Genomic DNA, 81,098 nt, shown 5'->3' with positions numbered 1-81,098 from the left:
GATGTCGGCTCATCACATCCTGGGGCTGAAGTCGGTCCCAAGGGTATGGCTGTTCGCCATTTAAAGTGGTACGCGAGCTGGGTTTAGAACGTCGTGAGACAGTTCGGTCCCTATCTGCCGTGGGCGTTTGAGAATTGAGAGGGGTTGCTCCTAGTACGAGAGGACCGGAGTGAACGAACCGCTGGTGTTCGGGTTGTCATGCCAATGGCATTGCCCGGTAGCTACGTTCGGAACTGATAAGCGCTGAAAGCATCTAAGCGCGAAGCAGGCCTCGAGATGAGTTCTCACTAGACTTTTAAAGTCTCTGAAGGGCCGTTGAAGACTACAACGTTGATAGGCAGGATGTGGAAGTGGTGTGAGCCATTAAGCTAACCTGTACTAATTACCCGTGAGGCTTAACCATACAACGCCAAACGCGTTTTATGACAGCGTAACAGACAGAAGTTAGTATACTAAAGTAGATTTTACGATTATCAGATTTCCAGATTTTAGTTAATTGCGAATGCGATTAACAACCAAATTTGCTTGGTGACAATAGCGTTTTGGACCCACCTGACTCCATGCCGAACTCAGTAGTGAAACGAAACAGCGCCGATGATAGTGTGGCATTTGCCATGTGAAAGTAGGACATCGCCAGGCTCCTAATTCAGTCGAAAGACTTTAAATTTAAAAATTAATAATAAGAAAATTGAAAAGAATTTTCTTGGTGACAATAGCGTTTTGGACCCACCTGACCCCATGCCGAACTCAGTAGTGAAACGAAACAGCGCCGATGATAGTGTGGCATTTGCCATGTGAAAGTAGGACATCGCCAGGATCCTAATTAAAGAAAGCCCGATTCGAAAGAATCGGGCTTTTTTGTGTTTAATGCTTTCTACTATATCGGATGTCAGAAAATAGATGTCTGATCACACAGATTGAAAGGTTCTCTTAAATTGCTTATTTCACCTCACGCTGAGATAATTAGGACGTAAAAGGCACTTTAGTGCTGAAAAGTCTCTGAATTGCCACTGTGGTGTATCTTTCAGATTAAGACATTGTTGAGTTTTTAGCGCTTGCTACTCTACTTTAAACTCCTTGCTTCCCTATCTTTGTTATGCGATAAAGCGCTTTATATTTGTAATACAATTAAGGTGTTTTGTGTCTCGTAAGAAAACAACAAAATCGAAAGGCTCATCAGGTTTAAACCGTAAGAATAGTGAAGCATTTATCAGCAAATTTTCAGCTCATCCAGATACACAAGTGTGCCCATCGGGTTTGATGTATAAAGTTGTAGAGGATGCGGCAGGTGACAAGCTTACAGAGTTTGATACTGTTGTTATTAATCAACGAATTATGCTCGCTGACGGTCATGTTATTGCCGATAGCTATAAAGCGGGTATGCCGGAGGTGTTTGCTTTATCGGAAGCGATTGAAGGCCTAAGAGAGGGGCTTTTGTTGATGAATATAGGATCTCGCTATGAATTTGTGATCCCTCCTGCGCTTGCGTGGGGTAAAAAGGGGAATGGTGGTAAAATTGGTGCAAATGCAGTGCTGCATTTTGATGTTCGCTTAATTCGTTTAGCCTAACTCGACACTGAGCTAGAAACGCGTTACCGTCTTGTATGGCTGATTAAGGATATTTATGGACGCATTTACTTCACGGGTTTACTTACTACGTCATGGCGAAATTGCAACTCCGGGCATTCTTTGTGGGCACGTTGATGTTGCTTTGTCAGATGTAGGCTATGAACAGATGCGTCTAGCAAGCGCAAAATTATCTCGCTTCGATGCTATTTATAGCTCTCCGCTAAAACGTTGTTCAACGCATGCAGAATTCTTAGCTCGTCAGCATACAATCAATGTGCAATATAACAATGCATTGAAAGAGTTTAATTTTGGTGACTGGGATGGCCAAGATTACCAACAACTTTGGCAACAAAATGGTAAACCTCATGTCGGTGATTTTTGGCAACATCCGTGGCAGGTTAAAGTGCCAAATGGTGAATTAATGGCTGACTTTTACGCGCGAGTCGAAGCATGGTGGCAGGCATTTTTAGTTTCGCTTACAGAGTCCAAACATACGCAATCATTAGTGATTAGCCACGCCGGTGTAATTAAACAAATCCTCGCTATTATTTGTCATATGCCTAAACAAACGAATACTCACCTTAATGTTTTTCATTTACCTTATGCAGGGTTAATAACGTTAGATGTATATATAGATGAACAAGGGCAAGCGTGGCCTAAAATAGTTTTTTAGCCATCTAGAGTGATATTCATTGAATTATTTACTTAGCCCGCCATAATATACCGAACTACCTCAAAATTTAGATTTCGGCGTTTTACAGGGGCTTTATATCAAGGCGTTACTTTGCAGCACGTTTATAAGTAACAACTTAGAAAGTAAGTTTTTGAACAACGCTCTGCGGGTTGGTATAAAGCGATTAATTCCGCGTTATTGATTTTAGGAAGGGAATAACCATTCTGTGTAATCAATTTCTTGCCTATATTGCTTTAATTCCAACAGAAACTCGCATCATGAGGTCGTTTAGGTATATCTATATGCTATGGAATGGGGTGAGATTCTCCAGCTGTTCCCGCAACTGTAATCCATGATGAACATGGTCAGCCAGATACTTAGCAACAACAATTAGTCTTATTATGCTAATACAGTAGAGTGTTTATCGATTTGAGCGATTTAATATTCAAACTAATTAGTATCATTGAGCGGGTCAACTCACGTTATCTACTGATATAGGTCAGTGCTTTCTGGTGCGTTGATAAAACTCGCCAAGAGAGTGTAATTTGCAATTAAAAAGCCAAGGCACAACCCCTTTAATTTCAGTATCTGATTTAAGCTGGGGAATTGCTGATAAAACAATTCTTAAATCAATCAATTTGCAGTTAAATGCAGGTCAATTCATTGGTTTGCTGGGGCCTAATGGTGCCGGTAAATCAAGTTTATTGCGTTGCTTATATCGCTATTTAAAACCACAACAAGGTGCAGTCTTTTTAGCTGGCGATAATATTTGGCAAATCAGTGCTGATGAATTCGCTAAAAATGTTGCAGTGGTTTTACAAGAGTCTCCTTCGCAATTTAATTTATCTGTTTTCGATGTAGTTAGTTTAGGTCTCACCCCACATAAAACCCTGTTTAGTGCGACTAATGCCGATGATAAAAAGCGTATTTATCAAGCAATCGAGCAGGTTGGTTTAAGTCATCACACACAGCAAAGCTTTGATTCACTTTCGGGTGGAGAAAAACAGCGTGCACTTATAGCCCGCTCAATTGTTCAGCAACCAAAGTTATTGATTATGGATGAGCCAACCAGCCATCTTGACGTTAAGTATCAAATTCAAATTATGGAGCTTGCTAAGTCACTTGATGTCACTGTGCTCGCTTCATTTCATGATTTAAATCTAGCTGCTAGCGTATGTGATGAGTTACTTGTTATCGATGAAGGTCAATTAATTACGCAAGGCACACCAAAAGAGGTGCTTACAGAGCAGCTGTTAAGTGATGTTTTTGGTGTTTGTGCAAGAGTGTCTGCTCATCCTCAGTCAACCTCGTTTGATGAGTACGTGCCACATATTACCTACTATTACGGCTATAACAGACAGGAGCATCAAGATGACTGATAGGGTGCGTTTTAGTCTCTGTGTATGCGTTGCACTTGTCAGTTGCTTTTTAGCACTCAGTTTTGGTGCCGCGAGTACATCAATGAGTGATGTGCTGCATAGTTTAATCAGCCAGGGCAGTGATGAATTTATCCAGCGTATTATTTTGCAACTGCGCATGCCACGTATGATATTGGCGTTTTTAGCTGGAGCTGGGCTCGCGCTTGCTGGGCTTATATTACAAACCGTAACGCGAAACCCGTTGGCAGACCCTTACTTATTTGGTATTTCTTCAGGTGCCTCATTTGGTGTGGTTTGCTTTATATCGCTTACCGGTGTGAGTTTTGGCTTTAGTATGTCGATTGCTGCATTTTTGGGCAGCTTACTCTCTATGTTTTTGTTGATTGGCATTGCTGGGCGTCGCCATGTAGGGCAAGTTGAAGCGATGTTATTGGCGGGGGTCGCACTGTCATTTCTGTTTAGTGCTTTAACCAGTTTATTACTTTATTTTAGCGATCCTCAAGCGATTACAGCTATCTTATTTTGGACTATGGGAAGTTTTTCACGTGCTGAGTGGGGAACGCTCTGGATCCCGCTCACCGTAATCATTGCGTGTATGACGTTAATGATCGCTTTTCGTCGTCAGTTAAACGCTATGTTACTTGGTGATGAAAGCGCGGCAACACTGGGGATTCATGCTCAACGTTTTCGTATTTTAATGTTACTGCTTAGTTCGTTAATTACTGCTGTTTTGGTCGCTATGTGTGGGGGGGTTGGCTTTGTTGGGCTTATGATCCCGCATATTGTCCGCTACTTTACGTCGCAAGGCTCAAGCCACAACCTTTTAATGACGAGCCTTGTTGGTGGTACATTTATGGTATGGGTCGATGTGCTTTGTCGTACTTTACTGACTAATCAAGAATTGCCTGTGGGTGTGATCACTGCGGCTATAGGCAGTGTGTTCTTTTTATCTTTACTTTATTTTCGTAAACAGCGCAGGTAGCCCATGTTTAATATCGCACCTCTTAACTCGCAGTATGCATCTGTAATTCAACAAAAAATAGATCTTAAAACCAAACCCTTAGGAGCGCTTGGTCAATTAGAAGAGTGCGCAAAAAAGTTGACACTCATTTTAAGTCAATCTCTTAACTCAGAGCACGCTGTAGATGAATTTAAACCTGTTATTAACGCGCCGACACTCGTCGTTTTTGCAGGTGACCATGGTGTTGCTAGCCAAGGGGTTTCGATTGCGCCAAGCAGTGTTACTTCACAAATGATTGCTAATTTTGCGCATGGTGGAGCGGCAATTAATGTATTTTGTCGTCAACTTGGATGGCAGCTAGAGATCGTTGATGCAGGCACTTTGTCAGAACAGCATCATATTAGTGTTCATAATCAACGTTTAGGGCATATTACTGAGTCAATAAATACCTCAATGGCGATGTCGCCAGCGCAAGTTGAACAAGGCTTTAAGTTTGCTAAGCAGCGTATGAATGCAATAAAAAATACAGGGTGTAATACCGTAGCATTCGGTGAAATGGGGATCGGTAACACAACCAGTGCGGCAGCATTAATGGCTGCTCTATTATCATTACCTGCCGCTCAATGTGTGGGTAAGGGCACGGGCGTAGCGGATGAGGTGGTAGCTAAAAAAATTGCGGTTGTTGAACAAGCTGTTAATTTGCATCAGGCACATCTAAACGATCCATTAATGACATTAGCGGCGCTGGGTGGCTTTGAAATAGTTCAAATAACAGGTGCTATTTTAGCCGCGGCAGAATTAGGCATGGTGGTGGTTATTGATGGCTTTATTTGCAGTGCCGCAGCATTGGTTGCGACACGTATAAACGCGCATGCACGTGATTATATGATTTTTGCTCACGCCTCAGATGAGCAAGGACATAAAGCCATGCTGGCAGCGTTAGACGCATCGCCATTATTAAACCTTAACTTGCGCTTAGGAGAGGGCAGTGGTGCCGCCTTGGCGTTACCATTATTACAATCATCGCTTGCATTTTATAACGAAATGGCAAGTTTTGCAGATGCACATGTTGAGCAGGTTGTTTAAGCAATGAATACACACAACCCACCGCCTTCTCAAAAGCAGCTATTATTGCTAGCTGTTAGTTTTTTAACACGTATACCTGTGACGCTTAATTTTGAGGTATCAACGAAGGCATTGAACCAAGCCAGTCGCTATTTTGCTTTGGTAGGGGTTCTTCTTGCGGGGATTTTAAGTTTAAGTTATCTCGTGTTTAGTTACTTTTTTCCTGCTTCAATTTCCGTGGCACTTGTTATGGCCTTAGGGTTAATTTTGACGGGGGCATTTCATGAAGATGGGTTAGCAGATGTGTGGGATGGCTTTGGTGGTGGCTGGAAAGTTGAAGATAAGCTGACCATTATGAAAGACAGCCGTTTAGGAACTTACGGAGCGGCTGCACTTATTATTGTGCTGCTTATTAAGTTTCAAAGTTTAGTTGTGTTGTCTGAGTCACTAAATTTGCTACTTATTGCGTTGCTATTAGGGCAGAGTTTAAGCCGAATTGTCGCAACGAGTTTAATTGCTGACATGGATTATGTTAGTCACGATGCAACCAGCAAAGTAAAACCCGTTGCGATGTACTTAAGCACCGAAAGTTACCAAATACTGCTTGCGACTGGCGGGGCAGTGATACTTTTCGCATGGTTATTTTCAGTGCTCAGTATTTGGCACATCTTCACTGTAATCCTTGTACTTACTATAACGCGTTTTATATTAATTCACTGGTTCAAAAAACAGTTATCAGGTTATACCGGAGACTGCCTAGGTGCCGCACAACAAATTGCTGAGCTGGCTGTATATTTAACCTTAGTGAGCATGTTATGAAGCAACCACATACCTTGATTTTAGGTGGCGCACGCAGTGGTAAAAGCCGCTTTGCAGAGCAACTAGCTAGCAATTCAGGCAAATCGATTATTTATCTTGCGACAGCCAATGCGGGCGATAATGAAATGGCTGAACGCATTGCTCGTCATCAATTAGAGCGCGATAGTCGTTGGCAAGTTATCGAAGAGCCACTGCAATTGGCTAAAGTGCTCAAAGAGCATGGCAAAGCAGACCGCTGTATTTTGGTTGATTGCTTAACACTTTGGCTGAGTAATTGTTTATGTCAGCACGGTGAAGCATATTGGCTAGAGCAAAAAGCAGCACTACTTGATGTGCTTAAAGAGTTTCCCTGCGAGGTTATTTTTGTTAGCAATGAAGTAGGCCATGGTATTGTGCCATTGGGTGAATTGAGCCGCCAGTTTGTTGATCATTCGGGTTGGTTACACCAATCGCTTGCCAAGCAGGTTGCTCGGGTTGAGTTTATTATTGCTGGCCTTGCACAAACATTAAAGAGGGAGCAATGATGAAAACCCTTATGGTGCAAGGCACGACATCTGATGCAGGTAAAAGCACTTTAGTGGCGGCATTGTGTCGCATTTTTGCTAAACGCGGCATTAAGGTTGCGCCTTTTAAGCCGCAAAACATGGCACTTAATAGTGCTGTAACCGCCGATGGAGGCGAGATAGGGCGTGCACAAGCACTGCAAGCAGTGGCAGCCAATGTGCCCGCTGAGGTTGATTTTAACCCTATTTTACTAAAACCAAATAGCGATACGGGTGCACAAGTTATTGTGCATGGGAAAGCGCTTTCGAATATGGAAGCCGGCAGTTACCACGATTATAAAAAGGTCGCTATGGACGCTGTACTCACCTCTCAAAAGCGCTTAAGCGAACGGTTTGAGCTATTAGTTGTTGAAGGCGCAGGCAGTCCAGCAGAAATTAATCTCAGAGAAAATGATATTGCTAACATGGGTTATGCTGAGGCTGTCGATTGCCCAGTGATCATTATTGCCGATATTGATAAAGGCGGGGTTTTTGCTCACCTGGTTGGGACGTTAGCGTTGTTATCTGAATCAGAGCAAGCGCGCGTAAAAGGGTTTGTAATAAATCGTTTTCGTGGTGATATAGCACTGTTACAAAGTGGTTTAGATTGGCTTGAGCAATACACGAATAAACCTGTATTGGGGGTTTTGCCATACTTACATGATTTAGCCTTAGATGCCGAAGATGCCGTGGCTATTGCTAATAAAGTTGCTGAGCCACAGTTACACATTGCTGTTCTTCTTTTACCTCATATTAGTAATCACACTGATTTCGATGTCCTCAGACTGCAACCAGAAATAGACCTTCACTATGTCCGTCATACACAATCGATTCCTGATGTTGATCTAATTATTATTCCAGGTAGTAAGAATGTGTTAAGCGATTTAGCCTTTCTAAAAAATGAAGGGTGGGACAAACAAATACACCGCCATCTTCGTTATTCAGGCAAAGTGCTGGGGATTTGTGGTGGCCTACAAATGTTAGGGATGCGAATTGCCGATCCTCATTCTGTCGAGTCTACATTAGGGGAAGCAAAAGGGTTGGGAATCGCTAATTTTGAAACTCAGTTAGGCCAACAAAAAGTGCTGACACAAGTAACTGGAATATTGCATTTAAACAGCAGCGAACAGCAAGTTTGTGGCTATGAAATACATGCCGGAATAAGTGAGGGCCCAGCGCTTGAACAGCCTTTTATAACGTTTGAACAGCATCCGAATGACTTTACCCATGACGGCTTTATTAGCGATGATAACCAAGTAGCAGGTACTTACTTACATGGGCTTTTTGATACACCTGATGCAGTAAATCAGTTGGTCAGATGGCTAGAGCCTGAGACGAAATTGACACCTATCGATCTTAATCAACACCGCGAACAGCAGTTAAATAGACTCGCAGACGTAGTGGAAAAACATATGGATATTGAGCAAATTATCAATATTTATGACACCTTTAGTAAGGAAAAATAATGAGCGAAAACAACCAAGATAAGCACCAACAGCGCCAACAAAAAGTAAAACAAAAAGTAGACGAGCGCATCGCCGCGGCTCAAAAAGAGCAAGGTATTTTTCAGGTCATTACAGGTAACGGGAAAGGAAAATCAACCTCAGGCTTTGGTACTGTAGCGCGTGCTGTGGGTCATGGCATGAAAGCAGCTGTTTGTCAGTTTATTAAAGGCACTTGGGAGTGCGGTGAACGTAATTTACTCGAAAAAGCAGGCGTCGAATTTGTCATTATGAATACGGGTTTCACTTGGGAGACTCAAAATAAAGACTCTGACACAGCGGCAGCGCAAGTGACATGGCAAGAAGCAAAACGAATGCTAAAAGATGAGTCTATTAATTTAGTGATGCTCGATGAAATCACTTATATGATTACCTATGGCTACATTGATTTAGATGAAGTCATTGCTGCAATTAGTTCGCGACCTGCAATGCAATCAGTGATTATTACAGGGCGAGGCGCGCACCGAAAACTCACAGAACTTGCAGACACCGTGAGTGAAGTACGTAACGTGAAGCATGCATTTGATGCTGGCATAAAGGCACAAAAAGGGTTTGATTACTAATATGAAAGCACTGACCTTTAGTTGCTTATGGGCATTGATGTGGTTGGCTCAGTTTTCTTACGCACATGAAATTAAAGAGCCTCAGCGTATCGTTGCTTTGGCTCCGCATATAGTCGAAAACCTGTTTGCAATTGGTGCTGGAGATCGGATCGTTGGAACCGTAGATTATGCCGATTACCCTGCACAAGCCAATGAAATTGAACGAGTGGGAGGTTACTATGGCATCAATATGGAAAGGCTCTTATCGCTGAAACCTGATCTTGTTCTTGCATGGAAGACCGGTAATAAAGCTGAAGATCTTGCTTACATTGAGAAATTAGGTATTCCGGTTGCTTACAGTAACCCAGACCAAGTGGATAATGTGGCTGATGAGTTACGTAAATTAGGTGAGTTAACCCATTTAAAAACGCGAGCCGATAGAGTCGCCACTGAGTTTGAGGTAAAGCTTGCTGCCATCCGTGCTTCACAGCAGGATAAACCCCCAGTGAGTGTGTTTTATCAGTTATGGCCAGAGCCGATGATGACGGTGGGTGGTAACACATGGATTAATCAGTTACTAACGATTTGCCATGCTGACAATGTATTTGCAAACAGTGAAACCGATTATCCGCGTATCAGCATTGAAAATGTGCTGGTAAGTAAACCCGAGGTGATTATTATCCCCGATGAAAAATCGAAAAAGCCGCAACCTCAAATAGATTGGCGACAATGGCCTGAATTACCGGCCGTTCAGCATAACCAATTTATAAGTGTTAACGCTGATTTATTACATCGCTTTACAACCCGCATGCTTGATGGCTTGAGCGAGATGTGTGGTAAAATAGACATTTCAAGAAAGCAAATACAGGCTTCAAAATGACCAACTGGCAAGATTTTTTAAAGGCTGAATTAGCCAAGCCCTATATGCAAGACACGCTAACCTACGTTGCTGATAAACGCGCTGCGGGTGTTGTAGTATTCCCACCTGAAGAACAGGTTTTCTCAGCCTTTAACGCCACTCCTTTAAACGATGTGAAAGTGGTTATTTTAGGGCAAGACCCTTATCACGGTGAAGGGCAGGCACATGGATTATGCTTTTCAGTGCAACCTGAGGTTAAAAAACTGCCACCTTCACTTAAAAACATCTATAAAGAACTGGCCACAGATATCGACGGATTCGAAATACCTGAGCATGGTTACTTACAAAGCTGGGCAGAGCAGGGCGTGTTTTTATTGAATACAGTACTGACCGTTGAGCAGGGAAACGCGCATTCACATAAGCACTTGGGATGGGAGCAGTTTACAGACCAAGTTATCGCACTGATCAATCAGCAATGTGAGGGAGTTGTGTTTGTTTTGTGGGGGGCACATGCACAAAAAAAAGGTAAACACATCGATACATCGCGCCATCATGTGATCCAAGGCCCACATCCTTCACCTTTGTCTGCACATCGAGGTTTTTTTGGGTGTAAGCACTTTTCAACGATTAATCAGCGACTGAGCGAACAGCATAAAACACCGATTAATTGGCACCTTCCTAAAATTTAATGCAAACAAAAGGCCCTTGCGGGCCTTGGTTTAAAAGTCTAGCTCATCAATCGCTATACTGTCTGTAAAGTAGTCTAACTCCTGTAGTTCTTTACGTAATCTGTGCTTGTCTTTCAAAGCTTCGATTTCGCGCCATTTTCTCTTTTTATTTTTTGTAGAGGTCTTTTTTGTTGTACTAGGACCTTCTAATATTTCTAAAATATCGTCTAGGCTATCCATGAACTTCTCCTATTGATTATTTTGAACCTCGGAAATACCTATACCACAGGCTAGACAAAAATAGAATAAAAAAGTGACGATATTGTTACGGAAATGTGATTGCTAGATGAATAGAACAAAATTTTGTATGGTATATAAACAAAAACGCCACCGAGAGCGGTGGCGTTCATTTACAATGATTTTTACAGATTACATTGCTTTAAAGCGTGCTTCTAATTCAAGCTGCGCTTCGGCAAAAGAGCGAATGCCCTCAGCTAGTTTTTCTGTCGCCATGGCATCTTGATTATGTAACCAACGGAACTCACTTTCAGTCAGTGGTGCTGGTTTTGGTTCAACGGTAAAGTCGCTTTCAAGTAAGTACTCTTGTGCGTCTGTAAGCTCACCAAGCTCTTCAAGTAATGCAGGACTGATTGTTAATTTATCACAACCAGTAAGCGCGATGATTTCACCCGTGTTACGGAAGCTTGCACCCATCACGACTGTTTTATAGTCATGGCGTTTGTAGAATTCATAAATACTACGAACAGACTGTACACCAGGATCTTGCATTGGATCAGTCGGTTTTTCCATACCATTCGCTACATGCCAGTCAAGAATACGGCCAACAAACGGTGAAATTAGAAATACATTGGCGTCGGCACAGGCACGTGCTTGCGCTTCTGAGAATAACAGCGTTAAGTTACACTTAGTGCCTTCTTTTTCTAATTGCTCGGCAGCTTTGATGCCTTCCCACGTTGATGCAACTTTAATAAGAATTTTATCTTTGCTTACCCCTTCTTTTTCGTAAAGGCTAAGTAAAGTATGTGCTTTATCAATCGTCGCTTGTGTATCGAAAGATAAACGCGCATCGACTTCTGTCGAGATATAACCCGGTACAATTTCGCTAATTTCTTTACCAATTAATACGGCAAAATAATCGCAAGCAAGTTCAAGTTGCTTGGCTGCATCTTGCTCTGTTTCTTTTGCGTATTGCCATGCCTTGTCTAGATAAGGTTTATACGCTTCAATTTCACTGGCTTTTAAAAGTAAAGATGGGTTAGTTGTTGCATCTTCTGGTTGGTGCTTTTTGATAGCTTCAATATCACCTGTATCTGCAACAATAGATGAATGCTGTTTAAGCCTTTGTAGTGCTGAAGTCATTTGCTTTCCTCATTCCAAGCAAGTTAAAAGAAAATCCATTATAGCCACCTTAATGCTGCAACACTATGACAGTGTTTAATAGGTCAAATGTCCTTAACTAAGAAAACTAAGGCATTAGATGTGAAAATGCAGCGAATTAAGGCGGGGTGAAACAAAACGTGCATTTTGATTCATTTAATGTTGAAATTGACATCAAACAAATTACAAGTCAATAGCTATCTATGATCACAGTTATTTCACCTGCAAAAAATTTAGATTATGAAACACCAGCCACGACTGACAAATTCACTCAGCCTGAATTACTCGAGCACAGCGAAGAGTTAATGTCAGTTTGCCGTGATTTAACCCCTGCTCAAATTGGCAGTTTAATGAAAATCAGCGATAAACTAGCCGGTTTAAATGCAGCGCGATTCGCACAGTGGTCACAGCCGTTTACAACAGAAAACGCAAAACAAGCCGTCCTTGCATTTAATGGAGATGTGTATGGTGGTTTAGATGCACAGTCGTTAACACACTCTGACTTAGATTATGCACAGTCTCACTTACGAATTTTATCTGGCCTTTACGGTGTGCTTAAGCCGCTCGATTTAATGCAAGCTTACCGCCTAGAAATGGGCACTAAGCTTGAAAATCCACGCGGTAAAAACTTGTATGAGTTTTGGGGGAGTGTGATAGCCGAAAAACTCAATACAGTCTTAGCAGAGCAAGACAGTAAGTACTTAGTAAACCTTGCTTCAAATGAGTATTTTAAAGCAGTTGATAAAAAAGCCTTAAATGCACAAATTATTACACCTCATTTTAAAGATTGTAAAAACGGCCAGTATAAAGTGATCAGCTTTTACGCGAAAAAAGCCCGCGGCATGATGGCGCGTTACATTATAGAGAATAAAATTACTCAATTGAGTGATTTAAAAGATTTCACAGTAGCGGGTTATTACTTCAGTAGCGATGCAACCGCGAAAGAGCTCGAACCTGTTTTTCTGCGAGAAGAACAGCACTAGAAAAAGAGCCTACTTTAGTGTGTTAAAAGCCGTGCGATGCACGGCTTTTTTTATGGTTTTTATTTGTCTGATTAAACATGGCGTTCATTTTGCAAATTACCGAGTTAGTTAATATAAGATAACAAGGTATAAACATGCTAAAAATTCCATCCGTTAGTGAAGCTGAAAAGCTCATTGAAGAGAAGCTTGGTGGTTGGATTGATATTGTTATAAGTCATATTCCTAACTTCATCGTCGCAATCATAATAACCATTTTATTTTCGCTTTTAGCGCGAGTGTGTGGCTCAATGCTGCGTAAAATCTTACGTCGCTCTTTGGAATCAACGCAAATTGCTGATTTGATGTCGTCTATTGCAAAAGTGGTTATTCTTTGTGTAGGGCTGTTTGTTGCGCTCGATTTTTTAGGCCTCAGAGGCACCGTGACTTCATTACTCGCAGGTGCTGGTATTGTTGGTCTTGCTATCGGTTTTGCTTTTCAGGATATGACCGAAAACTTAATCGCAGGTATTGCCATGGGTATCCGTAAACCCTTTAAAGCAGGTGATGTCATTCGAACGGAAAGTGTATTTGGTACAGTGCGCGCGATTAACCTCAGAAACACCCTTATCGAGAATTTTTATGGACAACTAATTCTCGTACCTAATAAAATTTTATTTAGAAACATACTTAGTAATTACAGTACGTTAGGCATTCGACGTATTGAGGTGCCTGTGGGTATTTCGTATGCCGATGACCCAGAGCAAGCTGCAGAGGTTATCGTTAAAAAAATCAATGAATTTGATTTTGTGATCAAGCAAGAAGAGACCGCCGTGTACGCCGAAAGCTTTGGCGATAGCAGCGTTAATTTACTGGTGTGGTTTTGGATTAAATACCCCGGTGAAGCTGATTTTATGACTGTACGCCACAAGGCTGTTGTGGCTGTTAGAAACGCCTTAAGCGAAGCTGATATGACCATTCCATTCCCAATCCGCACGTTAGATTTTGGTATTAAAGGCGGCGAGAAATTAAACACCATGATCAGCGAAAAACAGCCCGATAAGGCCGCGGATGCAAAGCCAGCCGATATGTAAAATTTACTGACTCACCGGCGTGATTTACACAGGGAAGTGTACGTGAGCGGGTGGTTGTTTCCGTTTTATTCTCAGTCTAACCAAGCCAAACCGATTCTGCCCCAAAGTGAGTTAACGTAATTACTCTATAGGTTGGCTTTGAGCTATTAGATACAGTCTTATTCATCTAATGATATTGGCGCTACCCCATAATCTGATATTCCACTAATTTTTTGAGCGACAAGTGTATTTTCTTTTTCTGAATACCTTTAGTGTCAATAAAAATATTATAGTTGGCAATGCATTACGTTATTTGTTAAAAATAGATTCATTAATACATGCGCGTAACATCGGCACAAAGATGCGCGACGAGCGCACTATAAAATGTTATATACCTAGGGATAGACTGAGTTAAATGGATGCATTGAGCAAGCTTCAAGAAAAAAATAAAATCCACTCTAAGCATCAGCGTAGTACTAGCTGGAACACGGTTTGGATGTTTTGTCTATTGAGCCCTTTGCTATTTAGCTATGGCTACGAATTTTATTTTTCAGTTATACAAAATACTGAATTCGAGTCAATTCACCCAGCTATAGTTTCAGTCGGCTCGCTAGGCTTTGGTTTGCCGTTAGCAGCTATGGGCGATCTAATGCTTTTTAAGCGCGTCATAAAGTTGCTTTTGCTAATTGCTGCAGAATCATGGTTCATTTGGTTTTGGGTTGTTTCTGAATTATCTTGGTTAGCGTTTTTGCCACTCATTCCTGCTTTTGTTATGTTGCAAATTCAGTTACCCAAAATAAAGGCTGGTGAGTAAACGGTACATACAAGCTGTTTAAAATGGACGCTTTACTGCTTGGCTGGCGCTCATTCTTCGCTAATTATAGCCAAGCGTAAACCGACAATTAACAGGGCGTTTTGCTCTATAGAAATATTTATGTGAAATTCATCTAATAGCCGACGACCTAAAACGTTTCTGTCCAAATATGCGTTATACTCAACGTCTGCTCACACTCAATGATGGCCTTAAGACCGCTAATGGGACGTATGCGAAATTCGGCTGTGAGCGATAAGCGGAAGCTACCTTAATGATTTCCTATCGTGTTTCACAGAATAACAGTATCAAGGATTGTTACACACTCAATGAAAACGTTTTTTAAATATCTAGCAATATTACTTGTGCTTTTTATTGGCTTTAATTATGTCAAAGAATCATTTAGGGAATATGGAATCGTCAATGTATCGAACTCCAAGCTTTGCATTCCAAAATCCTACGAACTCATAGTCAATGTACCTTATCTTTGGTTTATTGATGATGAAGATCTAGATGAAAATGCCGCTGGTGGTCTTTATAAAATATCAGCACAAGAAGTAGCTGACTCAATTACTGGTTATACTTATAGTCATATAAATCAATACAACGTTGATTTAAAACATGAAATAACAGGGATCATTTGGGGGCTAAATCAAATAGGAAAACCAAATGGTGTCGCAGAAGCTGCATGGAATGTCCAAACAGAAAAAACTGAGCCAGCAGTAGATTTTAATGAAAGCTTAAATTTATATGAAATAGGCGACAGAAGATTTATTGATACGTGGTGGAGTTTAGCTAAAACCCCGCCTAATCCGCGTCTAGATGCAATGCCTGATGATTGGTTTATTGGAAGCTGTATTGGCAAGAAGCCTATGAACTTTAGATGCAAAAGAAGCTTCATATATAAAGAGTTTTACTTTACTTATGACGTTCAGGCGCACGACCTGCATTTAATACCTCAGATTGAAAGCTTCCTTCAAGTTAAGTTCGAAGAATGGGAATCATACTGTAAAGCATGAGTCAGTGAGCGACAGCTAATGGCACAGACTGTGTGAAAACTAATTTTTAATAAATTGTCTTGGGTATGTTCTTAGTTTGAAACCATTTAAGATGGTTGCGATCGATTTTTTCTCAGTATCGCAATTTTCTCCGCGCGAGCGAAACTGCTATGGCAACGCTACTCTAATTGCTTTACTTAGGCCGTTAACTCCCATAATTGTTATCATTCTTCTGAAGTTGTAAGCTAGGACATGAAGACTTATTTCTGTCCCCACGCTTTTTAAACCTCGTGTTAGTAAGTGGGTAGCTCCCATCCAGAGTTTAATTGTGCCAAAGGGGTGCTCAACAGTTTGCTTGCGATGAAGCATCAATTCAGGTTCATTCTTTAGCTTTTGAAGCATTTCTTCTGTCAGAATCTCATGCACCCACCGCCTTATTCGCCTAGGGTCTTTTTTAGAGTTAGTGCACTGACTTCTTATTTTACAATCTCGACAAGCAATGTGATTGAAGTAAACATCAAGGTATTTACCTTGCTCAAATACCTGCATTCGATTTTGAAGTTCATTACCAGCGGGGCATAAGTAAATATCTTTATTTGCATCGTATTTGAAGAGTGAGCGGTTAAATATCCCTTTCTTTTCAGAGGACGATGTATCCGTCTTGGGCATGATTGGCTCTGCACCCAAATCGATAGTATCTTTTATATCGGGCTGACTGAAGTAACCTTTATCTGCTAATACCCTTATATCTTCCTTGCGCAATGCTTTTTGTGCGAGTTTTGTCATTGACGCAAGCTGGCCTCTATCTGGCACGTTGGTCACCTCATGCGCCACTATAAGGTGGTGCTTGGTATCAACCGCACTTTGCACGTTATAACTCACAACTCTTGTAAAACCTTGAGTTTTCATTAAACGTGAATCAGGATCAGTAGTGGATATTTGCTTGTCAGGATGAGCTTCAACTTGTTCTTTAATCTCGTGTAGTTTTTTTAACTGGCTGCGAAAGTCAGCTAGCCTATCTTTTGTGGCTTTAATTTTTGTGACGTTAGCTTGCTCTTTATCGGCTTCATCAAGTAATTCAAGGTAACGTTCAATGTTCTTTTCGACTCGGTCGATGTGGAATTTAACTTTGCTTGGCGTAAAATTATTGCCTTTGTTGTTGCTAGCTTTAAACTTACTACCATCGATGGCAACAACTGGTTTCTCAAACATATTCAGACGACGGCAGACTTCAACAAACGTTTTGCACACATTTTTTATACCATCTCCGTTGTCTTTTCTAAAATCAGCAATCGTTTTAAAGTCGGGTGCCAACTTACCAAGTAGCCACATCAGTTCAATATTGCGTTGGCATTCGGTTTCTAATCGGCGGGATGATTGAATACGGTTGAGGTAACCATAAAGATACAGTTTTAATAATGTGGCTGGATGATACTTAGGGCGGCCTGTGGACTTTAAAGTTAATCCTTTAAACCCCAATTCAGCTAGATTTAGTTCCTCAATGAAAACATCAATCACTCTGACCGTATTATCTTCACTGACGTAATCTTCCAACGATTCTGGAAATAACGTTGATTGGTCACGACTTTCACCGCTTATAAACTTTGACATACTGCCTCAACCCTCAACTGAATCAATAGTCTAATTATATAAATATCAGTATATTAAGTGAACTAAATGTATAGATTAATAGATCATAAGCAGAACATACTTAGACCAAAAGGTGATCAGAGTTTTCACACAGTCTGGGCACAGAGCCGTCCTTCTGTTATGAAATGCTTTTGTCCAAAATTGGCTTGAACTACCATCTGCTGTTTACTCAAAAATGGTTGGTATTGGTTACTTATAAGTAACCGCGCCTCGCGCGAAATAAATTTACGCCTACGCTGAGCTATTCTTGACTTGGCGCTTAAAACTTAAGGCTTACAGCGAGGCTTACTTTGCTGGGTTTCGCTGCGCTCTTATCTTCACACAAAATCAACTGAGAGAGGGTGGCTTAAGCTCAACATCAAAAAAGCGCAATCAGTCAAACTGGTTGCGCTTTTTGCTTATTCGCTGTGTGAGCGATTAGTGTAAGATACGAGCTCTGATTGTACCTTCAACTGCACTTAGTTCTTTAAGTGCGACTTCTGAATGGTCTGTGTCTACATCAATTACTACGTAACCAATCGCTTCGTCAGTTTGTAAGTACTGTGCTGCGATATTGATACCGTGCTGTGCAAACGCTTGGTTAATTTGCGTTAACACGCCGGGTCTATTTTGGTGTACGTGCAATAAGCGACTGCGGTTAGCGAGTTCAGGCAGCGATACTTCAGGGAAGTTCACGGCTGTAATTGTTGACCCATTATCTGAGTACTTAGCAAGTTTACCCGCAACTTCAATACCTATGTTCTCTTGTGCTTCTTGCGTTGAGCCACCAATGTGTGGGGTCAAAATAACGTTATCAAAACCACGCAGAGGTGAAACAAATTCTTCGTCATTCGATTTTGGTTCAACAGGGAATACGTCGATGGCAGCACCGCTTAGCTTTTTCTCGCTCAGTGCTTCTGCAAGCGCATCAATATCAACCACTGTACCGCGTGAGGCATTGATTAAAATCGCGCCTTGCTTCATGACTTCAAGCTCAGCCATGCCAATTAGATTTTTAGTTTGCGGCGTTTCTGGTACGTGTAAGCTAATTACATCGGCACGTTGCAATAACTGGGTAAGGTTATGTACTTGTGTCGCATTACCAAGCGATAGTTTGTCTTCGATATCAAAGAACTCTACGTTCATACCGATGTTTTCAGCCATGATACCGAGTTGTGTACCAATGTGGCCGTAACCAACAATACCTAACGTTTTACCGCGGGCTTCAAATGAACCGTTGGCTGATTTTAACCAACCACCGCGATGAGCGAGGGCGTTACGCTGTGGAATACCACGAAGAAGTAATAAGATTTCACCAAGCACTAACTCTGCAACAGAGCGCGTGTTTGAGAATGGTGCGTTGAATACAGCAATACCACGCTCACGTGCAGCTTGCAGATCAACTTGATTTGTACCGATACAGAAGCAGCCTACTGCAACAAGCTTTTCAGCTGCTTCTAATACCGCTTGATTAATATGAGTACGAGAACGAAGGCCAACAAAGTGCACATCTTTAATGCGCTCAATGAGCTCGTCTTCAGGTAAGGACGTTTTCACGTAGTCAATGTTACTGTAACCATTACGCTTTAGCGTTTCTACAGCACTTTGGTGCACGCCTTCCAGCAAGAGAATTTTAATTTTGTCTTTTGCTAACGATACCTTACTCATATCCTCATTCCTATTTACTTGATTTTCGGCCCATTTTTGGTGCCGATAATAACTTTGTCTGCACCGCGATGGGCAAACAAGCCGTTTGTGACTACCCCAACAATCTGATTGATTGTTAGCTCTAATTCTTTGGCATTGCTGATATCAAGGTTATGCACATCTAAAATGATGTTGCCGTTGTCTGTCACTACACCTTGGCGGTACACTGGATCACCCCCAAGTTTTACGAGTTCACGAGCAACGTAGCTGCGAGCCATTGGGATTACTTCAACTGGCAGTGGGAATGCCCCTAATGTCTCAACTTCTTTTGATTCATCAACAATACATACAAATTGTTTTGCTACCGCAGAGACTATTTTCTCGCGTGTTAGCGCTGCGCCACCGCCTTTAATCATTTCGTTGTGTGGGTTGATTTCATCAGCGCCATCAACATAAACATCAAGGCTTTGCACATCATTAAGCTCAAATACTTCAATACCAAGTGCTTTTAACTTTTCAGTTGAAGCTTCTGAACTTGAAACAGCACCCACAAGGGTGTCTTTTACCGTGTCTAGTGCATCAATAAAATGATTTACTGTTGAACCTGTGCCAACACCAACAATGGTGTTTTCTTTTACAAATTCGAGTGCTGCCCAGGCAGCGGCTTTTTTTAATTCATCTTGCGTCATAATTATGTGCTCAGTTGGCTGTCAGAGAGATACTTATTTAAGTGTTCATAGTATACAGAGAGAAGTGCTACCATTGGTAGATTTTCTCTGGGGTGATGATGTGTTTTAGCGGAACATCCCAAGATTCTATTGGTAAAGAAGGCACATGCTGACATTGATGCGCCAGACCGATTAATATCGGCTTTTGCCAGTTCTCTTGGTAGTATCGTGCTAATGTTTTGTCATAAAACCCACCGCCCATACCTAAACGGTTACCTTGATCATCAAATGCCACGAGTGGCATTAATAAAATATCAAGCTTGTCTAAAGGACATATTTGACTGCAATTCAACTTGGGCTCCAAGATACCATAGCGATTTGCAGTCATGGGTGAATTTTCTTCATACCTTTGAAAGTACAAAGTAGTGCCATTAAACGGGTGGATTATAGGCAAGTAAAGGGGCGATTTTTTGTGCCATAATTCTTTAATTAACAATGAGGTATCTAGTTCTCCATCATTGCTAAAATAAATGCCTATACGGGGGTTTTGGGATGTATTTAATGATTTTAGGTGTTGAGTAAAATTCATTTTCAGCGCAATTGCTGCATTTTTTTGTTGCTCTTTGCTAAGAGAATTACGCTTTTTGCGAATAGATTGTCTTATTTCTGCTCGTATGTTGCTCATGTCAATATGTATATTAACTTTCTAAAAATGAGAATAGATCAGGAAACAGTTCCACAATACCCAGCGCAATTAACAACACAACCACCATGGCAATCAATGAATAGAGCAGGGTGTTTGAACGCTTTTTAACAGGTTCGCAAAATGCTTCTTCATCAAGCAAATCTTCTTCTTGCCAGTTATCAGTGCTGCTTAGTTCACTGCTGTTTTCAAGTTCAGGGAGCCGTTGCTCAAGGTCGTCTAGCTTTTCTTCTAAGCGAATGAGACTACTGGTTATGTAGTCAAGCGCATCAAAAATACGCTCATCACGTTGCTTTGCGTCAAGGCCAATACTCGCAGGCTGCTGACTAACTGGTTGTAATTTAGCTTTTATGCCAACACTGGCCAGTAGTTTAGCTTGCTTAAGTGCTTTTTCTTGATCGCTCGGAGCAAACAAAGGTTTGTGCTCAAAAAGCCCTGCAACTTTGTCTGTGCTGGTTTTTAATTTTGCGGCAAGTTGCTCAGTCGCTTGTGTTTGATCTATGCCTGATTCAAGCCCGGCAAACATCACACGAAATTTTTCTGCCATGCTGTGATTTCCAAATCTCTAGAGTGTATGGCTGAAAGTATAAACCTAAATAGATCAATGGATAAACAAAAGCCCGTAAAAACGGGCTTTTTTCTTTTTGGAATTTACTTTGCGTGATTAGTATTTGGCGGCTTTGCCTTCTGCTGGCAGCGATTTCAAAATAAATTCACGTAAGTCATTGTTTGATGATTTAAGGTCGGCATGACGTAAATACATCATGTGACCACTGCGGTAGCCTTTAAAGCTTAAGCGATCTTTCATTTTACCACTTGGATCTAACTGCCACATTGTGTATTTAGCGTCAAAGTAGTTTGTTGCACCATCATAGTAACCAGATTGGATCATGACATTCAGGTACGGGTTTTGTGCCATTGCTAAACGCAGGTTTTCGCCAGTGTTATTACCTGAGCGGTCCCAAGGGTGAACATTACCAAATAAGTTGTATTTGATATCAGTTTTGTAATTTAACTCTTCACGTAGGTAGTAGTTAATTGCGGGTGTGAATGAGTGTAACCATGACGTGAGCTCTGCCCAGTAGTCTGGTGATTCACCCGCATCGCGTTTATCGATACCTAAGTAGCGTGAATCTAAACGACCCACCGTTTGACCGCGGTCACGTAGCAGCTCTTTCCAGAAAAAATCAGTTGGAATATCAAGGTTGTTTTGCTCAACAAATTTCTCTGATAAGCCAGCGTATTTAGCTGCTTGCTTGATAATAGCGCGTTTTTCATCAGCCGCTAAAAAGCCCCCTTTAGCAATCGCTGGAAGGAACTTATTTACCGTGAAGTCTTCAACTTCTGGTAGTAGCTCATCTAAGTCTTTAGCTTGTAAATCAGCACTTAAAGCTTTGTGATACCACGCGGTTGCTGCAAAGTAAGGTAAGCGGTTAGCGGCTTCTACAGGGCCTTCGCGCTTAATGCCAATTTCAGTTGGTGAGACTAAAATAACGCCGTTGATATACATCCATTGACGGTTTTGTAATTCGTGAGCTAGGCCTGAAACACGGGTTGTACCATAGCTTTCACCAATTAAGAATTTGGGTGAGCGCCAGCGTTCATTGCGCGATACAAAGGTGTTTAACCACTCCGCTAAGTATTTTATGTCGGCATTAACACCAAAGAACATTTTTTGTTGATCAGATTTACTTGGCAGTTCGCCTTTTTCGTTCTCTAATACGCGAGAGTACCCTGTATTCACGGGATTGATGTAAACAATATCTGCAACATCTAAAATTGAATATGGGTTATCTTTAACGCCATAAGGTTGCACAGGGTAACCTTCGTCATCAATTTTTAATACGCGTGGTCCAGTATAAGCAAGGTGCATCCACACTGACGCAGAGCCCGGTCCACCATTAAACGAAAACACCAGCGGGCGCTTTGTACGATCGTCTACTTTATCGCGCTGATAATAGGTGTATTGTAACGTGGCGACGGCATTTCCTTGTTCATCCCAAACAGGCTGGGTCCCAGTGGTTGCAGTGTAAGAGAAGCGCTCACCGTTTATACGTGCTTTGTGTTCAGTCACGACATTGCTGTCTACGTCGATACGACGTTCGTTCTCAGCAAAACTAGGCGTACTAAAGGTCAATGTTAGGGCGGTCACAGACAAACCAATAAAACTAACGAGTTTCATGTTGATTCCTTATTATTCGAATTGCAGTCATTAGAAAGAAAAGCGCGCGCGATGACAAACTATTGAGACTAGTCACCAATATTAGTCGTTAAACAGAGAAATAATGAGAATGGCTGAGAAAATACCAAAAAGCGCGTTTTTTTATTAAAGATAGTTTGGTTAAATATTTAGCTAAATTGAAAAATAACGTATATTTAGCAAGTTTTATGATTTGTAATACATGCTTATAAAAGAGAAGTTGCGATGCAAAGAGTGTTAGTGGTTGAAGACAGTAAAGTAGTACAGCAGGTGTTACGTCACTTGGCTGCCCACTATTTAGATGTGGATGTCGACTTTGCGTGGTCTCTAAAAGAAGGCATTTCCTTAATTGCTAAGCATGAATATACCTTGGCGCTGGTCGATTTAACCTTGCCCGACGCGATGAATGGTGAGGTGGCTAAATACACACTATCAAAAAATATCCCAACAGTGGTTTTAACCTCAAAGATTGACGAATACATTCGCCAACAAATGTTAGAGCTGGGTGTGGTTGATTACGTTGTGAAAGATAATAGAGACTCTTATCACTACGCTATTAAACTCGTTGCGCAGTTACTGCGTAATCATGGTTGTAAGGCGTTGGTTGCTGATGACTCTGTACTTAGCCGCACGTTAATGAAACAAATGCTCGAAAAACAGTTGTTTGAAGTGAGTGATGCCCACGACGGTGAACAAGCATTGCAAATGCTCAAAGACGATCCTGAAATTAAATTGTTGCTCACAGATTATGCCATGCCAACAATGGACGGTTTTGAGCTTGTTAAAGCGGTACGTAACTTTAGAGGCCGTGATGATTTAGCCATTATTGGGTTATCGGGGGCGGGCAAACACGGCTTATCTGCACGCTTTATCAAATATGGTGCAAATGACTTCTTAACAAAACCTTTTATGAACGAAGAGTTCCATTGCCGTGTTATGCAAACTATGGAGCAGCTCGCTTTAATTGCCGACATAAAAGAAAGCGCATACCGAGATCACTTAACGGGTTTGTATAATCGTCGTTATTTTTATCAATATGCAGAAAAAGTACTGAAACATGTTGAGCAAGACAATGTGCTTGCCTTATTAGACATCGACTTTTTCAAAAATATTAATGATCAGTTTGGTCATGAGGCGGGCGACCAAGCATTAAAACAGGTCACTTCATTCTTAAAAACAAAATTTGATGACTTTACGATTGCACGTATTGGCGGCGAAGAATTTGCGGTTGTGCTGGACAATATGGGGCTTGAAAAAGCAGAGCTGAGGTTGAATACCTTTAGAGAGCAACTGGCCGAGCACGCGTTTTCTATCAATGGCGAGCCTTATTCATTAACCATGAGTATAGGGATTACGCCATTTTCTAAAGTATCACTGACTGGTGCTATGCGCTTAGCAGATAAAGCGTTATATCAGGCAAAACAGCAACGACGTAATTGTGTGGTTAGCTTACAGTCCAATTAAGTGCACCAGTGCTGGTAAATTGTTAAAAAAATGCACCATGAGGGTGCATTTTTTTTGTTTGAACGTCGTGGTTGTCTCTTAACTTATTGAAATTAATTAATAAAAAATAGTGGCACAAAGGTTGGATTACATAAACCAACAGGATAACAATAAGCGTCCGAAGGGGGCCACTATGAAAATGATTAGTGCAATAATAAAGCCATTCAAACTTGATGATGTACGTGAAGCGTTGGCTGATTTAGGCATTGAGGGGATGACAGTTGTCGACGTTAAAGGCTTTGGCCGTCAACGTGGTCATACTGAACTATATCGTGGAGCTGAATACCAAGTCGATTTTATTCCAAAGATCAAACTTGAAATTGCAACGCGTAGCGAAAATTGTCAACGCGTCGTTGATACCATCACAAAAATTGCTTCAACAGGCAAAATCGGTGACGGCAAAATTTTCGTTTACGACCTAGACCAAATTGTTCGTATCCGAACGGGCGAACTAGACGAAGAAGCAATTTAAGGGGGATTTATGGAAAACACGATAGTAGAGTTGAAGTTCTCGCTCGACACATTTTACTTTTTAATGTCGGGTGTATTAGTCATGTGGATGGCAGCTGGTTTTGCCATGTTAGAAGCAGGTTTAGTTCGTGCAAAAAATACAACAGAAATACTAACTAAAAACGTTGCACTGTTCTCTATTGCTTGCACTATGTTCTTACTGGTGGGTTACAACATTATGTATGTTGATAACGCAGAAGGAGGGTTTGTTCCTTCGTTTGGTGCTTTAATTGGCACGCAAGCGTCAGATGCTAATCACTCTTTAGAGTCTGATTTTTTCTTCCAAGTGGTATTTGTTGCAACGGCGATGTCTATTGTATCGGGTGCCGTAGCTGAGCGTATGAAGCTATGGGCATTCTTAATCTTCGCAGTTATTTTAACTGGTTTTATCTACCCAATTGAAGGTTATTGGACATGGGGTGCCGGGTTCTTATCAGAAATGGGCTTTGTTGATTTCGCAGGTTCGGCCATTGTACATGGTGCAGGCGCTGCAGCAGCATTAGCAGGGGTTCTTTTCTTAGGCGCTCGTAAAGGTAAATACGGTAAAAACGGTGAAATTTACCCAATTCCAGGTTCAAACCTACCACTGGCAACACTGGGTACATTAATTCTGTGGATGGGTTGGTTTGGTTTTAACGGTGGTTCACAACTGCTGATCTCTGATGCTGAAAACGCCACCGCTGTAGGTAAAATTTTCCTTAATACAAATGCTGCCGCTGCCTGTGGTGCAATTGCCGCATTGGTTGTCTGTAAAGTGTTATGGGGTAAAGCCGATTTAACAATGGTGCTAAATGGTGCATTAGCAGGTCTTGTAACGATTACAGCTGAGCCAGCGTCACCTTCTCCATTGCTAGCATGTTTACTTGGTTTATTAGGTGGCTCACTTGTGGTGTTTAGCATTGTTGCACTTGATAAAGCGAAAATTGATGACCCAGTTGGCGCTATCTCGGTTCATGGTGTGTGTGGTGCATTAGGTATCATGTTAGTGCCTTTATCAAACTCAGATGCAACCTTTGTTAATCAGTTAATTGGTTTAGTGTGTATCTTAGGTTTTGTGTTCATTACGTCATCAATCGTATGGGCAATTCTGAAAAATACCATGGGTATCCGTGTTACCGAAGAAGAAGAATTAAGCGGTATGGATCAACATGACTGTGGTATTGATGCTTACCCTGAGTTTGTATCAGTTCGCAGTAACTAATTTTAATGCGTGTGCCCAGCGCACACGCTAAATAATATCATTGTGTGTTCAAATCAAAGCTCTACTATTGGTAGAGCTTTTTTGCGTTAAAAATAAGTGTTTTCTTATAGGCGAGAGGTGGTTTTATTGACTATGCTGATAACACTTAACTAAAAAGGGAAAAACATGGATAACAAACTGTTACTAATCATTTTATCGTTATTTTTACCGCCTGTTGCGGTATTTTTGAAAGCGGGCGTAGGTAAAGATTTAATCATCAATATTATTTTGTGTTTTATCTTTTTCATCCCCGCTGTCATTCACTCACTTTGGTTGTGTACACGCTAACCGAGTTTAAGTGACTGTTAATTTTGCAGGTGTTAGTATTGCGCTGTTATGCAAAATATAACCCTGTAAAATTAACTGACCAATAGCGAACTCAATGGCTGATAAAAAAACTCCTGCAAAAAAGTCGTCAGGTAAAAAAACGACGGCAACGAAACGTTCAACTGCAAAGCGTTCAAACGCATCTCAACCGACAACTAAAGTACGTGTGCTTCGAAAAATGTGGTCAATTTTTTGGAAGCTTTCGTTGGCTGTGGTCATTACCATGGTACTTTATCTTATTTATTTAGATGCCAAAATTACCCGTCAGTTTGAAGGCAACAAATGGCAACTTCCCGCCCAAGTCTATGCGCGCGCAATGAGCTTTTACCCAGGACAGTTCTTGTCTCAACAAGAGGTTATTTGGGAGTTAAATCGTTTAAATTATTCGTCAGTAAATAAACTAAGTCGTACAGGTCAGTATGTAAAATCTGCTAACACCATTAAAGTATATCGCCGTGAATTTGAGTTTTACGATGGCCTTGAAGAGGCTCATGTTATTGAGCTGCGTTTTTCTGGGCAAAAGTTAGCAACCATTAAAGATAAATTCGGTCGTCGTTTAAACACCGCACGCCTAGAGCCGGTGCAAATTGCGCGCATTGGTAACGACTCAAAACAAGACCGTGAATTTGTCCCGCTAGATAAGTTTCCAGCGATGTTAAAAGACACGCTGCTGGTGGTCGAAGATCGTAATTTTTATCAACATCACGGTGTGTCTGTTTGGTCAATAATGCGCGCTTTATACAGTAATATTAAAGCGGGTAGAACCGTGCAGGGTGGCAGTACGCTGACTCAGCAATTAGCAAAAAATATATATTTAACGCGTGAGCGTTCATTAGTGCGTAAATTTAATGAAGCATTAATAGCACTGATTTTAGATTACCGTTACAGCAAAGATGAAATTCTCGAAGCGTATTTAAACGAAGTCTACTTAGGTCAGTCTTATAACCAAGGTGTACACGGTATGGGGCTTGCCGCTGATTTTTATTTTTCAAAGCCTGTCGATGAACTTGAGTACGACCAAATAGCGCTACTTGTTGCCATGGTAAAAGGCCCATCGTATTACAACCCTCGTCGTTACAGTGAACGCGCCATGGAAAGACGAGATTTAGTATTGCGCCTAATGGTAGAGAACAAACTCATTGATACACGTGAATATCGCGCCGCTTTAAAGCGTCCAATCGACATTGCACCTATGAAAGACAGCCTGCAAAAGTCGTATCCAGGTTATTTAGAACTGGTTAATCGTGAACTAAAACGATTACTGCCCGATCAACAAGTATTAGATGCGGGTGTGCGAGTTTTTACCTATTTTGACCTTCAAAAACAAACGGCGATGGAAGAGTCGATAGAAGCAAGTCTACCTTACTTAGAAAAACGCCCTAAAACAGAAGAACTTGAAGCAGCCATGATCTCTGTAAATGTTGAGAAAGGGGGAGTATCGGCACTCGTAGCAGGCCGAGATGTGCGTTACTTTGGCTTTAACCGTGTACTTGATACAAAACGTAATATTGGCTCGTTAGTGAAACCCGCCGTTTATTTAACGGCCTTTGAAAGCGGAAAATTTAATGTAGCAACTTTAGTGGATGATTCACCACTACAAGTAACAAATGAACAAGGAAAAGTGTGGCAGCCTGAAAACTTCGATAAGCAATTCCGAGGCCCAATGCCACTCTATAAAGCGTTTAGTAACAGTGTAAATATCCCAGCGGTCAATACGGGGTTAGATGTAGGTGTTGATAAAGTGGCTGATACACTGAAGCGCTTAGGCGTTGATGAACGTATCGAACAATACCCGTCACTGTTATTAGGGGCGTTAGAGCTTTCAAGTTTTGAAGTGGCTCAGCTTTACACAACGCTTGCGGCAGATGGGCAATATCGTGAGCTTACGTCTATTTCAGCGTTAACAGATTCGGTTGGTAAAGTACTTTATAAACATGATGTTGAATCGCAGAAGCGTTTTGATGATGCCTCTGTATACATGACAAAATATGCCATGAAGCGGGTAACAAAAGATGGCACTGCTAAACGTTTGAATGCCCACTTTCCATCTATTCAACTGGCTGGTAAAACGGGTACAAGTAACGATTTACGAGATAGCTGGTTTGCAGGCTTCGATCAAAATACAGTGACGGTGGCATGGATTGGTCGCGATGATAACAAGAGCACGGGGTTAACGGGCAGTGTTGGCGCACTTGAAGCGTATATTCGTTATCTTAAACCGCTCAATCCTGAAGCGATAGCTGACACGCGTCCAGCATCAGTTCGCTGGGCATTCATTAATGAAGAAACCGGACTACAAGCACCGCCAGGCTGCGGCAAAGTAGTGCAGTTACCAATTCGCGCCAGTGAATTTGAACCACGGCCGAACTGCCAGCGTTAAAAGTTTTTCATTGGTGGCAAAATGGATGCAGAGCAACTGCCAAGAGTAACTAATTACTGGAACTTGGCTTAAAATAGCTCTTTTAATTAAGCAAATTGGTATACAGCATTTTAAAGAGTACTTGCAGAGTTTTAAGAGTTTCGTATGAATGCTGTTTTACCTAAATTAGTTTTTAAAGACGAGTAATTTGAAGTAGAGAAAAGTTTAATAGAGTTAAATAGTTAAACTTAGATACGCTTATCACCAGCCTCTTTGTAAAAGTACTAGCTTAAAACTATATAGAGTAGTTAATTCATACTCATAATAGACAGGGAAAATCATATTTTTATTGAATACAGAGTCACTTAAAACATTAAAAATGAAATAAAAGCCTCATTGAGAGGCTTTTAGGTTATCTACTTATCTTGTTCAATTAACTGAGGTTAAAAGTCGTAAGAAGCAGATATTTGGACTCGACGAGGAGATTGATAACTTTGCGGTAGACCGAATGTTGCACTGTCATCACCAGCCGCTATTTCAGCGACTTCGTCGTAACGAGTTGCTGTAGCTGCATCAAATACATTGAAAATATCTAATGCGAAGCGCACTTTTTGGTCATTGAAATGCAAGTTGTACGTAAAGTTAAGATCTAATCGAGCTGTCCAGGGAGTTGTTCCCATGCTACCGCGAGGGTAGCGTTTATCACCTACATAATAGGTATCGCCATAATCATATAAGTCTGGGTTTGGTGTATAGCCCGCACCTAATGCTGTCCAAGGGCGACCGGAAGTAACATTTAAGTTTGCGCCTACTAAGAAGTCTTCAGTAACTGCGAATGCACCGTAAACTTTAATATTGTGACGACGGTCTGCAGGTAAGTTACCGTTAGCACCATCCATAAGGTAAGGGTAATCCCAATCTTGTGTTAAACCAGCATCATCTTGACCATTATCAGATTTAACAAAACCTTCAGTGTTACCGTAGTTATGTGACCAAGTGTATAGTGCTTTTAAAGACCAAACACTGTCCCAGCTTTTCTCAATAGATAGGTCAACGGCAGCGTATCGACGTTTAGCTTCAGGATAACCTAGCTCTTCGGCGGTGAAACTGTATTCTTCAGTTACTCCATCACCATCTAGGTCAAAGTTAAATGTTGCACCATTTCCTGGGTTAAATAAGAACCAATTTTCACCAAGTTTTTCACCATCTTCATCAGTGAAGATATATGAGCCATCATCAATTTGATTGCCAAGTGTGCGGTATGTCCCTTTGATGCTCCAAGACCAGTCATCATTTATAGCCGCTTGATAACCTACAATAATTTCATCATTGTACATTGGCTCAAGATCTTTATCTGCTAAGGTATTTGATGGTTTTGCAGTACCGTCACCCCCGTTTGAAATCGCAGGTTCACCTAACTGGTTACTTAGACCAACTGGAGTACCGTCAGCATTTAAACCTTCATATTCATACCAAGTTTGAATATAGGTTTCTGCGCCAGCTAAACGAATGTTCGTGTTTGCTGCAACAGGTAAATAATAACGTCCAGCAGTAATAAATAACTTACTGTCACCATCACCGTTGATATCCCAAGATGCACCTAATCTTGGTGCAATTTGGTTATCAATAGAAACAAACTCGTCACCATCAGCATTATAGTTTGTGAAGCTGTCATTACGAAGCCCTAAGGTAAGCGTTAAGTTTTCAGTAACGGCCCATTGATCTTCAAGATAAATAGCCCAGTTTTCAACTTCAAATTCACCGCCATTACTATAATTACGTACGCGGGTTGTCTTCATATCCTCAGTAAGAACATAACCATTTGGGAGACGAGCACCTTCTTCGTATGTTCTGTAGTAGTAGTAAATACCGCCTGAGTTGATTGTCGTTGCATTCGATGAATTGGTTTCTGAGTCATAACCAAATCTTAGCGTATGCTCATCATTTAAGTACCAATCAAAGTCGACGCGCAATTGCTCGCGCTTATCTTCGTTAGCACCAACAGTGAAGTTTACATAACAAGTAGTATCAACACCTAAGTCTGCATCATAGCCAGTAGGGCAGTCGTCAAAATCTGAATAATCAGTTTCTGAAAATTTAACTTCACCGTACATTGCAGACATGCTTAAGTCATCAGTCAAGTTACCTGTATAGCGTACTGCAAAACTTTCACCACCGCGCTTGTGATAAGCTGTACCGCCGTCTAAAGTGTAGTTACCAGTGCCATTAGGATCTTCGATTGTGCTTTCTGAGTATGTGCGTTCATCACTAAATCCCCAGAGCATTAATTGATGATCCTCATTAATGTTCCAGTCAATACGCGCTAGATAATAAGGGTCATCATCTTTCTCTTTTGTTAGAGAGGTTTGAGAAGCGTTACCGTACTCTGTTTCATTATCACGGAATGTATAAATACCATAGAAGAAAAGTGTATCTTCAATCAAGGCACCTGATGCATAAATATTTGTTTCAAATGAGTTTGCATAGTCGTCTTGGTTGTTAACAAATAAGTCACCGATACAGTGGCCATCAGCATCCTCACAACGCTCATTTTGTAAGTAAACCGAATTTGGTGCTTGTTCTCTTAATGAATCAGGCGAATAAATTGATTCAACACCAAAGTGAAAGTCATTAGTACCTGATTTTGTAACTGCAGAGATTAAGCCACCCGTTGTTCGACCAAATTCAGAAGAATAGCCGCCAGTTTTTATCTGAAAACTATCGTACGCTGAGAATGGGATGGTTGCACCGCCTAAGCCATTACGAAAGTTAGTCATGTTCAAGCCATTTACGTAATAAGCATTTTCGGCGACAGATGAGCCACCAAATGATGCTTGATCACCAAAGCGACTATCACCTTCAGTTGCACCTGGCGCTAGTAAAGCAACCGATGTTAATGAGCGAGCAACTGGTAATAATTCAAGTTCTTCTGAGCTAATGTTTAATGATGATTCAGTAACAGAAACATCAACGGCACGAACTGCACCACCTACAACGGCGATACGCTCAATATTACCTTCGACTAATGGAATTTCGAGAAGGGCTGTTTTACCTACACCGATGATTACATCATTTATCTGTGCTTTTTCAAACCCAGCTTGTGACACCACTACATCATATTTACCAACAGGTACTTGGTTAAGGTTAAACTGGCCATTTGCATCTGCAGTAAGTGTTTTTTCATAACCTTTGCTTTTATCACTAATAGTAATTGTTGCGCCAGCTAAAGAAACACCTGATTGAGTTGTAATATTACCTTTTATTGCCCCATTAACATTATCAGCCATAGCAGGCATAGCTGCACTTAAGGTCATCGCAACGGCTGCAGCCGTGAACGAACGCTTAAATGTTTTTGAAAAGTTGTTTTTCATTGAGATTTCCCTGTGAAAATTTAATTGTAAATTGTTGTTATTTGTTAATAACTTTCACGCCTTGTATTTGTTTATTTGTGTTTTTCACTTTAAATAAAAGGGTGAAACAAATTGGTAACATGGCGGGAACATACAGATCAATCTTTTATATTATAAATACGATAAATCAACAAAAAAACGCCTTGGAACGATCTAATTTTTATTTATGATGTTTATTTATACATAAAATAAACATGTGTAACTATATGTAATTGCTTTAATTTTTTCTTAATTATACTTTAAGTTATTTTAAAGTAAGGTTTTAGGTTCAAGTTTGCGAGTAGATTCTTTTATAAAGGTAACAATCGGGAAGAAGAAGGTTTTTATGTATAAAATATGTTTTATTTGTAATTTATAATGTGTTTTTATCTGATTTTTTTGTATTACTTATCTGATTATTAAGCGGATCATGATGTGACAAAAGAGATGAAGTTACTATTAGGATTAAGACCACCTTAAATAAGGTGGTCTGTTCAGATATTATAATTTAGCGAAAGCTCGCTCTGCTGCTGCAATGGTGTCTGCAATTTCTTTTTCAGAATGCTCTGCACATACAAAGCCTGCCTCAAATGCAGAAGGTGCTAGGTATACGCCTTCATCAAGCATTAAGTGGAAGAACTTTTTAAAGCGCTCTAAATCACACTCTGTTGCTTGTTGGTAGCTGGTTACTTTCTCTTTATCAGTAAAGAAGAAACCATACATGCCGCCAGCATAATTGGTTGTTAGGGGAATGCCTGCTTTTTTCGCTGCTGCTTCAAAGCCGTCACATAACGCTTTGCTCTTAGCTTCAAGTTCATCATGTAAACCATCAACACTTAATAGCTCAAGCGATTTTAAGCCGGCAGCCATGGCTATTGGGTTACCTGATAAAGTACCTGCTTGGTAAACCGGACCAACGGGCGCGATATAATCCATGATTTCTTTTTTACCGCCAAAAGCACCCACTGGCATACCGCCACCAATAACTTTACCAAGACAAGTAAGGTCTGGTTTGATGTTGTAATATGCTTGTGCGCCCCCTAAAGCAACACGGAAACCTGTCATCACTTCATCAAAAATAAGCACTGACTTGTACTCATCACACACCTCACGTAGACCTTCTAAAAAGCCTGGTACTGGTGGGATACAGTTCATGTTGCCAGCAACTGGTTCAACGATGATACAGGCAATCTCGTCGGCGTATTTGGCAAAAATGGCTTTTACTTCGTCTAAGTTATTAAACGACACCGTTAATGTGTGTTTAGCAAAATCTTCTGGAATGCCCGGTGAGTTAGGCACGCCCATAGTCAGTGCACCTGAACCTGCTTTAACAAGCAGTGAATCAGCGTGACCGTGGTAACAGCCTTCAAACTTTAATATTTTGTCACGGCCAGTGAAGCCACGAGCAAGGCGAATCGCACTCATTGTTGCTTCAGTGCCTGAGCTCACCATACGTACTTTTTCGATTGATGGAACAAGCTCTTTTACTTTTTCGGCCATTAAAATTTCGGCTTCAGTGGGGGCACCATAGCTTAAGCCATTTTCAACTGCGTCGAGTACTGCCTGTTTAATCGCTGGGTGATTATGCCCCATGATCATTGGGCCCCAAGAACCGACATAGTCAATGTAGCGGTTACCATCGGCGTCGAACGTAAACGGACCTTCGGCTTTGGTGATAAAAAGAGGGGTGCCGCCTACGCCATTAAATGCACGAACGGGTGAGTTAACACCGCCTGGGATTGATTCTTGCGCGCGATTAAAAAGATCTTGGCTAATTGTCATGAATAGTCCTATTTGGTTGTCACGTTAAATGAGAGGTTTGCAAGGGCTCAAGCGAGCCCTAAACGTAGATTATTAGCTGTTACGTTTACGGCTAAACCACGGTACGTTGACTTCATATTGCTCAACTTTGTCAGCAACATCTAAGGTCAGAGCAAACAAGGCCATGCGAATTAATACGCCGTTTTGAACTTGGCGGAAAATTGCAAGGTTATCGTTGCTGTTTAAATCGTTATCAAGCTCGTTTGCTTCTAAACGGCTGTCACGTGGAAGTGGGTGCATCAGTACTGAATTTGGCTTACAGTGTGTGTTGTAAATTGCTTGGCTGATACGGAAACCACCACGGTATTTGTTTGCTTCTTCTTGCGAAGGAAAGCGTTCTTCTTGGATGCGGGTTTGATAAACAATATCTGCCGCAAGGTTGCCTTCCATTTTGTCAACCAGTTGAATTTTATGACCCGCATTATCAACAGCATCTAAAACATAGTCTGGCATTTGTAAGCCGTCAGGCGCGACCATTGAAAATTTAATGTCTTTATAGTGGCACAGTAATTTAGATAACGAGTGAACAGTACGGCCATATTTTAAATCACCAACAAGGGCAATGTGCATACCGTCTATTGGTTGATTAAAACGCCCCAGTTCACGTTCGATAGTTAATAAATCGAGTAGTGCTTGAGTGGGGTGTTCATTAGGACCGTCACCGCCGTTAATGACAGGTACATCACAGCCTGTTGCAAACTCGGCTACCGAGCCTGCATCTGGGTGACGCATTGCAACGGCATCAGCATAAGCTGAAATAACACGTGCTGTGTCGTACAGTGATTCACCTTTGGCTAACGCTGAGCTTTGCATGCCCGTAGTTTCACGCACTAAACCACCGAGTAGATTAAAGGCGGTGCCAAAGCTGACACGTGTTCGCGTGCTTGGCTCGAAGAATAAATTAGCTAATATAGCGCCTTCTAACACATTGGTGCGCTTTTGCTTTTTAGCATAGGGCTCCATTTTCTTAGCAACTGCAAAAATACGTTCAATACAATCGCGATCAAGTTGATTGACCGACAGGATATTTTCACCTTGGAAACTTAACATGGGGCTTGTTCCTAATCACATTTATAAAGGCGCTGACACTCTGTATGGGAGGTCGCATAAATTTGCGCCGTACTATAGCAAATTTTTAGCGTACACAGCAGCAAATTATAAGCTAGGTTTAATAATTGCTAATGCGACAATCGCCAATAGAATCAGCACCGGAATTTCATTAAAAATGCGATAAAAACGATCGCTACGTGTGTTGCGATCATGCTTAAAATCAGCCAATAACTTAAAACAGTAGGCATGGTAGATATATAAGATAATAACGAGCACTAACTTATAGTGCAGCCACATGCTGTATTTGAACCATTCACGGCCATATTCAACAATTGTCAGTACCCCAAAAACCAGTGTTAATACCGCAAAAGGGGTAACGAATAACAGTAAGCGTCGCTCCATTACTTTTAACATTGAGTTACAGGCTTTTTCTTCGCTCATGGCGTGGTAAACAAATAATCGTGGTAAGTAGAAAATACCAGCGAACCAAGCAATCATAAAAAATACATGAAACGTTTTGTAAATTAATAGCGCACTCATTTATTGATCCATTTTAATTGTTATAACAGGCTATTGCGTATGGTCAGAATATGTCTAATTTGGTCCCAACGCAAAAGCCCCATAATTTGCTGATTATCAAGTAAGTTATATATATACACCGCACCGCTTCGTTTATCTTTAAGCAAGTCAAAGGCATCCGCGAGTGTGGCTTGGCTACTTAAACCTGCGAGACTGACATATTTAATATTACTGTTTTGATCTGACATCAAGCTCAAGTCATATTCTGCTAGGCGATAGCCATTTTCGTCATCGTGAACAATTAATGGTGTTTGACTGTCAATGGCATCGAGAGATGCTTTTATTTGTTCTTTATCATCGCTGTATAGCAGTTTGAAATGCTCATCCATTTCTTCCATCACACCCACTTTTTGCAACGCCTCGGTTGCTGGCGAAATTTGATATTCAAGTCCTTGGAAATCCAGTTGTTGCATAAAGATAGAGCGGTTACCAAAGAATTGCAGCGCGGTAACATACGCTGTTGAGATAACGAGCATGGCAGGCACAATAATCTCAGGACTTGAAGTTAGCTCCATCACGGTTGTAAGTGCGGCAAGCGGCGCATGTAAGGTGGCCGCAAGTAAGCCTGCCATTCCAAGCATGCTGTAAGTACCTGCAATATCAACCCCTGGGCTAATAAACTGCGCAAAAAATGCCATTAACGTGCCCATAAGTACGCCTAATCCAATCACGGGGCCAATAATACCGCCGGGTATCCCCAAGCCAATAGCAAATAAAGTTGCTAATAGCTTGGCAATTAAAATGGTCGTCAAAAACTGCACATCATCGGGTGATTCAATGGCAATGGTAATTGCACTCATACCAGAGCCCATCGCATGCGGCACCATGTAGGCAATTAAACCTGCAATTAACCCTGCAAGTAATAAACGTGGAAACATGCTTAATGGTTTAAAAGTGCGAATGATCAACATTAAGTTTTGATTAAACGCATACGCAACTGCTCCCAGCGCCATACCAAATAAGATTAAAAATGGGTAATGCCAGCCACTGAGTGGGTTCATGGTAATAAGCGCCAGTTCAGATGCATCACCAAACACAAATTGGGTGGCGAGTGCGCCTGTCACCGCGGCAAGCATAATTGGTACAAATATGTGTACTTTGTATTCCCTAAGTACGACTTCCATTACAAAGATTACTGCAGCAAGTGGGGTATTGAATGAGGCTGCGATACCTGCTGCAACACCGCAGCCAGTCAGGGTTCTCATGGCATTGTGGGGTAAATGCAATTTATCGGCAAGCAAACTTGCACCCGTTGCTCCCATGTGGACAGAAGGACCTTCACGACCCACCGAAAAACCACTAATTAACGCCAACGCTCCACCAACAAATTGGTTAACGGTGTTGTACAGTGGCATTTGGCCATAATGCTTTTTGATTCGGTGAATTACAAAGGGGATCCCTAAACGGTAGTGTTTAAAACCCGTTAATGCGGCAAATAAAGCAATTAATAAGGCGGCGCCGACAGGGAGTAATACACGTTCAAGTGTGGGAAGAGTCGTAAAGTCGTCAGGTTTTTCTAAAAATAAGCTTTGGAAAAACATGATCGTGAGGCGAAATAATATGATCAACACTGCCGCAATTAGTCCCGCACTTACACCAAGTAAGCACAATTGCACAGATGTTTTAGGCTTTGCTAATCGACGCCTTAGCCTTTCAAGCCACATGCATTCTTCCTCACAGCACTTTTGAGCCTGAAGTTTAGCAAATCAAACTCGCTAAGTCGTTGGGATTTTATAAATTTATCTAGTTTTTGGGTAAATTTGGCTGTTCTATGTTGTCTTTGTCTAGTTGCCTTTTTAATTCGGGTAGCCGTGCTTTAATTGCTTTTGAGAGTTCAGGTATCAGCGCTGCGTGTTTTTTATTTATCACGGTATTGACTGCTAACTGACGTAATACGATTACGTGAAATTCTTTTTTTAAAGAGGCAAGTTCATTTTCAAGTGCGGGATACAGAATATAATTTATTCGTTTTTTTCTTAATAAATCAAGGCTGTGATTGAGCGCTTCGTTGTGCGTAATACGCGCTTGAATATCAAACTCACTTAAAAGCTCAGTATTGCCAGTGGTGCTGATAATATTCTTGCTAGGATCGTACAATATTTCTCGACTGCAAGGTAACGCTTGTCGGCATAATAATACAATGTTTATCACGCTGAGACTTGGCTCTACTACAACGACATTTTCAAACTCTTTAATAATACTTTTAGCTCTGACAACGTCTGCATCAATGATCCCCGCGTTTAGCAACAAAAGCCCTCTTCGTGCTGGGGTTGCTTGTATTTGGGTTTTAATGCCAATGTCATCATATATTTGACTAATGAACTCATTAAACGGTGAGATACTCGGTATGTCTATATAGGTTAATAGCAGCTTTTTTGGTTTTGTGTAGACCATCGTTTCGAGGTTATTGATGTTAAATAACGATTGTAAACGCGTGGCTTTTTCGCGGTTTTCAGGCGCATTACGAATGCCTATCACTAAAGGGGAATCGACAAACTGGCTAACAATATGGGGTTTAGACACATTTTGCTGCGTGGCAAAGTAGTTGAATACTTCAGGGGCTGCAATGGCAAAGTTTATTTGGTTTGTCTGAAGTAAGTGAAAAAGCTCTTCATCATTTGCGGCGCGAATAATACTGCTTTCGTAAGCTTGGATGACTTTTTCAACTTCATCAGGGTAAATATAAGCACCAACGATACCCACTTTACTTTTACTAAATAGTTGCTCAATGCTTTCAAAGTGTTGCACGCTACTTTGGCTGGTCATCACAGCAAGTTGTGAAGTTAAAATGGGGGATGAAGCAATAAACCCTGCTTGTATCTCAGAAAGCCACGCGGGATAGTAACCTAGATACCCCGGTTGCTCTGCTTTTTTTAGTGCATCTTGCCACGGTAAATATTCCACGCTTAGCGCTATCCCTTCTGCGGCAAGTGAGTCTCTTAATAAGGCGATTGCATCTCCGCCATTGGCCATTTTACTGCTCGCATAAGGTGGCCATTCTAACGAGATTATTTTCCATGTTTGTTGCTCATTAGCGCTCGTGAAAGCAGCATGAAATATGCAAAGCAGAAATAGAGTGACGGATAAATAGGGTGCGCGCATGGAAAATATTTTTTATTAATCGTTTAATAAGTATACGCAAAAAAACATGTTGCAGACATTTTATCTTTTTAATTATTCATTTGTACTGGGGTATGCTTTCATGGCTACTGCGTTTTTGTTTATACATGCGCTCATCGGCTTTATGAAGTAGTTCATCAAGTGATTTAGCATCATCAGGATAGATGGCATAGCCAACGCTCGTGGCAATATTTAAATAGCCAACTTCAGAGGCGATAGGAGCCGAAATAGCATTGATAAACCGCGTAAGTGCCCGTTTCACTTGGCTAAGGTTTTCGATATCGGTTATGACAACAACAAACTCATCGCCACCAATACGCGCGACACAATCTGTTTTACGAGCCGTATCTTGTAATCGTTTGGCTACTTCAACAAGAACAAAGTCACCCATTAAATGGCCGTGGGTATCATTAATAGGTTTAAACTTATCTAAGTCAAAGTATAAACATCCCACCTTTGCCCCGGTGCGTTCACTGCGATCAAATTCGTGTTTTATGAACTTACTGAGAGCATTTCGATTAGCAAGGCCTGTTAAATGATCTGTTTGTGCTAACTGCCTTATTTTCTTCTCTGCCATGACCCGTTTAGTAATGTCAAAGTTAACCCCAATCATACGGTTGCCATAAATACGTCCATCGGCATTTAGGTAACGAGTTTGCCCAGAGGGTAATACTATTTGAAATTCAGCATGAAACTCTTCGTTGTTTAATAGAGCAAGCTTGAGTTTATTGGTAACTCGCTCATATTCATCAGGGTGCAGAGTATTAGCCCATGTTGCGTAATCGCCTTTAAACTGTGACTTGGGTATTTCGAACAGGGTATGCATCCAGTCATCCCAAATTAATTCGTTGGTTTCAAAGTTCCACTCCCAAATACCAATGTGCGCTGCATCGGCAGCCATCGACATGCGTTGATGCAAGTTTTCAAGTTCTGTTTTGGCTTGTTTTAGCTCTGTAACGTCTTCTGATACATCGAGTAAATATCGTGCTTTTCCATTACTGTCTTTAATAGCCAGTTTACGAGTACGTAAGTAATGTGTTTTACCGTCAACCGTTACTGGCTTTTCATCTAATGTGATTATTCCGTCTTTATTAAGCACGTCTCGGTCTGTTTGGGCAAAGTTTGCAGCTTCGTCATTACTAAAAATATCAAAATCATTCAGACCTATTAATTGCTCTTTACGTCTGCCAAGCAGTTCTTCGCCAGCTTTATTTACATGGCTAAAACTTAAATGCTCAGCTTCTTTTACAAACAGCATGATGGGCAAGTTATCAAAAATGGTTTGTGTGAATGCTTCCTGATTTTGGATGTCACTTAAATCTTTAATCGTGGCGACATAAGGGCCTTTTTCTTGTTTGCCTATCGAGCTGATTGTGAGTGTGATGGGAAACAACTGTTTATTTGCTCTTTGTCCTTTTAACAGTCGACTTTTACTTTTTTTTGCGTTTGGTATGTTAAGTTGAGAGCCGTTAAATATATCGCTGAGTTCAGCTGATTTTTCAGGGATAAGAAGGTGAATATGTTTACCAATTAAATCATCGGACCGGTAGCCAAATACAGGTAACACGGCTGGATTCGCAAATTCTATAATTCCCGTGCTATTAAAGCTTATAACGACATCTTGAACAGTGTTAAGCACGGCTTTGAGTTTGGCGGATAATAAACTTCGGGCTCTTAATTCAACAATCCCCAGCACAAGAAGGCTCAGCGCCAATAAAACAGTCATCACAAGTTGTGCAAGGGTGGAGTTGTCGTGTGTGTTTATATATACGGTGTGCTCTGTTTCAAATACAGACATCGAAATCATACCAATATAATGCATGCCCGATATAGCACTGCCCATTATAATTGCGCCAAGCAGATTAATGCGGGTGTGATGAATGCCTCGAGATTGTCTCAAATCGTTAATTTTTAACGCAATACCCGAAAGAACAATGGCAACCAAAATAGACAAAGAGAATAACCAAGGCTCATAAGCCATATGAGCTGGCATCATCATGGCCATCATGCCAACAAAATGCATACAGCCGATCCCAGCCCCCATTAAAATACTTCTGAATATGAGTCTTCGACCGTGGCTAAGTGCCGGTGACAATACAATGTAGCTTGCAAATACACTGGGTAGTACCGAGAGTAAAGTAATGGTGGTGTTGTATTCAATGGCAATGGGGAGGGTATAAGCCAGCATACCAACAAAGTGCATGCCCCAAATGCCAATCCCTAAAAAGCAGGAAGCCAGTATTGTCCATATTAAGCTTTCGTTTTTTAAGTGTGAGCTTTTAATGCGACTAGATAGTAAAAAAGACACATACGATGCGAACACCGCAGTAAGTATCGAGGCAAAAACCAATAAACCATCATAGCTTGCGGGGATAACCGGTGCGCTATCTATATTGGCATTAATAAAATGGAGCCTTAAATGATCTATCACTATGATGATCCCTCATCGTTAAATTTTGCTTAATTCAAAAGTAGTACAAATAAACATTAGCTCAATGCTAATGGGTTGGCCAATTCGGTCTCGTAAAATATGATGACTTTGTGGCGATACTTGATTAAAACACTCGGGTATTAGATAATCGTCATATCATAGGTTTTGAGGGTTTTGGTATGTCGGATGAGTTGCCAATAAAGTTCAGCGATGCAGCAGCTGTTCGTGTTAAACAGTTAATCGAAGAAGAAGAGAATCCAGATCTAAAATTACGTGTTTATGTAACAGGTGGTGGTTGTTCAGGTTTCCAATATGGTTTTACTTTTGATGAAAAAGCCAACCCTGGCGATTTAGAAATTGTAAAAAACGGGGTGACCTTAGTTGTTGATCCAATGAGTATTCAATACCTTGTCGATGGCACAGTGGATTACACTGAAGGCCTTGAAGGAGCACGCTTTTTTGTCAACAACCCCAACGCAACAACAACCTGCGGTTGCGGCGCTAGCTTCAGCGTTTAAAAAATAATTTGAAAAAAGCCACTTGATGTGGCTTTTTTATTGCTTACACTTCCTAATTATCCCAGCCTAACTATACTTACGCATCATTAGAAGGAATTTTGCGTTGCTAAATCTAAGAACAGCACTCGAAAAGAAACCTTATATTTTAGCTATTTTTATTGTACTTGTGATTGTACTTTGGATGCTTTCTGGCATGACTGAGTCACCGGAAGTCGATGATGAAAATAATCACCAAGTTACAAATTCAGACCGAATTGCCAAAGTACAGGTGGTGCGGTTAACCGCACAAAATATAAATAAAAACCTTACTTTTTATGGTAAATCAGAGCCAGATAAAACCGCCAATATTAGTGCCAGACAAGCAGGCCAAGTAACTGAAATTTTGGTTGAAGAGGGGCAGTTTGTAAAACAAAATGAGATTATCTTACGGCTTGATAAATCAGATTTAAAAGCTCAAATAACCTCGGCCAAAGCGCTGGTTGCTCAATATGAAACTGAATATGAAGGCGCATTAAAACTGAATCAGCAAGGGCTGCAAAATAAAGTACAAACGATGCGTGCTCAAGCATTATTGCAACAAGCTAAAGCGGCGCTTGCGAGTTTAGAGCTGATGTATCAGCGCACAGATATTCGAGCGGCATTTGATGGTGTGATCAACAAACGCTTAGTACAAATCGGTGATTATGTTGGCATTGGTGACCCAATTCTGCAATTGGTTGACCTAGACCCTCTGATAGTGAGAGCCGATGCGACACAAAAAGAAATTCAAGGTTTACAGGTTGGTCAAGCCACGTTTGCCCATGTTCTTAATGATAAAACCTACCCAGGAAAAATTCGTTACATCGCCTCCGTCGCAGATGAAAGCACAAATACATTCAGAGTGGAGGCTGCATTTGCGAACCCAGGTATGCACTACAAAGCCGGGTTTTCGACACAATTAAATATCGAGTTACCCGCAGAACCTGCCATGCTTTTAAGCCCTGCTTTTATGGCATTGGATGAGCAAGGCAATATCGGGGTAAAAATAGTCAATGATGATAATAGGGTAGAATTTAAATCGGTAAATTTAGCAAAAACTACCGAAGAAGGTGTGTGGTTGTGGGGCCTAGGTGAGCAAGCAAATGTGATAACTTTAGGGCAGGGCTTTGTCAGAGCAGGAGATAAAGTTGAGCCTGTATTTGCTGAGGTAGCGAGCAAGTAAGTATGAAAAACTTAATTGAGGCGTCGTTAACTCATACCCGCACGGTATTATCTATTTTTATTCTATTGTTGATATCGGGATGGGTGACTTATCAAACCATTCCTAAAGAAGCCAATCCAGATGTCACCATTCCTTTTATATATGTTTCGATTATTCATGATGGCATTTCGCCAGAAGATGCCGAGCGCCTGCTTGTAAGGCCTATGGAGATAGAGCTTCGCTCAATCGAAGGGGTTAAAGAGATGACAGCCGTGGCAAGCGAAGGCCATGCTTCGGTCACACTTGAGTTTCTTGCCGGTATGGACCCTAAAGAAGCGTTGGCAGATGTACGCGATAAAGTGAGTTTGGCAAAAGCGAAGTTACCCTCTGAATCAGAAGAGCCAGAAGTACATGAAATACTGATGGAAGATCAGCAACCAACCATTACTTTAACGTTGTCAGGTAATTCGCCAGAGCGAGGGTTACTCACATTAGCGCGAAACCTTAAAGATGAGCTTGAAAGTATTTCTAGTGTCCTTGAGGTCGATGTCGGTGGTGACCGAGAAGACATGGTTGAAATTGAAGTTGACCCATTAGCCATGATTTCATATGGGCTAGAACCAAGCGATATCATTCAACTGCTGTCGAATAATAACCGTTTGGTCGCAGCAGGAACCCTCGATACAGGCAAAGGTCGTTTTGCGGTAAAAATACCGTCGGTTTTCGAAACGATTCAAGATGTAATGGAGCAACCTGTCAAAGTCGTGGGTGACCGCGTTGTGCGCTTTATGGATGTCGCAAAAATTCGCAGAGCCTATAAAGATCCAACCTCAATAGCGCGGATTAATGGTCAACAGGCTGTTTCGTTAGAAGTTAAAAAGCGTGCAGGTGAAAATATTATTGATACCGTTGAGCAGGTTAAACATGTGGTTAATGAAGCTCAAAAGCGTTGGCCTGAGCATGTTCGTGTGGACTACACCGGTGATATGTCGAAAGACGTTAAAATGATGCTGTCAGATTTGCAAAACAACGTGCTTTCGGCCGTTTTGCTGGTGGTGATTGTTATTGTGGCTGTACTAGGTGCTCGTACCGCTTTTTTAGTTGGCATTGCTATCCCCGGTTCATTCCTCACCGGGATTTTGGTTATCTCCATGTTTGGCTTAACGGTAAATATTGTGGTGCTATTTGCACTTATTATGGCCGTGGGGATGCTGGTTGATGGTGCGATTGTGGTTAGTGAGTTTGCTGATCGGGAAATGAGTGAAGGAAAACCTCGCAAAATAGCCTACCGTCATGCAGCCGAGCGAATGGCTTGGCCTATTATCGCGTCAACAGCCACAACCTTAGCTGCATTTGCGCCATTGATTTTCTGGCCGGGAATGATGGGCGAGTTTATGAAATACTTACCAATTACATTAATTGCTACGTTATCGGCATCACTGTTAATGGCCCTTGTATTTGTTCCTACTATTGGCGGCTTAATTGGTAAAACGAGGCCATTATCTGCACAGCAAAAACTTGACTTGGCACTGGCTGAATCGGGCGATTTAACGCAAATAAAAGGGTTGCTTGGGCGTTATATCCGAATGCTTGACTTTGCTACGCAGCGACCGTGGTGGAGCTTAACTGCTGCGATTATATTCTCTGTTTTGGTGTTTTTTACTTTTGCCGTATCAAAATTAGGGGTTGAGTTTTTCCCCGATGTTGAACCTAATGGCGTCAATATTAAGGTGCGTTCGTACAGCGATTTATCTATTTATGAAAAAGATGTGATCATGAAAGAGATAGAATCAAGGATCTTAGAAGTCCCAGGTATAAAAACCTTGTATGCAAGGACTGGGGGCAAAGATCAGGTGGGGACGTTCAGAATGAATCTTAAAGAGTGGGATGAACGACCGCCAGCCGAGAATATTATTAGCCAAGTAACGGAAATAACAGCCGGTTTCGCAGGTGTTGAAATTGAACTACGCAAGGATGAAAACGGGCCCGGTGGCGGCAAAGCACTGAGTATTGAGCTAAGTTCAAAGTTTGTAGACGTATTAAATAGCGAGGCAAAAAGAGTACGGCAAGCGATTGAAGATGACGGGGCGTTTCGTAATGTAGACGATACAGCGTCTAAGCCGGGGATTGAGTGGCAGCTTAAGCTCAATCGCTCAGATGCAGCGCGTTTTGGTGCCGATGCAAGTATGTTAGGTGCGAATGTGCAGCTTATTACAAATGGTTTGAAGCTCGGCGAGTACCGACCAGATGATGTCGATGATGAAATTGATATTCGAGTTCGTTTTCCTCACGATAAACGAGATTTAGGCCGCTTAGAAACGTTACGTGTTAAAACCATACACGGACAAGTGCCGATTAGTCATTTTGTTGAGCGCCAAGCCGCTCCTAAAGTTGATACAATTCGCCGTGTTGATTCACAGCGTGTAGTTACCGTTAATGCCGACATGAAGCCAGGTGAGCAGCTTGCCAAAGCGCTGCCACGCTTACAGGCGCAATTAGAAGAGCAAGGTCTCGACCCGCGAGTAAAAATTAAAGTGCGGGGTGAAACTGAAGATCAAGATGAGTCAGAGCTTTTTCTTGAGCAAGCATTTGTAGTTGCTTTGTTCGTGATGGGGATTATTTTAGTTACTCAGTTCAATAGTTTCTATCAGGCATTTTTAATTTTAAGTGCCGTGTTATTCTCAACTGTTGGTGTATTTCTAGGTTTAATTGTACTTCAACAGCCCTTTGGTATTGTTATGTCGGGTATTGGCGTAATTTCACTGGCAGGGATTGTCGTTAATAATAATATTGTGCTGATTGACACTTATAACGTGTTGCGTCAGCAGGGCTTGGCTGCAAAAGATGCAATCCTCAGAACAGGGGCACAGCGTTTACGGCCCGTACTGCTTACTACCGTTACGACAATTCTTGGCTTAATGCCGATGGTGCTACAGGTCAACATTGACTTATTTAATCGCCAAATCGACTTTGGGGCACCTTCTACGCAGTGGTGGGTGCAATTAGCAACGGCCGTAGCGGGCGGGTTAACATTTGCAACAGTTTTAACGCTGGTGTTAACACCCTGCTTGCTTATGCTACGAGATCGCGCGCGCTAGTTAATAGAAAGTGACCCTAGTGTTGGGTCACTTTAATCATTAGTAAGAAAAAGCCTAAAACCACTCCAGATATGATCAAAATATAGACGAACCCTTTTTTGCCTTGCTTAATTGGTACACGATTTTGTTTTAAAAAAAGGTACCACGCTACACAGAGTACAATTGGCAACAAAAATAATATACGAAACATTTCCTAGCCTTTTTCAGTATTTACATACACTTTAAGCATAAGTATGCAATTTTTAAAGTTATATTTTCAATTTTACAAGGTTCCAATTGAACGATTTTTTGGTACAGTTAGGCAACTAATAATAGAGCTTGTGCTTTAATTTTAGCTTAAACTTAGGCTTGTTAACAAAAACGGTCTATACCTAAAAAGTGGACATTTGTATAATTAACCGTTCACAGAAAAAGTTATTAGTATATAATGTATCCAAGAGTGAGACGGGCAAAATTTCGCTCTAAATTTATTAACTTGAATCATCTAGTAGGAGATGTATTTTATGATGGGTAAAACAGTTTCTTCTGAAGAAAACTCAAAATTAACAAAGTGGTTAAAAACTAAACGCCATGAGAAAGGCCATACAATGCGCAGCCTAGCACAGGTTTTAGGTACGCCGCATTCGTTCATTGGTAAAATTGAAAACCAAGAACGTCGTTTAGATGTAATCGAATTTATGCGCTATTGTGATGCGCTAGAAGTGGACCCATACGAAGGTCTTAACTTACTTAAAGAAGCTTAATTATTCATTACACGCAGGCAGCCCTTAGCGTGCGTGGTAATGAAAATAGTGCATGGATGCACTATTTAAGACCCCTCTAAATACAGGTTACATTTAATCACATACGTTCTTATTTTGTTAATTGCTCTTATGATAGTTGCTTTCTAATGCATAAAGTTTGTGGCGTATTAAGAATAAAAATACCAGCGACGGAATAACCATAACGGCAGTAAGCACAAAAAACAGTGCCCAATTCCCTGATAACCAGTCATCAATCACCACACCACTGTAGCTTGAGAGTAGAGTTCGGCCTAAATTTCCTAATGAGGCAAGCAAGGCGTAGTGCGTTGCACTGAAGGCTCGGTCACAGAGCATTGATATAAACGCCACCATGGCAACGAGTGACCAAGCTTGTGTAAAGCCATCAACAATAATAGCAAACGCGTATAGGCTTAATTTAGGGCCTGCCACGGCAATCCACGCAAAGGCTAGGTTAGAAGCAGCCATTGCAATACCACTGATAAATAAGCCTTTTACAATGCCGTAGCGCTGATTGAATAGACTACCCACGAAAGTAAAAGCGATGGTAAGAAAAGCGGTACCCACTTTTGAGAAGGTAGCGATGTCGCTATTGCTAAAACCAATCTCTTTGTAAAACACGATAGACATGCGCCCTAAAAATGCTTCCCCTATTTTAAATAAGAAGATAAACGCTAGTAGCGCGAGCGCGGTTTTTACCCCGTTGCGTGCAAAGAAGGTTCTAAATGGATCAAAAACGGTTACCGCTAACCATGCAAGTACTTTGGCAAATCGCGTTTGCTGTCCCCCAGCGAGTTTTTGCTGGTAGGTGTGCTCAAGTTCAGCTTGGACAACTTCACGGTTTGATTCAGGCTCTTTTGCCCAAAACACACTGCTCATTAATAGCAGCATGACAACGGATAAGAAAAAATAAACTTGGGGCCAGTCAATGGATGGAATATCTGCCATATAAAAGGGCAGGGCACCTAACAGTGCGTAGCCACTCCACCAACCTGATGTCGCCATAGCGGCGGCTGCGGTCGCTTTATGGCTTTCATTTTCGCTTAACGTATCAATACGAAACGCATCAATGGCTATATCTTGAGTGGCAGAGGCAATGGCGATAACTAAACACAGTGCAGCAGCAAACCAAAGGTTCGCTTTGATATCTAGTCCTGCCAGTGAAAAGGTGCCTATAAAAATCACTGACTGACAAAGCAAAATCCAGCTGCGACGCTGGCCAAGCCATTTAAATAATACTGGCAACTTTACGCGGTCGACCAACGGAGACCATAAAAAGTTAATACTGTATGCACCAAACACAATGCCAAATAAGCCAATCATGCTGCGGCTTAACCCTTCATCTTTCAGCCATGCTGACATCACCGAGCCAATCAGTACCCAAGGAAAGCCACTGCTAATGCCGAAGATAAAAATATTGATCAGACGTTTGTCTTTGAAGTACGAAAAGTACTCTGAGATTGAAAGGGTTTTTGTCATAGTGTTGCCGTGTTTGTGGGGGCGCCAAGCCCCCTAATTATTATTGATTAGCTTCGAGTACTTTTACATTTAAAATAACGACAGGGGTTTTAGGCACAAAGCTGTAACCTATTTTTTCATTGAATGCAGTTTCAACACGCATGATTTTGTCTAAGGTCTCATAACCATCCATAACCATACCAAACACAGCAAATCCCCAATCACGGCCCGGATTCAAGTGATCGTTGTCATCCATGTTAAAGAAGAATTGACGTGTACCTGAGTGCGGTTTACGGTCTTGATAGGCCATGGCGATACTGTACATGTCATTTTTTAGACCGTTACCGCTCTCGTTGAAGATAGGGTCGTTCTCGTGCAGACCGTCGTAGTCTTTATCGTAACCCCCCCCTTGAATTACAAAGTCGCGTTCATTATCTTCATCACGTTCAACGCGATGAAACACGCTTCCTTGATAGCTGCCGTCGGCCACATAAGTTAAGAAGTTATTGACCGTTATAGGGGCGCGAGAGCGATCCATTTCAACAACAATACTTCCCAACGTGGTCACTATTTCGACCCGTGGAAACATGTTGTCTTTTTGAATAAATTTACCTTCAGTTGCCGCGAATGAACTGTGAGCAAATAATAAAATAAAACTAAGTAATAAAATGCGCTTCATAGTTAACCTTCTAAATAGGCGATTAATTCTGGGTCAGATACAATGCGGGTAATTAATTGTTCAGTCAACTTATTCAGCTGACTCTCAATTTTGGCTCGGTCATGGCTTAGAGGGCCTTCAAGGTTCGCATTGCCATGGTAGACTTTACTGAAGCTACTGTCGTTTCTGATAACTCGCACACCAAACTCGATGCTTGCGGCGCTGGTGTGAGTCATCATTTTTTCAGTGACCACTGCTTGTAATTTATGGATATCAATTTCGAAACGCGTGGTGGCAAGATTAGAAATACTGACACCATTGCGGCTCAACGCGCTATCAAGTGCACTTTTAACAGAATCGGTAATCCCCGGACTTGCAAGCGTTTTGGTTTTATCTGATTCGATAATTTTTAACGTCACATTGTCACCACGTAAATCAATGACACTGGTGCTCACATTACTATTAATTTGAGTGATTTTACCGCTTTGATATACGGGGTTTAAAATTAACTGATTTGGTTGATTGCTGCACGCAGCCAGCAAAAGCACCGCACATAAAGGAAGTATTTTTCTCATTTATATTGCTCCATTAATTATTTTTAATCGCACTAAGCACGACAAACTTTTTATTAGAACCTAATAACTTACAGTTGCCGAACATACGCTTTAATTTTTCATGATAGTCTAAATGACGATTACCAATTATTCTTAACTCGCCGCCAGGTTTAAGCGTCTGTTTAGCTTGTTTAAACATCTGCCAAGCAATGTGGTCTGTGACAGCTTGCGCCTGATGAAAAGGTGGGTTGCATAACACCAGGTCAACACTATTCGCTGCAAAATCGGTTAAGCAGTCGTTTTGCACAAACTCACAGTGTGCTAATTGTTCGGGTAAATTAGTTTCAACATTGAGTCGTGCTGACTCAACCGCCATATACGATTCATCAACAAACGTAAGCTGTGCTTTAGGGCAACGTTTTAAAGCCATTAAACCCACCACACCATTGCCACAACCTAAATCGATGATACTGCGCGCTTTACTGGTTTGTGGTAAATAGTTAAAGAAAAAGCGGGCGCCGATATCTAATGAATCGCGCGAGAAAACATTTGCGTGATTTTGAATTTCAAATTCGCTGCCCTCCAGTGGCCAGCTAACCGGAAATGCAGCGTGTTTATCTAATCCACTTGTTTTACTTATGACTAAGCGTGATTTTTTTACGGCTAAGCTGGTTGTTGTTTCACCGATAAACTGGCTAAACGCTTTTATTGTCGAGTTATGAATCTCTTTAGTTTTTCCCGCGGCTATTACATCAATACCAGCAGGTAATGCTGCACTAATCGCTGCTAATTGATGTTGCAAATAGCCTAAATTTCGTGGCACTTTTAAGATCACTAAATCAACGTGGTTTGGTAAACTCTCAAGTGAGTTTAAGCGCGTTAACGAATCCGCTTTTAACTCATTGGCGTTTAAATTATAAAGGGTGGCCTGATGGGCAATATACGAATCATTAACTGAATAAACGGTTAACTGGTTAAATGCACATGCCAATGCCCCAAAGCTGTCATTGAGAATAAGGACAGAATTTGCGTGTGAATGGTGTTCATGTACATAATCAATTAGGTACTCATCAGCAGAGTCCCAGGCCTGGAGGCTACGATTTTTTTGATCTAAAGGAAAACGTTCAAGGGTATAGGTGCTATCACCGAGCTGTGCTTGGGTGGTCATCATGTTTTTACGATAAGTATTTAAGTATAGGTAAATTCTAACATGCAACAGCCAAACGCCAACCCTAATCATCTACCAAATGGCTTTTCTTATCAGGCCCAAGCTCTTAGTGCCCAAAAAAGTCTCGACTTATTTTATTACTTAGAGCAAAACCTACATTGGCAACAGCCCGAAATTACGGTGTATGGCAAACGTCATGTTATCCCACGCTTGCAGTGTTTTATTGCTGATGAAAACGTTAATTACGCTTACTCAGGATCAAAATTGATTGTTGAACCTTGGCCTGATGTGCTGGATGCCATGCGAAAACGTTTAACGGCGCAGTTACAGATACCTTTTAATGCTTTATTGGTTAATTTGTATCGAGATGGCCACGACTGTATGGGGTGGCACAGTGATGATGAACCCGAACTTGGCAAGCAACCGACGATTGCGTCTATTTCGCTGGGGGCTGAGCGTGTGTTCAAAATAAAACATAAACACACCAATGAGCAACAGAGTATCGTGCTACAAAGTGGCAGTTGCTTAGTAATGAATGGCACAAGCCAACGGGATTATCTGCATAGTTTACCTAAGCAGCAAAAGCTTAAGCACCCTCGAATTAACCTGACCTTTAGATCAATAATGTAAAATCATTGGAAAAATGAACCATCCCCTTGATATAGTAACGCTCAATTATTTTGCTAAAAGGTTTATGACAGATGTCAATGCAACAACAAATTGAGCAAAAGCTCGCCGCGGGTATTCAGTGCAAGCACCTGAATGTTGTTAATGAAAGTCATATGCATAGTCGCGGCACTGATTCACATTTTAAAGTGATTGTAGTGAGTGAAGAGTTCGCAGGTAAGCGCTTACTAGCCCGTCATCGTCAAATAAATGAGTTACTAAAAGATGAGCTTGCTAATCATATTCATGCTTTAGCGATACACACGTTTACGCCTGATGAATTTGCACAACATCAAGGGCAAGCGCCTGAATCACCTGCGTGTATGGGCGGTTCTAAGTTTGATTAATTGGATGGTGTGATCAGTTATATATTTTATATGACTGATCAGACCTGTATTTTTACTATTAGCCTTTAAACTAGCGCTAATTTTTATTGTGATAGATATAGGATGATCAATGGTCATTAAGCCTAAAATTCGTGGATTTATCTGCACTAACGCGCATCCAGTAGGGTGTGCTGAGCACGTACAAGAACAAATTAATTATGTGAAAGCGCAAGGACCACTAAGCAATGCACCTAAAAATGTATTAGTCATTGGTGCGTCAACAGGTTACGGCCTAGCATCACGTATTACGGCTGCATTTGGTGGCGGCGCAAACACCTTAGGTATCTTCTTTGAAAAAGAAGGGGCAGAACGTAAAACAGGGTCTGCTGGCTGGTACAACACCGCTGCATTTCAAGCCGCTGCGGAAGAAGCTGGTCTGTGGTCTAAAAACATCAATGGCGATGCGTTTTCAAATGAAATCAAGCAAAAAGCAATTGAGACTATCAAAGCAGACTTAGGTAAAGTTGATTTAGTTATCTACAGCTTAGCGTCACCACGTCGTACAGACCCAAATACGGGTGAGACATATTCGTCTACATTAAAGCCAATCGGTTCAGATATCACGACTAAAAACTTAAATACGTCTAAGCGTGTGATTGATGAAGTAACGGTTGAAGCGGCAAGCCAAGAAGACATCGACAATACAATTAAAGTAATGGGCGGTGAAGATTGGGAAATGTGGATTGATGCATTAAAAGAAGCCGATGTACTTGCTGATAACTTCAAAACAACAGCGTATACCTATATTGGTAAAGAGTTAACGTGGCCAATTTACGGTCATGCGACAATTGGTAAAGCAAAAGAAGACCTTGACCGTGCAACGCAAGCGATTAAAGAGTCAACAAAAGACTTAAATGGCGAAGCGTATGTGTCTTCTTTAAATGCTGTGGTAACGCAGGCAAGCTCGGCAATTCCAATTATGCCACTTTATATCTCTGCATTATTTAAAGTAATGAAAGCAGACGGTACGTACGAAGGCACCATTGAGCAAATTCATGCGCTATTTACTGAAAACCTTTACGGCGACACGCCTCGTTTTGATGAAGGTGGTCATTTATTCCAAAACTACAAAGAGTTGGAAGACGATGTGCAAGCACGTATACAACATGTTTGGGATACCGTTGATACAGAAACGATTGACGAATTAACCGATTACGTGGGTTACCATAATGAGTTTTTACGTTTATTCGGTTTTGGTATCGACAGCGTTGATTACGAGCAAGATGTGAATCCTGTTGTTGAAATTTCTCAGTTGATCGATTAATCGATAAAAAACGTTAAATTTATAAAAGTCGCTTTTTTAAGCGACTTTTTTGTTTTTTCTCTAAAATAAAACGGCATCAATAGCACTTTGGTCTATATTGAATTTTATTCAAATGGATTTTGTAGTCTAAATAATCACATCAGTCGTATAAATTTAATATTTGCTCTCGCATAGTCACCCTGATTGATGTTAAAATTCGGGCAATATATGTGAGGAGTTTACTGCGTTGCTTGTTTGGGGTGTTAAACAAGCTGTTCTTAGATACTAAGATACTAAGAATTTGACTTGAGCATATCAAAGAGCGACGTAGTTGGTACGATTTTTCAGTTTCTTTCCGTTAATGTAATGCAAGTGCGTATGATCAACATAAAAAAAGGTCTGGATTTACCGATAGAGGGCGCACCTCAGCAAGTTATTCATGATGGCTCTGCCGTCAAACGTGTAGCTGTGCTAGGTGAAGAATATATTGGTATGCGTCCAACCATGCATGTCCGCGTGGATGACCAAGTCAAAAAAGGCCAGGTACTTTTTGAAGACAAAAAGAACCCAGGCGTATTATTTACTGCACCAGCTTCTGGGGTAGTTAAAGAAATTAATCGTGGTGCTAAACGTGTGCTGCAATCTGTTGTTATTGAAGTTAATGGCAGTGAGCAAATCACCTTTGACTCTTTCAAGGCCGACGAGCTTTCGAGCTTAGACCGTGAAAAAGTGAAAGAAGTACTTGTTCAGTCAGGCCAATGGACAGCACTTCGTGCTCGCCCATTCAGCAGAATAGCTGCGTTGGATGCAAATCCTAGCTCTATTTTTGTAACGGCTATCGACACTAACCCGTTAGCTGCAGATCCTGCAGTTATTATTGCTGAGAATTCTGCAGCATTTGAAGCGGGTTTAGCGGTGGTATCTCGTTTAACTGACGGCAAAGTATTTGTTTGTAAACACGCTGGTAGCCAAGTGCCTAGTTCATCAATCCCTCAAGTAGAAGTACATGAGTTTGGTGGCAAACACCCGGCAGGCCTAGTGGGTACACACATTCATCACTTAGACCCAGTTTCTGCTAGCAAGCAGGTTTGGCACTTAGGTTACCAAGACGTTATTGCCTTTGGTAATTTATTCCTAACAGGTGAAATATTCACAGATCGTGTTGTTTCGCTTGCAGGTCCTCGTGTTAAAAACCCACGCTTAGTGAAAACTCAGTTAGGTGCTTCTTTAGATGATTTAGTCGCTGGTGAATTAGAAGACGGTGATAACCGTGTTATTTCTGGTTCTGTTTTATCAGGTTCTATTTCACAAGGTCCACATGCGTTCTTAGGTCGTTACCATGTTCAAGTATCTGTATTACTTGAAGGTCGCGAAAAAGAATTGTTTGGTTGGATTGCGCCAGGTTCTGACAAGTTCTCAGTAACACGTACCTTCTTATCTCACCTAACGCCAAGCCGTCTATTCAACATGACGACTTCGACAGGTGGTTCTAAGCGTGCCATGGTTCCAATTGGTAGCTATGAGCGTGTTATGCCTTTAGACATCTTACCTACATTATTGCTACGTGACTTAATCGCACGTGACCTTGATAGTGCTATAACGTTAGGTGCTCTAGAGCTTGATGAAGAAGATTTAGCGTTATGTACCTTCGTTTGTCCAGGTAAATACGAGTACGGTTCAATCCTACGCGATTGCTTGACTACGATCGAGAAGGAAGGCTAGAGAGATGGGTTTAAAGAAATTTCTAGAAGATATTGAGCCGCATTTTGAACCGGGTGGTAAACACGAAAAATGGTATGCGCTTTACGAAGCTGCAGCGACTATTTTTTACACGCCTGGTTACGTAAATAAAGGCAAAACACACGTTCGCGATAACATCGACCTAAAACGTATGATGATTTTAGTGTGGATGGCGACGTTCCCTGCTATGTTCTTTGGTATGTTCAACATCGGTCATCAGGCCGCAGGTGCGCTTGCACAAGGTTTTGAACTAGCAAACTCGTGGCAAGTTGGTCTGTTCCAATTGTTTGGCGGTGAATTATCTGCTGAATCAGGTTGGGGCGCGAAAATGTTTTACGGTGCCTGCTTCTTCCTACCAATCTACGCGACAACATTTATTGTCGGTGGTTTCTGGGAAGTATTATTTGCTTCAGTGCGTAAGCACGAAGTAAATGAAGGTTTCTTCGTAACGTCTGTATTATTTGCACTAATCCTGCCTGCAACGATTCCTTTATGGCAAGTTGCGCTAGGTATTACGTTTGGTGTTGTAATCGCTAAAGAGATCTTTGGTGGTACAGGTCGTAACTTCCTAAACCCTGCGCTTGCTGGTCGTGCGTTCTTATTCTTCGCATACCCTGCACAAATTTCAGGTGACACAGTATGGACAGCAGTAGATTCATTCTCTGGTGCAACTATGCTAGGTCAGGCAGTTGTTGGCTCACTTGATTACAGCAACATGGAACTATGGTGGAATGCATTCTACGGTTTCATTCAAGGTTCTGTTGGTGAAACATCAACACTTGCACTATTAATCGGTGGTTTATTCCTGATTTATGTGCGTATCGCGTCATGGCGTATCGTGTTAGGTGTTTTCCTAGGTATGGTTGCAACGTCATTCTTACTAAACACGGTTGGTTCTGAAACGAACGCTGTATTTGCTATGCCTTGGCACTGGCACTTAGTATTGGGTGGTTTTGCATTTGGTATGTTCTTCATGGCAACAGACCCAGTATCTGCATCATTCACAGACAAAGGTAAGTTCGCTTACGGTGCGTTAATCGGCTTTATGGTTGTAATGATCCGTGTTGTTAACCCGGCATTCCCAGAAGGTATGATGCTAGCAATCTTATTTGCTAACTTATTTGCGCCATTATTCGATCACTTTGTAGTGCAAGCTAATATCAAGCGGAGGTTGGCACGTAATGTCTAGTAATAACGAATCAATCGGCAAAACGCTAACCGTTGTTGTTGCACTATGTTTAGTGTGTGCAATCATCGTATCGTTTGCTTCAGTTCAGCTTCGTCCTTTACAGCAAGCTAACAAAACACAAGATATTCAGCGTAATATCTTAGCGGCTGCAGACATTGAAGTTTCGGGTACTGTTTCAGATACCTTCAACTCAAAAATTGAAGCACGCGTAGTAGATATGAGCACAGGTGAGTTTGTTGAAGGTGTTGATCCTAACTCATTTGATTTCGAGAAATCTAAATTCGACCAAGCGCGTAGCTTTGCGTTGAAAGCAGAAGGAATTAAAGACATCGCGGGTATCCAGCGTATGACGAAAAATTCACCTGTTTATATCTCGAAAAAAGCAGATGGTTCTACAGATGCAATCATTCTTCCTATCCAAGGTTACGGCCTTTGGGGTGTAATGTATGGCTTCTTAGCGCTTGAGAGCGATGGTGAAACTGTTAAGAACATCAATTTCTTCAAGCACAATGAAACGCCTGGTCTTGGTGGTGAGATTCAAAACCCACAATGGACTGCTAAATGGCAAGGTAAAGAGTTACCAATCAATATCATGAAGAGCGGTGCGAGCAATGAACATCAAATCGATGGTCTTTCAGGTGCAACGTTAACGTCAAACGGTGTTGATCATACAGTTGACTTCTGGACTGGCGAGCATGGCTTTGGTCCATTCCTTGCGAAAGTACGTGAAGGAGCGTTGAAATAATGGCTGATACTAAAGAAATGAAGTCGGTCCTATTTGGCCCGGTATTCGCAAATAACCCAATCGCACTTCAAGTACTTGGTATTTGTTCTGCGCTAGCGGTTACATCAAGCTTAAAAAATGCACTAATCATGTCAATCGCATTGACACTTGTAACTGCGTTTTCTAGCTTCTTTATCTCATGTATTCGTAACCAGATCCCATCATCTGTACGTATCATCGTGCAAATGACGATCATTGCGTCACTGGTAATCGTTGTTGACCAAGTTTTACAGGCATTCTCTTACGCAACTGCAAAAGAGCTATCTGTATTCGTTGGTCTAATCATTACTAACTGTATCGTAATGGGTCGTGCGGAAGCATACGCAATGAAATCACCACCACTGATGTCTTTCTTAGACGGTATCGGTAATGGTTTAGGCTACTCAGTCGTGCTATTGACGGTTGGTTTCATCCGTGAGTTATTCGGTAAAGGTTCACTATTCGGTGTTGATATTATCCCACTTGTACAAAATGGTGGCTGGTATCAACCAATGGGTCTATTGATTTTACCACCGAGTGCATTCTTCATTATTGGTTTATTCATTTGGGTACTTCGTACCGTTAAGAAAGACCAAGTAGAAGCAAAAGCGTAAGGGGCGAGCAGTGGAACATTATATTAGTTTATTTGTAAAAGCGGTTTTCATTGAAAACTTAGCTTTAGCCTTCTTCCTAGGTATGTGTACTTTCCTTGCAGTATCAAAGAAAGTAACTACATCAATCGGCCTAGGTGTGGCAGTTATCGTGGTATTGGGTATTTCAGTACCAGTAAATAACTTGGTTTACCACGCTGTTCTTGCACCGGGTGCATTAGAGTGGCTTGGCTACCCAGAAGCAGACCTTAGCTTCTTACGTTTCTTGACATTTATCGGTGTTATTGCAGCACTTGTACAAATTCTTGAAATGGCATTAGATAAGTTCTTCCCTGCACTATACAACGCGTTAGGTATCTTCTTACCTTTGATCACAGTTAACTGTGCAATCTTCGGTGCGGTATCTTTCATGGTTGAGCGTAACTATAACTTCGGCGAGTCTGTTGTTTATGGTATCGGTTCAGGTGTGGGCTGGGCACTAGCAATTACATTACTTGCTGGTATCCGTGAAAAAATGAAGTACTCAGACGTTCCTGATGGCTTACGTGGTTTAGGTATTACTTTCATCACTGTTGGTCTTATGGGTCTTGGCTTTATGTCATTCTCTGGTATTTCACTTTAAGGTAGCGAGGATAAATCATGAATGAGATTTTCTTAGGTGTTGGTGTTTTCATCGCTATCGTTGTACTACTAGTTTTAGTCATCATTGGTGCTAAATCTAAGTTAGTTGCAAGCGGCGATATCATCATCGGTATTAATGGCGACCCAGAAAAAGCTATTAAAACATCTGCAGGTAGCAAGCTATTAGGCGCGCTGTCTGATTCAGGTATTTTCGTATCATCTGCATGTGGTGGCGGTGGCTCATGTGGCCAGTGTCGTGTACACATTAAAGAAGGTGGCGGCGATATCTTACCAACAGAACTTGATCACATCTCTAAAGGTGAAGCCCGTGAAGGCTGCCGTTTAGCGTGTCAGGTTAATGTTAAAAACGACATGGAAATTGAACTTGAAGAGTCAATTTTCGGTGTTAAGAAGTGGGATTGTGAAGTTATCTCAAACGATAACAAAGCAACGTTTATCAAGGAACTTAAGTTACAAATTCCTGATGGCGAATCAGTTCCGTTCCGTGCCGGTGGTTATATTCAAATCGAAGCCCCTGCGCACCACGTTAAATACGCTGACTTCGATATTCCTGAAGAATATCGTGGCGACTGGAACCACTTTGGTTTCTTCGATCTGGAGTCTAAAGTAGACGACGAAACAATTCGTGCTTACTCAATGGCTAACTACCCAGAAGAAGAAGGCATTATTATGCTTAACGTGCGTATCGCTACGCCGCCGCCAAGAGACCTAAGCCTTCCATGTGGTAAAATGTCGTCGTACATTTGGTCACTTAAAGCAGGCGATAAGGTTACTATTTCTGGTCCATTCGGTGAATTCTTCGCGAAAGACACTGATGCAGAAATGGTATTCGTAGGTGGTGGTGCAGGTATGGCACCAATGCGTTCACATATCTTTGACCAACTTAAGCGCTTAAAATCTAAGCGTAAGATGAGTTTCTGGTATGGTGCGCGTTCTAAGCGTGAAATGTTCTATGTTGAAGATTTCGACGGCTTAGCAGCAGAAAATGATAACTTTGTATGGCATACAGCACTGTCTGATCCACAACCAGAAGATAACTGGGAAGGTTACACAGGCTTCATCCATAACGTACTTTATGAAAACTACTTGAAAGATCATGAAGCGCCAGAAGATTGTGAGTTCTACATGTGTGGTCCTCCAATGATGAATGCAGCTGTTATCAACATGCTTAAAGACTTAGGTGTAGAAGACGAAAACATCTTATTAGATGACTTCGGTGGCTAACACCCATACACAAAACAATTAGTTTTGGTTAGAATACAAGCCTCGTAGCACACCGTGTTACGAGGCTTTTTTATTTCTATACCACTGTCGATTGGTATCCAAAAGGTGAGTTGCTATGAATAAAGTGTTTTATCGCCAAGGCTTTGTGGCCTTTTTCCTACTAACTGTTACTTTACTCATGGCTGGTTGCAGCCAAGCAGATAAAGCCCAAGAGCTCTATCTTGAAGGTAAGACCATGGGAACGACATACCACATTAAAGTATTTGCTGAACCTTCTAAGCTAGAAGGGATTGATTTGCACCCTGAAATTAAGCAAGTGCTGAAAGAGGTTAATCAATCTATGTCGACGTATATTCCAGACTCAGAAATTAATCAATTTAATCGTTTGCCTGCAGGGCAGGTTATGCCGATCAGTGATGATTTTCGTCAGGTCGTTGCGGAGTCTATTCGTTTGGGTGAATCTACAAAAACCCTTGATGTGACGATGGGTCCACTAATTGATTTATGGGGCTTTGGTCCAGATAAGAAACCGACTAAACGCCCAAGCGATGAAGCGCTGGCTGATATGGTCGCGAAAATTGGTGTTGATAAGCTTCAGTTAAGCGATGCTGGTCTTCTGAAGACGGTGGATGGCTTAGAATTGTCATTTTCAGCAACAGCAAAAGGCTACGGTATTGATAAGGTTGCGCAAGTAATTGAAAGCCATGGCTTAGAAAATTATATGGTCGAAATTGGCGGCGAGCTTCGTGTGTCAGGTATCAAGCCAGATAATATCACCTGGAAAATCGCTATCGAACAACCCGACGCTGAGCCGGGTGTGCGCAAAGTACATAAAGTGATTGAGCCGGGCACGAATGGCATTGCAACGTCGGGTGATTATCGCATTTTCTACGAGATGGATGGGGTAACCTATAGCCACTTAATCGACCCTGTGACGGGGATGCCAAGCCGCCATGATTTGGTGTCTGTTACCGTATTGCACCCTTCGGCAATGACGGCTGATGGTTTAGCAACAGCACTGACGGTAATGGGAATGGAGCGGGCACAAAAATACGCTGAACAACATGACCTGCCAGTGTATTTAATTGCTAAGTCAGACAATGGCTTGGTCACTTATTCTAGCCCTGCCTTTAAACCATATTTGTAGCAGAGCAAGAAGCAGTTTATAATACGTGCAGCCCAGTCGACTGGGCTTGATTTAATTGCTGACGATAGGGGCAAAGCAATGTCACTTTTTCTTCTTACTTTTGGTCTACTTATTTTAATTGTGGCAGCGATGGCTGTGGGCATGATTGTGCAAAAGAAATCAATGGCCAGTAGCTGCGGTGGCTTAGGTGCCGTGGGTATCGATAAAGCCTGTGACTGTGATGATCCATGTGACAAGCGTAAAAAGCGCATGGCAAAAGAACAAGCGTGGAAAGAGAATCAAATTCTGTAACCACACAAAAAAGCGCCTAAAGGGCGCTTTTTTAATGCACGCGTTAATGCCCGCGCTTTTTTATTCTCGAATAGGCACCTAGTTCAACCCAATTAATTTAGCACCCAAGACGGCATATTGATTTGCATGGTTTGCTGTTAGCAAAAAGGCTGCAGGAGCATGAAGTGTTGGAATCGAGGTGAACACTCTTGGACACGTATATATAGGCCATTGTGAGTTATTCGTGAGTTTATGCACCTGACCTGAGAAACAGCTATAGCCTTCTTTTAATAACGCCTTATAAGTGCTGTCAGTCAATGTGATTGGTTTAGTAATAATGTAGCTGTTGCCTATATTAAAGCTCAATTTGCTGGCATCTAATGTCTGGTAACCTTGGCGAATACTACTTATATCGCCGAGTTCTTTGATGGTAGGCAATCTACCCTTATCATTTATGGCAATATCAATCTGGTAGTCACCCATCTCACTGTTTACCATCACATCATCAATGAGTAGGTCGACCCAATTATCTTTCGCATTAAATGGGATTGCATGATACTGCGCTACAGTGGCTTTTTTCCAATCACCCGTTACTAAAGAATCAATCGCCTTTTTATAAAGAACACGGTTAACTTTTCGCGCTACTTGACGGTTTGGATCCTGAGGGTAAGCACCCGATTCAATTAAAATAGTGCGAATCCCTTTTTCAGAAAACGTATCACCAAAACTGCGGTATGAGTAGCTGTCGTTGTATTTGCCTAAGTGGCCGGGGATCATGTTTTCTACCGTGGCTGCTAAATGGGCCGTAAACTGCATCGCTTCTGCACGCGTGGTATTAATTTCACGAGCTTCATTATAAGCCGGTGCGAGCACAGAGATGGTTGCTTGTTTGCCTTTTTTGCCAGCCCCATAATAGGCATTTTGATCGTGTAAGTTAAAGCCAAAATCAGGCTTAAATTGCGTTGCAGCCGCCATTAAAATTTGCCCTTCTTGGGTGCGCAGAGCTTTCGCATCACGATTAAGATCGATCCCTTGTGCATTGTGGCGCGTTTGAATGGCGGCACCGTCAGGGTTAACCATAGGAATAATGCGCAGTGTAAGCTTTGTTTGCCACTCTTTTAACCATGCCGCGTTTTCAGGCGCTGTGATAAAGGTTAAAAAATCCATTAGTGCTGCTGTTGCGGTGTTTTCGTCGCCATGCATTTGGCTCCACATCATTACTTTAATAGCGCCAGAGCCAATATCAAGTGCATTTATTGGTTGCCCTTGGTATGAGCTACCTAGCTGTTGCAAAGTAATTGCAGGGTGCATAGCAGCTTTTTTTAGTTGGGGTTCTATATCGCTGTAATAAATTGCTGGCTTATCGAATCCATGAACTCTGGTGTCTTCAATGCTGTTTGCAAATGCATGAGAACTGCTAAGTAATAAGGCGGTGGTAAGTGCATACTGGTACATATATAACTCTATTATTCTTAATTGTGTTTTAATGAAGAATATTATATTTTATCTCTCTTGGCTAATCCTTGTTCAGTAACACAATACAAGTAGATACTGAGTAGGTATGTGTTTAAACGCCATTTTTATGCAATTTTCTTTTTAGGCATTGCTTTTTGCTATATTAAATACTCTAGCTTTTTCAGATGCTTAGCTTCATATTTTGGGGTTGTTTACATTTATTTATCATTTGAATAAACAATGCTTAACGCAGTGCTGTTAAATTCTACTTGTACCGTACGTTGACTTTGTTATACTCCACATCGAAATTTCAGTAATTACTGAAACTTTATTGATGAAGATCAAGTTGCCGCGCTTAATTATAGGGTAGAGCGTCTACCTTTATTGCGGCCAAAGTTATAAAAAGGCATGTGTTTTGCGAGTAATTAATCCGTCACAAGGTGTTAAACAATCTAGTTTCGCTAGATTGCAATTAGCTGCGCGTGCGTTTTTTGCTGGCAAAGAACTGTTGTCTGTTTTAGCCTTGCTGATCATTAATTCAGCCATGCTAATTAACGGTGCGGTAGAAGATGCACATGAGTTAAGAAGTTTATTAAGCGAAGGTGCTTTGTATGAAACACCGTTACTTAATGTATTGAGCTTTTTAGCTTACCCCGTGGTGTCTTGCCAATTATTAATTGGCTTATGCTGGTTGGTCTTCCATTTCTTTCCTGCGCGTCGTGCAGGTGTCATTTTACGTAAAGCGGCCTTCGCTGCACGTGAAACGATAAAGTCTTTAGTAGTACACAGCGCACATGGCTGTCGTGCTCCTCCTCGTGTAAGTGGTTGTCTGTAAATAAGCTTTGTTGCTTAAGTTCAGCCATTTTAGTCGTTTTCTAAGTTGTCTTTACTAAGCACCTAGTGGGCTTTCTACGTCCAAATTTCAGTCAGCTGACCTAACTATTCCCTCTCTTAACGTGGCGATAAATTGTGCTCGTTATGTGGCTAGGGATATCTGTGGCCGTTCGTTGCTACAGAAAAGCGTCGTGTACTTATCGACAAGTGTTAACTTTTAGGTTGTAGGATATTCCTTTGTCAATTCGTAACCTTTGTAATATTGCTCTAGCGTCTTTAGTGCTGGCTTTGACTGGCTGTGAAGGCGGGGTACTTGATCCAAAAGGTCAAATTGGGGCCGACGAAAAGTATTTAATCATCGTAGCAACGGTATTAATGCTGATTGTTGTAATCCCAGTGATTGCCATGACAATTTATTTTGCATGGAAATACCGTGATGGACGAGACCAAGAAATTTATGCTCCTAAGTGGGCTCACTCTAACAAGATTGAAGCGGTGGTGTGGGCTATTCCTATTATCATCGTGGTTATTTTAGGTGTGATCACCTGGCAGTCAACGCAAGAGCTTGACCCTTATAAACCGCTAGAAGGTAAAGGTGAGCATCTCACTGTTGAAGTGGTGTCTTTAAATTGGAAATGGTTATTTATCTACCCTGAGCAAGGCATTGCGACAGTCAACGAGTTGGTGTTTCCCGCTAACGTGCCTGTTCAATACAAGATTACCTCAGAAAGCACCATGAACTCGTTTTTCATACCTCAGCTTGGTAGCCAAATTTATTCAATGGCAGGCATGGAAACCAAACTGCATCTAATAGCTGATGAACCGGGTACTTTTAAAGGTTTCTCTGCTAACTACAGTGGGGCAGGTTTCACAGGCATGAAGTTTAATGCCATCGCCACGCCAACCCAAGCAGACTTTGATGCATGGGTAAATAAGGTGAAAAATTCAGGGTCTGCACTTACTAAAAAGACCTATGTTGAACTAGCTAAGCCAAGTGAATACGACCCAGTTAAATACTATGCCAGTGTCGACAAAGATATGTTTCATTCAATTGTAATGAAGTATATGCAAGCGCATGGCTCACACGGTGCAATGCAACACGCAATGCCTGAGCACTCTGCTCATAAAGGGCACGGCGAGGACGAGGAATAATCATGTCGTTGTTAGGTAAATTAACATTAGACGCAATCCCGTTTCATGAACCAATTATCATGGTTACCATGACGGTGGTTGCTGTCTTAGGCTTGCTAGTTGCAGGCTTAGTAACAAAATATAAAAAATGGGGCGTGCTTTGGCACGACTGGATCACGTCAATTGATCATAAGCGCTTAGGGGTTATGTACATCATTCTTGCGCTTATTATGTTATTCCGCGGCTTTGCTGATGCCATTATGATGCGATTACAATTAGCAATGGCTACGGGCGGTGCAAGTGGTTACTTACCACCTGAACATTACGACCAAATTTTTACGGCGCATGGGGTGATCATGATCATCTTTATGGCGATGCCGTTCATGATTGGTCTAATGAACATTATTTTGCCACTGCAAATTGGTGCACGTGATGTTGCTTTCCCATTCTTAAATAATTTAAGTTTTTGGCTAACTGCTGGCGGTGCGATATTAATAAATATTTCACTGTTTTTCGGTGAGTTTGCAAAAACAGGCTGGGTTGCCTATCCACCATTATCCGAGTTGTCGTTTAGTCCGGGCGTGGGGGTCGATTATTATATCTGGGCCTTGCAAATATCCGGCTTAGGTACCTTGCTAACGTCGGTTAACTTCTTAGTGACAGTTTTCAAGATGCGTGCACCCGGCATGACCTTAATGAAAATGCCTATTTTTACGTGGGCATGTACGTGGGCAAATATCTTAATTGCAGCCTCGTTCCCAATTTTGACTGCTGTGCTTGCAATGCTGACACTTGACCGTTATCTCGATTTCCACTTTTTCACCAATGAATTAGGTGGTAACGCGATGATGTACATCAACTTATTCTGGGCGTGGGGTCACCCTGAAGTTTACATTCTCATTTTACCTGCGTTTGGTATTTTCTCAGAGGTTATCTCTACTTTTGCTGGTAAACGTTTGTTTGGTTACAAGTCGATGGTTTATGCAAGTGGTGCGATTTCTATTTTAGGTTTCATCGTATGGCTTCACCACTTCTTCACTATGGGGTCAAGTGCGAACGTTAATGCCTTCTTTGGTGTCATGACCATGGTGATTGCAGTGCCGACGGGTGTAAAACTCTTTAATTGGTTATTCACTATGTACCGTGGTCGTTTACGAATCACAGTGCCCGTACTTTGGACTCTGGGTTTCATGGTGACATTCACCATTGGTGGTATGACAGGTGTATTACTTGCAATCCCTGGTGCTGACTATGTATTACACAACAGCTTATTTTTAATTGCTCACTTTCATAACACCATTATTGGTGGTGCAGTGTTCGGTTACTTAGCAGGTTTCGCATTTTGGTTCCCTAAAGCAATGGGATTCAAACTTGACGAGCGCTGGGGCAGAAGATCTTTCTGGTGCTGGTTAATTGGTTTCTTTGTGGCATTCATGCCGTTATACGTGCTTGGTTTCTTAGGTATGACTCGTCGTTTAAACCACACAAATAACCCAGATTGGAACATGTGGTTATACATTGCAGCAGGCGGTGCGGTGATTATCATGTTCGGTATCTTGTTCCAAGTAGTACAACTTGTTGTGAGTTTTAAAAACCGCGAGCAATTAGATGATACAACAGGCGATCCATGGAATGGTCATACGCTTGAATGGGCGTCTGCATCACCTCCGCAGTACTACAACTTTGCAAAAATTCCCCATGTTGATGACATTGATGCATGGACTGACATGAAAGAAAAAGGCTTAGCTTACAAACAAGAAGCATCTTATAGCCCAATTCACATGCCAAAAAATACGCCAGCGGGTGTATTGATGAGCGGTGCATTAACAACGTTTTGTTTTGCCATGATTTGGCATATATGGTGGCTTGCAGCCTTTGGTTTACTGGGTGCTATCGCGATATTTATTAAACGTTGTTATACAACTGATGTTGATTATTACGTGCAACCAGATGAAATTGTTGAACTTGAAACGGCGCACAATACCGCCGCGACTAAAGGGGTGAATGCATGAGTACTATCACTGCAGATTTAAACACCTTAAGTAATGCTCAAGGTCATGTTGAAGCACATGATAGTGAGCATCACGACACAGGTGGCAACACGGTATTCGGTTTTTGGCTTTACTTAATGACCGACTGCTTATTATTTGCTTCTTTCTTTGCAACTTATGCCGTGCTGTTTATGAACACAGCCGGCGGCGTGTCAGGCAAAGACATTTTTGAACTTGATTTTGTCGCGGTTGAAACCGCGGCACTCCTACTAAGTAGTATTACATTTGGCTTTGCGATGATTTCTGCACATTCGCAGAAAAAGGCAGCAACATTGACCTGGTTACTTGTCACTTTTGCTTTTGGTGCTGTGTTTATTGGTATGGAAGTGTATGAGTTTCATCACCTAATTGCGCACGGTAATGGCCCGCAACACAGTGCCTTTTTAACGTCGTTTTTCTCTTTAGTCGGTTTACATGGTCTGCATGTAACAGCGGGTTTAATTTGGATGACAATCATGATGATCGAAGTTGTTCGTCGTGGTTTAAACCCGCAAACAGTGACACGCTTAAGTTGTTTAAGTTTGTTCTGGCACTTTTTAGATGTGGTGTGGATCTGTGTGTTTACCGTTGTTTATTTAATGGGAGCAATGTAATGAGTCACAGTGAATCGCATGTCATTAATAACTTAGAAGTACACGCACACGACACACAATCACATGGCAGTATGAAAGACTATTTTATTGGCTTTGTGTTGTCAGTGATTTTAACGGCTATTCCATTTTGGGCTGTGATGAGTGGGTCGTTTTCAAAACCAGCCACCGTCTGGTGCATTGTGATGATGGCGGTTGTGCAAATTTGGGTGCATTTAAAGTACTTCTTGCATTTAAGCTTTAAAACTGAAGACGGCAAAGCCAGCTCATTGTCATTTATCTTCAGCGCCATAATTATCGTGATGGTGGTTGGTTTGTCGGTGTGGATCATCTACGAATCGAACGCCATGATGATGTATTAAATAACAATTATTTTTATGTAATTGATATAAAGATTTACGAAAGGAGCTGGTTAGTTTGAGATTGTGTCTCCAGTTCTTACAGTCTGTTATTAGCTAGTTTCTTTCGTAATTTTGCGTTTGTGCAGAATATTAGAGGAGTCGAGGAAGTGTTTCGACGTTATTTAAATGTCACTAAACCTGGCATTATCATGGGCAATTTAATCTCTGTTGCGGGGGGATTCTTGCTAGCCTCTCGTGGCGATGTTGACCCATGGTTAATGGTCGCAACTTTGCTTGGGTTATCTTTAGTTGTGGCATCTGGATGCGCTATCAATAATGTGATTGATCGTGATATTGATGTTGCAATGGCGCGCACTCGCAAACGCGTCACAGTCACTGGCGAAATGTCAGCAAAGGCCGCTATGGCACATGGCATCGTGCTGGGTGTTTTTGGTTTCACATTATTAGCCGTTTATACCAACGTGGTGGCACTCTTATTTGCTACGTTTGGTTACGTCATTTACGTCGGTGTATACAGCTTATATATGAAACGTCGTTCTGTGTATGGCACCTTTGTCGGTAGTTTATCGGGCGCAGTTCCACCTGTGGTGGGCTATTGTGCGGTAACGGGACAGTTTGATGCCGGTGCTGTGATTTTATTGGTAATGTTTAGTTTATGGCAAATGCCTCATTCATATGCAATTGCAATCTTTCGTTATAACGACTACCAAGCGGCCAGAATTCCCGTGTTACCCGTAGCGCAAGGGATCGAAAAGGCAAAGCATCACATTGTTTTATATATCGCCGTGTATGCGTTGGTTGTGATGTTATTAACCATTAGTGGTTATACAGGTTTAGCTTTCATGGCTGTAGCTTGTACAACGAGTTTTTGGTGGTTGCTTATGGCGCTCAGAGGTTATCGTCGCAATATTGATGTAAGCGGTTGGGCGCGCCAAGTGTTTGCTTTTTCGATAGTAAATATTACGGTTTTGAGCATAGCGATGGCTTTAGATTACCACTCAGTAGCTCCTCAGCTACTGGTTTTAACTTAGAAAAAAGTTGCTAACATATCCCAATGTTACAGTAGCAAAGGCCCGGTTTTTTCTCCACCGGGCCTTTTTTCGTTAGTTAAAAAACGAGTTAGACCAATTTTTTAACTAATCCCTCACTATCATTCCGAGTAATTACAAGTGGTATCACTAAAACTGAGCAGCTTGCTCTACCACTATGCCGTGACGAGCGGCTAAGCGGCGATGATCTTTATCATAGCCACCACCAATGACCGTTGCGACAGGCACATTATGTTCAAGGCAGCGTTTAAGTACTAAATGGTCGCGTTGTTCAATGCCTTGCCAGCTTATATCAAGTTTTCCTAAGCCATCTTGCTGCCATACATCAACACCTGCATCGTAAAGTACTAAATCTGGATTAAGGGTTTTTAGTAAGTAACTTAGCGTATCATCAACGATGCCAATGTACTCTTTATCGCTAACACCCGGGTTTAAGCCAATATCGAGATCGCTGGCTGATTTGCGAAATGGAAAGTTTTTCTCACAATGAATCGAGCACGTATACGCATAGGGTTGATGGGTGAGCATGGCTGCAGTGCCATCGCCTTGGTGAACATCTAAGTCAAAAATCAGCACATTGGTCACTTCGCCACTCTTTATCAGTGTTTCACTGGTGAACGCTAAATCGTTTACCATGCAATAACCCGAACCAAAATCATAATGGGCATGATGAGTGCCGCCGGCTAAGTGGCAGGCAAGCCCATGTTTTAAAGCGAGGCGTGCGGTTTGTAAGGTGCCAAGTGGGGCTGTGAATGTTCGTGCCATCAATTGTTCAGACCAAGGTAAACCAATTCGGCGCATGGCTTTTTCATCCAAGCGGTTATGCCACAGGTCATTAATATAGTCATCGCAATGCACCAGCTCCAGTGGTGCGGGGCTGCCTAATATCGGCTGTACTAAATTATCACTGATCAGGCCAAGGCTTTGAACATGGTCATATAAATAAGCAAATTTACTCATTACAAAGCGATGGTTAGGATCGAAGCTAAAGGAATAATTAGGGTGATATACCAAGGGTAAGTGGGGGTTTAAGTACATAACTCATTTAATAACGGGATTTGCTACAGCATAGCGAATTTATTCGCCGTTGTTTACTCTGGCACGTGAATTAAGTGTGCTAACTCACGATGTAATAGGCCTTCATCGCCTAAATTCAGCTCAATCAGGCGCTTCAAATGACTGATACTGTCGATATCAATATGTTCGCAAATAAGTCCAGCATGCTGCTGTTCTACATGGCACAACTCGACTTGCATTTTAATCTCTACAGTTGAGTCGGGTAGGGTAAACGATAAAACGGCTTTACTGTGGATAGGAACTAAAAATGAATCGCTTTTGGTTATAAGCGCACCATGCAAGGATAAATCAAGCAGTTGACATTGATACTTATACTCATCAATACAAAGCGTTGCAGGGCAAGAAAATAATACCCGAGAAAACTGTCTACGCTCATTCATGGTGTGATCCCCAAGTCATTGTCGTTTCATTAACTTAATTCGCTAAAATCAGTATAGTTCAATATGCAAGGTGTGAGTGAAACGATAGCTGGTAAACGTTATCGGCCACAAAAAAGCCCCAAGAAGGGGCTTTCGAATAAGACGGTAAATTAACCAATCTTTTTATATTTAATACGCTTAGGTTGTGCGGCTTCTGCGCCTAAGGTTTTCTTCAACCACTCTTCGTATTCTGTGTAGTTACCATCGAAGAAGTTAATTTGGCCTTCGTCACGGTAATCAAGAATATGCGTAGCGATACGGTCAAGGAACCAACGGTCATGCGAGATACACATTACACAGCCTGGGAACTCTAGAATCGCGTTCTCAAGTGCACGAAGTGTTTCAACATCAAGATCGTTAGTCGGCTCATCCAGTAGTAATACGTTACCACCCGCTTTTAATAGCTTTGCAAGGTGTAAACGGTTGCGCTCACCGCCTGATAAGTCTTTAACGAATTTTTGTTGGTCGTTACCTTTGAAGTTAAAGCGACCAACATAGGCGCGGCTTTGGAATTCAAAGTTACCAATTTTTAATACGTCTTGACCGTTAGAGATCTCTTGGAAAACGGTGTTGCTTTCATCCATGTCGCCACGGAACTGATCAACGGTAGCAAGCTCAACAGTTTCACCCACAAGGATTTCACCACTGTCTGGCTTTTCTTCACCGCTTAACATTTTGAATAAGGTTGATTTACCCGCACCATTGGCACCGATAATACCTACGATTGCACCTTTTGGCATCGCAAAGTTTAAGTCGTCGATTAAAACACGATCGCCAAAGCTTTTCTTAAGACCTTTTACTTCAATAACTTGGTCGCCTAAGCGTGGACCCGGTGGAATGAATAGCTCATTCGTTTCGTTACGTTTTTGGTAATCGTTCTGTTGTAGCTCAGAGAACTGTGCCATACGCGCTTTAGACTTAGCTTGACGGCCTTTCGGGTTTGAACGAACCCATTCAAGTTCTTGTGCAATTGACTTTTGACGAGCTTTTTCAGATTTTTGTTCTTGTTGTAAACGTAAATCTTTTTGCTCAAGCCATGATGAGTAGTTACCTTCCCACGGAATACCTTCACCACGGTCAAGTTCTAAAATCCACCCAGCAACGTTATCTAAGAAGTAACGGTCGTGGGTTACAGCGACCACAGTACCTTCGTAGTCGTGTAAGAAACGCTCTAACCATGCCACAGACTCTGCGTCTAAGTGGTTGGTTGGTTCGTCAAGAATCAGCATATCTGGTTTTTCAAGCAGTAAACGACAGATGGCAACACGGCGACGCTCACCACCCGAAAGGTGTTCAATTTTAGCATCCCACGGTGGTAAACGAAGAGCATCTGCTGCGCGCTCTAATACGTTATCGATATTGTGACCGTCGTGTGCTTGGATAATTGCTTCAAGCTCGCCTTGCTCTTTTGCAAGTGCATCAAAGTCAGCATCTTCCATAGCATACTCGTTGTATACTTCATCAAGACGGTTTAGCGCATTTTTAACTTCGCTTACGGCTTCTTCAACGGTTTCGCGTACTGTTTTGTTTTCGTCTAAAACAGGCTCTTGCGGTAAGTAACCTATTTTTGTGCCAGGTTGTGGACGAGCTTCACCTTCAAAGTCTTGGTCAACACCTGCCATAATACGAAGTAACGTCGATTTACCTGCGCCATTTAGACCAAGCACACCAATTTTTGCGCCCGGGAAAAAGTGTAAAGAGATATCTTTTAAGATAGTGCGCTTAGGCGGCACAACTTTAGAAACTCGACTCATCGAGAATATAAACTTATCTGGTAACACCATGAAAAGAGCCTTCAATTTATAAGAAAAATTAACAGCCACTATTGTATACCCAAACCACCTCAAAATACAGAATTCAGCGTTTATCAGGGGCTTAATATCATGGTACTGCTTTGCAAAAATAGCGCATGCATTTAAGGAGCATAAATGCAGAGTAAGCGCCTTATAAGCATTGCACAAAGGCTTAAAAGTCATTTTTACAATGGTGTTGGCTTAAACACAATAACAAGCCACTTTTTGAGATGCTTGCTCTTTCATCGTGATTAAACACAACAGTCATTCGCAGAGGCACTGCTTTTGGCAATTTAAGGGCCTGCGCATCAACGAAACTGGCTTCCTAAGAGATTGCTTTAGCACAAATAAAAAAATCATTTGGACATCTAAACATCTAGAGGTTGAAATTTCTAACTATCCGTTCATAATTAGCAGTCTAATAAGTATGCTCGGAGCCCACTATGCCCATTACAGTCAAAGATGAATTGCCCGCAATTGTAAAATTACGTCAAGAGAACGTATTTGTAATGCCTAAAAGTCGTGCGAAAACGCAAGAAATTCGTCCAATGCGTTTGGCCATCTTAAACTTAATGCCGAATAAAGTGGAAACCGAAGTGCAGTTTATTCGGTTGTTGGCTAATTCACCGTTGCAAGTGAATGTTGAGCTGCTGCGTTTAGACACCCACCGAAGTAGCAGTACCTCAGAGCAACACCTCGATACGTTTTATCGTTACTTTTCTGAAGTAAAAGACAATAACTACGATGCCATGATCATCACAGGCGCGCCGCTTGCACATTTAGAGTATGACGACGTTGCTTACTGGGATGAGCTAAAAGTGATTTTAGACTGGGCTGAGCACCACGTTACGTCAACATTATTTTCATGTTGGGCGGCTCACGCAGGGCTTTATCATCACTATGGTTTAAAACGAGAGTTAATGCCTAATAAGCTCAGTGGCGTGTTTACGCACAAAAGTTATTTTGAGCATGCCGCGTTAACGCGTGGTTTTGATGATACCTTTTTAGTTCCGCACTCGCGCTATGGCCACATTGATATTGAAAAAATTAACAGCTGTGATGATTTAGTAGTATTAGCAGGGTCTGAGCGTGTTGGGGCGTATTTAATTAAGAATAAATCAGGCAGCCAAGTATATATAACGGGCCATCCTGAGTATGATGCGCATACATTAAAAGGGGAATATTTACGCGACTGCGAAAAGTCAGACGACGCGCCAAAACCAGAAAACTATTTCCCTGACGATAACCCAGATAACGAACCGTCGAAAACATGGCAAAGTCACGCCTTTTTATTGTTTTCGAATTGGTTAAACTACTACGTGTACCAAACAACACCGTATGATATTAACCTAGTTAGCCAAGACGTAAGGACTAACAACTATGCCGAGTAATGCAGTGAATAAACGCGAACAATTAACCGAGGCGCTCAAGCAGCGAATTTTGATCCTCGATGGCGCGATGGGCACCATGATCCAAGAACATAAATTAGAAGAACAAGACTATCGCGGTGAGCGTTTTAAAGACTGGCATGTCCTTATAAAAGGCAATAATGATTTATTAAGCCTTACTCAGCCAAAGATTATTGCTGATATTCACCGCGCATACCTTAATGCAGGTGCCGACATTATCGAAACCAATACGTTTAATGCCACCACTATTTCGATGGAAGATTACGACATGGCGAATTTAAGCCGTGAGATCAACCTAGAATCAGCCAAGCTTGCTCGCAGTGTCTGCGATGAATTTGAAGCAAAAGATCCAAGTAAACCTCGTTATGTGGCGGGGGTATTAGGGCCAACGTCAAAAACTTGTTCTATTTCGCCTGATGTCAATGACCCCGGTTATCGTAACATTAGCTTTGATAAGTTAGTGACAGCATACGTTGAATCAACCTTGGCACTGATGGAAGGGGGAGTTGATTTAATCTTAATCGAGACCATATTCGATACCTTAAATGCAAAAGCGGCCTCGTTCGCAGTAGAAGAAGCCTTTGAGCAAGCAGGGCGCACGTTGCCTGTCATGATCTCAGGCACCATTACTGATGCCTCAGGGCGAACTTTATCGGGGCAAACGACCGAAGCTTTTTATAATTCGATTCGTCATATTAAGCCGTTATCTATTGGTCTTAACTGCGCACTGGGTCCGGATTTATTACGCCAATATGTCGAAGAGTTATCACGCGTTTGTGAAACTTTTACCTCGGTTCACCCTAATGCAGGTTTACCCAATGAGTTTGGTGAGTACGATTTAGAAGCACCTGAAATGGCTGAAGAAATAATCGATTGGGGCAAGTCAGGCTTTATTAATATTGTTGGTGGTTGCTGTGGTACAACCCCTGCACACATTAAAGCCTTTGCCAAAGGCCTTGCAGGAGTTAAGCCTCGTCCATTGCCTGAGCTTGAAGTGCGTATGCGCTTATCGGGCCTTGAAGCGTGTAACTTAAACTAAGGTAGCCGAAATGACACAACAAATAGCAGTATTTACTAACGTCGGCGAACGTACCAATGTGACCGGTTCAGCCATGTTCAAGCGATTGATCATGGAAGAAGATTACGAAACCGCTCTTAATGTTGCCCGTGAACAAGTCGAAAATGGTGCACAGATCATTGATATCAACATGGATGAAGCCATGTTGGATTCAAAAGCCGCGATGGTGAAGTTTCTGAACTTGATTGCCTCTGAGCCAGATATTTCTAAAGTACCGATCATGATCGACTCATCAAAATGGGAAGTTATTGAAGCCGGCTTAAAATGTATTCAAGGCAAGGCGATTGTAAACTCAATTTCACTGAAAGAAGGTGAAGAGCCCTTTATTCGTCAGGCAAAGTTAATTAAACGTTTTGGTGCTGCCGCAGTCGTCATGGCGTTTGACACCGACGGACAAGCAGAAACCGCGGATCGTAAATTTGAAATTTGTGAGCGGAGTTACCGTATTCTTGTGGACGAGATTGGTTTTCCACCAGAAGACATTATCTTCGATCCGAATATATTTGCAGTAGCAACCGGGATTGAAGAGCACGACAACTATGCTGTTGAATTTATTGAAGGTACGCGCCGAATAAAGCAAAACCTACCGTACTGTAAAGTGTCGGGCGGGGTGTCAAACGTGTCGTTCTCGTTTCGTGGTAACAACCCCGTACGTGAAGCGATCCACTCAGTATTTTTATACCATGCCATTAAAGCGGGCATGGATATGGGGATTGTGAATGCAGGCCAGTTGGCTGTGTATGATGATATTCCGGCTGAGCTTAGAAAAGCCGTTGAAGACGTTATACTGAATACCGACTCCGGTGCGGGTGAGCGCCTTGTAGAGCTGGCTCCAAAATACTCAGGGATGGCGCAAGCTGAGCGAGTTGAAGATTTAGAGTGGCGTACATGGCCCGTTGAAAAGCGCCTAGAACATGCGCTTGTAAAAGGCATTACTGAGTATATCGACGAAGACACTGAAGAGTGCCGAGCTGCAGCTGATAAGCCTATTCATGTGATTGAAGGCCCGCTGATGGATGGCATGAATGTGGTGGGTGATTTATTTGGTGCAGGTAAAATGTTCTTACCGCAGGTGGTTAAATCGGCGCGCGTAATGAAACGCGCAGTGGCTTACCTAGACCCCTTTATCGAAGCAGAAAAAGAAGAAGGTGCCACGAACGGAAAAGTGGTTATGGCGACCGTTAAAGGCGATGTACACGACATTGGTAAAAACATTGTTGGCGTAGTACTGCAATGTAATAACTACGACGTGATCGATTTAGGTGTGATGGTGCCTGCGGAAAAAATTCTACAAACCGCGATTGACGAAAAAGCCGATATCATCGGTTTATCAGGCCTTATTACGCCCTCATTAGATGAAATGGTGCATGTTGCTAAAGAAATGACCCGTCGTGGTTTCGACTTACCCTTATTAATTGGGGGTGCAACTACCTCGAAAGCCCATACCGCAGTGAAAATTGAGCCACAGTACGATAAAGGTGTGGTGTATGTAAATAATGCCAGTCGTGCCGTTGGTGTGGTCTCTAGCCTATTGTCTAAAGAGTTAAAACCTGCGTTTTTAGAAAAAACCAAAGCGGAGTACGAAAAAGTACGTGAACAGCAATCGCGTAAAAAACCACGCTCGAAGCCTGTCACCATTCAACGTGCTCGCGATAATGCCGCACAACTTGACTGGGATAACTACACCCCACCCGTGCCTAAAAAGCTCGGAGTGACAGAGTTTAAAAATGTGTCGATTGCCACGTTAAGACAGTACATCGATTGGACACCGTATTTCATGACATGGTCAATCGCAGGGAAGTATCCGCGTATTCTTAACGATGAAATTGTGGGTGAGCAAGCGCAAAGCTTATTTGCTGATGCCAATGCGATGCTTGACGATTTAGAACAGTCAGGTGCGCTACAACCACTGGGCGTGATAGGTTTATTCCCGGCAAACCGAGTGGGTGATGACATTGAAATTTACACCGATGAAACGCGTACAGACGTGTTAACAACCTCGTGCCATCTGCGCCAGCAAACAGAAAAAACCGATTTTGCGAATTATTGTTTAGCGGATTACATCGCACCTAAAGGAACCCCCGACTACTTTGGTGCCTTTGCCGTAACCGGAGGGCTTGAAGAAGACGACCTTGCTGATGCCTTCGATGCGAAACAAGATGACTATAACAAAATTATGGTTAAAGCCGTTGCAGACCGTTTAGCAGAGGCTTTTGCGGAGTATTTGCATGAGCAGGTACGTAAAGAGTATTGGGGCTATGCAAGCGATGAAAACTTATCGAATGATGAGCTTATTCGCGAAAATTACCAAGGTATTCGTCCTGCACCGGGTTACCCTGCGTGCCCTGAGCACACAGAGAAAAAGAAAATCTGGCAGCTACTCGATACTGAAAATCGCATAGGTATGAAGTTGACGAGCTCTTACGCAATGTGGCCGGGAGCGGCGGTGTCTGGTTGGTATTTTTCTCACCCGGATTCTAAATACTATGCCGTGGCGCAGATTCAAAAAGATCAGGTTGAAGACTACGCTAAGCGCACCAACATGACGCTTGAAGAAGCAGAGCGCTGGTTATCGCCTAATTTAGGCTATGAGCCAGAGTAAAAAGCAATAACGTGCTATTCAAAAGCACCGTAAGTACTTAACTTACGGTGCTTTTTTGTTTTTATTTAAGGTAAATTGCATTTCTACCTCCGTTAAAACGCGCTTTAAAATCATACTTTCTTCCTTTTAATCAGCATTTAGCATGTGAAATGAGGCCAATATCCTTCAAATTTAAATATTTGTGTTAAAGTTATTAGTGTAAAGCAAGGAAATTAGGGTAAAGGTGTGATTGATTCAAGCAGCGCAAGTGACAAAGATAAAGCGCTATTTTTACGCGTATTTGCATTTATTGGTGCCATTACTTCTTTTGTAATGTCGGTTACAAGCTACCAAGATGGCTACATAACGCTCAGTTTTTTACTGGTTATTGGCGGCTTTGTTTTTGTATCGCCCTTTGTCCTTAAAAATCGCGACCGAACTATTGCTGTGTTAATGCTTTATGCCTTGTACTCGATGATGTGCTTTTTGATTGTGTCGGGTGGTAATAATGGAACTGGGCCTTTGTGGTTATTTATTGTATCGCCTGTTACCTTTTTTATACGAGGTTTAAAACGCGGCGCATTTGACTTAATCATACTGGCTATTGTGATTTCAGTGCTGTTTTACTTCACCGATAAGCTTGGGTATTACAGCTATCCGAATCATTATTTTACGACCCGTGTCATGCTGTGTTTTTCGATTCTTTGTATTCTTGGTGGTTTCTACGAGTATTACCGTAATAAGTACAGTCGAGAGCTTATTGAGCAACTAAAAATAAATCAAAAATTAGCCCGTATTGATGCCATGACCGATTTGTTTAATCGCCGTTATGCTACGGAATGCTTGCAAGATGCGCGTTTTAACGAAGGGGCTGTCTTTTTGTTGATTGATGTAGATAACTTTAAACAAGTGAATGACACCTATGGTCATCAAATTGGTGATGATGTGCTCACTTTCATTGCTTCAATTCTCAAAAGTGTGAGTGGCGAAGAAGACATTGTTGCTCGCTGGGGCGGAGAAGAGTTCCTTATTGTGACCCCGCAAGGACATGAGCGTAGAGCAAGACAATTAGCTGAAAACATTCACCAGCAATTGGCGCAACATGCATTTCAACAAGGGGTTCATAATTTTAAAGTGACGCTGAGCATAGGGCTTCATCAGCGGGCTTCTAACGAGAGCATTGATCACTGTTTAAGTGTGGCAGATAAGTGTTTATACCTTGCTAAATCACACGGTAAAAACCAAACCGTTGCTGAGCTAGATAGTGAAACACATTCACCTGCTTAGGTAATAAAAAACCGCCAAAATGAAGTGACCCCCAATAGTTGGACATTCCAATTACTGGGGGTCTTTTTATGTGCAAAATTAGTGACTATTTTCAAAGTCACTAACTTCGCTCTCAGCTTCTTCTTTCGATTTGCCGTATTTTTGTTGGATTTTACCAACAAGCTCTTTACGGCTACCTTCAATTTTATCTAAATCGCCATCGGTAAGTTCACCCCATTTACGTTGTGCTTTACCTTTTAACTCTTTCCAATTGCCTTCTAAACGATCGCTGTTCATCATAATCTCCTTACTTTGTTAAACATTCACTTTAATAAAAGCAACCGTTATGCCATTCATGGTTTATATATAACCAACTGAATTACATCGTTTTTATTATTATGATTAGACATAGAGTGTTACACGCCTGCAATTTGTACTGGGTTTTAAGGAAAACCTTGTAATTCTTTCATTCAATGAGAGGCTGTTCATCGTTTTTTGATACAATGGGCAAAAAGAAAGTAAGAGATGCCAGACGTGCTGCCAGTTGAAGATATTTATCAATCCCTGCTAACAACAATAAAAAATAACCCTATGGCCTTATTACAAGCACCACCGGGCGCAGGTAAATCAACATGGCTGCCACTCACATTAATGCGTGAAGGGCACTTTAAACACATTGTCATGTTAGAGCCAAGACGTCTGGCTGCACGTAATATTGCCCAGTATTTGGCGAGCCAACAAAACGAAAAAGTCGGTGAAAGTGTCGGTTTGCGTATTCGAGGGGAGTCAAAAGTGAGCCCCGCCACTCGGCTTGAGATTGTCACCGAAGGTATGCTGACCCGTATGCTGCAAAACGATCCTGAGCTAAGTGGCGTTGATTTACTTATTTTTGATGAGTTTCATGAGCGTTCAATTGCTGCAGATACCGCGCTTGCCTTTGCCCTTGAAACGCAAGCGGCATTGAGAGACGACTTAACAATATTACTGATGTCGGCCACCTTAGACGGTGAGCGGTACAGTGAGTTTTTTGACTGCCCAATAATATCCTCTGAAGGGCGAAGTTACCCGATTGATGAAGTGTATATTCCACTCAAAGACGAAAGCCGATGGCTCGATGATATACCCGCAATTATTAAACAAGCGCTCAATGAGCAAGCTGGCAGCGCATTAGTTTTTTTACCCGGACAGCGCGAAATATTACGGGTGCAGCAAGCACTAAGCGACCTTGCAGATCAGTGCGAGGTGTTTACTTTATTTGGTGAACAAAACAAAGCAGAACAACAAGCTGCAATCGCCCCTACAACGAAAGGGAAGCGTAAAGTTGTGTTGACCACCAATGTAGCTGAAACCAGTTTAACCATCGAAGGTATACGTATTGTAATTGACAGTGGTAAGCGCCGTGCAGCCAGCTTTAATTTAAAAACCGGTGTTACAGAGCTTATAACGCAAAATATTTCGCGCTCATCGGCGGTGCAGCGAGCCGGTCGCGCAGGGCGTATTGAACCGGGCGTGGTGTATCGCTTAGGGAGTAAGCAAACCTTTGAGCGTCGCAATAATCACGACGCACCAGACATTCTCACCAGTGATATTAGCCAGTTATTACTTGAGGCAAAGCAATGGGGCGCTTCACTTGAAGAGCTAAGCCTGCTTGATGTACCAAGCAAGCAACAAATTAAGCAAGCAACAGCGCTGTTGAAAATGCTGGAAGCCATAGATGAAAATGACAAGCTGACACCGCTTGGCAGTCAAATGCTCAGCTTTGGTGCCGATATTCGGTTGTCACATATGCTGATTAAAGCACAAAAATTACAAGTAACGATGCCAGGTATATATGAGCTAGCGGCGTATTTAATCGCCTTACTCGAAAGCCGCATAACGATGCCTGCCGACCTTAATTTGGCGCTGCATAGCCAGCATACAAAGCCGCACCCCGTGTTTAAACAGCAATTAAACTATTGGTTATCACGTTTGCAATTAAAAGCAGCCTTTGAGCTTAAAACGCAATACCTTGCCTTGCTGGTGGCGTTTGCATTTCCTGACCGATTGGCGAAAAAACGCGGTAATGGTTACTTACTTACCAATGGCGCAGGTGCTGATTTAAGTGAAGAGTTTTGGCATAACGATGACTACATTGCCATTGCCAGCATGGGCGGCCATAAAGGGAGTCGCGTATTTGCTGGCGTGGCGTTTGTGCCCAGTGAACTTGAAGATGAACTCGGCCATTTATTCACATCGCAGACGCGATGTGAATACGACGAAAAAACAGGACGTTTCATCCATCAAGATGAAGTAAAACTAGGGGCTATCACAGTATCAAGTCAGCCAAGTAAACAGCCGCTTGATAAAGCTCAGCGCACTCAAGCGTGGTTAAACTTATTTAGCAAGCATGGTTTTCAGTTATTTAATGAGCAAACTGACAATGAACAGTTACTCACTCGTATGAGTTTGGCAAGCACGCTGTTGCCAGAGTCATTCCCGACCATTAATCGAGATGAACTACGTGCACATAGCCAATGGTTAGCGCCTTACCTGAGTGATATTAAAAATCTTGAGCAGTTAAAAAAGTTTAATTACGGCGAAGCACTAAAAAATTGTTTTGATTGGCAACAACAAAGTGCATTAAATGAGTTACTGCCATTGCGTTTAACTGTGCCAAGTGGCTCTAATGTAAGAATTACCTACCAGCTCGATGGCCCTGCAAAGCTGAGTGTGCGTATGCAAGAAGTGTATGGCATGACCAGCACACCTTTGCTTGCACAAGGTAAGTTACCGTTATTAATGGAGCTTTTATCACCTGCAAAACGGCCTCTGCAGCTTACTCAAGATTTAGCGAATTTTTGGCAAACCAGTTACCGCGACGTACAAAAAGAGATGAAAGGGCGTTACCCAAAACACTTTTGGCCAGACAACCCAGCCACGAGCCAAGCAACAAATAAAGTAAAAAGTAAAATGTAAAGTAAATAGCAAGCCAAGCGAGTAGCCGGGCTTTATAGTGACCCATCTAATTAAGTTTGCCACGGTCATAACCCGTTACAATTTCCTGCACTGTATAGGTTTCGTTTTTACTGTCTCTTTAGTAGTCTGATAAGGTCAATATCAAAAGAGAATGCCAGTGTCTACGCCTATAACCCTTGCTCAATACGTTAAAAAACGCACCGGTGTGCCGCTGGGGCATAAAGACTCGATGCGTAATATGCTGAGTCGTTCGTTAGGTGCAAGTTCGTTTTATTTATTTTGGCGTTATTGGAATCCCATTTGGAGCTACTACTTATCGCGCTACGTAATGAAACCCAGTAATGAGGTGCTGCCAGTTTGGTGTGCTGTACTGGTAACCTTTGCCGTTAGCGGCGCTTTACATGATTTAGCGGTGAGTATAGTAAAGTTAAAACCGGTGTTCTTTTTTACTCCCTGGTTTAGTGTCATGGCTGTGGTGGTGCTTATTACTCAATTTAGTCAATTACAGTTTAGCTTTGCCCCCTGGTGGGTAAGGGCGCTCGCCAACATCAGTTTTATCGTGCTGAGCTATTGGTTGACGAGCTTACTGTTTTAAATGCTTTAAATATAATGTGGTTATTTTAATACTCAGCCGCAGTGTCTTTAACTAAGTAATTGCTAATTACAGTCTTTGTCGTTATTTTAGGTTTAAGATTAATAGAATAACGAACAAGGAATAACAATGAAGCATCTTTATTTTTTAGCTATTTGCCTGCTTAGCGCATTTAGCAGCCAAGCA

Annotated in this window: 72 protein-coding genes, 3 rRNA genes and 1 riboswitch (2 of these 76 only partly in view); of the genes, 51 read left to right on the top strand and 24 right to left on the bottom strand. The window is 41.8% G+C overall.

The features are described 5' to 3' along the window. From IT970_RS12065 to ung, 14 genes are all read left to right on the top strand, one after another. Positions 1–403 (top strand): 23S ribosomal RNA (locus IT970_RS12065); it begins 2,482 nt to the left of the window's first position. A 121-nt stretch (positions 404–524) separates the two neighbouring features. Further along, positions 525–639 (top strand): 5S ribosomal RNA (gene rrf, locus IT970_RS12060). Between the two features lie 63 nt (positions 640–702). Then, a 5S ribosomal RNA gene (gene rrf, locus IT970_RS12055) occupies positions 703–817 on the top strand. Between the two features lie 323 nt (positions 818–1,140). Then, the gene (locus IT970_RS12050; protein ID WP_065978673.1) at positions 1,141–1,569 is read left to right on the top strand and encodes an FKBP-type peptidyl-prolyl cis-trans isomerase; all 429 of its coding nucleotides are present in this window, start codon (positions 1,141–1,143) and stop codon (positions 1,567–1,569) included. A gap of 55 nt (positions 1,570–1,624) precedes the next feature. Next, entirely contained in the window at positions 1,625–2,242 is a 618-nt protein-coding gene (locus IT970_RS12045; RefSeq protein ID WP_074989058.1) for a histidine phosphatase family protein, read from the top strand. 309 nt (positions 2,243–2,551) lie between these two features. Further along, positions 2,552–2,619: riboswitch (cobalamin riboswitch) on the top strand. A 168-nt stretch (positions 2,620–2,787) separates the two neighbouring features. Beyond that, entirely contained in the window at positions 2,788–3,621 is an 834-nt protein-coding gene (locus tag IT970_RS12040) for an ABC transporter ATP-binding protein (protein ID WP_036966375.1), read from the top strand. Further along, a complete protein-coding gene (locus tag IT970_RS12035; RefSeq protein WP_074989056.1) occupies positions 3,614–4,603 on the top strand; it encodes a FecCD family ABC transporter permease in 990 nt (329 codons plus the stop codon). Before IT970_RS12040 ends, IT970_RS12035 begins: the two co-directional genes overlap by 8 nt. Before the next feature lie 3 nt (positions 4,604–4,606). Then, positions 4,607–5,668 carry a nicotinate-nucleotide--dimethylbenzimidazole phosphoribosyltransferase gene (cobT, locus tag IT970_RS12030; protein WP_196857368.1) on the top strand — a complete coding sequence of 354 codons (1,062 nt, stop codon included), beginning with the start codon at positions 4,607–4,609 and terminating at the stop codon, positions 5,666–5,668. 3 nt (positions 5,669–5,671) lie between these two features. Continuing rightward, entirely contained in the window at positions 5,672–6,466 is a 795-nt protein-coding gene (locus tag IT970_RS12025; RefSeq protein WP_196857367.1) for an adenosylcobinamide-GDP ribazoletransferase, read from the top strand. Then, complete coding sequence (gene cobU, locus IT970_RS12020) at positions 6,463–6,990, top strand: bifunctional adenosylcobinamide kinase/adenosylcobinamide-phosphate guanylyltransferase (protein ID WP_118844583.1); 528 nt, start codon at positions 6,463–6,465, stop codon at positions 6,988–6,990. The genes IT970_RS12025 and cobU overlap by 4 nt, the downstream gene beginning before the upstream one ends. Then, positions 6,990–8,474 (top strand): cobyric acid synthase, encoded by a 1,485-nt coding sequence (locus tag IT970_RS12015; RefSeq protein ID WP_196857793.1) that lies wholly within the window; start codon positions 6,990–6,992, stop codon positions 8,472–8,474. Before cobU ends, IT970_RS12015 begins: the two co-directional genes overlap by 1 nt. Next, on the top strand, positions 8,474–9,073 hold the full coding sequence (gene cobO / locus IT970_RS12010; protein WP_036966385.1) for a cob(I)yrinic acid a,c-diamide adenosyltransferase: 600 nt from the start codon (positions 8,474–8,476) through the stop codon (positions 9,071–9,073). The genes IT970_RS12015 and cobO overlap by 1 nt, the downstream gene beginning before the upstream one ends. A gap of 37 nt (positions 9,074–9,110) precedes the next feature. Next, entirely contained in the window at positions 9,111–9,932 is an 822-nt protein-coding gene (locus tag IT970_RS12005) for a cobalamin-binding protein (RefSeq protein WP_231387333.1), read from the top strand. Then, complete coding sequence (ung, locus tag IT970_RS12000) at positions 9,929–10,600, top strand: uracil-DNA glycosylase (protein ID WP_036966388.1); 672 nt, start codon at positions 9,929–9,931, stop codon at positions 10,598–10,600. The genes IT970_RS12005 and ung overlap by 4 nt, the downstream gene beginning before the upstream one ends. Before the next feature lie 30 nt (positions 10,601–10,630). Here ung and IT970_RS11995 read toward each other — a convergent pair whose 3' ends face one another. After that, positions 10,631–10,819, bottom strand: coding sequence for a DUF3545 family protein (locus tag IT970_RS11995; protein ID WP_036966391.1), 189 nt, complete (start codon positions 10,817–10,819; stop codon positions 10,631–10,633). A 189-nt stretch (positions 10,820–11,008) separates the two neighbouring features. Then, positions 11,009–11,959, bottom strand: coding sequence for a transaldolase (gene tal, locus IT970_RS11990; RefSeq protein WP_036966394.1), 951 nt, complete (start codon positions 11,957–11,959; stop codon positions 11,009–11,011). A gap of 221 nt (positions 11,960–12,180) precedes the next feature. Between tal and yaaA the strand changes: the two genes are divergently transcribed. The 4 genes from yaaA (at position 12,181) to IT970_RS11970 (ending at position 15,839) form a co-directional block, all read left to right on the top strand. Continuing rightward, the gene (gene yaaA, locus IT970_RS11985; protein WP_036966396.1) at positions 12,181–12,960 is read left to right on the top strand and encodes a peroxide stress protein YaaA; all 780 of its coding nucleotides are present in this window, start codon (positions 12,181–12,183) and stop codon (positions 12,958–12,960) included. A 134-nt stretch (positions 12,961–13,094) separates the two neighbouring features. Further along, positions 13,095–14,030: a mechanosensitive ion channel family protein gene (locus IT970_RS11980; RefSeq protein ID WP_196857366.1), complete on the top strand. Its 936-nt coding sequence runs from the start codon at positions 13,095–13,097 to the stop codon at positions 14,028–14,030. Between the two features lie 394 nt (positions 14,031–14,424). Beyond that, positions 14,425–14,823, top strand: a complete 399-nt coding sequence (locus IT970_RS11975; RefSeq protein ID WP_036966403.1) for a hypothetical protein — start codon at positions 14,425–14,427, stop codon at positions 14,821–14,823. A gap of 326 nt (positions 14,824–15,149) precedes the next feature. Next, positions 15,150–15,839 carry a hypothetical protein gene (locus IT970_RS11970; RefSeq protein WP_196857365.1) on the top strand — a complete coding sequence of 230 codons (690 nt, stop codon included), beginning with the start codon at positions 15,150–15,152 and terminating at the stop codon, positions 15,837–15,839. A 147-nt stretch (positions 15,840–15,986) separates the two neighbouring features. Here the strand turns inward: IT970_RS11970 and IT970_RS11965 are convergent, their stop codons facing one another. The 6 genes from IT970_RS11965 to IT970_RS11940 form a co-directional block, all read right to left on the bottom strand. Next, positions 15,987–17,429 (bottom strand): IS1182 family transposase, encoded by a 1,443-nt coding sequence (locus tag IT970_RS11965; RefSeq protein WP_069439015.1) that lies wholly within the window; start codon positions 17,427–17,429, stop codon positions 15,987–15,989. A gap of 456 nt (positions 17,430–17,885) precedes the next feature. Continuing rightward, positions 17,886–19,115 (bottom strand): phosphoglycerate dehydrogenase, encoded by a 1,230-nt coding sequence (gene serA / locus IT970_RS11960; protein ID WP_036966411.1) that lies wholly within the window; start codon positions 19,113–19,115, stop codon positions 17,886–17,888. Between the two features lie 14 nt (positions 19,116–19,129). Continuing rightward, positions 19,130–19,783 carry a ribose-5-phosphate isomerase RpiA gene (rpiA, locus tag IT970_RS11955; protein WP_196857364.1) on the bottom strand — a complete coding sequence of 218 codons (654 nt, stop codon included), beginning with the start codon at positions 19,781–19,783 and terminating at the stop codon, positions 19,130–19,132. A 67-nt stretch (positions 19,784–19,850) separates the two neighbouring features. Beyond that, positions 19,851–20,447: a 5-formyltetrahydrofolate cyclo-ligase gene (locus IT970_RS11950; protein WP_196857363.1), complete on the bottom strand. Its 597-nt coding sequence runs from the start codon at positions 20,445–20,447 to the stop codon at positions 19,851–19,853. 13 nt (positions 20,448–20,460) lie between these two features. Further along, positions 20,461–21,012 carry a hypothetical protein gene (locus IT970_RS11945; protein ID WP_196857362.1) on the bottom strand — a complete coding sequence of 184 codons (552 nt, stop codon included), beginning with the start codon at positions 21,010–21,012 and terminating at the stop codon, positions 20,461–20,463. Between the two features lie 117 nt (positions 21,013–21,129). Beyond that, positions 21,130–22,647, bottom strand: a complete 1,518-nt coding sequence (locus tag IT970_RS11940; RefSeq protein WP_075594425.1) for a S10 family peptidase — start codon at positions 22,645–22,647, stop codon at positions 21,130–21,132. 243 nt (positions 22,648–22,890) lie between these two features. Here IT970_RS11940 and IT970_RS11935 point away from each other — a divergent pair, with 243 nt between their 5' ends. The 5 genes from IT970_RS11935 (at position 22,891) to mrcB (ending at position 28,625) form a co-directional block, all read left to right on the top strand. Continuing rightward, positions 22,891–24,129: a diguanylate cyclase domain-containing protein gene (locus IT970_RS11935; protein ID WP_118844579.1), complete on the top strand. Its 1,239-nt coding sequence runs from the start codon at positions 22,891–22,893 to the stop codon at positions 24,127–24,129. A 172-nt stretch (positions 24,130–24,301) separates the two neighbouring features. After that, on the top strand, positions 24,302–24,640 hold the full coding sequence (locus tag IT970_RS11930) for a P-II family nitrogen regulator (RefSeq protein ID WP_036966429.1): 339 nt from the start codon (positions 24,302–24,304) through the stop codon (positions 24,638–24,640). A gap of 9 nt (positions 24,641–24,649) precedes the next feature. Beyond that, positions 24,650–25,879 (top strand): ammonium transporter, encoded by a 1,230-nt coding sequence (locus IT970_RS11925; RefSeq protein ID WP_036966432.1) that lies wholly within the window; start codon positions 24,650–24,652, stop codon positions 25,877–25,879. A gap of 165 nt (positions 25,880–26,044) precedes the next feature. After that, a complete protein-coding gene (locus tag IT970_RS11920; protein WP_074989046.1) occupies positions 26,045–26,206 on the top strand; it encodes a YqaE/Pmp3 family membrane protein in 162 nt (53 codons plus the stop codon). A 94-nt stretch (positions 26,207–26,300) separates the two neighbouring features. Further along, a complete protein-coding gene (mrcB, locus tag IT970_RS11915) occupies positions 26,301–28,625 on the top strand; it encodes a penicillin-binding protein 1B (RefSeq protein WP_196857361.1) in 2,325 nt (774 codons plus the stop codon). A gap of 422 nt (positions 28,626–29,047) precedes the next feature. On the opposite strand, the gene IT970_RS11910 is transcribed toward mrcB, so the two are convergent. From IT970_RS11910 to IT970_RS11880, 7 genes are all read right to left on the bottom strand, one after another. Then, positions 29,048–31,975, bottom strand: a complete 2,928-nt coding sequence (locus IT970_RS11910; RefSeq protein WP_118844577.1) for a TonB-dependent receptor — start codon at positions 31,973–31,975, stop codon at positions 29,048–29,050. 519 nt (positions 31,976–32,494) lie between these two features. Next, positions 32,495–33,775: a glutamate-1-semialdehyde 2,1-aminomutase gene (gene hemL, locus IT970_RS11905; RefSeq protein WP_036966438.1), complete on the bottom strand. Its 1,281-nt coding sequence runs from the start codon at positions 33,773–33,775 to the stop codon at positions 32,495–32,497. Positions 33,776–33,847: 72 nt separating this feature from the next. Beyond that, positions 33,848–34,864 carry an aspartate carbamoyltransferase gene (locus IT970_RS11900; RefSeq protein ID WP_036966441.1) on the bottom strand — a complete coding sequence of 339 codons (1,017 nt, stop codon included), beginning with the start codon at positions 34,862–34,864 and terminating at the stop codon, positions 33,848–33,850. A gap of 105 nt (positions 34,865–34,969) precedes the next feature. Further along, the gene (locus IT970_RS11895; protein ID WP_036966443.1) at positions 34,970–35,404 is read right to left on the bottom strand and encodes a CopD family protein; all 435 of its coding nucleotides are present in this window, start codon (positions 35,402–35,404) and stop codon (positions 34,970–34,972) included. A 20-nt stretch (positions 35,405–35,424) separates the two neighbouring features. Then, positions 35,425–37,107: a chloride channel protein gene (locus tag IT970_RS11890; RefSeq protein WP_036966445.1), complete on the bottom strand. Its 1,683-nt coding sequence runs from the start codon at positions 37,105–37,107 to the stop codon at positions 35,425–35,427. 79 nt (positions 37,108–37,186) lie between these two features. Then, a complete protein-coding gene (locus IT970_RS11885) occupies positions 37,187–38,416 on the bottom strand; it encodes a transporter substrate-binding domain-containing protein (protein WP_162898052.1) in 1,230 nt (409 codons plus the stop codon). A 205-nt stretch (positions 38,417–38,621) separates the two neighbouring features. Further along, positions 38,622–40,994 carry a diguanylate cyclase domain-containing protein gene (locus IT970_RS11880; RefSeq protein WP_051501723.1) on the bottom strand — a complete coding sequence of 791 codons (2,373 nt, stop codon included), beginning with the start codon at positions 40,992–40,994 and terminating at the stop codon, positions 38,622–38,624. A gap of 179 nt (positions 40,995–41,173) precedes the next feature. Here IT970_RS11880 and erpA point away from each other — a divergent pair, with 179 nt between their 5' ends. The 4 genes from erpA (at position 41,174) to IT970_RS11860 (ending at position 46,533) form a co-directional block, all read left to right on the top strand. After that, a complete protein-coding gene (erpA, locus tag IT970_RS11875; protein ID WP_036966451.1) occupies positions 41,174–41,512 on the top strand; it encodes an iron-sulfur cluster insertion protein ErpA in 339 nt (112 codons plus the stop codon). A gap of 103 nt (positions 41,513–41,615) precedes the next feature. Next, positions 41,616–42,713, top strand: coding sequence for an efflux RND transporter periplasmic adaptor subunit (locus tag IT970_RS11870; RefSeq protein WP_036966455.1), 1,098 nt, complete (start codon positions 41,616–41,618; stop codon positions 42,711–42,713). A 2-nt stretch (positions 42,714–42,715) separates the two neighbouring features. After that, the gene (locus tag IT970_RS11865; RefSeq protein WP_065978657.1) at positions 42,716–45,790 is read left to right on the top strand and encodes an efflux RND transporter permease subunit; all 3,075 of its coding nucleotides are present in this window, start codon (positions 42,716–42,718) and stop codon (positions 45,788–45,790) included. Between the two features lie 503 nt (positions 45,791–46,293). Next, positions 46,294–46,533 (top strand): helix-turn-helix domain-containing protein, encoded by a 240-nt coding sequence (locus IT970_RS11860; RefSeq protein ID WP_036966461.1) that lies wholly within the window; start codon positions 46,294–46,296, stop codon positions 46,531–46,533. A 117-nt stretch (positions 46,534–46,650) separates the two neighbouring features. On the opposite strand, the gene IT970_RS11855 is transcribed toward IT970_RS11860, so the two are convergent. The 4 genes from IT970_RS11855 to IT970_RS11840 are packed head-to-tail and all read right to left on the bottom strand — an operon-like array spanning position 46,651 to position 50,389. Then, the gene (locus tag IT970_RS11855; RefSeq protein WP_036966464.1) at positions 46,651–48,030 is read right to left on the bottom strand and encodes an AmpG family muropeptide MFS transporter; all 1,380 of its coding nucleotides are present in this window, start codon (positions 48,028–48,030) and stop codon (positions 46,651–46,653) included. 40 nt (positions 48,031–48,070) lie between these two features. Beyond that, positions 48,071–48,688, bottom strand: coding sequence for a peptidylprolyl isomerase (locus IT970_RS11850; RefSeq protein ID WP_036966468.1), 618 nt, complete (start codon positions 48,686–48,688; stop codon positions 48,071–48,073). Between the two features lie 2 nt (positions 48,689–48,690). Then, the gene (locus tag IT970_RS11845) at positions 48,691–49,242 is read right to left on the bottom strand and encodes a YajG family lipoprotein (protein ID WP_036966471.1); all 552 of its coding nucleotides are present in this window, start codon (positions 49,240–49,242) and stop codon (positions 48,691–48,693) included. A gap of 13 nt (positions 49,243–49,255) precedes the next feature. Beyond that, positions 49,256–50,389 (bottom strand): methyltransferase, encoded by a 1,134-nt coding sequence (locus IT970_RS11840; RefSeq protein WP_074989066.1) that lies wholly within the window; start codon positions 50,387–50,389, stop codon positions 49,256–49,258. 42 nt (positions 50,390–50,431) lie between these two features. On the opposite strand from IT970_RS11840, the gene IT970_RS11835 reads away from it, so the two are divergent. From IT970_RS11835 to nqrM, 11 genes are all read left to right on the top strand, one after another. After that, positions 50,432–51,019 carry an alpha-ketoglutarate-dependent dioxygenase AlkB family protein gene (locus IT970_RS11835; protein ID WP_036966474.1) on the top strand — a complete coding sequence of 196 codons (588 nt, stop codon included), beginning with the start codon at positions 50,432–50,434 and terminating at the stop codon, positions 51,017–51,019. Between the two features lie 71 nt (positions 51,020–51,090). After that, complete coding sequence (locus tag IT970_RS11830) at positions 51,091–51,402, top strand: BolA family protein (RefSeq protein WP_074989043.1); 312 nt, start codon at positions 51,091–51,093, stop codon at positions 51,400–51,402. Positions 51,403–51,511: 109 nt separating this feature from the next. Beyond that, on the top strand, positions 51,512–52,705 hold the full coding sequence (gene fabV, locus IT970_RS11825) for an enoyl-ACP reductase FabV (RefSeq protein ID WP_075594432.1): 1,194 nt from the start codon (positions 51,512–51,514) through the stop codon (positions 52,703–52,705). A 357-nt stretch (positions 52,706–53,062) separates the two neighbouring features. After that, the gene (locus tag IT970_RS11820; RefSeq protein ID WP_036969071.1) at positions 53,063–54,406 is read left to right on the top strand and encodes a Na(+)-translocating NADH-quinone reductase subunit A; all 1,344 of its coding nucleotides are present in this window, start codon (positions 53,063–53,065) and stop codon (positions 54,404–54,406) included. 4 nt (positions 54,407–54,410) lie between these two features. Next, positions 54,411–55,613: an NADH:ubiquinone reductase (Na(+)-transporting) subunit B gene (locus IT970_RS11815; RefSeq protein ID WP_036966483.1), complete on the top strand. Its 1,203-nt coding sequence runs from the start codon at positions 54,411–54,413 to the stop codon at positions 55,611–55,613. Further along, the gene (locus IT970_RS11810) at positions 55,606–56,358 is read left to right on the top strand and encodes a Na(+)-translocating NADH-quinone reductase subunit C (protein ID WP_036966485.1); all 753 of its coding nucleotides are present in this window, start codon (positions 55,606–55,608) and stop codon (positions 56,356–56,358) included. The genes IT970_RS11815 and IT970_RS11810 overlap by 8 nt, the downstream gene beginning before the upstream one ends. After that, positions 56,358–56,990 carry an NADH:ubiquinone reductase (Na(+)-transporting) subunit D gene (locus tag IT970_RS11805; protein WP_036966488.1) on the top strand — a complete coding sequence of 211 codons (633 nt, stop codon included), beginning with the start codon at positions 56,358–56,360 and terminating at the stop codon, positions 56,988–56,990. Before IT970_RS11810 ends, IT970_RS11805 begins: the two co-directional genes overlap by 1 nt. A 10-nt stretch (positions 56,991–57,000) precedes the next feature. Further along, positions 57,001–57,609 (top strand): NADH:ubiquinone reductase (Na(+)-transporting) subunit E, encoded by a 609-nt coding sequence (nqrE, locus tag IT970_RS11800; protein WP_016708692.1) that lies wholly within the window; start codon positions 57,001–57,003, stop codon positions 57,607–57,609. A 17-nt stretch (positions 57,610–57,626) separates the two neighbouring features. Beyond that, complete coding sequence (gene nqrF, locus IT970_RS11795; protein WP_036966491.1) at positions 57,627–58,853, top strand: NADH:ubiquinone reductase (Na(+)-transporting) subunit F; 1,227 nt, start codon at positions 57,627–57,629, stop codon at positions 58,851–58,853. A 115-nt stretch (positions 58,854–58,968) separates the two neighbouring features. Next, a complete protein-coding gene (locus IT970_RS11790; RefSeq protein WP_036966495.1) occupies positions 58,969–60,000 on the top strand; it encodes an FAD:protein FMN transferase in 1,032 nt (343 codons plus the stop codon). A gap of 78 nt (positions 60,001–60,078) precedes the next feature. After that, positions 60,079–60,291 carry a (Na+)-NQR maturation NqrM gene (gene nqrM, locus IT970_RS11785; protein ID WP_036966498.1) on the top strand — a complete coding sequence of 71 codons (213 nt, stop codon included), beginning with the start codon at positions 60,079–60,081 and terminating at the stop codon, positions 60,289–60,291. Between the two features lie 78 nt (positions 60,292–60,369). On the opposite strand, the gene IT970_RS11780 is transcribed toward nqrM, so the two are convergent. Continuing rightward, positions 60,370–61,725: a M14 family zinc carboxypeptidase gene (locus IT970_RS11780; protein WP_118844572.1), complete on the bottom strand. Its 1,356-nt coding sequence runs from the start codon at positions 61,723–61,725 to the stop codon at positions 60,370–60,372. Positions 61,726–62,140: 415 nt separating this feature from the next. Between IT970_RS11780 and IT970_RS11775 the strand changes: the two genes are divergently transcribed. From IT970_RS11775 to cyoE, 6 genes are all read left to right on the top strand, one after another. Beyond that, entirely contained in the window at positions 62,141–62,560 is a 420-nt protein-coding gene (locus IT970_RS11775; RefSeq protein ID WP_036966501.1) for a hypothetical protein, read from the top strand. A 236-nt stretch (positions 62,561–62,796) separates the two neighbouring features. Next, on the top strand, positions 62,797–63,711 hold the full coding sequence (cyoA, locus tag IT970_RS11770; protein WP_065978653.1) for a ubiquinol oxidase subunit II: 915 nt from the start codon (positions 62,797–62,799) through the stop codon (positions 63,709–63,711). Between the two features lie 2 nt (positions 63,712–63,713). Continuing rightward, positions 63,714–65,702, top strand: coding sequence for a cytochrome o ubiquinol oxidase subunit I (gene cyoB / locus IT970_RS11765; RefSeq protein ID WP_036966505.1), 1,989 nt, complete (start codon positions 63,714–63,716; stop codon positions 65,700–65,702). Beyond that, complete coding sequence (cyoC, locus tag IT970_RS11760; protein WP_036966507.1) at positions 65,699–66,334, top strand: cytochrome o ubiquinol oxidase subunit III; 636 nt, start codon at positions 65,699–65,701, stop codon at positions 66,332–66,334. The genes cyoB and cyoC overlap by 4 nt, the downstream gene beginning before the upstream one ends. Continuing rightward, positions 66,334–66,693 carry a cytochrome o ubiquinol oxidase subunit IV gene (gene cyoD / locus IT970_RS11755; protein ID WP_196857360.1) on the top strand — a complete coding sequence of 120 codons (360 nt, stop codon included), beginning with the start codon at positions 66,334–66,336 and terminating at the stop codon, positions 66,691–66,693. The genes cyoC and cyoD overlap by 1 nt, the downstream gene beginning before the upstream one ends. Positions 66,694–66,839: 146 nt before the next feature. After that, positions 66,840–67,724 (top strand): heme o synthase, encoded by an 885-nt coding sequence (cyoE, locus tag IT970_RS11750; protein ID WP_036966514.1) that lies wholly within the window; start codon positions 66,840–66,842, stop codon positions 67,722–67,724. Between the two features lie 147 nt (positions 67,725–67,871). Here the strand turns inward: cyoE and IT970_RS11745 are convergent, their stop codons facing one another. The 3 genes from IT970_RS11745 to ettA form a co-directional block, all read right to left on the bottom strand. Further along, the gene (locus IT970_RS11745) at positions 67,872–68,780 is read right to left on the bottom strand and encodes a histone deacetylase family protein (RefSeq protein ID WP_180311042.1); all 909 of its coding nucleotides are present in this window, start codon (positions 68,778–68,780) and stop codon (positions 67,872–67,874) included. 53 nt (positions 68,781–68,833) lie between these two features. Continuing rightward, the gene (locus tag IT970_RS11740) at positions 68,834–69,199 is read right to left on the bottom strand and encodes a PilZ domain-containing protein (protein WP_036966520.1); all 366 of its coding nucleotides are present in this window, start codon (positions 69,197–69,199) and stop codon (positions 68,834–68,836) included. A gap of 149 nt (positions 69,200–69,348) precedes the next feature. After that, positions 69,349–71,022 (bottom strand): energy-dependent translational throttle protein EttA, encoded by a 1,674-nt coding sequence (ettA, locus tag IT970_RS11735; protein WP_036966523.1) that lies wholly within the window; start codon positions 71,020–71,022, stop codon positions 69,349–69,351. Between the two features lie 452 nt (positions 71,023–71,474). Here ettA and metA point away from each other — a divergent pair, with 452 nt between their 5' ends. The 4 genes from metA (at position 71,475) to IT970_RS11715 (ending at position 77,386) form a co-directional block, all read left to right on the top strand. Further along, positions 71,475–72,422 carry a homoserine O-acetyltransferase MetA gene (gene metA, locus IT970_RS11730; RefSeq protein WP_036966526.1) on the top strand — a complete coding sequence of 316 codons (948 nt, stop codon included), beginning with the start codon at positions 71,475–71,477 and terminating at the stop codon, positions 72,420–72,422. Next, positions 72,412–73,479, top strand: a complete 1,068-nt coding sequence (locus IT970_RS11725) for a homocysteine S-methyltransferase family protein (RefSeq protein WP_065978650.1) — start codon at positions 72,412–72,414, stop codon at positions 73,477–73,479. The genes metA and IT970_RS11725 overlap by 11 nt, the downstream gene beginning before the upstream one ends. Before the next feature lie 10 nt (positions 73,480–73,489). After that, positions 73,490–76,120, top strand: a complete 2,631-nt coding sequence (gene metH, locus IT970_RS11720; protein WP_118844569.1) for a methionine synthase — start codon at positions 73,490–73,492, stop codon at positions 76,118–76,120. 225 nt (positions 76,121–76,345) lie between these two features. Further along, positions 76,346–77,386, top strand: coding sequence for a GGDEF domain-containing protein (locus tag IT970_RS11715; protein WP_051501725.1), 1,041 nt, complete (start codon positions 76,346–76,348; stop codon positions 77,384–77,386). A gap of 78 nt (positions 77,387–77,464) precedes the next feature. On the opposite strand, the gene IT970_RS11710 is transcribed toward IT970_RS11715, so the two are convergent. Next, a complete protein-coding gene (locus IT970_RS11710) occupies positions 77,465–77,662 on the bottom strand; it encodes a CsbD family protein (protein ID WP_036966535.1) in 198 nt (65 codons plus the stop codon). A gap of 237 nt (positions 77,663–77,899) precedes the next feature. On the opposite strand from IT970_RS11710, the gene hrpB reads away from it, so the two are divergent. The 3 genes from hrpB to IT970_RS11695 form a co-directional block, all read left to right on the top strand. Next, positions 77,900–80,320: an ATP-dependent helicase HrpB gene (hrpB, locus tag IT970_RS11705; RefSeq protein ID WP_118844816.1), complete on the top strand. Its 2,421-nt coding sequence runs from the start codon at positions 77,900–77,902 to the stop codon at positions 80,318–80,320. 157 nt (positions 80,321–80,477) lie between these two features. Beyond that, positions 80,478–80,915 (top strand): acyltransferase, encoded by a 438-nt coding sequence (locus tag IT970_RS11700; protein WP_065978679.1) that lies wholly within the window; start codon positions 80,478–80,480, stop codon positions 80,913–80,915. 126 nt (positions 80,916–81,041) lie between these two features. After that, positions 81,042–81,098: the beginning of a nuclear transport factor 2 family protein gene (locus IT970_RS11695; RefSeq protein WP_075594438.1), read on the top strand. The gene runs 411 nt beyond the window's last position; only the first 57 of its 468 coding nucleotides appear in the window; its start codon is at positions 81,042–81,044; its stop codon lies beyond the right edge, outside the window.

It is taken from the genome of Pseudoalteromonas sp. A41-2 (assembly GCF_015767615.1).
GTDB lineage: Bacteria > Pseudomonadota > Gammaproteobacteria > Enterobacterales > Alteromonadaceae > Pseudoalteromonas > Pseudoalteromonas lipolytica.
Note: the sequence above shows the minus strand (reverse complement) of the source record. Positions and strands in the feature narration are given on the sequence as shown.

Excerpts from the sequence above, each read along its gene's own strand:
- cobT (WP_196857368.1), top strand. The coding sequence starts at position 4,607 with ATGTTTAATATCGCACCTCTTAACTCGCAGTATGCATCTGTAATTCAA.
- metH (WP_118844569.1), top strand. The coding sequence starts at position 73,490 with ATGACACAACAAATAGCAGTATTTACTAACGTCGGCGAACGTACCAAT.
- IT970_RS11805 (WP_036966488.1), top strand. The coding sequence starts at position 56,358 with ATGGCTGATACTAAAGAAATGAAGTCGGTCCTATTTGGCCCGGTATTC.
- IT970_RS11885 (WP_162898052.1), bottom strand. The coding sequence starts at position 38,416 with ATGGCCAATGGCGGAGATGCAATCGCCTTATTAAGAGACTCACTTGCC.
- IT970_RS11815 (WP_036966483.1), top strand. The coding sequence starts at position 54,411 with ATGGGTTTAAAGAAATTTCTAGAAGATATTGAGCCGCATTTTGAACCG.
- IT970_RS11860 (WP_036966461.1), top strand. The coding sequence starts at position 46,294 with ATGATGGGTAAAACAGTTTCTTCTGAAGAAAACTCAAAATTAACAAAG.
- hemL (WP_036966438.1), bottom strand. The coding sequence starts at position 33,775 with ATGACAATTAGCCAAGATCTTTTTAATCGCGCGCAAGAATCAATCCCA.
- IT970_RS11970 (WP_196857365.1), top strand. The coding sequence starts at position 15,150 with ATGAAAACGTTTTTTAAATATCTAGCAATATTACTTGTGCTTTTTATT.
- IT970_RS12015 (WP_196857793.1), top strand. The coding sequence starts at position 6,990 with ATGAAAACCCTTATGGTGCAAGGCACGACATCTGATGCAGGTAAAAGC.
- IT970_RS11865 (WP_065978657.1), top strand. The coding sequence starts at position 42,716 with ATGAAAAACTTAATTGAGGCGTCGTTAACTCATACCCGCACGGTATTA.
- ung (WP_036966388.1), top strand. The coding sequence starts at position 9,929 with ATGACCAACTGGCAAGATTTTTTAAAGGCTGAATTAGCCAAGCCCTAT.
- cobO (WP_036966385.1), top strand. The coding sequence starts at position 8,474 with ATGAGCGAAAACAACCAAGATAAGCACCAACAGCGCCAACAAAAAGTA.
- IT970_RS11980 (WP_196857366.1), top strand. The coding sequence starts at position 13,095 with ATGCTAAAAATTCCATCCGTTAGTGAAGCTGAAAAGCTCATTGAAGAG.
- IT970_RS11945 (WP_196857362.1), bottom strand. The coding sequence starts at position 21,012 with ATGGCAGAAAAATTTCGTGTGATGTTTGCCGGGCTTGAATCAGGCATA.
- IT970_RS11745 (WP_180311042.1), bottom strand. The coding sequence starts at position 68,780 with ATGTACTTAAACCCCCACTTACCCTTGGTATATCACCCTAATTATTCC.
- IT970_RS12035 (WP_074989056.1), top strand. The coding sequence starts at position 3,614 with ATGACTGATAGGGTGCGTTTTAGTCTCTGTGTATGCGTTGCACTTGTC.
- IT970_RS11995 (WP_036966391.1), bottom strand. The coding sequence starts at position 10,819 with ATGGATAGCCTAGACGATATTTTAGAAATATTAGAAGGTCCTAGTACA.
- IT970_RS11890 (WP_036966445.1), bottom strand. The coding sequence starts at position 37,107 with ATGTGGCTTGAAAGGCTAAGGCGTCGATTAGCAAAGCCTAAAACATCT.
- IT970_RS12045 (WP_074989058.1), top strand. The coding sequence starts at position 1,625 with ATGGACGCATTTACTTCACGGGTTTACTTACTACGTCATGGCGAAATT.
- erpA (WP_036966451.1), top strand. The coding sequence starts at position 41,174 with ATGTCGGATGAGTTGCCAATAAAGTTCAGCGATGCAGCAGCTGTTCGT.
- IT970_RS12005 (WP_231387333.1), top strand. The coding sequence starts at position 9,111 with ATGTGGTTGGCTCAGTTTTCTTACGCACATGAAATTAAAGAGCCTCAG.
- IT970_RS11845 (WP_036966471.1), bottom strand. The coding sequence starts at position 49,242 with ATGAGAAAAATACTTCCTTTATGTGCGGTGCTTTTGCTGGCTGCGTGC.
- IT970_RS11940 (WP_075594425.1), bottom strand. The coding sequence starts at position 22,647 with ATGAAACTCGTTAGTTTTATTGGTTTGTCTGTGACCGCCCTAACATTG.
- rpiA (WP_196857364.1), bottom strand. The coding sequence starts at position 19,783 with ATGACGCAAGATGAATTAAAAAAAGCCGCTGCCTGGGCAGCACTCGAA.
- cyoD (WP_196857360.1), top strand. The coding sequence starts at position 66,334 with ATGAGTCACAGTGAATCGCATGTCATTAATAACTTAGAAGTACACGCA.
- nqrM (WP_036966498.1), top strand. The coding sequence starts at position 60,079 with ATGTCACTTTTTCTTCTTACTTTTGGTCTACTTATTTTAATTGTGGCA.
- cyoB (WP_036966505.1), top strand. The coding sequence starts at position 63,714 with ATGTCGTTGTTAGGTAAATTAACATTAGACGCAATCCCGTTTCATGAA.
- IT970_RS11810 (WP_036966485.1), top strand. The coding sequence starts at position 55,606 with ATGTCTAGTAATAACGAATCAATCGGCAAAACGCTAACCGTTGTTGTT.
- IT970_RS11900 (WP_036966441.1), bottom strand. The coding sequence starts at position 34,864 with ATGTTAAGTTTCCAAGGTGAAAATATCCTGTCGGTCAATCAACTTGAT.
- cyoC (WP_036966507.1), top strand. The coding sequence starts at position 65,699 with ATGAGTACTATCACTGCAGATTTAAACACCTTAAGTAATGCTCAAGGT.
- IT970_RS11790 (WP_036966495.1), top strand. The coding sequence starts at position 58,969 with ATGAATAAAGTGTTTTATCGCCAAGGCTTTGTGGCCTTTTTCCTACTA.
- IT970_RS11840 (WP_074989066.1), bottom strand. The coding sequence starts at position 50,389 with ATGACCACCCAAGCACAGCTCGGTGATAGCACCTATACCCTTGAACGT.
- IT970_RS11725 (WP_065978650.1), top strand. The coding sequence starts at position 72,412 with ATGCCGAGTAATGCAGTGAATAAACGCGAACAATTAACCGAGGCGCTC.
- IT970_RS11930 (WP_036966429.1), top strand. The coding sequence starts at position 24,302 with ATGAAAATGATTAGTGCAATAATAAAGCCATTCAAACTTGATGATGTA.
- IT970_RS11710 (WP_036966535.1), bottom strand. The coding sequence starts at position 77,662 with ATGAACAGCGATCGTTTAGAAGGCAATTGGAAAGAGTTAAAAGGTAAA.
- yaaA (WP_036966396.1), top strand. The coding sequence starts at position 12,181 with ATGATCACAGTTATTTCACCTGCAAAAAATTTAGATTATGAAACACCA.
- serA (WP_036966411.1), bottom strand. The coding sequence starts at position 19,115 with ATGAGTAAGGTATCGTTAGCAAAAGACAAAATTAAAATTCTCTTGCTG.
- mrcB (WP_196857361.1), top strand. The coding sequence starts at position 26,301 with ATGGCTGATAAAAAAACTCCTGCAAAAAAGTCGTCAGGTAAAAAAACG.
- IT970_RS11925 (WP_036966432.1), top strand. The coding sequence starts at position 24,650 with ATGGAAAACACGATAGTAGAGTTGAAGTTCTCGCTCGACACATTTTAC.
- metA (WP_036966526.1), top strand. The coding sequence starts at position 71,475 with ATGCCCATTACAGTCAAAGATGAATTGCCCGCAATTGTAAAATTACGT.
- IT970_RS11835 (WP_036966474.1), top strand. The coding sequence starts at position 50,432 with ATGCAACAGCCAAACGCCAACCCTAATCATCTACCAAATGGCTTTTCT.
- IT970_RS11935 (WP_118844579.1), top strand. The coding sequence starts at position 22,891 with ATGCAAAGAGTGTTAGTGGTTGAAGACAGTAAAGTAGTACAGCAGGTG.
- nqrF (WP_036966491.1), top strand. The coding sequence starts at position 57,627 with ATGAATGAGATTTTCTTAGGTGTTGGTGTTTTCATCGCTATCGTTGTA.
- fabV (WP_075594432.1), top strand. The coding sequence starts at position 51,512 with ATGGTCATTAAGCCTAAAATTCGTGGATTTATCTGCACTAACGCGCAT.
- ettA (WP_036966523.1), bottom strand. The coding sequence starts at position 71,022 with ATGGTGTTACCAGATAAGTTTATATTCTCGATGAGTCGAGTTTCTAAA.
- IT970_RS11850 (WP_036966468.1), bottom strand. The coding sequence starts at position 48,688 with ATGAAGCGCATTTTATTACTTAGTTTTATTTTATTATTTGCTCACAGT.
- IT970_RS11830 (WP_074989043.1), top strand. The coding sequence starts at position 51,091 with ATGTCAATGCAACAACAAATTGAGCAAAAGCTCGCCGCGGGTATTCAG.
- IT970_RS12025 (WP_196857367.1), top strand. The coding sequence starts at position 5,672 with ATGAATACACACAACCCACCGCCTTCTCAAAAGCAGCTATTATTGCTA.
- tal (WP_036966394.1), bottom strand. The coding sequence starts at position 11,959 with ATGACTTCAGCACTACAAAGGCTTAAACAGCATTCATCTATTGTTGCA.
- IT970_RS11855 (WP_036966464.1), bottom strand. The coding sequence starts at position 48,030 with ATGACAAAAACCCTTTCAATCTCAGAGTACTTTTCGTACTTCAAAGAC.
- IT970_RS11965 (WP_069439015.1), bottom strand. The coding sequence starts at position 17,429 with ATGTCAAAGTTTATAAGCGGTGAAAGTCGTGACCAATCAACGTTATTT.
- IT970_RS11820 (WP_036969071.1), top strand. The coding sequence starts at position 53,063 with ATGATCAACATAAAAAAAGGTCTGGATTTACCGATAGAGGGCGCACCT.
- IT970_RS11740 (WP_036966520.1), bottom strand. The coding sequence starts at position 69,199 with ATGAATGAGCGTAGACAGTTTTCTCGGGTATTATTTTCTTGCCCTGCA.
- IT970_RS11950 (WP_196857363.1), bottom strand. The coding sequence starts at position 20,447 with ATGAGCAACATACGAGCAGAAATAAGACAATCTATTCGCAAAAAGCGT.
- IT970_RS11780 (WP_118844572.1), bottom strand. The coding sequence starts at position 61,725 with ATGTACCAGTATGCACTTACCACCGCCTTATTACTTAGCAGTTCTCAT.
- cobU (WP_118844583.1), top strand. The coding sequence starts at position 6,463 with ATGAAGCAACCACATACCTTGATTTTAGGTGGCGCACGCAGTGGTAAA.
- IT970_RS11895 (WP_036966443.1), bottom strand. The coding sequence starts at position 35,404 with ATGAGTGCGCTATTAATTTACAAAACGTTTCATGTATTTTTTATGATT.
- IT970_RS11910 (WP_118844577.1), bottom strand. The coding sequence starts at position 31,975 with ATGAAAAACAACTTTTCAAAAACATTTAAGCGTTCGTTCACGGCTGCA.
- IT970_RS11920 (WP_074989046.1), top strand. The coding sequence starts at position 26,045 with ATGGATAACAAACTGTTACTAATCATTTTATCGTTATTTTTACCGCCT.
- IT970_RS11975 (WP_036966403.1), top strand. The coding sequence starts at position 14,425 with ATGGATGCATTGAGCAAGCTTCAAGAAAAAAATAAAATCCACTCTAAG.